The following is a 115,343-nucleotide window of genomic DNA, read 5'->3' as shown; positions in this document are numbered from 1 at the left end:
AACCTTCAAATCATATAGAGGTAGCAAAGATTATTCATGTATTAAATGAAGAAAGAACAGTAAAAAATATTTGGATGGGCCCTGCTTTCATGTTCTCTAATAATTTACATAAGCCAACTAGAACAATACAGATAACAGAGAAGAATAAAGAGCTTTTACGAGAAAATTTTCCTCATCTAATAGAACAGATGGAGTGGAGGCAACCTTACTTTGCAATTGTAAAAAATGAAAAGGTAGTTTCTATATGTTGCAGTGCTAGGAGTACGCCTGTAGCTGCTGAGGCGAGTGTGGAAACTTTAGCAGAGTTTCAAGGGAATGGATATGGTACTGATGTTGTTACAGCCTGGGCGATATCAATACAAGAAGATAAACGCATTCCACTTTATAGTACTTCTTGGGATAATTATGCTTCACAAGCAGTTGCAAGAAAACTAAAACTGATTAACTATGGAATGGATTTGCATATTACTTAAATTTTAAAGATAGTGGTTTACTGTTGGGGGTTTATTTTTATATCTAGATTAATGTTAAGGGGATATGGTGAATATTAACATTCGGTTAACGGCTAATTAACAATCTATCAAAACTGACTTAATAAATGCGTAATATAGTAAAGGTAATAAAATAACTAGGGTAGAGAACATTTGAGAACACCCGCTTACATATAACGTGCCACTTTCTTAGGTGTGCTCTATTCCCTAGAGTTCAAATAAGGAGAAAGGTGTTCTATGTAAGTAGGTGTTTTTAGTTTGGATAAAAACAGAAAAGTTAGGTGGAATGTATGTTTAAAGAACCTTATATTGCGATGATAAAGGATTGGAAAGGATACAACACATACAAAAAATTACCGAAAACAGTTTTTCTTATGACGGGTTCAATGCTGGAATTACCAGAGCGTGTATATGAATTACAGAAACATGGACATGATGTCTTTCTTCATTGTGATTTTATACAAGGTTTAAATACGAATACAGAGGAAGCACTTTTGTATATTCAAGACGTTATCGGAGCACAAGGCATTATTTCAACAAAAGGATCGACAATTCGAAATGCCAATAAAATTGGATTAAAAACGATCCAACGTATTTTTATTGTCGATACTTTATCTCTTACAAAATCAATTGAAAATTGTAAAACGACTAAACCGAATGCAGTAGAGATTATGCCTGGTATTATGCCTTCCATTATTAAGCAGTTAGCAGAGGAAATAGAATTTCCTATCATTGCAGGCGGATTGATTCAAACGCGAGAAGATGCAGAAGTTGCCATTCGTGCAGGAGCGAGTGCGATTTCGACGAGTCACTATGAAGTATGGATACAAGAAGAAAAAAGGAGTGCAATCTTGTGATTGAATTGAAAAATGTTTCAAAGGTATATAAAAATGCAGAAGAGACAGCGGTTAAGGGTGTATCGGTTCACATTAAGAAGGGCGAGTTTTTTGTTTTAGTTGGGCCTTCAGGATGTGGGAAAAGCACATTATTACGAATGATCGCTGGCCTAGAAGAAATTTCTTCGGGGGATTTAATTATTAATGAACGTGTTGCTAATGATTTAGAGCCGAAAGATCGTAATCTATCAATGGTATTTCAAAATTATGCACTATACCCACACTTATCTGTAGAAGAAAATATTTTATTTGGACTTAAGGTAAGGAAAGTACAAAAAGAAGAGCGGCAAAAGAGATTAATGGAAGCTATTGAAATGGTAGGGCTGAAAGAGTATGTGAAAATGAAACCAGGTCAATTATCAGGTGGACAAAGACAGCGTGTTGCGCTTGCTAGAGCAATCGTGAGCCAAGCACCGATTTGTTTAATGGATGAACCACTTTCGAATTTAGACGCGAAATTACGTGCGCAAATGAGAATTGAAATTAGAGAAATTCAGCAGCGTTTAGGAATTACAATGATTTACGTTACTCATGATCAAATAGAGGCGATGACTATGGGGGACCGTATCATGGTTTTAAATAAAGGAAGTATACAGCAAGTTGGAACACCGCTTGACATCTATAACGAACCAGCAAATGAATTTGTTGCAAGTTTTATAGGGTCTCCTTCGATGAATATAGATGATGGAGAAGTAGACAAAGAAAAAGGTGTATTACATATAGGGCAATTGCAAATTCCTTTATCTATTGGACAGTTAAAGCAATTACCAGAAGGAATAATTCGCATAGGCATGCGTCCTGAGCATATTGCCCTGTCTGAGGAAGGACAAGAAGTTACGCTACAATCTGTAGAAGTATTAGGCAACGAATCTATATTAAACTTCGCAATAAATGGAACAACTTGGAGTGCAAAAGTCATTGGACAGCTACTCCTGAACAAAGGTGACAAAGTAAAATTATTATTCTCACAAGATAAGTTATGCTTCTTTCATCAAAATACGAATGAACGATTAAAAGTGGTAGCTGAAGAAGAGTTGAAAGTGGTGGCGAAATAATGATTGAAGTAGGCAAGTTACCAGCCCAAGCAAAGGTGGTAAAAAAGAAGAATTTATGGAGTAGAACGAAAGAGTTAAGAATAGGATTATTATTTTTAGCGCCATCTATTTTATTGTTCTCGATTTTTCTTTTTTATCCATTATTTAGGACGATTTACTATAGCTTTTATTTAACAGATATACACGGAGAAGCTAATCTTTTCGTTGGCTTAGAAAATTATCAATACTTATTTTCTGATCCTGCTTTCTACAAAAGCATAAAGTCAACTTTATTATTTGTTGTATATACAGTGCCTACGAGTATTATACTCGCTTTATTTCTTGCATTGATTGCAAATGGAAAAGTAAGAGGTATTGGGGTATTCCGTGTGTTATTTTCTTCCACTATGGGAATATCAGTAGCTGCTAGTGCGGTGATTTGGCTATTTTTATTTCATCCAAGTGTCGGATTATTTAATAATATATTAGCCTCTATGAATCTACCTGCAATCGCATGGTTAACGAGTCCAGATTGGGCATTGTTCTCTGTATCAGTTACAACGGTTTGGGTGAATACAGGATTTGCATTTTTAGTTATATTAGGTGGTTTACAAAACATTGATACGTCTTTATATGAAAGTGCATCTATAGATGGTGCTAGCTATTTATATAAGCTTCGTCGTGTTACATTACCGATGCTATCACCAACTTTATTCTTTATCGTGACAGTAACGTTAATTAGTGCGTTCCAAAGCTTCGGACAAATTGATATTTTAACGCATGGTGGACCAAATGATGCAACGAATTTAATTGTATATTCGATTTATAAAGAGGCATTTGTGAATCATCAATTTGGAACAGCAAGTGCACAAGCGATGGTATTATTTATTTTCATTTTCATTGTTACATTACTTCAATTCAAGTTTGCTGAGAGAAAGGTGCATTATAAATGATCGTTAAACAGTGGAAACAAAATTTCCTATTATACATGCTGCTCATTATTAGTGCAGTAATGGTGTTTTTTCCTGTACTCTATGCATTTTTAATAAGCTTTATGACACCAGACGATATTCAAATGAGAAGGTTATTTCCGACTCAATTTACTTTTGATAATTTTATTAATATTTTTCAAAAAGTACCGCTTTTTACATACTTATATAACAGTTTAGTTGTATCGACAGTTGTTATGATTGGACAACTTATAGTATCAAGCTTAGCAGCGTATGCTTTCGTCTTTCTTCAGTTTAAAGGAAGAAATCTTATTTTCTTCCTGTTTATTTCAACGATGCTTATTCCGTGGGAAGCGACGATGGTACCTAACTTTTTAACGATTCAAAACTTTGGTTGGATCAATAGCTTCGCTGGAATGACAGTGCCGTTTTTTGCAACAGCTTTCGGTATTTTCTTACTACGTCAACACTTTATGACGCTTCCGAATGAACTGAAAGAAGCTGCTTTTATTGAAGGGATTGGAAATGTAAAGTTTTTATTTAGCGTTGTAATTCCGTATTGTAAAACGAGTTTTATTACGCTTGGAGTATATAGTTTTTTAACAACATGGAATATGTACTTATGGCCACTTTTAGTGACCACTGATGAAAAGGTAAGAACAGTCCAAATTGGTGTGAAGCAGCTTCAGTCTCAAGAAGTTGCAACTGATTGGGGAAGCGTAATGGCCGGTGTTACGGTTATCGTAATTCCGACATTGATTCTACTATTTTTAGGGCAAAAGCAATTACAACAAGGATTAACAAAAGGTGCAATTAAATAACTAAGAGAAGGTGAGATTAAAATGAGTCTAGTTAAAAAAGGTGCTACTCTATTAATGATAGCAACAATGGCATTATCTAGTGCAGCTTGTTCAAATAGTAAAACAGAAGGAAAACCGGAAGCGCAGGCAAAAGTAGCACCAGTTGAAAAAAATGGTGATAAAACTGTAATTCGTTTTTGGCATGCGATGGGTGGAAAAACACAAGGTGTGCTAGATGGGCTTGTTGCAGACTATAATAAGTCGCAAAATAAATACGAGATAAAGGCGGAGTTCCAAGGGACATATGAAGAGTCTTTAACGAAATTTAGAACGATGTCTGCAACGAAAGAAGCGCCAGCTCTTGTTCAGTCGAGTGAAATTACAACAAAATATATGATTGATAGCAAAAAGATTACGCCAATTGATAGCTGGATAAAAAAAGATAAGTACGATACTTCAAAATTAGAAAAAGCAATTACAAATTATTATTCAGTTGATGGAAAAATGTATTCTATGCCATTTAATTCGTCTACACCAGTATTAATTTATAATAAAGATGCTTTCGCAAAGGCGGGCTTAGATCCAGAGAAAGCTCCAAAAACATATGCGGAATTACAAGAAGCAGCGAAAAAGTTAACGATTAAAGAAGGCGGAAATGTAAAACAATATGGATTTTCAATGCTGAATTATGGTTGGTTCTTTGAAGAGTTGTTAGCGACACAAGGCGCTTTATATGTAGATAATGAAAATGGTCGTAAAGATGCTGCAAAGAAAGCTGTATTTAATGGTAAAGAAGGACAGAAAGTATTTGGGATGCTAGATGAGTTAAATAAAGCTGGTGCACTAGGAAAGTATGGAGCAAGTTGGGATGATATTCGTGCGGCGTTCCAGTCTGGACAAGTTGCTATGTATTTAGATTCTTCAGCAGGTGTTCGTGATTTAATTGATGCATCTAAGTTTGATGTAGGCGTTTCATATATTCCATACCCAGAAGATTCAAAACAAAATGGTGTTGTTATTGGTGGAGCATCATTATGGATGACGAATATGGTTTCAGAAGAAACACAACAAGGTGCTTGGGACTTTATGAAATATTTAACGAAGCCAGACGTACAAGCAAAATGGCATACTGCAACAGGCTATTTCTCTATTAATCCAGATGCATATAATGAACCATTAGTAAAAGAGCAATATGAAAAATATCCACAGTTAAAAGTAACAGTAGATCAATTGCAAGCGACGAAACAATCTCCAGCAACACAAGGTGCTTTAATTAGTGTATTCCCAGAATCACGAGATGCAGTTGTAAAAGCATTAGAAGCAATGTATGACGGAAAGAATAGTAAAGAAGCGTTAGATGAAGCTGCCAAAGCGACAGATAGAGCAATTAGCATTTCAGCTCGTACGAGTCAAAAATAAGAGAAAGCCGTATCCGAAAAAGGATACGGCTTTCTTTAGGAGATAAGGGATCAAAAAAATGAAGAAGTCTTATCTCTTTTATATGAGTAAAGGGTCTAGAATGAATCTTGTCCTTTTCATTATTTGTTTAACTCCATTGCAACTTGTTTGCCATTTACGAAAACCTCTGCCACTGCTACCATAACTTCCATCACTTTTTTCATATCTCATCTCTCCTTGTTTTTTGTTTCATTTCTTACTTTTAGTATAAGGAAATATAGCAATCGCAACTATCGAATTGGATGACAAGAGACTTACATTGTTGTAAGGATAATCGTTGTATCTGTAATAAATACGGTTTTAATCTATAATTCTGAAGTTTCTGTCGTTTTGAACTATAATTAGAAAGAGGGGTGATAATATGAAAAGAATTCTTGTTATTAGTGATATTCATGGAGAAATAGAAAAGTTCGAACAGTTACTGGAAGAAGCTCAATACGATGCAAAACAGGATCAATTAATTTTACTGGGAGATTATGTGGATCGTGGTCCAAATGCGCGTGCAGTAATTGAAAAAGTAAAAGAGTTAAAAGAAGATGGAGCCTTCGTTCTAAAGGGCAATCATGAAGATATGATGATTAAGGCGTTAACGACTGATGAGGAACGTTCATGGAACCATTGGGTAAAAAGGAATGGTGGAGACAAGACGTTATACAGCTATGGATTTGTAGAAGAAGATATTGTGGTTAATGAGGAGAATTTCCAAAAAAAGATTTTACAATCTCGTGTATTAGATGAACATGTAAAGTTTATTCAGGAATTAGATCATTACATTGAAACAGAAAAGTATATATTTGTACATGCTGGTGTTGAGCCATTGAAACGGGTTTCTGAATGTGAACCATATACGTTAATGTGGATTCGTAATGAGTTTCATAGTGGGTATAGTGGTGAAAAGGTTGTTGTATTTGGTCATACGGAAACAAAAACGCTTCACGGTAGTGAGAATTGTGGCGTATATTTTGGGAGCAATCGTATTATAGGAATTGATGGCGGTGCTGTATATGGCGGCCAGCTAAATTGTTTAGAATTGCCGAGCAAAAGGGTATATGTAGTAAAAAATTGAAAGAGATAAGGGAAATCTTATTTCTTTCAATTTTTTATTAAGGTAAATTTAAGGAAGAGTCTTTATAATTAATCTTTAAAATTCTGTATCAAGAAAAAGTGTAGAACGAATTAAAAATGAAGTTACAAAATATGATTATATTCTTTTGTTAGGAAAAGCAGGAATGTGATTATAAATAGAATCGAACGATATGGTGGAAGGTGAGAATATGCGCTTACTCGTAGTAGAAGATAATGCTTCTTTATTAGAGTCCATTGTCCAAATATTATGCGATGAATTTGAAGTAGATACAGCATTGAATGGAGAAGATGGATTATTTCTAGCATTACAAAATATATATGACGCTATTTTACTTGATGTGATGATGCCAGAAATGGACGGTTTTGAAGTAATTCAAAAAATACGTGATGAAAAGATTGAAACACCTGTCTTATTTTTGACAGCGAGAGATTCTTTAGAAGATCGCGTGAAAGGGTTGGATTTTGGCGGGGATGACTATATCGTTAAGCCGTTTCAGGCCCCAGAATTAAAAGCAAGAATTCGTGCTTTATTAAGGCGAAGTGGTAGTTTAACAACGAAGCAGACTATTCGATATAAAGGGATTGAACTGTTCGGAAAAGATAAAGATGTTCAAGTAGATGGACAAAGTATGAAGCTAACATTAAAACAATATGAGCTTTTAGAGTACCTTGTTCAAAATAGCGGAAAGATTTTAATGCGTGAACAAATTTTTGATCGTGTTTGGGGATTTGATTCAGATACGACAGTGGCAATTGTAGAAGTGTATGTACATCATTTACGTAAAAAATTAGAGCCATTCGGTTATCAGAAAGATATTCAAACCGTTCGAGGTATTGGATATATATTAAAAGAACAATGAAAAAGGGAAGTATGTTTCAGAAGACGCGTATTCGATTGACTATATTGAATTCATTAGTATTTATCATTTTGATAGGCGTATTAGGTAGTATCATTTATTCTTACACATATAAGCGTATTTATAGTGGAGTAAATGAATCGATAGAAAAAGCCGTTCAACATAGAAAGAATGCAGATGATAAAAAACTACCTAAAAAAATTAGGGGATATCCTCCAATTGGGGATCCAAGGATAATTGAGTTAACTTGGATGGGAAACACGGTGGAGATAGATATTGAAAACGGCAAACGTCGTTTTATCTTTGAAGATAATTTGGAAAAGTTTTCTCCAAAGAAATTAGGAACTTTGCAAGATATAGAAGTACAAGGACAATATTTTAGAATATTTGCATTTCAGAAAGATGCAAAAATAATTCAAATTGCAAGGGATATAACAGCTGAAAAAGAAATGTTACATACTTTATTTTTAATTCTTGTGATAGGTTGTAGCGTAGGAAGTTTATGTGCAATAGGAATTGGCTTTTTCTTAGCTGGTAGGGCACTTGTACCCATTCAAAATTCATGGGAAAAACAGCAGCAATTCGTTTCTGATGCATCACATGAACTAAGGACACCGCTTGCAGTTATTCAATCAAAAACAGATGTTTTATTCCAGTCACCATCCTCTACCATAGAAGAAAAAGCGATGGATATTTCTACAATTTCAAAAGAATGTAGGCGGTTATCGAAACTTGTTAGTAATTTATTATTGCTAGCACGTTCTGATTCTAATCAAATTGAGATGGATAAGAAAACATTTGAACTCGATAAATTGTTAGAAGAAATAGTAGCTCCATATAAGGAGATTGCTTCTTATCAAGAAAAAGAAATGATATTAAAAGTAGAACGTGGCGTATCTTTTATGGGTGATAGAGAGCGGATTCATCAAATGATGGTCATATTGTTAGATAATGCGATGAAGTATACGAATGAAGGTGGTCATATTCAAATCGATTGTACGCAAATGAACAGTTCAATTCGTATACGAGTGAAAGATGATGGGATAGGAGTGAAAGATGAGGATATCCCAAAACTATTTAATCGTTTTTATCAAGGGGATAAAGCGAGAAGTGCGTCAGAAGGAGCGGGATTAGGCCTTTCAATCGCGAACTGGATTGTAGAAAAGCATTATGGGAAAATATTAGTAGAGAGCAGATGGGGAGAGGGTACTTGTTTTGAAGTGATTCTTCCGAAAAACCAAAGAATATAAGTGAGAAGACGATCTTGTTTTTACAAGGTCGTCTTTTTTTAAGGGAAAGTTAAGAAACTATTTTTAACATGTATTGTATACGGAAAGTTCGCCCTATAAAGAAGCGATTATAAAAAGGTATTTGAGTAGATTACATCGATCATAGTGTTATTTCGATTATGAATAGGGAATGATGGAAAAGAAAGTGTAAGAGGGAGGAATTAATTTTGAAAAAGAAAATGATGATGGTATTCACTATTGGAGTAATGAGTTTAAGTATATTAGGGGGTGCCTCTCCTTCTGAAACATCAAAAGGAAAGACAGATTACAAGCAGCGCAATAAAGAACAATTAAACAATGGAAAGATACATGCTGTGCATACAGAAGAAAAGGCGGAGAATTTAGGGATTGAAACGGCAGGGAAAGAACAAATTACGCTAGAAAAAGAAATCCATGAGACGGAAGTAGGAAGAGAAGCGAAGCAGCTAGGAATTTCAATTGAAGGAAAAGATGTTGGAACTCTTTCAGAAGAAATCTATGAAACAAAAGTGAAGCAAGAAGCGTTAAAGTTAGGCATATCAATAGAAAACACATCAATTGTAAATTTGATTACTCAAATTAATACGATTAAAATTAGCGATGAAGCGGATAAATTAGGTATTTCAACAAATGGAAAAGAAATAGAGGAAATTGCGGAAGAAATCTATGGAACGAAAGTAAGAGAGGAAGCAGGGAAGTTAGGGATTTCACAAAAAGGAAAAGAGATAGAAACGTTAGCACAAGAAGTGTATGAGCAAAAAGTACAGGAAGAAGCCAAAAAATATCATATTGATTTGTATGGTAAAGATATATATCAAGTATTAAAAGAAATTAATGAACAAAAAGTATTACAAATGGCAGATGAGCTTAATATGGATAAAACGAATAGGAACGTTCAAGAATTAGCCGAAAAAATAAAAAAAGATCAGCCTGAAAAAGGAAAAGAACTAAATTTTGTACCGGTGATTCGCACGGATGCTGACGCGTTTTATTCGTATTTAACGAACTAAAAAGGGCGTGAGAGTGATACGGAGATGGAAGTGGTATATATGTATGGCTTTACTAGCTATAGCAGTATGGAATGTATATACAAATGGAATTACAAAGTATGTGGAGAAGTTAACATTCTTCAATATACAAAGCGGAAAAGAAGCGGAGTTTAGTAAGGATGGTGAAAAGGTCATCTTATCAAATGTACCTTTCATTCAGCAATTACCAGAACTAGATAGAGGCTGCGAAGTAACGAGCTTAGCGATGATGTTACAATACGCAGGCATTACAGTGGATAAGATGAAATTAGCAAATGAAATAAAGAAAGTTGATTTTATGAACGATGGTGTACGTGGGAATCCAAATGAAGGATTTGTAGGAAATATTTACACCTTTTCTGAATCAGGATATGGTGTATATCATGGACCACTTTTTCAATTAGCGAAAAAGTATTTACCTAACAAAGCTGTGGACTTAACAGGGAAGAGTATAGAAGAACTTTATAAGAGTGTAAAATCAGGACAACCGGTAGTCATGATTACAAATGCAACATTTGCGCCATTAGATGAAGATGAATTTACTACATGGGAAACAACTAGTGGAGATGTTTCTATTACGTATAATGAACATTGTGTTGTACTTGTTGGATATGATAAGGAATTTGTATATATTCGAGATCCTCTAAGTGACAGTTTAGATGTAAAAGTACCGAGAGAGAGTTTTGAAAAGGCCTGGATGCAAATGGGGAGTCAGGCGGTTAGTTATGTGAAAAGCAATTAGTAAGGAATTGTAAGCGGCGTTTTTGTGGGGGCTTTTTGTTACGAAATAAGAGAACTTCAGCATATATAATAAGCTGAAGTTCTCTTATTTTTTATGCTTAAATCTTTAGAAGTAGTGAATATGTAAAAATGCATAATTGACAAAAAAATTACATGTTATCATTATATATTGTTTTATATATGTTACTTATATAAAATTACACAAGTATTCACATTACATAAAGGAGGCTTATTATGCAAAAAATATTTAACTGGGTTAAATGTATGAGTATCAAGAAAAAATTAATCATTTCATTTTTTCTAATTTTAACTATACCAGGACTTATTATCGGTGGTGTTTCATATCAAACTGCCAAAACAAATTTTGAACAACAAATCACAGGTAAAGCAAAGGAAAACATTTCGATTTTAAATACTGTTATTTCTCAAAATATAGAAGAGAAATTTGTTGATGCAGCATACTTTGCAGACATCTTAACAGAGGATACATATCCAAACGGACAAGAAGAAATAGTAAGAACGAAGTTAGTGCAATATATAAAACTTCATCCAGAAGTAGAAGGTATTTATATTGGAACGCAGACAGGAAAGTTTATAAGAGAACCATTTATCCAAATGGATGATGGGTATAATCCAACAGATAGATCTTGGTATAAAGAAGCACATGAAAATAAAGGGAAAGTAATTGTTACTGCACCATATCAATCAGCATCTACAAAAAATATGGTAGTGACAATTGCAAAAGAAGTAAAAGATGGTAAAGGTGTTATAGGAATTAACTTAAATCTAGATAACATCTTGAAAATTTCCAAAATGATTAACATTGGTGAAAAAGGTTATGCAGTTATTTTAGATCAAAATAAGCAAATTGTTAGTCATCCATCTAGAAAACCAGGTGCAAAAGTTACTGATCCTTGGATTAAACCGATTTATGAAGAAAAACAAGGAAATGTCTCTTATACAGAACAAGATGATAAAAAGAATTTAATCTTTGCAACAAATGAGAAAACGGGCTGGAAAGTAGTTGGAGTTATGTTTGATGAAGAAATTACCCAAGCTGCGAATCCAGTATTTTATAAGACTTTTATTGTTATTGCTATCGCTATTGTATTTGGTAGTGTATTAATTTATTTCATTACAAAGTCTATTACAAGACCATTAAGAAAAATAGCTGACTCGGCACATAAAATTAGTAAGGGAGATTTAACAGAGAAAATTACAATCCATTCCAAGGATGACATAGGGAAATTAGGGAATTCCTTTAATGAAATGTCTGCCTCTTTACAAGATGTGATTACTCAAATTAGTTTTTCAGCAGAACATGTCGCTGCATCGGCTGAAGAGTTAACAGCGAGCGTACAGCAAGCAAATGATGCGACAGACCAAATTACAATTGCAATGGAACAAGTATCAGGTGGGGCTGAATCACAAAGTCAAGGTGTTGAAGAAGGTGCGGCTACATTGCAACAAGTAAATACAGCAATTCAAGATGTAACTGGAAGTGCAGAGTCAATTTCTATTTCCTCATTACATGCGCGAGAAAGAGCCGAAGAGGGAGAAGATTTAGTTGAACAAACAGCAAAACAAATGCAGTCTATTTCTAGGTCGGTATCCGAGTCAGATGCTATTATTAAACTTCTTGATGAAAAATCAAAGCAAGTAGGAGCTATTTCTGAAGCAATCCAAAACATCGCTACTCAAACGAACTTATTAGCTTTAAATGCGGCTATTGAAGCAGCAAGAGCAGGTGAACAGGGACGAGGATTTGCTATTGTAGCAGATGAAGTTAGAAAATTAGCGGAGCAGTCCGGAGAATCATCTGGAGAGATTGCAAATTTAATTGCAGAAATTAAGGCTGATATTGAACATACTGTTAAGGCGATGGATAATGTGAATGGGGAAGTCCAACAAGGCCTTGATGTTGTAACAAAAACGAAAGTAAGTTTTACGGAAATTTTAAGTTCTACTACACATATTGTTTCTCAAGTGAATCAAATGGTAGAAACAACGAAGAGAATTGCTGGAGATGCAAATGAAGTGACAAATGCTATTGATGAAATTGCAGCGGCTGCAGAAGAAAATACAGCTAGTATGCAAAGTGTTGCTGCTTCAACAGAAGAACAAATGAATTCAATGGAAGAAATTAGTTCAGCTTCGCAAAATTTAGCTGAGATGGCCGAAGAACTACAAGCGATGACTAGTAAATTTAAAGTATAATAACAGCAGATAAGTAAGGTGAAAATAATATCACCTTACTTATTTTTCTATTCAGCAATTAGGGGAGTCATTAACGGGATGAAAAAAAGAAAAAGACTATGGAATTTATGGAAAACGATTACATTGTTAGTTTGTACAGTTGTAATTTTTTCTTTACTTGTGACAGATATATTAATTAGTCATAATGTAGAACGGACAACGGAGGATAGCCAGGCAGAGAAAGCAAAAACAATTGCACACATTGTGGCGAATGATTCAATTGTAATCGATGGTTTAATTGGGAAGACGGATACTGCTGCAATTCAAACGTATACAAATAGAATATTAAAAAACACAGGTGTTCAATTTATTGTAGTTATGGACATGAATGGAATAAGAAAATCACATCCAAATCCTCAAAAAATAGGTCATCATTTTATTGGGGGAGATGAAGGGCCTGCATTGAAAGGAAAGGAACATGTATCGCTGGCAGAAGGAACTTTAGGTATTTCAATGCGAGTATTTGTACCTGTATTTTCTGAAACAGGTGAACAACTTGGAGCGGTGGCCGTTGGTATTTCAGCAGATAATGTAAAAGAGAGAGTTAAGGAAAGTAGACATATCATTTATATTGGTGTCGGAGTTGGAGTACTAGTCGGAATTATAGGAGCAATATTGCTAGCTAGACATATAAAGAAAAGTTTATTCGGTCTTGAACCTCATAGGATAGCGAAAATTCTTGAAGAAAGAAATACGATGCTACAATCTGTAAAGGAAGGTATTATTGCTGTAGATAAAGAGGCAAATGTAACTTTAATAAATAATGAGGCAAAACGATTGTTTAAGAAAAGTGGATTAGAAGAAGATTTTATCGGTAAAGATGTTGAGTTATATATGCCTAATTCACGTATAAAAGAAGTATTAAAAACGGGAGAAGTACAATTAAACGAAGAACAAAATATTTATGGAATTACAATTGTGACGAATCGTGTTCCTTTATATGTAAAAGGAGAAATAGTTGGCGCAATTGCAACATTTCGTGATAAAACAGAGATTAGAAAATTAGCAGAAGAATTAACTGGTATTAGATTATATGCGGAAGCATTACGGGCACAATCGCATGAATTTATGAATAAAATGCATGTCGTATTAGGGCTTACACATATGAAGCAGTATGAAGAATTACAGAAATATATAAGCGGTATGGTATCAGAGCATCAATATGAAATTGGTGGGATTATGAAAAGAATAAAAAGTCCAGTATTTGCTGGTTTTTTACTCGGGAAACTTAGCTATGCTAGAGAGAAAAATATAAAATTAATTATAAGTGAAGATTCTTACATGCCAGAAATAGAGGATGAAAGTATTACTCATGAATTGATTACGATTGTCGGAAATTTAATTGATAATGCATTAGAGGCAGTGACGAATTGTGAAAAGAAGCAAGTTGAAGTTGAGATACAATATGGGGATACACTAACCATTACAGTACAAGATACGGGAAAAGGTATACAAGAAGAAGAAATAGGGTCATTATTTACGAAAGGTTATTCCACAAAGGGGGATAACCGTGGTTATGGTTTGTATCTTGTAAAAGAAAGTATACAGCGAATAAATGGAGAAATTCATGTGTATTCATTAGTAGGAAAGGGAACAACGATAACAATTGAAATACCTAAAGGTAGGGATGAGAGGCAAATATGATTAAAGTTTTAATTGTAGAAGATGACCCGATGGTAGCAATGTTAAATACGCATTATTTAGAGCAAGTAGGAGGGTTTGAACTTGTTCAAGCAGTGAATTCGGTAAAATCGGCGATAGAAGTATTAGAGGAATCACGAGTAGATTTAGTATTACTTGATATTTTTATGCCTGAAGAGACTGGATTTGAGCTTTTAATGTATATTCGGAACCAAGAAAAAGAAATCGATATTATGATGATTTCAGCTGTACATGATATGGGGAGTATTAAAAAAGCATTACAATATGGCGTAGTAGATTATTTAATTAAACCATTTACATTTGAACGATTTAAAGAAGCATTAACTATATATCGAGAAAAACTTACTTTCATGAAAGAACAACAAAAAATTAGTCAATCGGAATTAGATTCGTTAATTTTGCAAAAAGAAAAAAGAGAACCTACTGTCATGAAAGAGCTTCCGAAAGGATTAACGAAGCAAACGATGCAATTAATTTGGAAGAAGATCGAGTCGTTGAATGGACGAGCGTTTACAACAGATGAAATGGCGCAATTAGTTGGTGTTTCAAGAGTTTCTATTCGAAAGTATGTAATGTTTTTAACAGAAATTGGAGTATTAGAAAACGAAATGGTGTATCAACATGTAGGGAGACCGGTGAGTAAATTAAGATGTATTGACCAAAATAAAATAGCGTTTTACGTATAAGCGACTTATTATAAGTCGCTTATACTTTTTTTAATTACAAAATCAATTACAAAACTTACAAAAACTATTTTTACTATTGAAAGCGTTTTAATATTGTTATTAAGAAAACAAGGGGGTGCCATATGGGAATTCAAAAGGATGTGGAAGCGGTATCATTTTCTGGAGGAAATGAAGTACAAAGAGAATCTTTCGCTTCTAAAATTATAAATGTAAAAATCGGTGTTATACCTTTACCGTTATATGTAGTATTGGCTGCTATTATTTATGGGGCATCTGTATATAATAAATTACCAGCAGATATGATTGGTGGATTTGCAGTTATTATGATCATGGGTATTTTCTTAGGAGACATTGGGATGAGAATTCCAATTTTAAAAAATATCGGTGGTCCAGCAATACTTTCGTTATTTATTCCATCATTACTTGTATTTTTTAACTGGATGAATCCAGCTTCAATGGAAGCTGCGACTATGTTAATGAAAAAATCGAACTTTTTATATTTATATATTTCTTGTTTAGTAGTCGGAAGTATTTTAGGAATGAATCGTAAAGTATTAGTACAAGGTTTCGTTCGTATGTTTATTCCTTTAGTAGTAGGGACGTTAGCTTCTGTAGTAGTAGGGTTATTGGTCGGTTCACTATTTGGATTTGAAATGAAGCAAACATTCTTCTTTATCATTGTACCAATTGTGAGTGGTGGTATCGGGGAAGGAATTTTACCATTGTCGCTAGCCTATAGTGATATTTTAAATGAATCATCAGCAACGTTTGTATCACAGCTTATTCCAGCAGCTATTATTGGAAATATGTTCGCAATTGTGAGTGCAGGGTATATGAAGCGTTTAGGTGAGAAGAAACCGGAGCTTAGTGGTAACGGTGTATTAGTAAAAACAGACAATCAAGCAGAGTTATTAAAAGAACAAAATACAGAGAAGCCAATTGACTTCTCATTAATGGGAGCAGGTTTATTAATTGCGTGTACGTTCTTCATCTTCGGAGGATTTGCTTCTAAGTTCATCGGTATCCCTGGGGCAATCATTATGATCTTCTCGGCAGCACTTGTGAAATACTTTAAATTAATGCCCGCAAAAATGGAGCAAGGAGCATTCCATCTATATAAATTCATTTCGAAGAATTTAACTTGGCCTTTAATGGTTGGACTAGGATTACTATATATTCCGCTAAAAGACGTAGCAGCAGTTCTTTCTGTAGGGTATGTTGTTGTGTGCGCATCAGTTGTTCTTACAATGGTAGCATCAGGTTTTCTTGTAGGGAAAGTGATGAAAATGTATCCAGTTGAATCAGCAATTGTAACTGGATGTCATAGCGGTTTAGGCGGAACTGGAGATGTTGCTATTTTATCAGCTTCAAATCGAATGGAATTAATGCCGTTTGCGCAAATTTCGACTCGTTTAGGCGGGGCAGCAATGGTTGTAACAGCGACAATCTTATTAAAAATGTTTTCATGATTAAACAAGCTAGCTATATTCATATAGCTAGCTTGTCAAATTAAGGGGAGATTATAAGTATGTTAGAAAATCAAATTAATGAAAGATCATTGTTATTGCATAAAGAATTAGTAGGGAAAATTGAGATTACAAGTAAAGTAGAAGTAAATTCAGCGGATGATTTAAGTCTGACATATACACCAGGTGTAGCGGAGTCTTGCAAAGCAATTGCAGCAGATGAAGAAACAGTGTATGACTATACAGCACGTGGGAATATGGTGGCAGTTGTCTCAGACGGAACAGCGGTACTCGGTTTAGGAAACATTGGACCGAAAGCGGCTATGCCTGTTATGGAAGGAAAAAGTATATTATTTAAGAAATTTGCTAATGTAGATGCTTTCCCGTTATGTTTAGGTACGACTGATGTGGATGAAATCGTTACCCTTGTTAAAAATTTAGAGCCTACATTTGCAGGGATCAATTTAGAAGATATTGCAGCGCCGCGTTGTTTTGAAATTGAAAAACGTTTAAAAGAAGAAACGAATATTCCTGTATTCCATGATGATCAACATGGAACAGCTATCGTCGTCTTAGCAGCTGTTATTAATGCATTAAAAGTTGTTAGCAAACAAATGGATCATGTGAAGATTGTTATTAACGGTGCTGGTTCGGCAGGAATTGCAATTGGAAAATTATTATTAAAGGCTGGTGCACAGCACATTACGTTAGTTAGCTTAGAAGGTATTGTTTGTGAAGGGGAAGCATGGATGAACGAAGCGCAAATTGAAGTTTCAAAAAAGACAAATCGAGAACATGTACGTGGAACGTTAAAAGAAGCAATTCATCAGGCTGATATCTTTATCGGTGTATCTGCCCCTAATGTATTAACGAAAGAGCTTGTAAAGACGATGAATGAGAAAGCAATTGTGTTTGCAATGGCGAATCCAATTCCAGAAATCTTCCCTGAGGATGCGTTAGAGGCTGGAGCAGCTGTAGTAGGAACTGGGCGCTCGGATTATGCGAATCAAGTAAATAATGTATTGGCGTTCCCTGGAATATTCCGCGGTGCGTTAGATGTGCGTGCGACTGATATTACAGAAGAAATGAAATTAGCGGCAGCATATGGGATCGCTAACATCATTACGGACGAAGAACGTAATGCGAATTATGTAATCCCAAATCCATTAGATAAAAGAGTTGTTCCAAGTGTTGCTGAAGCAGTAGCGAAAGCAGCGATTGATTCAGGTGTGGCACGAATTACGAGAATACCAAGTTATTAATAGCTAAAAGCAGTGCCTAAAAAGGCACTGCTTTTTTGAGATAAGAAATCAAAATAATGAAGAAGTGTAAAATCATTTATTTATGTTTCCTCATTATTTATTTAATTCCATTGCAACTTGTTTACCATTTACTAAAACTTCAGTTACTGCTACGATCACTTCTATCATTTTTTTCATCTCTCATCTCTCCTCGTGTCATTTCTTACTTTAAGTATAAGAGAAGAGAGATACTTTAACTATCGAAGTATATGACGTAGAAATTACATTGTTGTAAGAAAGTGGTTTATTTTTGTCACTTTACTCAGCGGTGATTACAAACTGATCATAATATTTTTCATTTACATATATGTTTAATACCCATAATCCAGATGAAGGTAGTGACATAGTGAGAGGGAGTTCGTTTGTAGTGGAATCAATTGTATTTGAAGTAGTCCAAGTTGGTTTGGAAGTTTTTTGTTGAAAGAGTACGGGTGTTGGAGTTACTGATCCTTGCTTTAGTGCAATAATAGATAGTTTTCCAGTTGGCATTTCAGGATCTAAAAAGTACCACATCATTTCATTTTTTTCATTTGCGATAATAGGGCTATCGGCCATTGCAATTTTGTCTTCGATACCTCTTAAAGGTATTTTTTCTTGTATAAAGGAGGGTGTTTCTTCCCAATTTACATCTTTTAAAACGCTAAGGTGAAAGAAGGAAGGTGCATTAACTTGAGTGGATGACGTTGCGATAGCTTCTTTTTTAGGTAATTCTGAATCAGGTTGCAATTGCGAGCATCCAGTGATGAGAAAGAAGAACAGTAGCATAGTTCCGATTTTTTTCATGGTGCCACACTCCTAATTTTGATTGTTAGTGTAATTGTATTTGCCAGAAAGCGGGACAATTCCTTTAAAGTATAAAAAGAGGTCGTAAGTTTTGTACGACCTCTTTTGACATTTTTTATATTTGTTCAGATGTAAAGGCTGGCTCATTCTCTTTTTGCGGCATCGTTAAGAAAATAACAGAAAGAACGATACATACGCCGCCTAATAATTGATATGCTCCAAAAGATTCATTCAGCCAAGCGATTGAAACGATGGCAGCTACAAGTGGTTCAATACTAGATAAAATGCTTGTTTCTGTTGCTGCTAAATATTTCAGACTACCGATATAAAGAAGAAAAGAAAGAGTTCCACTTATGATGATAAGAATAAGCATTGAAAAAGTTTTTGTTGTAAAAGTTTGCGAAAGCTCATGCCATCCAAACGAGCGATTACAAATAAGCAGGGCAATGCCGCCAATTAACATCCCCCATCCAATTACTAGGGTTGTTCCGCATTCTTTAATAAGGGAAGCTGGATGAAGGGTATAAAATGCAAATCCAATTGCTGTTAATAGGCCAAAAATAATGGCTTCTTTCGATAAAACAATATTTTCAATTGAACCGTTTGTAATAATAAAGTACGTTCCCGTTAGCGCAGTTATAATTGCGAGTAGTTGCATAGAAGCAGGGAATTTTCGTTGTTCAAATGCGACATAAATGGTAATAAAAACAGGACCTAGAAATTGAAATAATGTCGCTGTGACCGCGTTACTAATATGAACTGTTTCGATAAAGGCGTATTGTGCACCGAGCATGCCGAGAATAGAGAAAATAATAAGTTGTATAGAATGTCTAGGGTGTTTCCAAATTTGAAAAATGTTTTGTTTCTTTATCAGTAAAAAAGATAAAATAAATATTCCCGCAAGCAGCAATCGAATTGTTAAAAAATCAATTGAGGATACATTAGTATGCTGAAATAGCCACTGAATCATTGGACCAGATAATCCCCATAATGTAGCCCCTGTAATAATCATAATGAGTCCGATACGTCTACCATTGTTCATTATCATGTTTCTCCTTTCTGGTATTTGATTTTTTATGTGTGACATGATAAAAGGAATTATATATAACTTCTGGTACTGTAAAAAGTATCAGATTGTAGTTTTATTAAGGGGTCAGATATTATGTTAGAATTAACGCCTAATTTAAATATGAATAGTAAAAAGGCATTGTACGTGCAATTGTATGAGTATATAAAAAAAGAGATTAAAGATGGAACGATTGTCCCTTTTACGAAATTACCGGCTAAGCGAAAGTTAGCGATACATTTACAAGTAAGTAAAAATACAGTAGAGGCAGCGTACGAACAATTACTTGCAGAAGGTTATATTGAGTCGATATCGAGAAAAGGTTATTTTGTATGCAAGATTGAGCAAATGGTTCATGTAGAGGATAGCGAAGAGAGAATAGAAGAAGTACTGTTTCAGGAGAAGAGTTATAAATTTGACTTTACACAAACAGGCATTGATACAAATGCTTTTCCATTCAATATGTATCGGAAAATTGTAAATGAAGTATGGCAGCCGTATAATAACGAACTTCTCTTTCTAGGACACCCTCAAGGGGAAGCGAGCTTAAGAGAAGAGATTACGAATTATTTGTATGAATCTAGAGGTGTACGTTGTTCAGCTAGTCAAATTGTATTAGGTGCGGGAACACAAATATTAGTGAAACTATTGTTTCAATTGTTAAAGGGAAGCAATTATGCAGTGGAAAACCCAGGGTATCATAGGAAAATGGTCGTTTTTGAACAGGGAGAAGAGAAGGTTCAAATGTTGTCTTTAGATAGGGACGGCATTTGTATGGCAGATTTAGAAAATAGCAATGCGAATGTTGTATTTGTTACACCTTCCCATCAGTTTCCATATGGAATGATTATGCCTATTACGAGAAGGACGCAGCTTTTACAATGGGCGAAGAAAGCGAAAGACAGGTATATTATTGAAGATGATTATGATAGTGAATTTCGCTATTCTGGAAAGCCTATACCGGCGCTGCAAGGGTTAGATACAGAGGGGAAAGTTATTTATATGGGGACGCTATCTAAAGCATTATTGCCATCGCTACGGATGAGCTATATGGTGTTGCCGAAGAAATTAATTAAAAAGTATCAACAGCAATATTTATTTTATACACAAAGTGTTTCAAGAATGGACCAAGAAGTGATTAGAAAGTTTTTAAATGAAGGCTATTGGGAAAAACATATTCATAAAATGCGTGTCGTCTACCGAAAAAAGAGGGATCGACTTGTCTTTGAAATAGAAAAGTATTTCTCTAATCGTGTTGAAGTGATAGGAGAAGATTCAGGATTGCACATTTTATTACAAGTGCATAATGGAATGCGAGAAGAAGAATTAATTCAAGAAGCTGCGAAACATAGTATTAAAGTATATCCTGTGTCTACGTACTATAAAGACGGTACTGCGCCTGAAAATGTAGTTTTACTTGGGTTTGCGATATTATCAGAGGAAGAAATTGCAAAAGCGATTCAATTATTAAATATAGCGTGGTTTAGAAAAAAGTAAAAAAACATCCTCATACGAGAGGATGTTTTTTATTATTTATTTTCGTCTAAGAATAAGACCATATGCTCTTCGTCCCAATATTGTCCGTTATATTTTAATGAACGTTCTTGCACACCGAATGTTTTAAATCCTAATGATTCATAAAGTTTTTTTGCTCCATCGTTGCCAACAACAACATCAAGCATAACTTGTTCTACTTCTAAAGATTTAGCAAGTTCAAGACATTCTTTAATAAGTGCTTTTCCTGCTCCAAGTCCGCGTGCTTTTGGAGACACATATACAGAACCGATTTTAGCTTTATGTTCTTGTTTTACATATGGTTTCGTTTCCAGTGTTGCAACCCCGATTAATTTTCCATCTTTGAATGCGCCTAGCGTATAGTTTTCATCTTGTGCTAATTTTTGTGCTTTATATTCAATCGCACACTCTTTATTAATAATATCTTCATAAGAAGAGCTAAAAGCTTCAGGGTTTTGCTTTAATCCTTCTACACGAAGTTCTAAGTAAATTTCCGCTTCGTCTTTTGTTAATACATGGATATCCAATTATATCACCCTCCAAATCTTTGACAAATGTATCTTTACCCCGCTATTTGTGGGCAGTAGACTCCAACTTTAAAATCCAGCGAATGCGCGGAAGTTAGATTGGAGATAACTGCCCGTAAATGCCCGATTGGTTCAACTAATAATCCATGGGATGAACCATTCCATGGATTAAAGTTTCACTTTATTTTATATTGAAATAAGAATAATTTCAAAAGCTTAGCCTAAATGAGCTGATTTTATGAACAAAATAACACCAGTAGTGTTTACTACTACTGGTGTTTTCACACACATATTATTCAAAAGGTAGCTCAATTATAAAGGTTGTTCCTACCCCTAATTTGCTTGTTACTAGAATGGAACCGTTATGCAATTCCACAATTTCTTTCGCAACAGCTAGCCCGATACCCTTTCCTCCAGTAGCTCTCGTTCTAGATTTATCAACACGATAAAAACGATCGAAAATATGAGGAATATCTTCCTCAGGAATACCTTCACCTTCATCTTGTACACTTATTGTAAAAGAATTTGTTTCTGTGAGTACGCGTATTGTAATAGTGGTGTTTTCTAGCGAATGTTGATAAGCATTGTGTAATAAATTTAACATAACTTGTTCCATACGTCTTTCGTCTATGCAAACTTCTAAATCGTCTTTGCAATATACATGGAGTTGCATTTGTTTGTTAGTTAATGTTGTTTTTGTTTTTTCAACCATTCGTTCTAAAAATGGTTGAAGGGTCACTTTTTGTTTTTTTATAACAAATTGGTGTTGTTCTAATTGTACAAGCATAAATAAATCTTGAACGAGATCAGTTACACTATCTGTTTCATCCTCAATGATTTGTAAGTATTCTTCTCGCTCTTCTTTCGTTAAAGTGTCTCTCTTTGCTACTTTCGCATAACCTTTCATATAGGTCAATGGAGTTAATAGTTCATGGGCGACACTAGCAAGAAATTCATTGCGTTCTTTTTTCATATAAGTTAGTTCACTGGACAAATCTTCAATCGTTTTTGCTAAGCTTCCAAGTTCATCATTCCGTTTAATACCTAATTGAATTGGCTTATTTAATTTTGGCATTTTTTCTGTTGCCCTCTTCATTTTTATAAGCGGTTCTGTAATAACACGAGAAAAAACAAAGACAGAAATAGTTGTTAAAATAACCGTCAATATACTAATAATAAGGAATTGATTCATGAGTTTAAGTAACATTCTTTCTAAGAAAGATGTTTTTAATAACATATATAAATTACCTTGAAATCCTTGAATTTCAATTGGGCTTACTGTTGAGATGAATTTTGATTTTTTCCAATTTCTCTCAATAATTAATCCGTCTTTTGGAATAGGTTCTGTTTTACAAGTAAGTTGTTTTTGCATTTCCTTTGTTACGGGTTCTGAGTTAGAGATAATTTTTCCGTCATTGTCAGTGATAATGATAGTTATATCCGAATTAGCAATTAACTCGGATTCAATTAATCCTTCAGCCGCATGTTCGATAGTGAACTCCTGATACCCATAACGTTTTGGACGTTCAGTGTATTGCTGGTGTTTAGTACGTTCATTCCACTCTGCACGTTTTTTTAGCATTTTACTATAGCGATTACCTTTTTCTAAAAGAGCAAGTGTTTCTTCCTCAATCCGCATTGTTGAAATGCTTTTGTAAAAAGATACGAAAGCAATTGTTTCAATACATAAAGCTAATATTAAAAAGTATGTCCCAATTTTAAGTGAAAGTTTACTCATTTTCTCACCATACCTTATTTCATATAAAGGGTCAGTGGTATGGTATTTTCCACTGACCGAAGTAATTATTCACTTTTCCATTTATATCCGACCTTATAAACAGTTTCTAAGTAATTTTCAACTGGAAATCCTTTTTTACGTAATTTATCACGGATATTGCGAATATGTGAATCGATTGTTCTATATTCAATGTCTGTTTCATAACCCCAAATTTTTTCAATTAAATCATCTCGGCTATAAGCACGGTTTGTATTTTGTAAAAATAGTCCAAGCAACGAGAACTCGATAGGAGTTAGTGAGATTTTTTCATCATATACTGTGACGGTATGTTTCGTTTTATCCCACTCAATACCATTGAAGCTAACGAATCCATCCTTCTTTGTACGGCGTAATATAGCCTCAATTCGTGCAACTAATACATGCTCATCAAATGGTTTTGTAATATAGTCATCTGCGCCGATCGTAAGGCCTTTTACCATATCGTAATTTTGATTACGAGCTGTTAGCATAATGATTGGAACGTTGGAAATTTGACGGATTTGATAGCAAGTATCCCATCCATCCATATTCGGCATCATTACATCTAACAAAACAATATCGAAGTCTTTTTGTTCTATTAACTTTAGTGCTTCAAGGCCAGAGGTAGCTTTCATACAAAAATAGCCACGAGGACTTAAGAACAGATCTAATAATCGTAACATACGTTCTTCATCGTCTACTAATAAAATTTTTACCATAATCTTGTGCACCCCAAACTGTTCATTCTACTTGTATAGTTTACATGAAAATGATAAAAAACTCTTTTTATGTGATTGAGTGGAAGAGTGATTTCTCGCTCAGAGTAATTGACATAAAAAATGCACTAGTTTTGCACAACTATTTTTTATAATAGAAAACGTAGCGACACAAAATACCCTATGTTGCGACATAACGTCATGTCATTTTATTTATAAAATGACAATTCCATTCTATTGTGTATGTGAGATAGAGAGGGTTTTCGTATTCACCTCGCATCGGATAAGAAAAATTTCCTATCTCACACTTTTTTTAAAAGGAGATCATACACATGAATCCAAAAGAAGAAATTTCAAAAAAAGAAAAGCAAGATCGTAATACGGTTGTCATGTGCGTTGCCGTATCTATGGTTATTATTATAAGTTGTGTAAATAAAATTTTGGGGATTTTATAATATAAAAAAAGCTTATTGCTTCTTAAGAAGCAATAAGCTTTTTTCGTTGTTAGGGGGAGTATTTTTATCCGACTTTAATGGGCAGTAAGACCCCCACTTCAAAATGCAGCGAAAGCAAAGAAGTTAGGTGGGGGGGCGGGCTTCCCATAAAAGTCCGATTGGTGAGGGCTGATTAAAGTTTCACTTTATATAATAAACCAAGGTAAAATTGCTAATCCAGAAGTTACAATTGCTGTAGTAAATATTAAAACCATAGCTCGTTTGTTTTGTTTCATGTCACATTCTCCTCTACATATCAAGTACATGCGATCAGCGTGGGATGTAGTTCCCCACTGAGTAAAGTTTCACTTTATATTTTTAGTATAATGAATGGAAAGGTTTGGTACGATCGATAAAGGTGACATGAAGATTACATTGTTGTAATGAAAAAAGCATCTTTCTTAATAAAAAGATGCTTTTGGAAAAAATAACTATTTAGTAAAGTTTCACTTTATATTGAAGTATTAATCATTTAAGAACAGAACCATATGTTCCTCGTCCCAATATTGACCGTTATGTTTTAATGAACGCTCTTGTACGCCGTAAGTTTGGAAACCTAATGATTCATATAATTTTTTTGCTGCATCGTTACCAACTACAACATCGAGCATAAGTTGTTCTACATGTAATTTATCGGCATTCTCGATAATTGCTTTAATGAGAGCCCGTCCTGCTCCAAGGCCACGTGCTTTAGGGGAAACAAAAACGGAACCGATTTTTGCTTTATGTTCTTGTTTAATGAAAGGCTTTGTTTCTAAAGTAGCAATGCCGATTAAATCGTTATCTTTGAAGACCCCTAGAGTATACTTATCCGGATTGCTTAATCGTTTTGCCATAGCAGCTACAGGATCCTCATGTTTCAGAACATCTTCATAAGAAGAGCTAAAAGCTTCCGGGTTCTTCGTTAAACCTTCCATACAAACTTTTAAATATATTTCTGCGTCCTCTGTCGTTAATAAGCGAATTTCCATCGTTGTAACCTCCTTGGTCGATTTTAAATCAAATAAATCCATTACATATATAAGAATGTGTATGCGTTTTGTTAGCAGTCTCTTTTAATTTGTAAAAGAATGAAAAGATATATGCTACAATATTTTGTTTTTAATTATGTAATGAAATTATATATTAACTTTATTAACTATTCAAGTGTTTAATATATTACATTTTCATAACTAAAATAACTCCTCGATTGAGGAGTTATTTTAGTTATTCGATCGATAACCATCAATTCGATGTGGATGTGTGTAAATATTACAAGATTCATTTCTAATAAATCCTACGACGGTAATGCCTAAATCGTGAGCGAGTTGCAATGCTAATTTTGTTGGTGCGGATTTAGATAGAACAATTTCACATCCGATTTTTGAAACTTTGAGTAAAATTTCGGATGAAATGCGTCCGCTAAATGCAATGATTTTTCCTTTAACAGATATATTGTTGCGTAAACAATGTCCATATATTTTATCTAATGCATTATGTCTTCCAATATCCATTCTTGATAGGAGGATATTGTTTCGATCACATAGCGCGGTATTGTGAACACCGCCGGTTTGACGAAAGGTAGTGGAAGATTGTTGTAAAGTATTCATTAAGTAAAAGCATTCTTCAGGAGTAATTTTTACATGTATATCATGTAAATCTTTTGCTTTCGCTGCGTCGTTAACGAAAATAAAACCTTGTCTACCTTTTCCACAGCAGGAAGTGATGTATCGTTTATTATATAAATTTTGATAGAGCGGATTTATTTTTGATGATGTTACATGGACAATTCCGTTATCTTTTTGCACCCATAGTTCTTCAACATCTTTATAAGAAGAAATAATCCCCTCAGAAATTAAAAACCCAATTACCATATCTTCAATATAATTTGGTGTACATACGACTGTTACATATTCTTCACCATTCAATTTAATCGTAATAGGAGATTCTGTAACAATCTCATCAAGTTGTTTTGAAAATGTACCAGATTGATAACGTACAATTGTATACGTTTCTTGCGTAGGCTCCATATTAAATTCCCCTTTTTTATGTATTTCTCTCCCATATTTATCATAAAACAATGGGAAAAATAAAAACACCTATTAGGAAGAAGATCACAGATTATTTTGGTTATTATTGTATATGTACGATATAATAGAAATGTAGAATAGTGAAATTTTCAAGCTTTCGTAGTGATGCCTTATAAACATCTAGAATCGACTTCAAAAGAAAAGTATTTGGGCAGGGCGTTTCAAAAATATGTACAACCCACTTATGAAAACGGATTCATAAGTGGATTGTACAGTTGGTTGTAAGGAGAGGGGAAACTATGGCAGAACAGACAGTCCGTGTAACCGTGGATGGTAAAGAATGTTCCACATCGGGTGAAAAGACGATACTACAATTATTTAACGAGAGTAATTTGGAACATCCTCAAATTTGTCATGTACCAGAAGTAGATCCAATTCAAACTTGTGATACGTGTATTGTAGAAGTAGATGGGAAGTTAATGCGTGCTTGTTCAACGAAAGTAGAGAACGGTATGCATATCGAAAGACAGTCCCAGCGTGCCAAAGAGGCGCAGACTGAGGCGATGGATCGAATATTAGAGAATCATTTATTGTATTGTACCGTGTGTGATAACAATAATGGTAATTGTAAAGTCCATAACACCGTACATATGATGGGAATTGAAGAACAGAAATATCCGTATGAGCCGAAAGTAAGTGCTTGTGAAGTGGATATGTCACATCCGTTTTATCGGTATGATCCAAATCAATGTATTGCTTGTGGACAGTGTGTAGAAGTATGTCAAAACCTACAGGTTAATGAAACTATATCGATAGACTGGAGCTTAGATCGTCCGCGTGTTATATGGGATAATGGTGTAAGTATAAATGACTCATCTTGTGTAAGTTGCGGGCAGTGTGTAACAGTATGTCCATGTAATGCGTTGATGGAGAAATCCATGTTAGGTGAAGCTGGATTTATGACAGGATTAAAACCAGATGTGTTAGATCCGATGATTGATTTTGTAAAAGATGTAGAGCCTGGATATAGTAGTATTTTAGCGGTTTCAGAAGTAGAGGCTGCGATGCGTAAGACGAAAGTGAATAAAACAAAAACAGTTTGTACATTTTGTGGTGTCGGTTGTTCATTCGAAGTATGGACGAAAGATCGCCATATATTAAAAGTGCAACCTGTTTCAGATGCACCAGTTAATGGAATTTCCACATGTGTAAAAGGTAAATTTGGATGGGACTTTGTAAATAGTGAAGATCGAATTACGAAGCCATTAATTCGCCAAGGAGATATGTTTGTTGAAGCTACTTGGGAAGAGGCATTAGAAGTTGTTGCTTCTAACATGCAGCATATTAAATCTGAATACGGCAGCGATGCATTTGGATTTATTTCTTCATCGAAAGTAACAAATGAAGAAAATTACCTTATGCAAAAACTAGCTCGACAAATATATGGAACGAATAATGTAGACAATTGTTCTCGTTATTGTCAATCTCCAGCAACAGACGGTTTATTTAAAACTGTCGGTATGGGCGGAGATGCAGGAACAGTGAAAGATATAGCTGAAGCAGGCCTTGTCATTATCGTTGGTGCGAATCCAACAGAAGGACACCCTGTGCTTGCGACGCGTGTAAAACGTGCTCATAAATTACACGAGCAAAAACTGATTGTAGCAGACCTTCGTAAACATGAAATGGCAGAGCGTGCGGATTTATTTATTCATCCGCGCCAAGGTACGGATTACGTATGGCTTGCTGGTATTACGAAATATATTATTGATCAAGATTGGCACGATAAAAAGTTCATAGCTGAAAATGTGAAGAACTTTGATGAATATAGCATAATGCTAGAAAAGTATACGCTTGATTATACAGAAGAAATTACGGGGATTTCGAAAGAAAACCTGAAAGAAATGGCTCGTATGGTATATGAAGCAGATGGAACTTGTATACTTTGGGGAATGGGTGTAACGCAAAATACAGGAGGAAGTACAACATCTGCTGCTATTTCCAATTTACTGCTTGTTACGGGGAACTATCGTCGTCCTGGTGCAGGCGCATATCCATTACGAGGTCATAATAATGTACAAGGTGCTTGTGATATGGCGACATTACCAAACTGGCTTCCAGGTTATCAAGCAGTATCAGATGATACGCTTCGTGCTAAGTTTGAAAAAGCATACGGCACAACTATTCCGAAAGCACCAGGATTAAATAATATTGCAATGTTACTTGCGGCAGAAGAAGGAAAACTACGTGGTATGTATGTCATGGGAGAAGAAATGGCTTTAGTCGATTCCAATGCGAACCATGTGCAACATATTTTAGCGAATTTAGACTTCCTCGTTGTTCAAGATATGTTCTTATCAAAAACAGCTCGTTTTGCTGATGTTATTTTACCAGCGGCACCAAGCTTAGAAAAAGAAGGAACGTTTACGAATACAGAGCGCCGTATTCAAAGGTTATATGAAGTATTAAAACCACTGGGTGATTCAAAACCAGACTGGTGGATTTTACAAAAAGTTGCTCGTGCACTCGGCGGGGATTGGAATTACGAAAGTCCAAGTGAAATTATGGATGAAATCGCATCACTTGCACCGTTATACTCTCAAGCAACGTACGACCGTCTAGAAGGTTGGAATAGTTTATGTTGGGGTAGCCATGATGGTAGTGATACACCGCTATTATATGTAGACGGATTTAACTTCCCAGATAAACTAGCTCGTTTATCATTAGATGAATGGGTACCACCAGTTGTAGCGCCAGATGAGTATGATTTACTTTTAAATAATGGACGTATGCTAGAACATTTCCATGAAGGGAATATGACGAATAAGTCGGCTGGTATTTTATCTAAAGTATCTGAAGTATTCGTTGAAATTTCACCTGAACTCGCTATAGAGCGCAATGTGAAAGATGGTGGTCTTGTAGAATTAGCATCACCCTTTGGCAAAATTAAAGTACAAGCGCTTATTACTGATCGTGTAACGGGGACAGAGCTATACTTACCGATGCATGCAACGGTAAATGAAGAAGCGATTAATATTTTAACTGGGACGGCAACAGACCTTTATACGTGTACACCGGCGTACAAACAAACGATGGTGAAAATGCGTGTATTACGTGAAAAAGGAAATCGTCCGTTACCATCTTCAAACCCGCGAGATAAAAAGCGTAATCCGCAAAATGGTGTTGAAATCGAGCAAAAATGGCAAAGAAAACAATACGTATCACTTGTGGACTAGGGGGCGGAGATAGTGGCGAAAGAAATTACTTTAATTAAAAAGAAAGTTGTAACAGAGGAAGAACAGAAACAGCAAGTAGCAGATGAACTTCTAAATGAGCTATCTAATAATCGTGAAGCAGTAGAAGAAACGATGCAGCTGTTAGCGCAGTTGCAGAAGGCTGGTATATTAGATGCGGCGATTAGTTTACTTGCTGCGAAGGAAGATGTTTCAAAGATCGCTGTGGAGCAATTAAATCGTGAACCAGTTAAAAATGCACTCAACAATATGATGGGGGCAGGAGAAGCTTTATCTTCAGTTGATCCGGAAGTAACGAAACAAATTACATCCAGCTTAGTTACTGGATTACAATTTGCAACAGATGAATTAAATAGTGGTAAAAAAACAAAAGTGATGGATTTCTTTAAAGTGTTAAAAGATCCAGATATCAATAGAGCCATTACATTCGGTTTTAGCTTCTTGAAAGCATTTGGACAAGGATTAGAGAAAAAATAGAGTAAGTGAAAAAGTGATGGGGAGTAACCATCACTTTTTTCATTGTATGTATAAGAGTGTTCATGTTAAGCGGAATATATTATTATTAAAAAGATGGATTAGAAATGGAAATATGGAATCCATCTCAAATATCGTTTTAGAATGTGGAGGAATATATGCAACACCGTAAAAGACTATCTATACCAGGAGTAATAGGACATTCCTTTCAAACAGTTAAATTTGCTTTTTGGAATGTATTAACCTTTCAACTCGCTTATAAATTATTAGCAGCGATTGTATTTGTCCCGCTATTTGGGATCATTTTTAATAAGTTATTGTATTTTGGTGGTTATGCAAACGCGACAAATGATGAATTATTAGCGTTTTTAAAGACGCCTTATGGCATTTTGGCAATTGTAATTTTATCATTGTTAGCGCTGTTTCTTATCTTTACGGAATTTGCGGTGCTTATTATTATTTCGTACTTTGCTCATAAAAGGCAAAAGGTGAGATTACGTCCAATTTTGTATAAAACAGTAACGTATTTACCTACCCTTTTCACATATTGCTTACCGGGATTTATTTTATATGCTGTCGTATTGTTACCTCTTTTAAATATGGGATATGAAACAGCATTAATCCCGCAAATTCAAATTCCTAACTTCATTACAGGAGAACTGTTCAAGACAACGATGGGACAAGTTGGTTATTACACATTCTTTGCTGTAGTTGCGTATTTGAACCTTCGCTGGATTTTTGTTCTACCTATTGTTGTTTTAGAGCAAAAGCCATTTCGCGTGGCAGCACGTAAAAGTGCAAAGTTAGTAAAAGAAAGCTTTTTTAAAGTACTACTCTTTTTAGTCGGATTTTTTATTTCAATAGGAATTGTGTATGTCCTATTTTTAGGAATATATTTATTGTGTCTATGGGGTGTTTATGAATTTACAAATCCGAAAGGGACATTTGCATTATTAGCGGAATCTACAATGTCTGTATTTTTAACGAGTACATTGTATTTATTTAGCTTTATCGTGACACCATTTTATATTATGGCGATTACGCGATTGTATTTACAAAAGGTGCCAGTTGAAGATGTTTTATTAGAAGAAGGGTTAGATTATTCGAAAACGAAAGCAGATAAATGTTTCTTCCAAAAACATCGTTGGAAATTTATTGGTGTATATATTGTAGGAATTATTACTGCCGGGATGGTTGTTGCCTTCATAGTAACGTTTATTTCAAATTCATATAAAGAACCGATTATTATGGCGCACCGTGGGTATATATCAAAAGGAGTAGAAAATACGAAAGAAGCCATTCAAGGTGCTATTGATGCAAAAGCAGACTATGCTGAAATTGATGTATTACAAACAAAAGACGGTGAATTAGCAGTTATACATGATTTGAAGTTGAAACGCCTTGCTAATGCTAATGTTCATGTGTCAGATTTAACGATGGACGAGTTAAGACAACTTACTCTTAGTCAAGATGGGTTTTCAGGACAAATAAGTACACTTGATGAGATCATTAAGTTGGCAAAGGGAAAAATCAAACTTAATATTGAAGTGAAGCTTCATGGTGGCGAAAAAGATTTTGTAAACAAAGTATTAAAAGCGATTAAAGATAATGAATTTGAGAAACAATGTGTCATTCAAACGTTACACTATCCGCTTATTAAAGAGTTTAAGCGTGCAAATCCAGATATAAAAGTAGGATATATACTGTATGCGAGTAGAGCTAACTTAAAAAATGTGAAGGCTGATTTTTATGTAGCAGAAGAATATATGTTAAATAAGAAATTAGTAAAAGAAGCAAGGAAGTTAAACAAGCCAATTTACGTATGGACGGTAAATGATATGGAAAGTTTAAAGGGATATTATAAATTAAACGTAGATGGTATCATTACCGACTATCCTGAAGATGCACGTGAAACAATTAAGATGTTAAAAGAGCAAGAAGAGGAAGAAAGTGATCTGTTTGATAAAATTACTGAGACAACAGATGATTTATTTTCCAAGTTATTTATAAGTTATCCAGCTGCTAGCTAAATGCTAGCAGCTGTTTTTTTATGAAAAGAATATATCCCTAAAGTATTGTGTAAATTCACAACTGTATATGTATACGGTGTTATTGGGGTTTCTTACATTGTTACATTATTGTCGAATAATAAATGGTTGGTACTCATTTTGGAAGAGTATAATAAAAATAGAGTGATAGATAATGGAATGGAACGAGAATCCTAATAGAATCAATGTTTTATATATTTACACTATTCTAAATATATAAACTTTAAAAAAATGGTATGTTAGCGTTTTCATAATTTTTAAGTTATGCTAGAATAAGGACATAAGTTATTAATTATTAAAAAAAGAAAAAAGACTTTCTTTTTTCTGTTAATTATAAGGGGGCATTTCATTATGCGTATTGGGGTACCAGCAGAAATTAAAAACAACGAAAACCGTGTGGCAATGACACCAGCAGGTGTTGTACATTTAATTCGTAACAATCACGAAGTATTCATTCAAAAGGGTGCAGGTTTAGGATCTGGTTTTACAGATGCTCAGTATGTTGAAGCAGGAGCGAAAATTGTTGATACAGCTGAAGAAGCTTGGAACATGGAAATGGTTATGAAAGTTAAGGAACCAATTGAAAGCGAATACAAACACTTCAGCGAAGGTTTGATCTTATTCACATACTTACACTTAGCTCCAGAACCAGAATTAACAAAAGCATTAATCGAAAAGAAAGTTGTTTCTATTGCATATGAAACAGTACAGTTAGAAAACCGTTCTCTACCATTACTTGCACCTATGAGTGAAGTAGCTGGTCGTATGGCTGCACAAATTGGTGCACAATTCCTTGAGAAAAACAAAGGCGGTAAAGGTATCTTACTTGCAGGTGTTCCAGGGGTTAAACGTGGTAAAGTAACAATCATCGGTGGTGGACAAGCTGGTACAAATGCTGCTAAAATTGCAGTTGGACTAGGTGCGGATGTAACAATCATCGACTTAAGTGCAGAACGTCTTCGTCAATTAGATGACATTTTCGGAAACCAAGTAAAAACTTTAATGTCTAATCCTTACAATATTGCAGAAGCTGTAAAAGAGTCTGATCTTGTAATCGGTGCAGTATTAATCCCAGGTGCAAAAGCGCCAAAACTTGTAACAGAAGAAATGATTAAATCAATGGAACCAGGTTCTGTTGTTGTAGATATCGCGATTGACCAAGGTGGTATTTTCGAAACAACTGACCGTATTACAACTCATGATAACCCAACTTACGAAAAACACGGCGTTGTTCATTATGCAGTTGCAAACATGCCAGGTGCGGTTCCACGTACATCAACTCTTGCATTAACAAACGTAACAGTACCATATGCAGTACAAATTGCTAACAAAGGCTACAAAGAAGCTTGCCTAGGCAACTCTGCGTTACTAAAAGGTATTAACACATTAGATGGCTATGTAACATTTGAAGCAGTTGCAGAAGCTCACGGTGTAGAGTACAAAGGTGCTAAAGAATTATTAGAAGCAGAAACAGTATCTTGCTAATAGAAGCATTATACAAAACAAAATCGAACAATATATAAACCAACATGATAAGAGCTAAGAGTGAATATCTCTTAGCTCTTCTTGGCAAAAGGGGGCATACATCGTGGCCAACCTATTTAAAAAGAAATCCGTTACGCAATTGTTAGGGGAAAGTAAAAGTAAAACTTTAACGAAAACGCTAGGGGCATTTGACCTAACAATGCTAGGGATTGGTGCGATAATCGGTACAGGAGTACTAGTATTAACAGGATTAGTAGCAGCAAGAGATGCTGGTCCAGCAGTTATTTTTTCATTCATGATTGCAGCGATCGTTTGTGGATTTGCAGCATTATGTTATGCAGAAGTTGCATCTACACTGCCGGTTTCAGGTAGTGTGTACACATATTCATATGCGACGATTGGTGAGTTTATTGCCCACCTAATGGGATGGACATTACTATCTGTATATGTCGTAACAACTGCTGCAGTAGCAGGTGGATGGACAGGTTATTTCAATAACTTAGTGAGTGGATTCGGATTAGAAATTCCAACAGAGTTGTTAAAGATTCCATCACAAGGTGGGATCGTGAATTTACCAGCAGTAGTCATTACATTAGTTTTAACTTGGTTACTATCAAGAGGTACGAAAGAAAGTAAGCGTGTGAATAACATAATGGTATTAATTAAAATTGGTATTGTTATTTTATTCATTGCAGTTGGTGCGTTCTACGTACAACCAGAAAACTGGACACCATTTGCACCATACGGTATTAGCGGAATCTTTGCCGGCGGAGCAGCAGTATTCTTTGCTTTCTTAGGATTTGATGCATTAGCAACTTCTGCTGAAGAAGTAAAAAATCCACAACGTGATTTACCGATTGGTATTATTGCTTCGTTAGTTATTTGTACAATTATTTATGTTGTAGTATGTCTCGTTATGACAGGTATGGTTTCTTATAAAGAATTAGATGTACCAGAAGCTATGGCATATGTGTTAGAAGTTGTAGGACAAGATAAAGTAGCAGGTGTAATCGCAGTTGGAGCTGTAATTGGTATTATGGCTGTAATCTTTGCTTACATTTATGCAACGACACGTGTATTCTTCGCGATGAGCCGTGATGGTTTATTACCAAAATCATTTGCGAAAATTAATAAAAAGACAGAAGCACCAGTATTTTCAACTTGGTTAACAGGTATTGGTAGTGCTTTAATTGCTGGATTTATCGATTTAAAAGAATTATCGAATTTAGCGAATATTGGAGCATTGTTAACATTTGCGATGGTAGGTGTGTCAGTTATTATTCTTCGTAAAACACATCCGAACTTAAAACGTGGCTTTATGGTACCACTTGTACCAACGCTACCGCTTATTTCAATCGCATGTTGTCTATTCTTAATGTTTAACCTACCATTAACAACATGGATCTACTTCGGTATTTGGTTAGCAATTGGAGTAGTTGTATACTTTGTTTATTCGAAAAAACATAGTCATTTAAAAGACGATGGAAGTTCGCAGGATAATTTAGAACAAGCTAATTAAAAGCTTAGTTAAAAGGGATATAAGTATAGTAAGCCTTGTGCGTCTAGGGAACGCGCAAGGCTTTTTCTTTTGTGCAAAGTGTATATTCTTTTTGTATGAGAATGTAATGGATGCGGAAAATATGTGTAGATCTTTTTAAAATGTGAACGAAATGTTCAAAAAAATGTATGAGATTTCATTGACACATATGAATGGACGCTCATATAATAAAGGTATAAGATATATGAATGATTGTTCATATGTTCAAATAAAGAGGTGAGCTATAATGGCTGGAAATAAAGTAGAAACACCACAAGAGACATGTTCTCAAACGATAATTCATGAAGAAGTTGTTGATCAAGTAAAACAAACAATTCCAACGGATGAAAGTTTAAGTAAAGTAGCAGAATTATTTAAAGTATTAGGCGATCGTACACGTACGAGAATATTACATGCGTTATTTGAAGCTGAAATGTGTGTTTGTGATTTAGCGTATTTATTAGGAATGACACAATCATCTATTTCACATCAGCTTCGTGTGTTAAAGCAAGCGAAACTTGTAAAGAATCGTAAAGAAGGAAAGGTCGTTTATTATTCGTTAGCTGACCAACACGTAATTCATATCTTCGAGCAAGCGTTTGAACACGTAAACGAGGAAGAATAAATAGAACGCGAGGAGGGAGAACGATGGCTGAAGCATTAGTGAAAAAGAAACTGATGTTAGAAGGTTTAGATTGTGCGAACTGTGCAATGAAAATTGAAAAAGGTGTTGGAAATATAGAAGGAGTAAATTCTTGCTCTGTAAATTTCGCGACAAAAACAATGGTTTTAGAAACAGCGCAAAATAAAGAAAGTGAAGTTGTTACAGAAGCAAAACAACTCGTTACAAAATTAGAACCGCACATTAAAGTACAAGAAGAAAAAAACACAAAAGTGGCAAAAGAAGTATTTATATTAGAAGGTTTAGATTGTGCGAACTGTGCGATGAAGATTGAAAATAAAGTTAAGGAAATGCCGACGGTTTCAGCAGCAACTGTTGATTTCGTATCAAAGAAATTACGAGTTGAAGTAGCGAATAAAAGAGAATTAGAAGCGACTGTAGCCAATATAACAAATGTCGTTCAAAAGTTAGAACCAGATGTGAAAGTTGTTCGTGAAGAAAAGGGTGGTCATGACCATGGACATAGTCACGATCATGGTGAAGCAAATGTGAAAAAGATGGTAGGCCGATTAGTGGTCGGCGGAATTTTGACAGCAATTGCTGCATTAGCTGACTTACCACAAATGATCACAATTCCGTTATTCGTCCTTGCGTATGTATTAATCGGTGGAGATATTGTTTGGAGAGCGGTAAGGAACATAACTCGCGGGCAAGTGTTTGATGAGAACTTCTTAATGGCAATTGCAACACTAGGAGCTTTTGCGATTCAGCAATATCCAGAAGCGGTTGCAGTAATGTTATTCTATCAAGTAGGAGAATTATTCCAAAGTATTGCGGTAAACCGTTCTCGAAAATCAATTACATCATTAATGGATATTCGTCCTGATTACGCGAATGTAAAAATTGGAAATGAAACGAAACAAGTATCACCAGAAGATGTACAAATCGGCGATTATATTATCGTGAAACCTGGTGAGAAAGTACCGTTAGACGGAAAAGTAGTTGAAGGAACATCAATGGTAGATACTTCAGCATTGACTGGTGAATCTGTACCACGTGAAGTTGAAGTTGGAAATGATGTATTAAGTGGTTTTGTGAACCAAAATGGTGTATTAACAATTGAAGTTACAAAAGAATTTGGTGAATCAACTGTATCAAAAATTTTAGATTTAGTTCAAAATGCAAGCAGTAAAAAAGCGCCAACAGAAAACTTTATTACGAAGTTCGCGCGTTACTACACTCCAGTTGTAGTAATTACAGCAGCGATCATGGCGTTTATTCCCCCACTTATTTTAGAAGGAGCTACATTCTCTGATTGGATTTATAGAGCTTTAGTGTTCTTAGTAATCTCTTGTCCATGTGCGTTAGTTGTATCTATTCCTCTTGGATTCTTTGGAGGTATCGGTGGTGCATCTAAAAGTGGTGTGTTAGTAAAAGGAAGTAACTATTTAGAAGCTTTAAATGATGTGAAATATATTGTTTTTGATAAAACAGGCACATTAACAAAAGGTGTCTTCAAAGTTACAAAAATGGAACCAAGCGAAGGCATTACAAATGAAGAATTATTAGAGTATGCAGCATTTGCTGAAGTGTATTCTAACCATCCAATTGCACAATCGATTCGAAATGCATATGGAAAATCAGTTGATGAAAAAATAATCGATGATTATAACGAAATTTCTGGTCACGGTACAGTCGTAAAAGTACAAGGAAAAGAAATTTTTGCAGGTAATGCTAAATTAATGAGAAAAGAGAACATTACATTTAAGCAACCAGAAACAGTAGGTACATTAGTTCACGTTGCTGTAGATGGAAAATATGCAGGTTATATTGTTATCTCTGATGAGGTAAAAGAAGATTCAAAACAAGCAATTCAAAAGTTAAAAGAACTAGGCATTAAGAAGACAGTCATGTTAACTGGTGATGCAAAACCAGTTGGTGAAGCTGTTGGTAAAGAATTAGGTTTAGATGAAGTTCACGCAGAACTATTACCGCAACAAAAAGTAGAAGAGATTGAAAAAATTGATGCAGCGAAGCATGGAAAAGAAAAAGTTGCTTTCGTTGGTGATGGTATTAATGATACACCGGTATTAGCAAGAGCCGATGTTGGTATTGCAATGGGTGGTTTAGGATCAGATGCAGCAATTGAAGCAGCAGATATCGTTATTATGACTGATGAGCCTTCAAAAATTGCAACAGCTGTAAACATTGCAAAACGTACACGACGCATTGTGTGGCAAAATATTATCTTTGCATTAGGGGTAAAAGGATTAGTTTTACTGCTTGGTGCTTTCGGTATTGCAACAATGTGGGAAGCGGTTTTCTCAGATGTTGGTGTGACACTACTGGCAGTGTTAAATGCAATGCGTGTACTACGAGTAAAAGATTTATAAAGTGAAACTTTAATCAGTGGGGGTTCTTTATCCCCCACTGATTATCAGCCCTCACCAATCGGGCTTTTACGGGCAGTTGATCCCCCATCTAACGCCTTTGCTTTCGCTGAATTTTGAGGTGGGGGGTCTTACTGCCCGTTAATGCGGGATAAAAAAGAGGACGCAACCTGCGTCCTCCTTTTTAGGTTATTCTGTTGAAATTGACTCAATAAAATAATAACAAATATTATTTTAAAGATAAATAATGTAATATTTAAATTTACAAATAAAAAATATTTGTCTTGTTATTTTAATATATTTTTTACAAAGATATATAGCATTGAAAAAACAGAGAAGGGGCAGCTTCTCTGTTTTATTTTTGTATATTTTTTTCAACTTGTTCTCGAACAGTTTGAATGTAATTCATTTTATGATCCCAGCATTCTTGACTTAAATCGACAGGGTATTCTTCAGGATTTAAAGTTCGCATATATTCTTCCCAAAATAGTGCGAGACTTTGTTCATTATATTTTTGAATATCTAATATGCCTGGTAGTTCATATGTTCTTTTACCATTAACAAAAATGTCTTTATGCAGTTCGCGTGCTTCAAAGTTTGTTACAAATTTACTTATATACGTGTGAACAGGATGAAACATTTTTAAGCGTTCTTCTTTTCCTGGTTCTTCACAATCTAAGGCAATATAATCGCCTTCAGCATGATCGTTCACTCGATTGATAATGCGATAAATTCGTTTCAGTCCTGGAGTAGTAATTTTTTCAGGGTTAGATGAAATTTTAATTGTATCATTTAATTTTCCATCAGTATCTTCAATCGCAACGAGTTTATAAACAGCTCCTAAAGCTGGTTGCTCAAAGGACGTAATCAATTTTGTTCCAACGCCCCATACATCAATTTTTGCTCCTTGAGATTTTAAGTGCATAATTGTGTATTCATCTAAATCGCTAGAAGCAATAATTTTTGTATTTGTAAATCCAGCTTCATCTAGTAGTTTTCTTGCCTTTTTAGATAAATAAGCCATATCACCACTATCAAGGCGAATTCCGTAAAAATCGATGCGATCCCCGAACTCTTTCGCCACGCGAATTGCATTTGGAACACCAGATTTTAATGTGTCATATGTATCAACGAGAAAGACGCATTTTTTATGAGTTTCAGCATATTTCTTAAACGCAACATATTCATCACGGTATGCTTGAACGAAAGAGTGTGCATGTGTGCCGGCTACAGGTATTCCGAAGCGTTTCCCAGCCCGTACGTTACTCGTAGATGAGAAACCACCGATAAAGGCAGCACGTGTACCCCAAAGGGCTGCATCGAACTCGTGGGCACGTCTTGTGCCGAATTCTAAAAGTTCATCGTTATTTGCAGCGTGCTTCATACGAGCTGCTTTCGTTGCAATTAATGTTTGGTAATTCACAATGTTTAACAGGGCGGTTTCAATAATTTGTGCTTCGCCGAGCGGTGCATCGACACGTAATAAAGGCTCGTTATTAAAGACAACTTCACCTTCTTGCATACTTCGAATCGTCCCAGTGAATTTCATATTTTGTAAATACTGAAGAAATTCTTCTTCAAATTGTAATTCTGCTAAATAAGCGATATCGCTTTCGGTAAAGCTGAAGTTTTCTATGTACTCTACAATTTTTTCAAGACCAGCAAAAACAGCATAACCATTCTCGAATGGAAGTTTTCGAAAGTATAAATCAAACACCGAGCGGCGGTTATGAATACCATCTTTCCAATATGTATAAGCCATATTAATTTGATATAAATCTGTATGTAAGGCATAGCTATCGTCTTTATAATAAGTCATCGCGAAAACACCTCCATAATTTGGTTATAGTATACCAATTTTTCAAGGTTCGTAGCAAAGAATGGATATGAAAGTATAGTCAAGAGGGAAAAAAATGAAATATTGCATATTTTTTAGAAAATTAACATTTATCAATTTATATTTCTCAAGATTTTATGTATTATTAAAGTAATGGGGGTAAATGAGAATGGAGGAGGACAATGCAACAAACATTAGAAAAAATAGGCAAACAAGTCTTTTATAAGCGGCTACAGCAAAAAATGACACAAGAAGAATTATGTCAGGGCATTTGTTCTGTCTCATACTTAAGTAAAATCGAAAATGGAAAGATCGAAGCATCAGAAGAGATTCTACAATTGCTCTGCGCAAGATTAGAAATTGCCGTGACGGATTTGAGAGATGTAGAAGAGGATGTGAAGGGGAAGCTGGAGGAATGGCATAAAGCTATCGTCCATTTAGAAAGAGAGCGAATTGAGCAAATATATGCTGATTTACAAGAAGAAATGAAGCAAGTAACTGATTTTGAAATTATGAATTATTATGAGCTATTATATGTACGTTATCTTATGATTAAGCGTGATATTGACAATGGAGCAGAAAGATTAAATAAATTAAAAAAAGGGTATAAGAAATTATCTCAGTTTCAAAAAATGTTATTCACATATAACGTTTCATTGTTAAATTGTTTACAAAACAAATGGAAGATAGGATTAGAGAGTTTAATTGAAACGGAAAAAATGGCGAAAGAGCTAAATTATTATGAGAATGGTATTTATTATAATTTAGCATTAGCATATAGCCATTTAGAAAATCCGTATAAAGCTCTGCATTTTGCCAACATTGCAATAGAGGGATTCCGTAATGAGTATAAATTCCGTAATGTGATAAACTGCCAATTTATTATAGCGATTTGTTTTGTAAGGCAAGGGCAATATAAAGAGGCTTTGGATATGTACAATAGTATTTTACGTGAAGCAAGTTCGTTTTCTGAAAATGAGGTAATTATGAGTATCGCATTAAGTAATATTGCCGAAGTCTATGGTAACCAACAACAATATGAAAAGGCTAAGGAATATTATTTGAAAAGTTTGCAATATCACCAACATGAAGATAATAATTACTTAGATACTTTATATCATACAGCATTACAGTGCATTCATTTAAAACAAATGGATGAGGCGAACCAGTGGATAGAAAAAGGTATTTCTATTGCTCAACGACATGAAAAGTATAAAAGGGTATTATATTTATTAGTTATTTTACAATATAAATATTTCCGTACATCGGATGAATATAAGAAGTTTCTAGAATTAGAAGCTATACCATTTTTTAAAGGTGAAGGTAATTTAGTGTATTTAAAACAAGTATATTTAGAAATTGCGCATTACTTCGAAGGGATTCGTAATTTCGAAGAGAGTAGTCGCTATTATAAAGAAACTATTTCATTACTGGAAAAAGGAGAGGAGAAATAGTATGAAAAAAGTGATGTTTTTAGGTATGGTTATTGGGGTTGTATTTTTGACACAGTTTATTGAACAGTATTCATCAAGACCAGATGTTTTAACGCAAGGAACACAAATAGTTGAAACAATTGAATCTTAATAAAAAACCCCTTTCCAATCGGAAAGGGGTTTTTCAATATTTGTTCCTCAAAATTCTACAAAACTTGAGAAAATAATTATTTGAATTTTTAGTATATTAATAGTGGAAACATAATGCTAATATGAAACTACTCTTTTTCAAAAAATAATTTATTAGGGGGAAGGTTCATGAAAAAGAAAAGTTTAGCATTAGTGTTAGCGACAGGAATGGCAGTTACTACGTTTGGAGGGACAGGCTCTGCGTTTGCGGATTCTAAAAATGTGCTCTCGACGAAGAAGTACAATGAGACAGTACAGTCACCAGAGTTTATTTCTGGTGATCTAACTGAAGCAACTGGTAAGAAAGCAGAATCTGTTGTGTTTGATTACTTAAACGCGGCAAAAGGTGATTATAAGTTAGGGGAAAAGAGTGCGCAAGATTCTTTCAAAGTGAAGCAAGTGAAGAAAGATGCTGTAACTGATTCAACAGTATTACGTTTGCAACAAGTATACGAAGGAGTACCTGTATGGGGTTCTACGCAAGTAGCTCACGTAAGTAAAGATGGTTCTTTAAAAGTGCTGTCTGGAACAGTTGCACCTGATTTAGACAAAAAAGAAAAGTTAAAAAATAAAAATAAGATTGAAGGCGCAAAAGCGATTGAAATTGCGCAAAAAGATTTAGGTGTTACACCTAAATATGAGGTAGAACCAAAAGCGGACTTATATGTATATCAAAACGGTGAGGAAACAACATATGCATACGTTGTAAATCTAAACTTCTTAGATCCAAGCCCAGGAAACTATTACTATTTCATTGAGGCAGACAGCGGTAAAGTATTAAATAAATATAATACAATTGATCATGTGACAAATGATGATAAGTCACCTGTTAAACAAGATGCTCCTAAACAGGATGCGAAAGCTGTTATAAAGCCTGTAACAGGAACGAATAAAGTAGGTACTGGTAAAGGTGTATTAGGAGATACGAAGTCGCTTAATACAACGTTATCTGGCTCCTCTTACTATTTACAAGATAATACGCGTGGAGCAACAATTTTCACATACGATGCGAAAAACCGCTCAACATTACCAGGAACATTATGGGCAGATGCAGATAATGTTTTCAATGCAGCGTATGATGCAGCGGCAGTAGACGCTCATTACTATGCGGGAAAAACATATGATTACTATAAAGCTACATTTAATAGAAACTCTATTAATGATGCAGGAGCGCCATTAAAATCAACAGTTCATTACGGAAGCAATTATAATAATGCATTCTGGAACGGATCACAAATGGTATACGGAGATGGTGATGGTGTAACGTTCACTTCATTATCTGGTGGTATTGATGTTATTGGTCACGAATTAACGCATGCTGTTACGGAAAATAGCTCGAATTTAATTTATCAAAATGAATCAGGAGCTTTAAATGAAGCAATTTCTGATATCTTTGGTACTTTAGTAGAATTCTATGATAACCGTAACCCAGACTGGGAGATTGGTGAAGATATTTACACACCTGGCAAACCAGGAGATGCACTTCGTTCTATGAGTGACCCTACTAAATATGGTGATCCAGATCATTATTCTAAGCGTTACACTGGTTCAAGTGATAACGGTGGCGTTCATACAAACAGTGGTATTATTAATAAACAAGCTTATTTATTAGCAAATGGCGGTACACATTACGGTGTAACTGTGACTGGTATCGGTAAAGATAAGCTAGGTGCAATTTACTACCGTGCAAACACACAATATTACACGCAATCTACTACATTTAGCCAAGCTCGTGCTGGTGCAGTACAAGCTGCAGCTGACTTATATGGTGCGAATTCTGCAGAAGTAGCAGCAGTTAAGCAATCATTTAGTGCTGTTGGTATCAACTAAGGCTTTAGAGGATAGCTATTAATAAAATACCTCAAAAATAAAGAAGGAGCATAGGCTCCTTCTTTATTTTTTTCTCCATTTTTTCCACAAATAATACAACCCAATGCAACCTGCGATTGTTACAATCCACTTCGCTTCATTTGTGCCATTCATGACATGGTATGCAGAATATACCTCGATTAACAATGCCGGTATTTTACCTATTGTACTGGCAATACTGAAGGATAGTAATGACATTTTGCCTAGAGCTGCAAATAAAGTCACGATACTAGACGGAATGAAAGGAATGAGGCGGAACGATAGGACGAGTAGAAAGGCCTCTCTACCTTCTACATAAAGTAGGCGTTCTACCTTTGGATACTTATTTACTTTGCTGTGAGTGAATTTCTGAAGACCTATACGATAAATATAAAACGAGATAATAGCCCCTAATGCCTCGCCAGCGATCGAAATAATAGTTCCATTTGTTACACCAAAGAGTTGTATGTTAATAGCGGTCAAAAAAATACTAGGGATAACACCTAAAAGACTGATGATGATGTTGATTAAGATACTAAGTGGAATTGCGATTGAATAATAGTCTGTTAAGAAGTTTTGGATTGATTCAGTCATTGTTTAAAATCCTTTATCTTTTTTTGAATTACACCATATTTCCAGTGTGTAGGCAAGTACAAATTTACATAATATAGAAAAACGTTGACGAAACACCAATTATATACCTTATATGGGTATTAGGTATGTTTAATTAGGGGTATATTTTATTTTTTGAAAAAATGCCAATAAATCTGTATTTTAAAGGTTTATTGGCATTTTAATGGGTGGTTTAACTTGGGAAATAATCATAAAAACACAGGGGTATATTTTTATTAGGGGCAAAAATAACGGTTTTATGAAAAACGGGTGGTAATATGGCAAAATAGATGAGGAATTTGAAAAATGTGTATGTTTTTTCGGTGTGAAATTGACTTTTAGTGAAGTTACGATAATAATCATGAAAGAGGTGATATGATGAAACGAATAAGTAGTCTTTTCGTGAGTAGTTTATTGGCACTCATGCTGATCTTAAGTGGATGTGCAGGAAAAGAACAAAAAACAGAGAAACAAACAGGGAATCAATCGGCATCAGTAGAAAAAATTAGTGATAATATTTTAGATGAAATGGAAGGGCCACCTAAAAATGGTCACACGATTGAAAGACATGTAGGCAAATCAGAAGAAGATTTGAAGAATCGCTTGAAGACAGATAAAGTATCAGCAGCAAGTACATACTATGACAAGGAAACGGCAACGAAAGCTGTAAAAGATAGTTTGAAGCAGCATGATAAGGAAATTCAAGATTGGTTAAAAAATTCTAAAGAGGCTCGTCTCGTATTAAATACAACACATTCATTCCCGGTTGGAAAAACGGTAATAAAGAAAAATATGAATGTAAAAGACAAGTTAGTCAAAACTGTTACTGTTTTAGCGAGAGATAAGTCAGGAGATTTAGGATATAAGATCATTACTTCTTATCCATCTGATAAATAAGAAGGGGGAGTAAATATGTATACGACATTACAATATTTTTTCAAAGCGTATTGTACGTTAAGTATCCATGAGGATGAAGTAGTAGGCGTGATGGAAGAGTTTATAGAGCAAGAGGACGAAGAAATTGTTTTGAAATTACGCGATGAATTATTATATATGAAGAAAAAGGATGCTTGGGAAGAGGCGTGCGTATTAGCTGCGAAGCAAGGAAATCGTATGTGGTCGTTAGAAGAAACGAAAGACCATCTTACAACCTTTTTAGTATTATTGCAAAAGAAAAAGGCGTGACTTATTCACGCCTTTTCTTTTTGGAATTTGTTCGTTTAATAGTGTCTTATTGTTTTGGAGCGCTTTTATATACGCTTTTTGAAATTTGCCCATTAGATATTACTTCACCGTTTTGTGTAACTTTTTTATATGTAACTGCTGTTATTTTATCATTAGTTCTACTAATGACTTGAGAAGAAACTTCAACATTTTTACCAGTATTTGTGCCGAAAATACGTGTAGTAATACTACCTCCATTTGAAAATGCTTGAATATAAATATGATTGCCTGTATTGTTTTTAAATTTTAAATCTGGACCATAATCTGCTACTGCTGCATCTTGCCCAAGTGGTAAATAATTTACGGGCATAGAATGATTGCTTCGAGAAACAATTCCTAAATCTGCTCTTAAAGCTGCGCTATATAAAGTACTACTAACTTGGCAAACGCCTCCACCTGCACTTTGTATAACTTTCCCTTGTGAATATACAGCTGCGGATTTATAACCATGAGCAGCATCCGTTACGCCAACGCGGCCATTAAAACTAAATGTTTCATCAGGTGCGACAATCACTCCACTTAAAGTATTAGCTGACTTATTTACGTTAAAGGATTGATTCCCATTACGACCAGCCATTGGAGTTGAATATTCAGCAATTACTTCTTTAATCCCCATTTTCTGTATATCTTCTGTAGAACGTTCAGGCTTTAATAGTGTAACGGGTAATGTAACGTTAGATGTGCCAGAAGTAATGGCTTGCTGCGTTAAATCAGTTAACTTTTCTTTATCGATTTTTTCTCCATTTTGGCTCTGGCTAATATTTACTGTAGTGCCTTCAATACTTAATTCAGCATTAACGGGATTTTTTAATGTTTCATTATATTTATCCTTCATAAAGTTTTTATAAGCAGTTGTATTTAATTGAGGTGTTAATTTATAGTCACGTTTTACTTCACCGTTCTCAGCTTGTTTCCGCATTTTGTAACGATTTATTGCGTTGCCTTCTTGTTCTTTAAAGATTTTGTCGATAATATCTTTTTCTTTATAATTTATCCCTAAATCTTTCCATGTGTAAGTTTGTTTATCGTTTTGGAATATGTACGTAAGTGATTTTTGATCTAATTCAGTGATTTTTTGATTAATAATAGCTTGAATATCTTTTTTATTTTTTCCATCGAGAGAAATACCTTCAAATGAAGTATTGGGTAATGCAGTAGTATCTAATTGATTATTTAGTTTGGATACATATTGATATCCGCCAACACCGCCAACACAAAGTAATATGCCTCCAGCAATTGCAGAACCGATCAGTATTTTACTTAGCTTCATTTATTTCCCCCCAGAAATTTTTGTATAAATATATGTATTACATTTTTTGTATAAAAATGATGAAAATAACATTATGTACGTACTAGTATACTATTATTTTCACTATGTGTGTAATGTTTTTATAAAAAATGTTACACTGTTGTAATAATTGTCTCTTTTTGTCACAATGTGTACGAAAAATATGTTGAAAATTATAATAAAAAGGCTGTCTAGAAAGTTCTAGCAGCCTTTTTATTATAATTTTTTATGTTCATTTTTATTCGTAACACCGAGATGTTCTTGTAGTGTTGTCGAAATCGTATTGACGCTTTTTTCGTTTGGAACGTAATAATAAATACCACCTATATATTTATCAGTACCTTCTACTTGCATTTTGTCCATTTTTAAATTGGAATCCATTGAATTTTTTGCAATTGTCATCATATCATCAAAAGTTAAATTTGTTTTTAAGTCTTTATCGACAGCGTCTAATAGACCACCGATCTTATTAATGGAATTAAGTGATAGTGCTTTTTGAGCGATAGCTTCTAAAACAAGCTGTTGTCGTTGACCGCGCATATAATCACTATCGATATGACGAGTTCTTGCTAGTGCCAGTGCTTCCTCTCCATTTAAATGTTGACGTCCCTTTTTAAGGTGAACTGCATCTGCTTCATCTTTACTATTTTGTTCTGTGAACTCCACTGGAACATCTACAGTAATCCCACCAAGGGAATCAACAATTTTGATAAAGGATTTAAAGTTGAATTTTACATAGTAGTCAACTGGAACATCTAAAAAGTTCTCTACCGTATCAATCGTGCTATCTACACCACCGAATACGTGCGCATGTGTAATTTTATCGTATTTATCACGTGATTTAATGTATACACGTGAATCACGTGGAATACTGACAAGCTTAACAGATTTATCGTTTTTATTAATTGTGGCAAGTAATAGTGCATCTGTACGAGTTGCTTTTCCGTAATTTTTGTCCCTGATTTCACTTTCATCAACCCCCATAATGAGTACAGAAATGTTATCAGTCATAGGTTTAACGGCTTTTTCACGTTTGCTGGATTTATCCCCACGGCCCAGTTCAGAATAGGCATTACTTAACACAGACTTTGCTTTACTGTATATATGGAAGGAATAGCCTCCGGCTCCAAGTGCTACAACCAGTAATGGAATAAGCAGGAACCAAAGTAGGCGTTTTTTCTTTGAGCGTCCTTTTTTGGCTCGAGTATCTTTGTTCATATCGGATTTCATCATTTTTTCTCCTTTAAAACTATCAAAGTATATACATCTAGAAGCGCATTCAAACACGTAAAAAATATTGTACGTTAAATAAAAGCGATTGTACATGTATAAAAAATAGATGTCTTGATTATTTATAAAGACATCTATTCGTTATTGTATACAAAAGATAGGGAGAAGAAAATGATAAAATTTTACCTAATTACAACATAATGCTTACGATAATTGCAGATAAAATGCTAACGAGAGTTGCTCCGTATAGTAATTTAAGGCCAAATCTGGCAACGACGTTTCCTTGTTCTTCGTTTAATCCTTTTACCGCACCTGAAATAATGCCGATAGAAGAAAAGTTGGCAAAAGAGACGAGGAAGACAGAAATAATACCAACTGTACGAGGAGAAAGGCTATTAGAAATTTTACTAAGATCCATCATGGCTACAAATTCATTCGTTACAAGCTTCGTTGCCATAATGCTACCAGCTGTGACAATTTCAGTACTTGGTACACCGATAAGAAATGCAATTGGTGCAAAGACGTAGCCGATTAATTGCTGGAAAGTAATGCCGAATATAATGAGGAATAGATCATTAATGCAGCTAATTAATGCGACGAATCCGATAAGCATAGCACCGACAACGATAGCTACTCGAAAGCCATCTAGAATGTACTCTCCAAGCATTTCAAAAAAGCTTTGCTTTTCACCTTTTATTTCTAAAATATCTTCGTCATCCCTCACGTCGTAAGGGTTAATGATAAGTACGATAATAAAGCCGCTAAATAAATTGAGAACGAGTGCGGTTACTACATATTTAGGTTCGATCATTGTCATATAGGCACCTACGATAGACATAGATACAGTTGACATGGCAGATGCACAAAGTGTATAAAGACGGTGTTTTGGAATTTGAGCTAATTGTTTTTTGACCGTAATAAAAACTTCTGATTGGCCGACAATGGCAGATGCGATAGCATTGTAAGACTCTAATTTCCCAAGACCATTTATTTTGCTAAGGAAGTAACCAATCCAACGAATGAAAAATGGTAGTATTTTGAAATGTTGCAATATACCAATTAAGACGGAAATGAAGACAATTGGTAATAAGACAGTAAGGAAAAATGGCATTTCACCTTTATTGGCAAGGCCGCCAAATACGAAGTTTATACCATCAGCAGCATACTCGAGTAGCTTTGTAAACAGACTAGAAATGACCCGAATAAGTATGAGGCCAAATTCTGTATTTAATAATAAATAGGTTAAAATTAACTGTATAATAAGCATGATGAAAATAGGTTTCAATTTAATATGTTTCTTATTGTTACTAGCAATATAAGCAAGGAAGAAAACAACGATAAGTCCTACGAAAAAAGTAATAAATTTCATAGTAAGCCCCCTAATAGAGATATTCTGCTATATATGTTTTTCATTTCAAGGGAGAATATGCATCTTTGGTAAAGAAAGGAATAGAGAGAGTATGAATATATGTAGAATACACCACGTTGCAATTATTTGTTCAAATTATGATGTGTCAAAAGATTTTTATAAGAGGATATTAGGTTTTAAAGAGGTAAATGAGGTATATAGAAAGGAACGAGATTCTTATAAGTTAGATTTATGTGTAGGGGGAGAGTATCAAATTGAATTATTTTCATTCCCAAGTCCGCCTGAGCGCCCAAGTTTTCCAGAAGCGTCTGGACTTAGACATTTAGCATTTGCTGTTACAAATATAGAAGAGGCTGTAAACCATTTAAACGAATGTGGTATTGAGACTGAGTCGATACGTATTGATGAAATAACCGGAAAAAAATTTGTTTTTTTCCAAGATCCGGATGGTCTACCTTTAGAATTGTATGAGGTTTGAAATTGGTGAATTTTATATAGGGTTGCTTTTGAGTAAATGAAGAAACTAAAGTGAAACTTCTTTTTTAAAGGAGGTGTCACTTTAGCTAAGAAAGCTAAAGGATATATGTGGATATTTTAAAATTACTGATGGTAGTCATTCTTATTGCATTAACAGGTTTTTTTGTAGCTGTTGAGTTTGCAATTATTAAGGTGCGTAGCAGTCGTATTGACCAACTCGTTAGTGAGAAACGACGAGGAGCATTGGCAGCAAAAAAAGTAACTTCAAATTTAGATGAATATTTATCAGCATGTCAGTTAGGTATTACAATTACCGCTTTAGGGCTTGGGTGGTTAGGCGAGCCGACTATAAAACATTTACTTGAGCCGTTGTTTTTAAAACTACACCTATCTTCTGCAATTGCAAGTACCGTTTCATTTATTATTGCTTTTGCAGTTATTACGTTTTTACATGTTGTTATTGGTGAACTTGCTCCTAAGACGTTCGCCATACAAAGAGCAGAGCAAGTTAGCTTATTATTATCGAAGCCACTTATTTACTTTTACAGAGTAATGTATCCGTTTATTTGGGCTTTAAATGGTTCTGCAAGGCTTGTAACAGGACTATTTGGGTTACATCCAGCTTCTGAGCATGAAGTTGCTCATTCGGAAGAAGAATTACGATTAATCTTATCTGAGAGTTATGAGAGCGGGGAGATTAATCAAAGGGAATTTAAATATGTAAATAATATTTTTGAATTTGATAATAGAGTAGCAAAGGAAATTATGGTGCCTCGTACGGAAGTTGTAGGTTTATATGAGGACGAACCATTTGAAACACATATTAAAATAATCGCACAAGAAAAATATACAAGGTATCCTGTATTTGGTGAAGATAAAGATGAAATCATTGGAATGGTTAATGTAAAGGATTTATTTATTCGTTATATGGATGGTAATCGGGACGAGGAGTGCTCGATTATGCCATATACAAGGCCGGTCATTGAAGTGTTAGAAAATATTCCAATTCATGATTTACTATTACAAATGCAAAGAAAACACATTCCATTAGCTGTGTTGTATGATGAATATGGTGGTACAGCTGGGATTGTTACGTTAGAAGATATTTTAGAAGAAATTGTTGGAGAAATTCGAGATGAATACGATGAAGATGAACACCCGCCTATAGAGCATATAAGTGAAGGGTGTAAAATTGTAGAGGGGAAAGTGCTTATTAGTGAAGTAAATGATTTATTTGGCATCCACTTAATCGCTGATGATGTAGATACAATTGGTGGCTGGATTATGGTACAAAAGCAAGTCGTTGCTGAAGGAGATATTATTGAAAAACACGGCTTTTCTTTTAAAGTTCTAGAAAAAGATATGCATCAAATTAAACGAGTGGAAATAAAGAAGGGAGAAGAATGATTTTCTATAAAAGATATATATAGAAAATTAAATGTTTGCGCTTTCAAAAAAGGTGCTATATAGTGAAGGTGGACACTGAAAAATTCTTCTGAATGATACTCGTATTTTTAGAGGGCGAATTTTTTAAATAGGGATTTAGAATGAAAAGTATAGGTGATGAAAATGATAGCAACGAAGGATATACGTATAGAAAAAGATTTTTTAGGTGAAAAGGAAGTACCAAGTAGAGCTTATTATGGTGTACAAACATTACGTGCGGTAGAAAATTTCCCGATTACAGGGTATCGCATTCATCCATCACTCATTACGGCAATGGCAATTGTGAAAAAAGCGGCGGCACTTGCAAATATGGATACTGGTTACTTAGCGAAAGACATTGGACACGAAATTGCAGAGGCAGCACAAGAAATTGTTGATGGGAAATTTCATGATCAATTTATTGTAGATCCAATTCAGGGCGGTGCTGGAACTTCTATTAATATGAATACAAATGAAGTAATCGCTAATCGAGCGTTAGAACGTATGGGATATGAAAAAGGCGAGTATGCAAAAATTAGCCCAAATACGCATGTAAACATGGCTCAGTCAACGAATGATGCGTTTCCAACGGGAATTCATATTGCAACTCTTATGATGTTAGAAGAACTTCTTATTACAATGGAAGAACTTCATGCTGCTTTCCTTGCAAAAGCAAAAGAGTTCGATCACGTCATTAAAATGGGACGTACGCATTTACAAGATGCTGTTCCGATTCGTCTTGGACAAGAATTTGAAGCGTATAGCAGAGTGCTTGCGCGTGATATAAAAAGAATTAAACAATCTCGCCAACATTTATATGAAGTGAATATGGGGGCGACAGCTGTTGGTACGGGATTAAATGCAAACCCTACCTACATTGAACAAGTGGTTAAACACTTACGAACATTTAGCGGATTCCCACTTGTTGGTGCAGAGCATTTAGTTGATGCAACACAAAATACAGATGCATACACAGAAGTATCTGCAGCATTAAAAGTATGTATGATGAATATGTCTAAAATTGCGAACGACCTTCGTATTATGGCATCTGGTCCACGTGTTGGATTGGCGGAAATTCAATTACCAGCTCGTCAACCAGGTTCATCTATTATGCCAGGTAAAGTAAATCCTGTTATGGCAGAAGTAATTAATCAAGTCGCTTTCCAAGTAATTGGTAATGATCATACAATTTGCTTAGCGTCAGAAGCAGGACAACTGGAGCTCAACGTAATGGAGCCTGTGCTTGTATTTAATTTAATTCAATCTATCAGTATTATGAATAACGGATTCCGTGTATTCCGTGAATATTGTATTAAAGGAATTACAGCAAATGAAGAACTGCTGAAGCAATATGTTGAGAAAAGTGTTGGAATTATTACAGCAGTTAACCCTCATATTGGTTATGAAGCAGCGTCACGTATTGCACGTGAAGCAATTGAAACAGGAAAATCTGTTCGGGAGTTATGTTTAGAACATGGTGTACTGACAGAAGAAGAATTGGATATTATTTTAGATCCATTCGAAATGACGCATCCCGAAATTGCTGGTGCTTCTTTACTAAAGAATAAGAAGATGTAATGTAAAAAAACACCGATCCATTTGGATCGGTGTTTTATTTTAAAAGATATTAAATACAGCGTTTAATTGAAGTAAGCTAATGATAGCTAAGAAGATTAAACTGTATTTCATTGCTGTTTTAAATAGGGCAGATTCTTTACCAACTAGTCCAACTGCTGCACAAGCAACTGCTACAGATTGTGGTGAAACCATTTTTGCCATTGTACCACCTACTACGTTTAATGCAACAAGAGTAGAAGGAACGATGTTTAATTGATCTGCAGTTACTGCTTGAAGCGGTGCGAATAATGAACCACTTGATACTACTGAACCTGTAATGAATACGCCAATCCATCCTAAGATTGGAGAAAGAATTGGGAATGCATTACCAGTAGAAGAGAATGCAAGTCCAAGTGTAGATGACATACCAGAGTAGTTTTCCACGTAAGCTAAAGCGATAACACTACAGATTGTATACACTGGAGCTTTTAGTTCTTTTATTGTTTCAACCATTAATTCTTTAACCATTTTACCTTTTACGCGGTACACGATAAGTGAAACGATAATTGCTAATACGATTGCAGTAGTTGTAGATGAGAATACATCAAATTTGAAAACCGCTGCGAAAGGTGTATCAGCTTTTGTAATTGGTGTAGTTTTCATAACAGCGTTATGAAGACCAGGGAATTGAATGTTAAATACTAGGTTTGCTAGTGCGCCATCCGGAGCAAATAAAGCTTTAATTGGTTTTAAATTAAATATTGTTACAAATGCAGTTAAGAATACGAATGGAGACCAAGCATATAAAATTTGATTGAATGTATGAGATTCTTTTTCTTCTTGTTTTTCTTCTTTAGCAGAAGATTTTGGCTGCCAAACACGTAAGAATAATGCAAGAGAGATCATACTTACAACGGCTGCGAAAATATTAGTAAGTTCTGCACCTAAGAAGTAAGTTACAACGAACTGAGTAATTGCGAAAGAAATACCACTTACAAGAATACCTTGCCAAGTTTCTTTAATACCTTTAATTCCATCGACCATTGAAACAAGTAAGAAAGGTAATACAATACTAATGAATGGTAGAATAAGAACAGTTTGACGACCGATAGTTAATGCATCTAATTCAGTTAATTGTGCTGGTACTGTAACTGGGATACCCATAGCGCCCATAGCACCACCAGCGATGTTTGCTACTAAACAAATACCTGCTGCTTTTAATGGATTAAAGCCCATACCTACAAGTAGTGCAGCTGTAATAGCAACTGGAACCCCTAGACCAGCTGCGCCTTCTAAGAAAGCACCGAAAGAATAAGCGATTAATAATACTTGTAAACGTTGATCATTTGTAATGCTTGAAATACTATCACGAATGATGTTGAATTGCTCTGTTTTAACAGTTAATTTGTAAAGGAAAATTGCTGCGATAACGATAGTACAAATTGGGTAAAATCCGGATAAAATACCGAATCCGGCAGATGCTACAGCTACTGTTGCTGGCATTTTATAAACGAATATAGCAAGAATAATAGCGACAATCACACTGTAAAGCCCAGCGATATAACTTTTCATTTTCAGTCCCATTAAACAAATGATGAAGCAAAAAATTGGAAGTGCTGCGATTAGAGCAGATAACCAAATATTGTTTAATGGGTCATAAATTTGTGTCCAAGTACTCATAATAATGACAACTCCTATCTATTTTATGTGAAGAAATTCACATTATTTGTGAAACTATTCACAATCAACTTACATGCTTAGTATATTCTCCTTCAACACTATTGTCAACGTAAAAAAGTATAATTATTCCATAATAGTGTTAAAAGAAATGCTTTGTTCATAAAGTAGACAAAAAGCCCACTCAAATCTATTTGAGTGGGTGAGATAAATGATTTACATATTCTTTTCTTATAGTTGTTTATACATTATTGATCCTACAGCTCTATAATAGAGACCGTCTTTGTATTAAATATAGAGCTGCAGAATGTACCGCTTGCCCTATTTGATCAAGTTAGGAGTGGGACAGGAAATGTATTTAATAGGAAGTATTCCATCATAGTTCAAGCTAGTGAATATGAATTAAAAAGTAATAAGTTAATATTTAATGTTACGGCAGCTCTTTTTACTGAAAATTCCTTTTAGCGTAACAAAGAGGTTAAATATAACCCAAATACGTTACGATAGGTTATCAATTATAGACGGTATTTTACAATATCATTACTGCACATTGCAATGAGGTGAAAATATAACAAAAAGCCTGATAAAACAACGTTTGCAAGCAAAGTATTTGCAGCCCGTTATTTTGCTTTTTCGTTATATCGTATAGTATAATATTCAAAATCAGCAAGGAATTTTTCCTGAGTCCTTTGCTGGTTAAGGTGGAAAAATTTTTCAGCTTTATAGGTTGATAAAGTTATGTCGTAACAGGAAATATAAGAACAGATATATAAATAAATAAAAAGAAAATAAAAACGAAAATGAGGGGAACTTTATGAGCCAAAATCAATTCGAATGTCGTATTTCAGAAGAAGATGTACAAATGTTAAGAGCGTTAGCGCATCCGTTGCGTCTACGCCTAGTAATGGAACTAATGCAACGTGGAACATGTAACGTAACACAATTACAGGAAGTGTTAGAAATTCCGCAATCAACAGTTTCGCAACATTTAACGAAATTAAAACAAAATAAAGTAGTACGCTTTGAACGACGAGGACTGGAAGTGTATTATCAAATTCATAATGATAAAGTAAGTGAAGTAGTAAAAACATTATTTTCTTAAAATTTGAATATTATGGAAAAAGACGTATGGGATCTACGTCTTTTTTTGTTAGAAGGATGATATGAGAAAGAATGTTAATGGGTAAGGAAAAAAGGCTAACCATTAAAATGTTGCTATATGGAATATATTCTAAAAGGAAAAGAAAAGATAGAAAGGAGTGTAATAAGTAAAAGGAGGGATAGTAGAATGGATGTAAAACGTGTGAAACAAATTTTATCTTCTTCAAGTAGAATCGACGTTACATATGAAGGTGTACCAGTATGGATTGAGAGCTGTGACGAGCAGAGTGGGGTTGCTCAAGTGTATGATGTATCTAATCCTGGAGAAAGCGTCCACGTGAACGTGACGGCTTTAGAGGAGAAGTAATAGAAAAGACGCTTCTAAATGTTTAGAAGCGTCTTTTTATTTCTTATTCCATCATATGTGCAATTTTCTTAGAGAACATAAGAAGTACTAATCCGAGTACGATTACGATAATACCGATACTTGCGAATACTTCTAAATATCCTAAAGATTGAGTGAAAGCAGCTAATTGTCCTGCTAATAAGTTTGCGAAGCCAGTACCAGCTAACCATACACCCATTAATAATGATGCTAATTTAACAGGAGCGATTGCACTTACCATAGATAATCCGATTGGTGATAAGAATAATTCACCAATTGTATGGAACATGTAAGTGAATACGATGAATAGTAAGTTTGCTTTCATTGTAATGTTACCTTCGTCGCTACCAGTTTTTAATACAGCTAAAGTTAGAACTAAATATCCAATCCCTAGTAAAATCATACCAAATGCCATTTTTGTTGGGATTTTCAAATCACCATTTTTTGTTTTCGAAAGTTTAATCCATAATGCAGAAACAGGTAATGCTAGTAAGATAATGAATAGTGGGTTTACAGATTGGAACCAAGGTGTTGGAATTGTAAATCCACCAATTGTACGATCCACAAACTTATCTGTGTAAAGTGTTAAAGAACTACCTGCTTGCTCAAATCCTGCCCAGAAGAATACTACGAAACAAGTTAAAATTAAAATTGCAGCAGTACGTTTTTTCTCTTGTGTTGTTAAAGGTTTTTTCTCGATTGCTTTTGCATTTTTTTCTTTAGATTTTTTCCCTACAACAGTTGTTCCGATAGACCCTAAGTAACGAGGTGCTAAGAAATTAAAGGCAAGCTGTCCAATAATCATACCGATACAAGCTGTTAAGAAACCGTATCTATAGTCTGCGAAGTAACCGCAAATGAATGGAGCGATAAGAGCACCTAAGTTAATTCCCATGTAGAAGATAGTGAAGGCACTATCACGACGAGAATCGTTTTCGCTATATAATTGACCTAATAAAGTCGAAATATTTGGTTTGAAGAATCCGTTACCAATAACTAATAATCCTAATCCTAAAAATAGTCCAGTTTTTGTGTTCATTGAGAATAGTACAAAGTTACCAATTGCCATGATGATACCACCAATAGTAATGGCATGGCGCTTCGTAATGAAATGGTCAGTTAACCAACCACCGATAATCGGTGTGAAGTATACTAACATTGTGAAAATACCGTAAATTTGAACTGCAACTGCTTTATCAAATCCTAAACCGCCGCTTACTAAGCTCGTTGTTAAATAAAGAACTAATAAGCCACGCATTCCGTAATAACTGAATCTTTCCCATGCTTCTGTAAAGAACAACAAGTATAACCCTGGTGGATGTTTTTTTGGTGATTGTTGCTCTCCAGCTTTGTCTAATTTTAAAGCTGCATCCATTTTTGTTTCCCCCTAATCCTGTATAACGGATATTTATGTAATCATTTTAATTTACAAAATATTTAGAAGTCAATAGAATTATATGGAAATAGAAAGAAAATTTCTAAAAAAGTTCTATTTCACTTCGACCGTTACTGTATTTTGCCCTGAAAACGAGATGATAAGCGTTTTCAAATGTAATAATTGAATTCTAAAAGAAAATAAAATAGTGATTAATCAGAAAATTTAGATTAAAATATTTATTCTGATATAAAGAAAATACATTCTATTTACTTTTATAATATAACATATTGGGAATAAAAATACAAAATGAAATAATGTGACATTTAAGTGAATTGAAAAATAACCAGCTCCATAGAAGCAGAGCTGGCTAAGGAAAGATTATTTAACAAAGCGTTTTTCGATATCATCTAATAGTAGGTTAGCAGCCATTACACCGCCAGCTGTATTCCAAATCACATCATCAACTTTGTATGCTTTACCATTTTTTACTGCATTTAAGTTTTTAAATAGCGGATCATTGATATATTCCTTTTCTAATTCAGAGCCTTTTTTCTCGTTTCCTTTATCGAATGTGAAGTAGAATAATACATCGCCATCCATTGCAGAAATACGTTCTTTAGATACGTTACGCTCTGCGAAGTCATCTTTATTTTGATCACCAGGACGTTTAAATCCAAGTTCTTTTAAAATAACACCAGAGAATGTATCACCATGATAAATACGAACATCACCAGGCATGAAGCGAACCATAGAGATTTCTTGATTTACTTTATCACCTAGTTTGGCTTTTAAATCTTTCATACTTTTATCGTAATCAGCTAAAACCTTTTGGCCTTCTTTTTCTTTATTTAATGCTTTCGCATAAAACTTGAAGTTATCTTTCCATTCACCACGTAATGTTTCAGAGAACACAGTAGGTGCAATTGCTTTTAGTTGCTCGTACACTTTTTCGTGACGCATTTTGTTACCGATAATTAAGTCTGGTTGTAAAGAAGCGATTGTTTCTACGTTCACTTGTCCTTCATCACCAACAACTTTTACATCTTTCATTTTATCTTTAATATGTGGATACCATGGATCACCAGTCCAAGATTTTACAGCCCCAACTGGTTTCACACCTAGCTCAAGTAAAGCTTCAGTTCCTTCGTTTGTTAAAATAACTACACGTTTTGGATTAGCAGGAACTTCTGTTTTCCCCATTGCATGTTCAACTGTAATCATTTCTTCTTTTGTATCTTCTTTCGTATTTGATTTTCCACAAGCACTTAAAAGTAGTGAAAAGGCTAGTAAAAATACAAATACTGTAAACGATTTCTTTCGCATGAAATTCATTATGTACCCCCTACATAGTGAGAATTTTTTTCAATAGCAAGCATGATAATAATACTTCATGGCCTCGTTGTCAATGAAAATAATTCTCATTTCCGTTGACAATGAGAATTAAGTTGAAATACACTTACAACGTATCATTATACATTGAAGGGGAAACGCTGCATGTTATTAAAAACAAATCAAGCAAAATGGATTGGATTATTTGTTGGGATCATTGCAGTCATTACTTGTATTTGGGGAAGTATTATTTTTGGATATACAAATACGAGTTGGAAATTAGCGTTAGATGCTTTTTTCCATTTTAATGGTTCCAATGAACATATTATTATTCAAAATGTGCGTCTACCAAGGGCATTAATTGCAGCAAGTGTTGGTGCTAGTTTAGCCATTGCAGGTTGTCTTATGCAAACTTTAACGAAGAATCCACTTGCTTCTCCAGATTTTATTGGATTAAATTCAGGTGCTGCTTTCTTCATCGTTGTAGCAATTGTTATTTTTTCCGTGACGTCATTATCAGCCTTCACGTGGATTGCCTTTTTAGGGGCAGCAGTTGCAGCTGTACTTGTATTTGCTTCTAGTTCTTTAGGAAAAGAGGGGACAACACCTCTTAAGTTAACATTAGCAGGGGTCGCAATTAGTGCGTTATTTTCATCATTAACACAAGGATTACTTGTTTTAAATGAAAAGGCGCTTGAAGAAGTATTATTTTGGCTTGCCGGATCTGTGCAAGGAAGAAAGTTAGAAATTTTACAATCTGTATTCCCGTATTTATTAATAGGCTGGATTGCATCTATTATGATGGCAGGGAAAGTAAATACATTGATGATGGGGGAAGACGTTGCAAAGGGACTTGGGCAACGAACGATTTTAATGAAATCATTCGTGTTACTTATTATTGTCCTGTTGTCTGGTGGTTCAGTTGCCGTTGCTGGTCCAATTGGATTTATTGGAATCATTACCCCGCACTTTTCCAGATTTCTTGTTGGAGTAGATCATAGATGGAGAGTGCCGTATAGCGGCTTGTTAGGTGCAATACTATTAATCTTAGCTGATATCGCAGCAAGATATGTCATTATGCCACAAGAAGTACCGGTAGGAGTTATGACAGCATTTATTGGTGCGCCGTTCTTTATTTATATTGCACGTAAGAGAGGGCTTAGCAAATGAAGAAGTATATTCCGTTTCGTATAGGAAAAGGCGGGCTCTCGTTTTTAATGTATAAACGAGCTTGTCTCGTCTTATTCAGTTTACTAGTTGTTTTAATAGGATTATTTTTTGCGAGTGCAGGTATGGGAGACATGAAAATTGCTCCTTATGATGTATGGCAAGCGATCACTGGAAATGGCGATGCGATGTCAAATATGGTTGTAAATAAGTTTCGTATGCCGCGTATTTTAATTGCTATTCTTGTAGGGATCGCACTTGCGATCGCAGGATGTATTTTACAAGGCCTCGTCCGAAATCCACTTGCTTCTCCGGATATTATCGGGATTACAGGTGGTGCAAGTGTTGCAGTTGTATTGTTTTTAGCTATATTTAGTGATAAAAATAATGCGCTAACTGTAAGCATTCATTATATGCCGCTAGCAGCCTTTGTTGGGGCAACAATTGTAGCGCTTTTTGTATATTTATTTGCATGGAGAAATGACGGGTTATCGCCGATTAGTCTTGTTTTAATTGGTGTTGGGTTTTGGGCATTAACGAAAGCGGCAACGACTTTGTTTATGTTATTAGCGCCAATTTATCAAGCAAGTCAAGCGAATGTATGGATTACGGGTACTGTTTACGGTTCTTCATGGCAAAATGTCATGGTACTTGCGCCGTGGGTTCTCATTTTAACGGTAATATCATTTATAGCTGCTAGACATTTAAATGCGCAAGAGCTAGGGGATGATATTGCGGTAGGACTTGGTGTTCCTTTAACGAAGTCACGCGTATTCATGTTATTACTTAGTACAGCTTTAATTGGTGGAGCAGTTGCCTTTGCTGGAGGAATTGGATTTGTCGGTTTAATGGCACCTCATATTGCACGAAGACTAGTTGGTTCTTTATATGGTGCATTACTCCCAGTTGCGGCGATTGTTGGTGCAATTTTAGTACTTGCTGCAGATTTAATTGGGCGTACAGTTTTCACCCCACTTGAAATTCCAGCAGGGGTATTTACATCAGCAATTGGTGCACCTTATTTTATTTATTTACTTTATAAAAGTCGGAATTCATAAAGGGAGATGAATATGCAAAAAGCATTGGAGACGAAACGTTTGACGTTGTCTTATGGTGAAACAATTATTATTGATGAGTTGAATTTAGAAATTCCAAAAGGCGAAATTACAATCTTCATTGGTTCTAACGGTTGCGGGAAATCAACTTTATTACGTTCACTAGCTAGATTGTTAAAACCAACAACTGGTGACATTTTGTTAGATAATCAAGCGATTCAAAGTATGCAAACGAAGCAAATTGCCCGTCAAATGGCAATTTTACCGCAAGGACCGCAAGCGCCAGAAGGTCTTACAGTATTGCAACTTGTAAAACAAGGGCGTTATCCATATCAAACATGGCTGAAACAGTGGTCAGAAAAAGACGAAGAAATGGTACAGAAGGCACTTGCAGCAACAGGGATGACAGAATTTGCTGAGCGTGATGTGCATGCTCTTTCAGGTGGACAACGACAACGCGCTTGGATTGCAATGACGCTTGCACAAGATACAGATATTATTTTATTGGATGAGCCTACTACCTATTTAGATATGACTCACCAAATTGAAGTGCTAGATTTATTATTCGAATTAAATGAAAAAGAACAAAGAACAATTGTTATGGTACTACACGATTTAAATTTAGCCTGCCGTTATGCAGACAATATTGTAGCCATTCAAGATAAACAAATATATGCACAAGGTAAGCCAGAAGAAGTAGTAGATGAGAAGCTAGTACGTGATGTATTCCGAATGGAATGTCAAATCAGTACAGATCCATTATTTGGGACGCCACTTTGTATCCCACATGGAAAAGGAAGACGTGTACGTAAAGAGGTTGCTCAGGCAATGAGATAATGAAAAAGACGATGAGAGGGTCATCGTCTTTTTTATTTTCGGCAAGAGAATAAGAGGAAGAGGGGGATACGTAAACGACGTTCATATTCTTCCGCGTTTTGAAAATAAGTTTGATCTGGTGTAGCTTCTTTTAAATTTGTAATTGTAAATCCAGCTTGTTGTAATAGTGTAAAATATTCTTCCGTTGTACGATGATATTTAATAACTTCTTGATCAATCCAAGGTTCAACCCGTTTGCCTAGTTTAAAGTAATCATCGACGAGCCAACTCGTTCTTTTTCCGCTCGTTTGCAAGCTTTCAAATGAAGAGGTAATAATAGGGTGTTGAACGCTAAAAGTAAAGGTTCCATTTGTCTTTAAAGTTTCGTACACATTTTGAAAAATGATAGGAAGATGTTCGATATAATGTAAGGCGAGTCTAGATGTTACTAAATCAAAAGTAGAAGGAGGGTATGTGTAGTCTTTGAGGTTTAAAAAATGAACGGCGCCATTTTTGTTTTCTAGTTGTTTTTTAGCTTTTTCATACATAAGTTCGGAGCCTTCAATACCAGTGTAAGAGTGGCAGCCTTTTTCTAATAACTCTTCACCGAACTTAGCATCACCGCAGCCTAAATCAAGAATTCGCTTTCCTTTAACATCACTAATGAGTTGAAAGAAGGCTGGTTTTTCAAGTGCCTCATTTGGGCTATTTTCTCGATATCTTCGCTTCATATATTGTTCAAAAAATGCTTCGTTATTATATACATCTGATTCAGTAAATGCCATGATTGAAGCCTCCTTACATATTTTTTTTATTCTACCAAATATGAAAAGTAAATAATAGATTTCTTGTAATGAATCGTATATAATCTAGAATTGTAAGCGGTTACTTTAAACTATTTTTCTATAATAAATTCTGAAAACGTGTTAAGCTAGTAGAGGGATTATTAGAACTATTAAGACAATAATTCGCTTACATGAACGATGGGAGGCTTCACGATGTCTAGTAAAACACTTGCAAAATTTTTAGAAGAAAATTTAGAGGATTTAAAATCAAAGGGGCTTTATAACGTAATTGATCCGCTTGAAAGTTCAAATGGACCAATCATTACAATTGGTGGAAAAGAATATATTAACTTATCTTCAAACAACTATCTTGGATTAGCAACAGATAGCCGTTTGCAAGAAGCAGCAATTGGTGCAATTCATAAGTACGGGGTTGGAGCAGGAGCTGTTCGTACAATTAACGGTACTTTAGATTTGCATATTAAATTAGAAGAAACAATTGCAAAGTTTAAACATACAGAAGCAGCGATTGCTTATCAATCAGGATTTAACTGTAATATGGCAGCGATTTCAGCTGTTATGGATAAAAATGATGCGATTCTTTCAGACGAATTAAACCATGCTTCCATTATCGATGGTAGTCGTCTATCAAAAGCAAAAATTATCGTTTATAAACATTCTGATATGGAAGATTTACGCCAAAAAGCAATCGCGGCGAAAGAATCAGGTCTTTACAATAAATTAATGGTCATTACAGACGGTGTCTTCTCAATGGATGGAGATGTTGCAAAACTACCAGAAATTGTTGAGATTGCGGAAGAATTAGATTTAATGACATACGTAGATGATGCACACGGTTCAGGTGTACTTGGAAAAGGTGCAGGAACTGTAAAGCACTTCGGTCTATCTGATAAAGTTGATTTCCAAATTGGTACATTGTCAAAAGCAATTGGGGTAATTGGTGGATATGTAGCAGGAAAACAAAACTTAATTGACTGGTTAAAAGTTCGTTCACGTCCATTCTTATTCTCTACAGCATTAACACCAGCTGATGCAGCAGCTTGCATGAGATCCATTGAAATCTTAATGGAAAGCACAGAGTTGCATGATCGTTTATGGGAAAATGGTCGCTATTTAAAACAAGGGTTAAAAGAACTTGGCTTTAACATCGGGGAAAGTGAAACGCCAATTACACCTTGTATTATTGGTGACGAAGTATTAACACAAGAATTTAGTAAACGCCTAAATGAAGAAGGCGTATATGCAAAATCTATCGTGTTCCCAACTGTAGCTAAAGGAACCGGACGCGTTCGTAATATGCCAACAGCAGCTCATACGAAAGAAATGTTGGATGAGGCAATTCGTAAGTATGAAAAAGTAGGGAAAGAAATGGGCATCATTTAAGTAAAGACATCTTTTGAATAGCTTGCAAATGAGGAGTGGGGAAAATGAAAAAAATTCTAGTAACCGGTTCTTTAGGGCAAATTGGTTCTGAACTAGTAATGAAACTTCGTGATGTATACGGCGCATCAAATGTTATTGCAACAGATATTCGTGAAACAGATAGTGAAGTAGTAACATCTGGTCCATTTGAAACGTTAGATGTAACAGATGGACAAAAACTACATGATATCGCAAAGCGTAATGAAGTAGATACAATTATTCATTTAGCAGCTTTACTTTCAGCAACAGCAGAAAAAAATCCATTATTTGCATGGAATTTGAATATGGGTGGACTTGTAAATGCATTAGAAGCAGCTCGTGAATTAAACTGTAAATTCTTCACGCCAAGTTCTATCGGTGCATTTGGTCCATCAACGCCGAAAGATAATACGCCACAAGATACAATTCAGCGTCCTACTACGATGTATGGGGTAAACAAAGTAGCAGGAGAATTACTATGTGATTATTATCATCAAAAATTTGGCGTTGATACGCGCGGTGTACGTTTCCCAGGTTTAATTTCTTATGTAGCTCCTCCAGGAGGGGGAACAACTGATTATGCAGTTGAAATTTATTATGAGGCGATTAAAAAAGGCACATACACCTCATACATTGCAGAAGGAACATACATGGATATGATGTACATGCCAGATGCTTTACAAGCGATCATTTCCTTAATGGAAGCTGATCCAAGTAAGTTAGTGCATAGAAACGCGTTCAATATTACAGCAATGAGCTTTGAGCCGGAGCAAATCGCAGCATCAATTCGTAAACACATCCCGGCGTTTACGATGGATTACGCTGTAGATCCTGCTCGTCAAACAATCGCTGATAGTTGGCCAAACTCTATTGATGCAACAGCAGCAATGAAAGAGTGGGGCTTTAAAGCAGAATACGATTTAGACAAAATGACAACGGACATGCTTGCTAAGTTAAAAAAAAAGCTCACAGCTGAGTTAGTGATGAATTAATAGGAAGGGTCGATTCTTAGGAATCGACTCTTTTAATTGAAGGAGAAAAGCAACATGCAAAGAGTTGATGTCGTATATGCACTAATACATGACGAAGAAACAGATAAAATATTAATGGTACATAATGTAGAACAAAATGTTTGGTCATTGCCGGGTGGGGCTGTTGAAAAGGGTGAAACGTTAGAGAAAGCTCTAGTAAGGGAAGTAAGAGAAGAGACAGGTTTAACGGCTATGGCAGGTGGACTTGTTGCAATCAATGAAAAATTCTTTGAAGAATCAGGGAATCATGCACTATTATTTACATTCCGAGCGAATGTAGTAACAGGTGAACTTATTGCAGAAGATGAAGAAGAAATTTCTGCAATAGAGTGGGTGGACAGAGCAATTGCAAATGAACGATTCCCATTCTACGATGGTGGATTTGAGGCATTATTAGAAGTAGCCATTCCATACAAGTTTCAGCCAGAAACAAAGTGATTGAAAGAAAAAAAACAGGAGCGCAACGCTCCTGTTTTTTCTATTCAATCGTCTTCAGTAATAACTTTTTCAATAGTGGTTTAATCTTCAAACGTAAATCTTCAGCGTGATTTGCAACTAAGAAGTGATGGTTATAAATGTTCTTCATTAATTGATAAGTTGCTTCTTTCGCTTCGCCTTCTTCGATGAAGATCCCGATTACTTCCATACCACTTTTACGAGCAAGTTTGACAGCTTCATGCGTATCTAAAATACCGTCTTGTTGATAGTCTAGTGCAGAAGGCTCACCGTCTGTGAAGACAAGTAAGAATTTATGCTTTTCTGGTCTTTTTGCAAGCTTTTCAGAAACGATACGAATAATATATCCGTCGCGATTATCTTCTTCTTCGCGAAGCTGCATAATTTCGGGACCAACGTTTGGTAACGTTGAGTTTTTATACGTTACAACTTCATGGATAACGTTCGGCTTATCTTCAGGTTTAGCACTAGAAGCATCTTCCCAAAATCCGCTAATAGCGTGCGGGATTTTTAAAGATTTCAACGCTTCATGGAATAGGACCACACTCTTTTTCGTTTCTTCCATTTTGTTATACATAGAACCAGAGCAGTCCACTAGTAGTTGGAATGCAACGTCGAGCTCTTGTGATTCTTGCCCTTTTTTATAAAACATGCGAGGCTGCTTTTCAGTATAAATACGAAGGAATTTCTTACGAAGTCTTCCGTAATATTTATCACTATTTGCATTCGTTTTATTTTCAATCGTTTTTTCGATAATTTTCTTTAATTCTTTTACATCTTTATTAACGACTGATTTAATAGCTTGGTAATCCTTTTTCTCGTCAGGATTTGGTTTGCGTGCTTCTTTAAATGTATGAGAAGCGCCAGTATTATACTTACCGTATGCACCATCATTTTGACTAGAAGCGTGAGAGGCTCTTGCTTCCTCTGTATCAGCACCATCAAAGTTGGATTGTGTACTTTTTTGAGAAGTACCTTGTACAGAGCCAAGCGCTTGGTCACCATCTTCTGATTCGCGAGCAGTATCACCCATCATATTTGTTTTTGTTCCGCTTTCTAATTCAAAGCGTAAAAAGTTCTCGTTTTCGTTATTTTTATTTTCACGATGCCATGTGGAGAAACTTTCATCCATTTTGTTTTTATTTTTATCGTCATCTATGAGTTGTGTATCATCATTTGCTAATTTTTCGGGACGGCTGTCTTTTTCATCTGCAATAACAGATAAGTAGAGCGGAGCATGTCCGAAATAGTTGTTAAGCATATCACTTTCAAGAAGCTCCTCTAAACGATAGCGAATTTTCTCAACGATATACATAATATCTTCCGTATTACGAGCTTGGAATGTTTCATGCAGAATAGCTTCAATTTGCTCGAAATATTCATTATTAAACATTTCATATTTATCGCTCGTTAATGAAAGATAGCATAGACAAAATAGACGATCACCGTGATAGTTACGAACGCGATTGATTTCATTTTGTGAGCTAAAGTAATTGCGATACATTTCTTTTCTTCTTTTAAAAACATGCTTTGTGCCAGGGCGTAAGTTTTTTACGATTTCTTCAACACGTAAATCTTCTAATAGAACAAATAATTGTGTTAAAAACTTTTTTAAGGGTGATTCTTGTAATTCAATCGCATAAGAACGAATTAAAGTCATGTCCGAGTAATGTTTATTACCAAGTGCTTTTAAAAACACTTCGCTTTTTAATCCGATTACTGTATCCTCTTCTTTTCGATCATCCCAAAAGTGACTAATGACAACCTTTTTTTCAATTTCGTCGTAGTATGCTTTATAGCCATACTCAAGGTAGGCATCATCTTCTTTGAGAAGGGCATACATTAAGTTTTCCATTTGTAGAAACAGCGACGCATCAATTTTTTTGTCACTAAAAATTTGTCTCATGAATTATCCCTCAAAGAAATAACTTTCTGCTAATTCACGGACAGTCATTTGTTCTGTTTCATCGTTTAATTTTGCGATAATACTACGTTCAATTGCGCGCATAACAGGAATATATACACCTAAATCACATGCATCAATAATGCCACGAATACTTGCTGCTTCTTCACTTACGCGGCCGTCACGAGCTAAAGGCATAAGATCGCTTGCAAATGCAACGAACTTTTCAATTGTTGTAACATCGTTTAATTTTGATTCTGCTAATAATAATTCTTTTAATGTATCACCTTGAATGTAAGGAACTTCAATAATAACGAAACGGTTTTTTAACGCTTCGTTTAGTTCACTTGTACCAACGTAACCTTCATTAATGGCAGCGATTACGCGATATTCGTCATCACCGTATACAACTTCTTGTGTAAACGGGTTTGTAATCATTTTACGGTAATCTAATGCACCGTGAAGAAGCGGTAACGTTTCAGGTTTTGCCATATTGATTTCATCAATATATAGGAAATGACCGTTCTTCATCGCTTTCATAAGAGGACCGTTAACGAAAGCAACTTCAGATGCGCCATCTTTCGTTTGTAGTGTGTTGTATCCTAAAATACCTTCTACATCTAGGTCGACAGAACAGTTAATGCTATGCATTGGTTTTTGGAATAAAGAAGAAAGCGTTTCAGCTAGTACTGTTTTACCACTACCAGTTGGTCCTTTTAATAGAATGTTTTTGCCAAGAAGAAGTGCTGTAATAGCATCTTCGATAATGCTATTATCAGATGCTTTATATATTTTTGTACCGATTAAATGTGCATTTTCACCAGCTTCTTGCTTATTCTTTTCGTGAATTGTAGAGAGCTGTTGTTTTAAATCAGCATGTATATGAAATTGTTCTAACATGTATTTCCCACCTAACATTATTTTCATAAAGTAATACATCTTATGATAACTTGTTTTAATATGGTATGCAAAGAAAAGGGGAGGGGACAAATATAAAAGAAAAAGCAATCAATTGTACATTGATTGCTTATAGTAAAGGAGAAATGAGCCTCATAAAAGACTCTAATATTCGTTTTTTGATACTTCTTTTTTGGAAAGCGTTCCATTTAATTTCAGTGGAATGCTTAAAGTCTTCTTCAAAATCACGTTTAATATCATGAACAGTTTCTGATTCATACAGTACGCTAATAATTTCATAATTCAATTCAAAGCTTCGTACATCCATATTTGCTGTTCCGATTGTTGCGATTTTATCATCAACAAGTACGAGTTTTGCATGCATAAAGCCATCTTTATAACTATAGATGGAGGCACCAGCTTTTAAAAGTGGAGTGAAGTAGGACTGGGATGCTTGATCACTAATAATACTATCACTTTTACCAGGATATAAAATGCGTACATCTATGCCAGATATTGCACTTAAACGTAATAATGTTAAAGTTTCTTGATCTGGAATAAAATATGGTGTAGCAATCCAAATAGATTTTTTTGCAGAACCCATAATAGCTAATAACGTATTACGAATGCTCTTATCATCTGAGCTTGGCCCGCTCGCTACAATTTGCACGGCACCTTCTGCACTTGAAATTTCTTTACCTGGGAAGTATTGTCTATTCATAAATTGATCCCAAGAATAGGTTTTCAAACCACTAGATGCATAGAGCCAGTCCTCTAGAAAAATTGCTTGTAATTTATATAACGCTTTTCCTTCGATTTTTAAATGACTATCACGCCAAACGGGAAACTTTTTTGAACGGCCAAGATATTCATCACCGACGTTAAGTCCTCCAGTAAAACCGATTTCTCCATCTACAATGACAATTTTACGGTGGTTACGATAATTAACTGTTTCAAGTAACCAAGCTGAAAAAATAGGGTCAAATTCAACAATTTCAATCCCAGCTTCTTTCATAGGTTTTAAAAAGCGTCTTCTTAACGTATTACTTCCTAATCCATCATAAAGGAAACGTACAATAACACCAGCTTTTGCTTTGTTTATTAAAGCATCCCGGACTTTTGTACCAATCTCATCAGATTTATAAATATAGTATTGAATATGTATGTGATGTTTTGCTTGCTCGATAGCTTGCAAAATTTCTGAAAATGTTTGATCTCCGTTTGTTAAAAGTTTTGTAGTTGTTCTATCTGCGGCAGGCCCGCCTCCAAATTTTTGTACAACTTCTGTTAAATGGGTAGAGCGTTCACTTAATGGGACTTTGAGTGATAACTCTAGTCGTCTTCCTTCTAATATTTCACGGAATAATTTTCTTTGTTCTTCTGAACGATGGAGATGCTTTTTTCTTCTCCAACGGCTACGCCCGAAAATAGAGTATAAAAGTACACCTACAACGGGAAGAAGTGCTAATACTAAAAACCACGCTAAGGTACTTTGAGGAGACCTATTTTCGATAAAAATAACGAATGAAATTCCTACAATTGTAATGGACCAGAGAACGCCGACAAATGTATATAACGAAATATACGATGTATTTAATAGGAAAAGAACGATAGATACAATTGTAAATATTAATAGTAATTGGACAATAGGTTTCTTCATTTCTATATAATTCCTCTAATCTTTCTTCAATATAGACTTCCTAAATAGCGGATGTAATGTGACATTTTTATTATAAATTGTTTTCTGTTTTTTACAAAATGTAGGTATTTCCCCATACTTTCCGCATTTGTCCTACATACAGTGTATTGTTACGTTTTTAAAGAGAAAAGGAGGGTGAATAAAATGTATGGTCGTCCAATTGGAGGATTTGGTCACGGTGGTTTTCATGGTGGTTTTGGACATTCCCCATTTTTTGGTGGAGGTTTCTTTCCAGGGTTTGTAGCAGGAGCATTACTCAGCCCTGGATTTGGTTATGGCGGATATGGTTATCCGTATTACTCGGATTATTCTTATTATACAGGTTACCAACAAGATCCATATTATTCTTACAATACCTATTAAGATGAGAAAATGGAAAAGGAGAGGGGAAATATGAATTATATAGAAAATAACGGATTGTATTATCGTAATCATCATCATGGAGGGCACCATCATAACGGCGGACATCACCACCATGGAGGGCACAATCACCATGATCATCATCACCATCACGGAGGTGGATGGGGCTGGGGTGGCGGCTCATGGGGCGGTGGATTTTTCCCTGGAAGTTTTGCTGGAGGTGTGTTAGGTGGGCTTACAGCTGGCGCACTAACGGGTGCAGCAGGTGGAGGCTACTATCCAGCACCGTACCCAGTAACTTATCCAGCGCCATACCTAGCGCCATACCCAGCACCATACCCAACGCCATATCCGGGTTATCAGCAAATAACATATCCATACTAAACTAAAAAAAGAGGCTTTCCTCTTTTTTTAGTTTAGTAAAGTATTTATAAAATATTTCCAAAAAAATGGTGAAAATATGTTAATATTTTGTTATTGTAATTTTAAAACATATATACTAATTTTAATTTCTATATTCTTATTCAGGAATAGTTGTATAGTGTGCTCAAATGTCTATTTCGCTAGTAAAGTAAAAAGGTTAGATGTAAGTAGAATTAGTAGGAAACTAGGGTTGTATAGAGCTAGTTATAAAGGTATGTAAGAGAATGAAGAAGCTATAATAAGGTAAGCTAAGTATAGCGATAGGAAACAACTATTTATAATTGAAACGGTATTATATTGCTTTTTATTACAAATAATATTATGTTATTTTAATCGGCATATTTCAAAACGTGATGTATGTAAAGGACGATTATTAGGAAATGAAATGTCTCTATTTCTATGAAAAGAAACAAGTTGTGTTTTAGTCAGATAGGAAGCAAGGAGAGATGCGCATGCTAGAACAAAGAGGTCATGCATTATATGAATCTTCATTGCGAGATTTAAAGTTAGCATTAGATGAGTCTTCAATTGTTGCGATTACAGACCGAAAGGGTCTTATTACATATGTAAATGATAAGTTTTGTGAAATCTCCAAATATACACGAGAAGAGTTAATAGGGAAAGATCATCGTATTTTAAATTCAGGACATCACCCGAAAACATTTTTTCAAATGCTATGGAAGCGTATTTTGAGCGGAAAAGTATGGAGAGGTGAGATTCGAAATCAAGCAAAAGATGGTACATATTATTGGGTTAAAACAACAATTGTTCCATTTTTAAATGAAAAAGGAGAGCCATATCAATTTATTGCGATTCGAAATGATATTAGTAGTAGGAAAGAAGCAGAACAGAGGTTGCGGTTAAGTGAAAGTCGTTATAGGGAGCTTGCGTATCATGATGCTTTAACGAGTTTACCGAACCGTTTACAATTAATAACGACTGTTAACGAATTGATTGCAGATAAAAAAGAGTTTGGTATGATTTATTTTGATTTGGATCGTTTTAAATTAGTAAACGATACGCTAGGTCATATGATAGGAGATTTACTTTTAAGCGAAGTTGCTTCACGGTTGCATTATGTGCTAGGAGAGAAAGATGTTCTGGCTAGGCTGGGTGGCGACGAATTTGTGTTGTTAACAAAAAATCATACACAAGATGAGATGAGGCAGCTAGCGACATCTGTATTGTCATGCTTTCAGGCACCATTTATGCTTGAAGGTCATGAAGTATACATTTCAGCTAGTCTAGGACTGTGCTCATATCCGCAAGATGGACAAGATGTAGAAACTCTATTGAAGAATTCGGATTTAGCTATGTATAGTGCGAAAGAACAGGGGAGAAATGCAGCTTGCTTCTTTACAGGTGAGTTACGTGCGAAAATAAATCGTAGAATGAAAATTGAATTTGCTTTGCAAAAGGCAATTCGTGATGAAGAGTTAGAGGTGGCGTTGCAGCCTATTATTGATTTGAAAACAAAGAAATATACTGGTATTGAAGCTTTAGCACGTTGTTCAACAGAAGAAGGACCGATTTCACCAAGCGAATTTATTCCAGTAGCTGAAGAATCTGGACTTATTATAAAACTAGGAGACTGGGTATTAGAAAAGTCATGCCGCTTGTTTAAAACATTGCCGGAGTATGAAGATGGACTAAAGTTATCTGTGAATTTATCCATACAACAATTAATGCAAAAGCGTTTTATTATATCTGTACGTAGTATTTTAAGGAGAACTGGTTTTCCTGCGAATCGTTTAATTTTAGAAATAACGGAAAGCATTGCTGTTCGTCATTTTGATTATATTATTGCCACATTACAAGAATTAAGAAATATGGGTATTTTAATTGCTTTAGACGACTTCGGAACGGGCTATTCTTCCTTATATTATTTAAAACAATTACCGCTGGATATAGTGAAAATTGATCGTAATTTTATTCGTGAATTTCATTATGATCATGCACAGCCAGAGCGAACGATTGTAAAATCTGTTATTGAAATTGCCCATAGCTTAAATCTAGCAGTAGTTGCTGAAGGGGTAGAGACAGTAGAGCAAGAAAGTTTATTACAATCTATGGGTTGTGATTATGTGCAAGGATTTTATTATGCGAAACCTTTATCTGTAGGAGAGTTAAAAAAAAAGTTAATTACAGATTTTGAATAAAAAAGAGAAGCGGGTAGCTTCTCTTTTTTTTAATTCATTTTCTGGGAGTTTTTCATTAGTATTGGATAGAGGATAAGACCTAATACGAACAATCCGATTCCTAAGAAGAACGTTTTTAAATCAGCAGTGCCCGTTTTGATAACCCAAATAGAGTATACAAATGCTAATGTAGTGATGATCCCGTCCTTTATTCGAGAACCGGGCATTATATCATACGTTTCTCCTGTAATAACTAATTTGAATTGGTACAGCGTCGAAACAAGGTATGGAATTAAATAAGCTAATGTTGCTACAACGATAGCGAAATTATAAGCTTCTGATACAGTACCAGAAATCGTTGAAAATAAGAAAATTTGCGTCATCACATTTGTAATCAATAATGATTTTGAAGGACTCCCTTTTTTATTTGTTTTTGCGAACAGCTTAGGGAAAAGTCCGTTCTTTGCAGCCTGGTAAGGTACTTCTGAACTAACAACAATCCAGCCCACTGTAGATCCAAATAAAGATACAAGTGCAAGTAGAGCCATGATATAGGCACCTTTATTGCCAATTGCTAAATTTAATGCGTCTACTAATGGTTTTTGAGACTCTTTTAAAGCATCTTGCGGGAGAGCACCCATTGTAAGTAGAGTAATTGACATGTAAATAAGAAGAGCGATAATTAATCCAAAAATGGTAGCTTTTTTTACATCGCGCTGAGATTTTGCACGATTAGAAAGCATGACAGCCGATTCAATACCGATGAACGCCCAAAGTGTTGCAATAGCAGCTGAATTGATTTGTCCACCTAAAGAAATGGATTGTCCTGCTTCATTCATAAATGTTTGCCCGTCTCCGAAATTAGAGACGTTGAAAATGAATAATGTGATTACAATAAACATTGTAAATCCAATAATTTTTGCAATAGTAGCAAGAAGATTCATATTTCCAGCACGATCAATATTTTGAGAAAGAATATATTGAATTCCCCATAACATAAGGCTGCATACGAGGAACGTTAATCCTTTTCCAAGTTCTAGTGAAAATCCGTTCGTTGAAAAGAGAATTTGCTTACTTTGTAAAACTGGAAAGAATGTTGATAAATATCCAGCAAAGGAAATAATAACAGATGCTGTTGCAGCCCAGTTCGCAGCCCAATATCCCCATGCCATACTATATCCTGCAACTTTACCCGCTTTTTTTGAAGGAAACATCGCTTGAGCATAGCTTTGTGGCCCCGCTTTTAATTCTGGTTTTCGGATTGCTAAATTTCCAAATACGAGTGCAATCATAAATACGCCAAGTCCTGTAATACTCCATGCAAGTGTAGAACCCATTGGACCTGATACTTGTGCTAAATTCGCTGGGAGCATAAATACGCCACCGCCAACCATATTCCCGATAACAAAAGCTGTTAAAACCCATAATCCCCATTTTTTCGTTTCCATTTTTGTTAACTCCTTTGTAGTAAGATTTGCTTAAACATCATTTTTTACTAGCTTTTTGGCAATAAAAAAGAGCCATGTAGATAAAAAATACCTACATGGCTCTTCGCCTAACGTAGGTACAACGGGAATAACCCTTGTACCTACGCGTAATTTTTCCGCTAGGTTTCAAGGGTTACGTATGATGATGATGTTTTTGTGCAAATGTAACTACAATTGTTGTATAAGTAAGCATAGTTCTTTGCTCCCTTTCTCCTCTGATTTTGAAGTTAGTATACTACATGTTTTTTTGAATGAAAAGAAAAATATAAAAATTTTTATAAAAATACGTTTTAGAGATTAAATATTTACCTTATTTTTCCTATACTGGAAAATAAGTGAGAGATTGGCAGAAGAGTGTAGCATGGTATAATACATATAGAACTAGAAGGTGACAAGGGGCTATTGTAGATGATGAGTAAGTATGAACAAATTTATACAGAAATCAGTAATTCTATTGATAATAGGCAATTAAAAGAGGGATGCAAAATCCCATCAGAAACTGAATTAATGAAGCAATATGAAGCGAGCCGCGGTACTGTAAGAAAAGCTGTAGATTTATTACAAGAACGTGGATATGTTCAAAAAATACACGGAAAAGGTGTTTTTGTTTTAAAGCGAAAAAACATTGAATTCAACTTTGGTGGTATTGTAAGTTTCCAAGAAGAAAATGAACGTTTAGGACGCCATTGTATTACAGAAGTCGTGGAAATGGAGAAAGTAAAAGCGACAAAAGAGGTTGCAAAGCTATTAAATGTGAAAGAGAAAACAGACATAGATCATATTAAACGCGTACGAAATATTGATGGAGAAAAAGTAATTTTGGATATTAATCATTTTGTATCGGAATATATTCCTGGATTAACGAGTGAAATTGCAGCGGGGTCCATTTATAAATATATTGAGAAAGAACTAGGTCTTCATATTAGTTACTCACAGAGAGTAATTGAAGTGCAACCATGTACAGAGGACGATAGGAAGTATTTAGATTTAAATGGAACAGATTATGTTGTTGTCGTGAAAAACTTTACGCATTTGTATGATGGAAGTCAGTTCGAATATACAGAATCCCGCCACCGCTTAGATATTTTTCATTTTTCGGATGTGGCGCGGAGAAAATAAGGAGATGGAACGTAATAACGTTTCATCTCTTTTTTTATAAAAAAATGACAAACTCGTATATACGAGTATTGACTAACTTATATATACGAGTTAATATGTAATTGTAAACGGTATCAAAAAAGAAAAGAGGGACGGGAATATGGGGAAAGACTATCGTAAAACAGCAGAGGAAGTGTTGCAGTATATTGGCGGGAAAGACAATATTGAACAAGCTGCGCACTGTGTAACGAGACTCCGTATCGCTTTAAAGGATGAAAGTAAAATAGATAACGATAAATTGCAGTCTGTTTCATTAGTGAAGGGAGCGTTTCATAACGCTGGGGTATTTCAAATTGTAATCGGTCCAGGAGATGTTGATCGAGTATATGCTGAATTGATAACGCTTGCAGGTATGAAGGAAGCGACAGTAGCTGATGTAAAAGATTCTGGAAACCAAAAGTTAAATCCAGCTCAAAAGTTTGTAAAAGTATTTTCAGATGTATTTATGCCGATATTACCAGCAATCGTAACAGCTGGTTTACTAATGGGTATTAACAATCTATTAGGCGCAAAGGACTTATTTTTTGATGGGAAAAATTTATTAGATGTGTATCCAAACTTAGGCGGGCTTTGGGATTTAATTAATATGATGGCCAATACAGCATTCGTATTCTTACCAGCACTTGTCGGGTGGTCAGCAACGAAGCGTTTTGGTGGTAGTCCAATACTAGGGATTGTTATGGGATTAATGCTTGTGCACCCAGCCTTATTAAATGCCTGGGATTACGGAAAAGCAGCGACTGGTTTAGATGGTCAAAAGATTGAGTACTTCAATATTTTAGGACTGTTCCAAATTGAGAAGGTAGGATATCAAGGACAAATTTTACCTGTTTTAGTAGCAGCATTTGTATTAAGTAAAGTAGAAATCTTTTTAAAGAAACATGTACCAAATGCAATTCAATTATTAGTTGTACCAATTACAACAATCGTTGTGACAGGTGTATTAGCATTAGGAATTATCGGTCCGGTTACACGTCATATTGGAGATTTATTAACAGTAGGATTAGTAGGTGTATATGAAACAGTACCAGTAGTTGGGGCAGTATTGTTTGGAGCATTATATGCACCACTTGTAATTACAGGTATGCATCATATGTTTATTGCTATCGATTTACAATTAATTGCACAGCACGGTGGTACATTCATTTGGCCAATGATTGCTCTTTCTAACATTGCGCAAGGTAGTGCGGCACTTGCGATGTTCTGGATTTCTAAAAATCAAAATGATAAAAGTATGGCATCTACATCAGCAATCTCGGCATATTTCGGTATCACAGAGCCAGCTATGTTTGGTGTAAACTTACGAAATAAATTCCCATTCTATGCAGCAATTATAGGATCGGCTGTGGCAGCAATATTTATTACGTTAAATGGTGTATTAGCACCGGCTATCGGAATTGGCGGATTACCAGCATTTATTTCTATCATTCCGAAATCGATTCCCATGTTTATTGTCGGAATGATTATCACAGTTGTAATCCCATTTACGTTAACGTGGTTATTTGCAAAACGAGTAAAACAGAAGTAGGAGGAAGTTAAACATGAAGGATTGGCATAAAAGTGTAGTTTATCAAATTTATCCGAAGAGCTTTAATAGCTATTACAATAAAGAAACCGGTGATATAAAAGGGGTTACAGAAAAACTAGATTATTTAAAAGAACTCGGAGTAGATTATATTTGGTTAACACCGATATACCAATCGCCACAAAATGATAATGGATACGATGTAAGTGATTACTACCGTATTGATCCATCTTACGGAACGATGGAAGAGTTTGAAGAGCTTTTAGAAGAAGCAAAAGCACGTAACATTGAAATTATGCTTGATATCGTTGTAAATCATAGTTCGACGGAGCATAAGTGGTTTAAAGAAGCGAAGGAAGATAAAAATAGTCCATATCGTAATTACTATATTTGGCGTGATGAAAAAAATAATTGGCAATCTAAGTTTGGTGGGTCTGCTTGGAAATATGATGAAAAGACAGAGCAATATTATTTACATCTATTTGATGAGACACAAGCGGATTTAAACTGGGAAAATGAAAAACTTCGTGAAGAAGTATATGATATGATGCGCTTTTGGCTTGATAAAGGGGTAACTGGATTCCGATTAGATGTTATTAATTTAATTTCAAAAGATCAACAATTCTTAAATGATGACGGAAGTACAGCGACAAGCGATGGACGTAAATATTATACAGATGGCCCGCGTGTTCATGAATATTTACAAGAAATGAACCGAAATGTTTTTGAAGGGAAAGATGTAATTACAGTTGGAGAAATGTCATCTACGACAATTGATAATTGTATTAAATATTCAAACCCTGAGCGTAATGAATTAAGTATGACGTTTAGTTTCCATCATTTAAAAGTAGATTATCCGAATGGAGATAAGTGGACGAAAGCGAATTTTGATTTCATTAAATTAAAAGAGATTATGTCTAATTGGCAAATTGAAATGCAAAAGGGCGGAGGATGGAATGCGTTATTCTGGTGTAATCATGACCAGCCTCGTATTGTGTCACGCTTTGGTGATGATAGAGAGTACCGAAATGAATCTGCGAAAATGTTAGCGACAGCGATGCATATGTTGCAAGGAACGCCTTATATTTATCAAGGCGAAGAAATCGGTATGACGAATCCTAATTTTGAGTCTATTGAACAATATCGTGATGTGGAATCGTTAAATATATATGATATAAAGCTGGAAGAAGGATTATCAAAAGAAGAGATTATCGGGATTTTAAAACAAAAATCTCGTGACAACTCCCGTACTCCAATGCAGTGGAATGAAGAGATGAACAGTGGCTTTACAACAAGTACACCTTGGATTTCAGTGGCTGAGAACTTTAAAGAAATAAACGTAGAGAAGGCATTAGAAGATAAAGAGTCTGTATTTTATCATTATAAAGAGTTAATAGAACTTAGAAAAACGTATGATGTAATTACAGAAGGAGAATATGCTATTTTAGATAAAAATGATCCTAAGATTTGGGCATATACTCGTACTACAGAAAGTGAAGTGCTGCTTGTTATAAATAACTTCTATGGAGAAGAAATAACGTACTCTGTACCAGCGCACGTTCAATTAGATGGAATGAAACAAGAAATACTACTGTCAAATTATAGAGATGCCAGCAAGGACATTACAAAACTTAACTTAAGACCATATGAATCAATTGTATATCGATATACGAAATAAAAAAGGTTGTATGCCCGAGCGGCATACAACCTTTTTATTTTAGGACACCACTATACAAAATATTTACCTCTACCTCAGGTTTGAATTTTACTTTTGCATAATCTTTATTCCAATTTTTTTTCTTCCATAAATCAGGGTGATATGCGATAAGGTGTCTACCAATCCCGAAAGCATCACAATTTGCCTTTTGTAACTTTTTCGTTATTTTTTTCGCTTCTTTCGTGAGCTGTTTGGATAGTTCCTTATTTAGTTTTTTTCTTTCATCCATTTTGTAAAGATTATCTCTCGGAGCTTCAAGAGCTATAACTTTTAATTGAAGCTTAATGTGAGCATACACATTTCCTTTTTTATCTGTTGTTATTTTTAAGTCTCGTTTTAATTTCCGATTGCTCACTTCCATTGTTAAATAGTCAGATGTCTTCTCGGATTCATCGCTAGTAAGTTTTTGGGTTATACGGGCACTTGTTCCCATTTTTCCAGTTAATAATACGAATAAAACAGATTGTTTTAAAGGTAAATGCCCGGTCAATTTATCATTGTTAAATAAAGCTAATCCGTTTGTAATTACTTCTTTTCCTTTTATTTTTATAGAAGGGAGGGTAAAGTCTTTACCGGGATCTAACATTTTTGTAGCAGCTGTTTCTAAAGTTTCTTTTGGAAATACACTCATCTCTTCTAAGCTTTTCACTTTTTTCTTTAGAAAATCTCCAATTAACAAATTTCCGACCTTCTTTTTTTTCAGTATTTCGGATGTTTCACCATCTACTGCAATAAGTTTTACTAAAGCAGTTGGGTTTGTTGGGTCCCGAAAGCTGACATCTAAATAAGGTAGTACACCTTTTTTTAGAATTTTGGTTCCTAGTAATTGAACACCATATTTGAAATAACGAATATTTCCGGTTACATTTTTTTTCAGTGCATCGCTTGTATCTCTTATGTTATGTCCAGTTGCTGAATGTATTTCATTCTCGAATGAAGATTGCTCTCCGCTTGAACTTTTTACGAGCTCAATTGTTTGCTGGAGTTGATTCTCTTCCGTAATATCAGATCCAATACTATAAGCTAACCTTGCCTCCCTTAATGGTTCTTGATCCCAGCATCCAGAAAGGAGGGAACTAGTACATAATATAAAAATTAATTTAACTCTTTTTTTGAACATATTGTTCTCCTTTCTTATTTCTTATTACTGAATAAAGTAGAAATAAAAGAGGGAGGACAACGATGAAAATATAGGTGAACTTATCAGTGAAAGTTGAAATTACTTTTAATTCTTCCGGTGTATCTATAAATAAGGCTACACTAAAAGCAATAATACCAACGATTGGAACGGCCTTTTTATGATTAGCAAGATTGAATATATGTCCAATTCCGATTGAAGCAGCACAATAATAACTAGCGATAGAAGCTACAACAGTTATCATCCAAATTGGTATGAATAGTAAATCAGTTCGGTCTATAATTCCGATATGTAAGGAGCGTAATAAGTAAGCAACTGGTTCTGGAATAAGTTCAATTTGTTTTGGACTAAATACGATAAAGCAAATCCAAACGGTAAAAGTATAAAAAAGAGTTACAAATCCATTCGCGATAGAAATTGCCTTCAGTTTTGCAATAGAACTCCCATTTACTTTGGGGAAAGCGATAAGAAAAATTTCAAAACCATACATAGCTGTAATGGTTTCTTTGGATGCTTGAATAATATTCCACCATCCAGCTTCTGTAATTGGAAAAATATAAGAAAAGTCAGCCCGTGAGAGCCCAAGTCCAATTAAAAGTGCCATAGGTAAAATAAGAATAGAGGCCATGACATAAAATCGTACGATGACTTTAAACGTGTTATAAGCTACATAACAACAAGCTATTGTAAATAGCATGAGAATGGCAGACCAAGGAGTAGCTTGTAATATCCAAACTTTAATGACATTACAAGCGCTTAACATAACTGTCATACCGATAAGAGTGAAATAAAAAACATAAAGAAAACCTAATAATTTTCCAAATTTATTACCAAATAGCATACAAACACTTTCATACATATCTGCATCAGGAAATCTTTTTAAGAAAAGCCACATAAGTAAAATAATAATCTGAATTGCAAGCCCAGCGATGAGTACAGAAATCCATCCACCACCTTTTGCTATTGGGTGAAGACGGTTTGGGAGAGAAAGTATACCCACTCCAATTTGGCATTGAATAACGAAAAAGGTAAATTGAACAAGCGAAATTTTACTTTGCGTGTTTGTCACCGTCCTCATCCTCTCTCGTTACATGTTGGCGCTGCATTTTTTTCGGTTTTGGATCATGTGGTCGTTCCCAAAATGACCAAATTGGTAGTCTTACAAAAGAATCTTTCATATCTTTAATCCGCATTGGTGCAACAGGAGAAAGATATGGTGTATGAAAAGAATGAAGCTGACATAGGTGAACGAAAGTTATAATGAGACCGAATGATATTCCTACGTATCCGAATAGGGCAGCAAGGAGCATTAATGGAAAACGAAGAATTCGAACTGCTGAACTCATATCGTTTGATGGAACGAGAAAAGATGAGATTGCAGTTAAAGCTACAACGATAATCATTGTGTAAGAAACGAGTCCGGCTTTTACAATTGCATCATCAATTACTAAACCGCCTACAATACCGATTGTTTGCCCAACGCGGCTTGGCAGACGAATACCAGCTTCTCGTAATAACTCGAAAATCAGTTCCATTAAGAGAGCTTCAAAAATAGGAGGGAGCGGTACTTTTTCTAATGAAGCTTTAATTGTATAAACGAGTTCAAGTGGCAACACATCAGGATGAAAAGCAACCGTTGCGATATATATAGCTGGTAAGAGAAAAGCAATTAAGAAACTCACTAACCGAATCATTCGGACGAAAGAACCGACAATCCAGCGGTTATTATAATCATCTGGTGATTGATAGAAAGCAAATAATGTAACAGGAACGATGAGAGCTGTTGGATCACCGTCAGATAAAATAGCAACTCGTCCTTCCATTAAATTTGCAGCGGTCCTATCTGGACGCTCTGTATTTAATTGCTGCGGAAATGGTGAAAAAGACGTATCCTCTATAAATTCTTGTATATATCCTGGAGGCATAAGTGCATCTGTCTTAATCGTTTCTAACCTTCTTTTCACTTCTGTAACTAAATCGTCATTCGCTATATTTTGCATATAAGCAATTGCCACTTTCGTATGCATTTCTTCACCAAGTGTGAAATATTTAACGACGACGTTTGGACTTTTTATGAGTTTACGAATGGAAGCTAAATTGGTTGCTAAATCTTCTACAAAACCAGTATGTGGTCCACGTACAATGCCTTCATTATCAGGCTCTGCTATATCTCTCTTTAAAGATAAAGCTGTTTCGAAAATACAAAAACTGTCGACTTGTTCATGAAAATATAATGATTTGCCTTGTAATAAGAGCTGCACGCCATAATTTAAATTCGTTTCCTTTTTCATATTTAATGTAGAAAAAGCTTTATCTAAAGCTAAATCTGACCGCGTCAATAAAGGCTCAAGGGCTAATTGATGAATTAGATTTGGGTCTGCTAAAGATTCGATATATAGGATTGCTCCTTTTCCGTTTTGAAAAGGGAGATCCAATTTTTTTATATCGTCTGAATGACAGAGCTTATTTTCGATATAATTAATGTTTTCCGGAAGTGATGGAAACATATGCTTTTGATCCGTACTCTCTTGTTGTTCTTTTTGCTCTGTCATAATTTCCACCTCTTTAGAATAAAGTTACTTCTGTTAATTTTTGTTTTTTGTGAGAAATTTATGCTTGGATTATATGAGAAAACAAATTCTATTTTATCGGCTATGATTGTCCACGCATTATTCAATTTCATAGCAGTACTTCTCACATTTGTGTCGAATTAAGAAGATATATAGGAGGGATACATATGGAAATAGCAGTAGAACGAGTTTTTACAAAAGAAATTTTAGCAAGAGCAGCAAAGACATTTCATGTAACAGTGGAAGAAAAGCCACTTGGAGATTTTGAAAATTATATTTTTAAGGCAAAGGGTAATCGTGGCGAAGATTACGTATTGCGTTTAACCCACTCTTCTCATCGTTCTAAAAAAGAAGTCGAAGCTGAACTAGATTTTTTACGATATGTTGCGGAGAATGGGGCAAAGGTAGCAGGACCCCTTTATTCAGCATCTCAAAATCTTGTAGAAGAAATCAGAGCAGAGGATGGGACTTTCTTTTTCGCTTCCTTATTTACATATGCAAAAGGGGAGCAAGTAAAAGGAGAAGAATCGCCTTATTGGGGCGAGCCTCTCTTTGAAGCATGGGGAAAAGCGATTGGACAACTGCATCGTCTAACAATGAACTATCCTAAAACGGATCATCGTGATACGTGGGAAGAAGATGAGAGTGGGATTGTTAATGAATTAGAAGATGATCAAGTGAAAAAGATCGCTGCGGTATTAATGGCTGAGATAAAGGCTCTTCCAATTGAAAGAGAAACGTTCGGCCTTATGCACGGTGATATTCATCCAGGTAATTTTCATTATGATGGTAAAGAGCTAACAATCTTTGATTTTGATGATGCGGCTTATAATTACTTTATACACGATTTAGCGATGGTTCTTTATTACTCTGTTCTATTTACACCGTGGACAGCGGAAGAGAAGACCGATTTTGCTCGTAAACAATTACAAGTGTTAAGAAAAGGATACGAATATGAACATAAGCTAGCGGATAGTTGGTATGAATCATTGCTGTTATTTTTACGTTTACGCGATATAGGTTTATATGGCACGATTCAAAAGAAGTTTAAAGGGAAAGATATGCCTGATAACTTCTTGAAATTATCAGAAGAGCTATACGAAAGAATTATAAAAAAAGAAGCAATTGTGAATATATAATACATTCTGTTCAAAACAAAGTATATAAAACAAATATATACTTTGTTTTTTTATACAAAAATATGTTTACTTTATTAAAATAATATTGTCCTAGATTCGGTATACACTTATAATTTTATATATATTCTGAATATTCTTTATAAAGAAGGAGGGGGAATGTTGGAAGCTTTCGTAAATTGGTTAAATAATATTGTTTGGAGTCCAGCACTTGTTTATTTATGTTTAGGGGTAGGTTTATATTTTTCTATTCGAACGAAGTTTTTACAAGTAAGACATGTAGGAGAAATGGTGAAACTGACATTTCAAGGAGAAAAATCAGAGGCTGGTGTTTCTTCGTTCCAAGCGTTAGCACTTTCATTATCAGGGCGTGTTGGGACAGGGAATATAGCTGGGGTAGCAACAGCGGTTGCCTTCGGTGGACCAGGAGCTGTATTTTGGATGTGGGCAGTAGCCTTTTTAGGAGCAGGATCAGCTTATGTAGAATCTACACTCGCACAAATATATAAGACGAAACATCAAGGACAGTTTCGCGGTGGACCTGCTTATTACATTGAAAAAGGTTTAGGGGTTAAATGGTATGCTTTAGTATTCGTGGCAGCGACAATTCTAGCAACGGGGCTTTTATTACCGGGTGTGCAAGCAAATAGTATCGCTGTAAGTTTAGAGACAGCTTTTGGAATTAACACTACATTATCAGGGGCTTTATTGGTTGTTGTATTAGCTCTTATCATCTTCGGTGGAGTAAAGAGAATTGTTAACGTAGCGCAAGTTGTCGTACCTTTTATGGCTGTTGGGTATATTTTAGTAGCTTGTGTTATTGTCGCTATGAATATTGAAAAATTGCCAGAAGCATTTATGTTAATTATAAGAAGTGCGTTTGCATTAGAAGCAGCATTTGGTGGTATTATCGGTTTAGCAATTTCTTGGGGAGTAAAACGTGGTATTTATTCTAATGAAGCAGGGCAAGGAACTGGGCCACATGCAGCGGCAGCAGCTGAAGTATCACATCCAGCTAAGCAAGGTTTAGTGCAAGCATTTTCCGTTTACATTGATACATTATTTGTTTGTTCAGCAACAGCATTTATGATGATTATTACAGGCATGTATAACGTATTTGATGCAAGCGGAAAAAACTTTATCGTAAATAAATTAAATGGTGCTCAGCCAGGACCGGGGTATACACAGGCGGCAGTAGAATCTGTTTTCCCTGGATTTGGAAACGGTTTCGTTGCAATCTCGTTATTATTCTTTGCCTTTACAACAATTATGGCGTATTACTACATTGCAGAAACGAATATCGCGTACTTAAATCGTGATAAAGACCGTCCTTGGATGTCCATGGTACTAAAGTTTGTATTCTTAGGAGCTGTATTCTACGGTTGTATAAAAACAGCAGCAACAGCTTGGGCTTTAGGTGATATCGGTGTAGGAATTATGGCGTGGGTAAATATCATTGCGATTTTACTATTACAAAAACCTGCATTAGTTGCATTAAAGGATTATGAAAAGCAGAAAAAAGAAGGAAAAGATCCAGTATTCGATCCAGGGCCATTAGGAATTAAAAATGCTGATTTCTGGGAGCATGAATATGGAAAAGATAAGAAAGAAGAAGTATCGTAATGGAATAGAAATGAAAAAGCAAAGGGGAAATTCCTTTGCTTTTTTTATGGACAAAATGAGGCTGGAAGTTATTTTTTTGCCTATTTTTGAATATAAAAAGAATGTACATGCTTTGTTAGGGGAAGGGGTGAGTATGTTGATAGAGTTTCGTAACGTAAATAAATATTATGGTACCTTTCAAGTTTTAAAAGATATTAATGTGCAAGTGAAAAAAGGTGAAGTGGTAGTAGTTGTTGGGCCTTCAGGATCAGGAAAAAGTACATTACTTCGGTGTATAAACCAGTTAGAGTCAATTACAGATGGAGAGTTAATTGTACAAAATACGGAGGTACACAATGCGAAAACAGATATGAATGAATTACGCCGAAATATCGGAATGGTCTTTCAACATTTTTATTTATATCCACATAAAACAGTTCTTCAAAATATTACATTAGCACCTATTAAAGTAAATAAAATTTCAAAAGAGGAAGCAGAACAAACAGCGATGTTTTATTTAGAGAAAGTAGGAATTCCAGAGAAGGCTAACGTGTATCCACATCAATTATCTGGAGGACAACAGCAACGGGTGGCAATTGCTAGAGGGCTTGCGATGCAGCCGGAGATTATGCTATTCGATGAACCTACGTCTGCTCTTGATCCAGAGATGATCGGGGAAGTACTTGATGTTATGAAAACGCTAGCTAAAGAAGGGATGACGATGGTCGTTGTCACGCATGAGATGGGATTCGCGCGGGAGGTAGCTGATCGGATTTTATTTATGGATGATGGCAAAATCATTGAGGATACAACACCGGCGCAATTTTTTGCAAGTCCTGAACAAGAAAGAGCGCGTCTATTTTTAAGCCGAGTGTTAAACCATTAAAGGAGGAGTTTTATGCTTAAAATGAAAAAGTTGTTTACGTTAATCGTATTTTCATGTCTATTCGTACTTGTCGTTGCTGGATGCGGAAGTAAAAAAGATGAGGCGAAACAAACCAATACGAAGCAAGGCGGAGCCGTTGAGCAAATTAAGAAGCGCGGGAAGTTAGTAGTTGGGGTGAAGAATGATACGAACTTATTTGGATTGAAAAATCCTTCGACAGGGCAGGTAGAAGGATTTGATGTTGATGTTGCAAAGGCGCTTGCGAAAAAGATTCTTGGGGATGAAAAGAAACTAGAGTTGAAAGAGGTAACATCTAAAACGCGTATTCCACTACTGAAAAACGGTGACATTGATGCAATTATTGCAACAATGACAATTACAGAAGAACGTAAAAAAGAAGTCGATTTTTCAGATGTATATTTTAAAGCAGGGCAATCGTTACTCGTGAAAAAAGGGAGCGATATTAAAAGTATTGATGATGTGAAAAAGGGCGTAAAAGTGTTAGCAGTAAAAGGTTCAACGTCTACAAATAACATTCGCCAAAAATCACCAGAAGCGACTGTATTAGAATTTGAAAATTATAGTGAGGCATTTACAGCGTTAAAAGCAGGAAAAGGTGATGTTTTAACAACAGATAATGCAATTCTTTACGGCATGGCAAAACAAGATTCAAATTATGAAGTTGTCGGGAAAATTTTTACGGATGAGCCGTACGGAATTGCAGTGCAAAAAGGTGCAGATGATTTAACGAAAGAGATTAATAGTTTAATTAAAGACATGAAAGCAAGCGGAGAGTATGACAAATTATATGAGAAATGGATTGGGCAAAAACCAGAGAAGTAAAGTGATAAATAGTAAAAGCGAGAGGATGAGAGCACTCATCCTCTTCTTGTAAAGAAAGAGGGGAGAATATGTGCCTGATTTTTCTATATTAACGAATAACATTGATATGTATTTAGAAGGATTTAAATATACAGTGATGTCTAGTGTAATCGCATTAATAGGCAGTTTTATTTTAGGCATAATATTAGCGGTAATGCGTATTGCACCGATTCGCATTTTAAATTGGTTGGGAGCTGCTATTGTAGAATTTGTAAGAAATATTCCGCTCGTATTAATTGCATTTATATTCTATTTCGCTTTACCTGTAATAGGAATTACTTTAAATGGTTTTGTAGCAGGAACAGTTACGCTTACCGTATATACGGCAGCGTTTATTGCGGAAGTCATTCGCGCTGGTATTTTATCAGTCGCGAAAGGCCAAATGGAGGCAGCACGTTCTTCAGGATTGACTTACACGCAAGCGATGTACCATGTCGTTTTACCCCAAGCGATGAAAATCGTAATTCCTCCTCTAGGAAATCAATTTCTCAATTTAGTAAAAAACTCTTCCATACTCGGAATTATCGCTGGTATGGATTTAATGTATCAAGGAGATTTAATTTCAACGAAGACGTTTGTTACGTTCGACGTTTATATATTTGTCGGGATGTTTTATTTAATATTAACAATTCCGCTCAGTATGTTAGTGCGTTATTTAGAAAAACGCTTAGCAAAGGAGGCGGTGTAAATGGATTTTAAGGGAGCAATAACAGGTGATCATATTCTCTTTTTATTAAAAGGGTTACTTATCACATTAGAGGTAGCGCTCGTAGCGATTGTACTTAGCTTTATTATTGGTAGTGTAATAGGAATATTGCGCTACATGAAAATCCCTGTCGTCTCACAAATATTGGGGATTATTGTTGAAGTCATTCGAAACTTACCACTACTTTTAATTATATTTTTCACGTATTTTGCACTTCCAGAAGCAGGATTGAAATTAGAAATTATAACAGCTACAATTGTTGCGTTAACAATATTTGAAGCAGCAATGATATCTGAAATTGTTCGAAGTGGTCTATTATCGATTGAAAAAGGACAGATTGAGGCCGCAAGATCTTCAGGATTAACGTATGTTCAAGCGCTTTGGCATATTATTTTATCACAAGCATTAAGAAGAATGGTTCCGCCGCTTGTCAGTCAGTTTATTTCATTGCTGAAAGATACAGCGCTAGCAGTCGTTATATCACTGCCAGAGCTTATTCATAATGCTCAAATTATTAGCGGACAAAATGTAAATTATATGATTCCAACGTTTATAGTAGTAGCTTGTATGTATTTTATCGTAAATTATAGTTTATCAATTTTATCGAGAAGGTTAGAACTCCGTTGACTCTTACAATATATGTAAGAGTTTTTTTCTTGTTTCTCCTTATTTTCCTCTAAATAGAATCTAAATCTTGCAATAATTCGATTTTTTATATTATTTTATCAGAAAAGTTTTAATTTTATATAGAAAATGTAATCGCTTTCGTGTATATTTTTATTATCAGAAAATTTTAACAAGATATAGGGGTATTGGTAGGGGGAGGATTTAGATGCAGCAACAAACGAATGAGAAATTACATCGTACGATGAAGAGTAGACATTTATTTATGATCGCACTAGGTGGTGTAATCGGAACTGGTTTTTTCTTAGGTTCAGGTTACACCATTAATCAGGCTGGACCAGGGGGAGCCATCCTTTCATATTTAGTAGGCGGATTTATTATGTATTTAACAATGCTTTGTCTGGGAGAGTTAACGGTAGCAATGCCAGTTTCAGGTTCTTTCCAAAAGTATGCGACGAAGTTTATTGGACCAGGAACGGGCTTTATGATCGGTTGGCTATATTGGCTTGGCTGGGCAGTAACAGTAGGACTAGAATTAACGTCAATCGGTTTAATGATGAAAAGATGGTTTCCGAATGTTGATGTTTGGGTATGGTGCCTTGTATTCGGTGTTATTTTATATGCTTCAAACGCAATTTCGGCGAAAAGTTATGCTGAATTAGAATTTTGGTTTTCTAGTATTAAAGTAATTACAATTCTTGCATTTGTTGTTCTTGGTGGTAGTGCATTATTAGGGTTTATATCATATGACGGAAAAGAAGCAGCACCTCTTTTCTCTAACTTTGTAAGCGATGGTGGATTATTCCCGAATGGACTAGCTGCCGTATTACTTACAATGATTACAGTTAATTTCTCGTTCCAAGGAACAGAGTTAATCGGAATTGCAGCGGGAGAAAGTGAAAATCCAGAAAAAACAATTCCACGTGCAATCCGTAATACAGTATGGCGCATCATGTTATTCTTCATTTTAACAATGACGATTTTAGTAGGATTAATTTCTTGGAAGGAAGCAGGCGTAATTGAAAGTCCGTTCGTAGTTGTATTTGATAAAATCGGTATTCCATATGCAGCTGATATTATGAACTTCGTTATTATTACAGCGTTACTATCTGTAGCGAATTCAGGATTATATGCGGCAACTCGTATACTATGGTCACTTGCAAATGAAGGAATGGCACCAAAGTCTTTCCAGAAAGTAAATAAGCGTGGTATTCCAATTACAGCACTAGTTGTAACAATTGCTGTAGCTGCTTTATCTTTATTAACAAGTTTCCTTGCAGAAGATACAGTATACATGTACTTATTATCTATAGCTGGTTTATCAGCTGTATCAAGTTGGATCATTATTGCTTTATCGCAACTTCGCTTTAGAAGTCAGTATATAAAAGGCGGAGGAAAGTTAGAGGACTTAAAGTATAGAACACCACTATACCCAATCGTCCCAATTTTAGCTTTAATTACAAATAGTATCGTTGTTATTAGTTTAGCGTTTATTCCAGAACAACGAATGGCGTTATATTGTGGTATTCCATTTATCATTTTCTGCTATATATATTATTATATAAATAAGAAACGGCAGAAACCGATGAAGGTGGAGACAACAAATGAAACTAACCATCAAACAAGATGATATTGAGGCAGATTTATCGTATGGTCAATTAGCGATTGGAAAAGAAAACGGGTATTCACCGTTACAATTACTCATTTCTTCAATCGCAGGATGTAGTGCAATTGTCTTTCGAACAATTTTAGAAAAGAAACGTATTACATATGATACGTTTACAATTGAAACGGAAATTGGTAGAAGTGAAGCATTATCAAAACCAGTTGAAAGTGTTCATTTGCATTATAAAATTAAAGCACAAAACATTACAGAAGAGAAGTTGGACAAGGCACTGCAACTGGCAGTGAAAAATTGCACGATTGTTCAATCTGTAAAAGGTAGTATAAAGGTTACGGAAACAATTGAACTAATAAAATAAAACATAAAAACGTGAGAATACGGCTCTCACGTTTTTATGTTTTTAATAAAGGGGGAAATATGATGGAATGTTTAGGGTGTAAATTAGCCAACGAAGAAGAAATTATATATAAAATATATGAAGATGACTATGTAACAGGCTTTTTAGATCATGCACCTTTCTATCCGGGACATACTTTAATTGTGCCAAAACAACATGTTGTAGAAGTAGATGAATTAGATGATATTGTAGCAAAATCCATTATGGATGCTTCTAAGATTATTGCAAAAGCGATTAAGGCATTATATAAACCAGATGGAGTTACAGTTTGTCAAAATGGTGGAGTATTTAACGAGTTAACACATTACCATATGCATGTCGTACCAAGATATAAAGAGCGCTCGTTTGCTGAATTTTATACGGTACAATCGGGAGAAAAGCACAATCATAATTTTGAAGAGACTAAGCATTTGTTAAAAGAAGCGATAGAGCATATGCTGCTTATTGAAAAGGCGTAGCGGTCAGGAAAATTCTAATATTAAAAAGCCCAATTTCTCAGTTAAAATAGAGAAATTGGGCTTTTGTTTATCCTATTATTAAATTTTATCTATAAAAAGATTTTGCAGTGTCACAAAGTATGGTGCTCATTCGTTATATAGAGTGAGAGGAGGAATTATATGAAGGTTACAAACAACGATTATGAAAAGATGGAAGAGCTATATGAGTTGTATGAACAAAAGATTTATTATGTAGCGTATTCTATTTTAAATAATATTCAACAGGCTGAAGATGTGGTTCAAGAGACGTTTATTACTCTTTATAAGAACCTGGCAAAGCTCCATAGCTTGAGCACTGAAGAGCTTAAACGTTACATATTGAGGGTCACGAAAAACAAGGCGATTGATAGTTACCGGAAAAATAAACGACATGAAACATTTTTAGAAGAATATGAAAGAGAATCAGTAGAGGCAGTAGATGAAAATATTGAAGAGTGGGAAAAACGTAAAATGTCTGAGGTTCAAATTGATGCATTGCTAAAAGAGTTAAATGAATCTAATAGACAGGTGTTTAAGTACAAAGTCTTCTATAACTTAACGTATCAAGAAATTTCAAGTGTTATGGGGATAACGGAGGTCAATGTCCGCAAGCAGTTTGAACGCGCTCGAAAACGAGTCCAAACTATTATAGGAGGTATACAACATGACGAATTCAAAGAACTCCAAAGAAATATATGAACTTGCTGAAAAGATTGCTTTAGATGATTTTGATAAACTCGAAGAACAACATGAATTTTCACATACATATACGCGCAAAAAGAAATTGTTTATGGAAGAAATGAAGCTGAAAGATGGACAACCGCAGAAAAAGCGTAAAAGACATCGTATGTTAATCGCTGCTGCTTGCTTATTGATTGGCATGCCGACAACCGTTTTTGGTGCAGTGAAAGTCTATAATATGATTGTTCAAAAACAAAATTACGAAGTAAATGTTTCCTTAACAAATAAGGATTCGAAAAAGAGTGATAAGTGGTATAAGTTGAAGGTTGGTAAATTGCCAGAAAATATGGAAGCAATTGATGACTCTGCTATGAAATATTCATTTAAAGATAATGACGCAATGGGTGGGTTTTCATTTAGTCTTTGGAGGGTAGGGGAAAATGCGGACTTTCAGACTTTGTACTCAAAAAGCTATGAAGAAAAAGAGATAAATGGTAAGAAAGCAGTAATTATTCATAAAGAAACTGGAAACAACAATGTAATGTTTGACAGGAAGGTCTTTCTCTTTTTTGAGAAAGAAGGGATTATGTTAGAAAGTTTTATTGGATCAGATATAAACGAAGAACAAATGATAGATGTGTTAGGGAATATTTCCCTTGAGCCTACGTCAAAAGAAAAGGCATCATATATAGCAGATTATGATGAAAATCGCTTTACCAAAGCAGCTGAACCGAAAGAAAATAAGGTGATTCCATTGAAAAAAGATAGTAAACGACTATTTCATATAGGACAAAAGGTGCCAGTAACGATATCTATGGATAACAGCCAAATTGAATATGTGATAGAAAAAGTTGAAGTCTTTGATTCAATCAAAGATTTTAAACAAGAGAACTTTAATGAACTTGGCCTAGAGATATTAAGCAAGAATAAGGCTTTAGATCAGACGGGAAAATTACTATCGTACAGACGAGATGAATATAAATTAGGGAATGGTAAAGATTCAATTGATACATTAGTAGATTCGAAATTAGTTAATGTTAAATTTGTCTATTTAACAACAACAGTGAAAAATATTGGTAAAAAGTCGACAGAAGAAATCTATATGCATCCATCCATAAAACAGCTTAAATTTGAAGGGAATGCATGGAAATACGCTAAAGAAGAGGGAATGGACGCAACGCGTATTATGACAGGTGAAGTTGATTATTTAGAACCTCACGGAGATGGAAAAAGTTTTTACAATATTGGCAGTATCCGACCAGGACAAACGATGAAAGTTAACTTAGGTTATTTTGTAGATGAGGATAAACTAGATTCAATCTTTCTTGATGCTTTCCATTACAGAAGGGATGGTGGCACTGAAAATATGAATGCGAAACATCGTTGGTGGTTTGATATTCGTCAACAGTCAAAATAATAGAAACAAATGGACGAAAAAGGCTGCTTATATTTTGCAGCTTTTTTCGTCTCCATACATATGTAAAATTTCTTTCGCACGTATACGTAAACCATCTATCAATTCTGTCGGTTCTAACACTTGTGCATCTTTTCCAAGCCTATAAAATAAAGGCGTAATAAAATTGATTTCTCCTTTATCAATTGTTGAATGTATATATCCTGTCCCATCTTCGTTTACTACTACGAATTCTTCAAGGTAAGGAACGCTTTTACATTGGCGTACACCTTCTGTTGTTAGTAAAACATGTAATTGGATAGGAATGTTTATGACGTTAGAGTTAGAGTCGAACCATTCTTCTAAATTCATGAACGTATCTTTATTTTCTTCTGTTGATAATAAAGAAAGAATACGATCAACGCGATACAGTAATACTTTTTTTCTACTGAAGTCGTAGGATGGTAAGTACCATAGCCCGTCATGAGCATATACACCGATAGGATGAACATGTTTTGTTTTTATCCCCGATTTAGATTCGTATTGAAAGTGTAAATCTTTATTTTCAATAGCCGCGGTTAACACTTCATTTAAAAGAGGTGTATCAATTGTTCTCTTCGGATTCCAGAAAGCAATATAAGAGCGTATTTTATCAACTTTCGCTTTCGCATCATGTTGTAGAGAGCTGTACAGTTTGTGTGTAACGGAATTGATTTCTGTATTAAAAGGTAAGTCTCGGTAGTAGCTTAAAGATTGAAATGCAAAAAAGATGGAGACTGCTTCTTCTTCCGTAAATAAAATAGGGGGAATGACTCTATTCGTTAATACTTTATAGCCGCCGTTACGACCTTGTTCTGCGTAAATGGGCAACCCCATATCACTCAAATCTAAAATGTATCTATGAACCGTACGAACGGAAATATTAAATTCATCAGCTATTTCTTGCGCTGTAAATGTCTTTTTTGCAGAAGCAAATATAAGAATATCTAATAAGCGTTTAGCTTTTGACAAATGTATCACCTTTTTCTTTTTAACATGACATAAATTGTCATGTTTTATTGTTAGTATATTGTTTACATCATATGTTATCAAGATGAGATGCAAGGAGGGAAAGAGATGTCACGTGAAATTGTTTTATTTATTGCGGCGAGCTTAGATGGATATATTGCCAAAGAAGATGATGATTTACAGTGGTTAATGGAAACAGAAGGAGAGGGAGATAACGGTTATACAGAAATGTATGAAACAATTGATACGATAATCATGGGAAAAAGAACGTACGATTATGTAGTAGAGCATATGGAAACATTCCCGTATGTAGATAAAAAATGTTATGTTTTCTCTAACTCAGAAAAAGGTTCAAATGAATACGTGGAGTTTGTAAGTGAAGATGTAGTGGAGTTTACAAAAAGGTTGAAAGAGCAAGAAGGATCTAAAATATGGATGGTTGGTGGAGGAAGTCTACTAAGAGAATTCTTTAAGAATAATTTAATTGATGAATATGTTGTTACGATTACACCGCATATATTAGGCTCGGGAGTTCCGTTATTCCAAGATAAGAACCCGGAAATTCATTTAACTTTAACAGATACGAAACGTTTTGGGCAATTTGTAAATTTATATTATAAAGTAAGATGATAAAGAAACACGACTACTGATGGTAGTCGTGTTTTTGTATAGATGGCAATGAAATAATAAAGCAAGATCCGTGGTCGACTTCACTCATTACAGTAATATTCCCACCGTGTAGCTCTACAATTTCTTTCACGATAGATAATCCTAAACCAGTTCCGCCTGTAGCTCGTGATCTCGCTTTATCAACTCGATAAAAGCGGTCGAAAATGTGAGGGAGGTCTTCAAGCGGAATACCTTCACCTTCATCTTCAATTGTAATAGAAATACTTTTATGTTCTTCAGTAACAGAAATGTGGATAAGAGAATACTCTTTTGAATGTCTATAAGCGTTATTTAAAATGTTCACCACAACTTGTTCGAAGCGTTGTTCATCTAAGTTCACTAGCAGTGTAGGAGGACAAGAGAAAGAAACTCTAATGTGTTTTTCTTTATATATGGCATTTACTTTTTCAGCTATGCGAGTCAGGAAGGTGTGTAAATGCACTTCCTTTACTTGAATAGAAAAGTTATGTTGTTCCATTTGTGCAAGGGAAAACAAATCTTGAACTAAGTTTGTGATGTAATCAGACTCATCTTTTATAATAGATAAATACCGCAAACGTTGCTCAGGAGATGTTGCTTCTTTTGAAGCAATGTCAGCATAACCTCTTACGTATGTTAATGGTGTTCGTAATTCATGAGCAACACTTGCCAGAAATTCACTTCGCTCTGTTTTCATATAATGTAAATCATTTGCGAGTGTTTGAATAGATGATGCTAGTTCACCAATTTCATCATTTCGAGTAGTTGTTAATGAAACGGATAAATCTCCTTTACTCATTTTTTCAGTGGCATGTTTCATGTGTAACAATGGTTTTGTTAACAAACGTGATAATAGAAAGATGGTGATGGCTGTTAATAGAAAAGTAATGATCCCAGCAATAATGAATTGTCTTGTTAGCCCATTCACCATCTTTTCAATGGATTCTGTCCCAAGAAACATGTACACATAGCCTTCATGTTTTCCATCTATTACAATGGGACTAACTGTACATATATAATTAGATGTTTTCCAATGATTCTCTATAATTGCGCCTTCATGATCTGTCCGTGTTTGCATCTTTTCAATATGTCTTTTTATAGTAGTATTTATTTCGTTGGATTTAGCTAGTACATCCTTATTTGCATTTGTAATAACAACAGTCGTTTCGGCCTCGGATTCCATTAGCGCAACATGGGAGATTGTTTGCTTATCAAAATACTTTTCAAGGACATCTCTGTGACTATTTCCGCGCTTTAATAAAGCTGTCATTTCTTCATTTACTCTATTGTTGACAAGGCTATAATAAAGCAAGACAAATAGAACACTTTCGATTAAAAGTGTAACAATTAAAAAATAAAATCCGAGCTGAATAGAAATTCGCTTCATCGTTTTGCTCCTTAATCTAAAGTATCAACCCATCGATATCCGACTCCGTACACAGTTTTTAAATGATTATCAATAGGGAAATTTACTTTTCGTAATTTATCACGCAAATTACGAATATGTGAATCGACTGTTCTATCTTCTGTATTTGTATTTAATCCCCAAATTCGTTCAATGAGCTGATCTCGGCTTAATACGTAGTTCACATGACGTAAAAATAATCCGAGTAAAGAGAATTCGATTGGAGTAAGAAAAAGTTCTTCATTATGGACAGAAACGGAGTGCTTCGCTTCATCCCATATAATCCCGTGATATTGGATTTGTTTATGTTCATTTGTGCGCCTTAAAACAGCTTCAATTCTTGCGAAAAGTTCCTCCTCATGGAAAGGTTTCGTTACGTAATCATCCGCTCCGATTTTTAATCCTCGGACGAGATCTACAGTTTGATCACGAGCTGTTACCATAATGATAGGAACGTTACTAAATGAGCGGATTTTTTTGCACGTTTCCCATCCGTCCATCTTTGGCATCATAATATCGAGTAAAATAAATTTAAAGTTTTGATTTTCTATATGTGAAATCGCTTCTTCTCCGGATTGTGCACATATGCAGTTATATCCAATTGGAGTAAGATAAAGCGTTAATAATTCAAGCATTCGCGGTTCATCGTCTACGAGCAGTATATCAATCATAGAGAGCCCTCCATATATAATTTTTACTTAAATTGTAATGCAAAATCATGAAGAAATGGTGCAGATTGTAATGCGTCTGCATAATTTCTTCAGAATTGCTTGTTATTGTAAAGTTGAAATTCCATTTTAGGTAATGATATTGGCTCGAAAACGATTTATACGGAGGCGGTATAGTGAAAAAGATGACCCGAATCTTTGGGATAACAATAGTTACAGCAGTTGGTCTTGCTGCATGTGGACAAACGAACACGGATCATAAAAATCATGAATCGAAAGAAGAGAAGAAAACAGAGCAGAAGGAAATGAAAATGAATCAGGAGGTAACTGCACCGAAAGAAATGAATCAAGGTGCATCAAATGATTTATTAACGACAAGTTTCAAAAATGTAACGAGATTAAACACAAATGATCCTCTTCAAATGGCAGTATTAACTTCGCAGACGATATGGCCAGCAACACATAAAGAGAATCAGCCAGGCGCTATTATTTTAGTACCAGTAAACGAGTGGCAATTAGGTATTGCAAGTGCAGACCTTATTCATCATCCGAATAACGGACCGATTTTATTTATAGAAAAAGAAAAGGTACCCGAGATGACGTTAAAAGAAATAAAACGGCTAAATCCGCTCGGAACGAAAGATGGAACACAAATTATGGTGATGGGGGATATAGGGGCAGCCGCACTGGAGCAATTAAAAGATTATAAAGTAAAGCAAATAAAGGAAACGGATCCAGCTATCTTTGCTAAAGATGTTGATAAAGAGTATGCGGATATAACAGGTAGTTATCCGCATAGTGTTATTATCGGTTCGTCTGAAGAAGAAGGGCGTTTATATACAACACCAGCTGTAAACTGGATTTCTCATATGCCAGAACCATTACTTTATACAGAAAAGAATAAAGTGCCAGAAGCGACGATAGAGGCATTAAAGATGCGAAAAGATAAAGCAAATATATATGTACTAGGACCAGAAAAAATCATTTCAAAAGAAGTAGAAAAAGAGTTAAGCAAATACGGGAAAGTAACGCGTATTAGTGGAGAGACTCCAGTAGAAAATTCTATTGCATTTGCAAAGTTTAAAGATGAAAAAACAAAATTTGGATGGGGGTTCACAAAACCAGGTCACGGTGTATCATTTGTTTCAAGCAAAACACCAGACTTAGCAGTTGCAGGAGCACCATTTTCACATATGGGTAAACATGCCCCCGTTATCTTATTAGAGGAAGGAAAAGCTTCACAACCAGTGTATGACTTTCTTGCTAGTATTCAGCCGAAGTTTAAAGATGACCCAACACTTGGCCCGTATAATCACGGTTTCTTATTAGGCAGTACGAATGATATTTCATTTGAAACACAAGGTATATTGGATGAGAGGTTAGAGATTGTTCTGGAAAGTGGTCAAGGGCACGGTGGACATTAATAAAAGAAGCAAAGACGCTACTGAGGTAGCGTCTTTTTATTTAGGAAACTTTTACGTAGGACAAAATCTTCTACTCGTTATATAATCTGTCCTTAGATAAGGAGGGAATATATCGTAAGACACCGAAATTTGATAATTATAATCATTTTGTTACTTGAACCAATAGGAATTGTGATGAAGACTATTTTTGCATTGCGTTCCAAATATTGATTTGTCAAAAGTAATGAACTTTCTAAGAAAGGTGGTGAAAACAATGGTTAGAAAGAAAGCAGTGAAAGTATTACGTAAACAAAAGAAAAGAGAAGACATGCAACGTTTCACGCAGAAACAGAATATTGGACGAGCTTGCCTGACTGCAAAAGAATTTCGGTTACTTCAGCGCATGTCACATAGTTCAAAAGCATTGCGAAATGTTGGATTGTACACGATTAAACAAAGTTACTTGAATCATAACAAGATGGCTACTGTAAAAGAAGTGGACACTGCCATGCAAGCCGATATGAACTACTGGGGCATTCAATCAAACTCTGTTCAAGCGATTCGTAGAGCCTTATTTACAGAAGTGAAGAGCTTTTTTAAAGCAATGGAACAGTGGAAGAAAAAACCTGAAACCTTCGCAGGTCGTCCTAAGTTTCCGAATTATTCTTCTACAACTGACAAACGAATTATTGAAATCTATCAAGTTCCAAAAGTAGATGACAACGGGTATTGGATGATTCCGATGAGTGTTGCATTCAGAAAAAAGTTTGGTTCTATTCAAATACGTATGCCTAAAAATATAAGAAATAAAAAAATCTCCTACATTGAGATTGTACCGAAGCAAAAAGGTCGGTTCTTTGAGGTGCATTACACATATGAAATGCATGTTTCTCAAATGAAGAAAACACCCACGACCACAAGTATTGCTTTGAGTTGCGATTTAGGTGTAGATAGATTATTAAGTTGCGTAACCAATACAGGTGATGCATTTTTAATTGATGGAAAAAAATCAAAATCCATAAACCAATATTTCAACAAAATGGTATGTAATCTGCAACAAAAAAATATGGACAATGGAATTTCCAAACGTGTTGTAACGAACAAAATGGCAGCACTTTGGCATAAAAGGGAAAGACAAATAAATGGTTACATTTCACAAGCGGTAGGCCTGTTGTTCAAAAAAGTGAGAGAATTTGATATAGATACGATTGTTGTAGGGTATAACACGGGTTGGAAACAAAAATCTGATATAGGGAAAAAGAATAATCAAACATTTGTTCAAATCCCGTTTCATAAACTGATTGCAGCGATTGAGAATAAATGTATAAAAGAAGGTATACGATTTTTAAAACAAGAAGAAAGCTATACTTCAAAAGCTAGTTTTCTTGATAAAGATCCGGTTCCTGTTTTGTCTAAGGATGATAGGACGCATTATCGCTTTAGTGGCAAACGAATCACGCGTGGTCTGTATCGAAGTCAATCAGGAACATGTATTCACGCTGATATTAATGGTGCGCTGAATACATTGGAAAAATCAAAAGTTGTAGAATTGGATGACCACCTCAAAGTGAAAACACCGATTTTATTAGAAGTACAAAAACGTAAGGCTGTTGCTTCGCGCATAGCTTAGTGGGTGTGTCAACCATCCATGTGTACTCGACTTGTCGGGGCTTGTAGCACACGCCAGATTCATCTGAGTGGTGGCTTTTTCCGTAAGGAAGAACTGCTCTTTTTCGAAAGGGTGGTGCAAGTGGGAAAACAATCGTTCGTTGCCAGTACCAACCAAAAACATACTTGGGGTGTTACCGTATGGTGGCATGAATGCTGGAGCGTCAAACTGTCTAGCGATAGACGAAAAGACCTAGCGTTTGAACTCAAGCCCCCACTGAAATGCTTTATCTCAGTGGGGGTAGTTGACTTGCATTCAATATGGCAAAGATTCACGTGAAACATTTATATATTGAAAATAAGAAAATATACGAAATTCACGGCCAACTTTTCTTTGCATCTACGGCAGATTTTATAAAAATTTTTTCATTTGAGGAAGATGTAAAAGAAATTGAGTTGAATTTTTCTCACGCACACGTATGGGATGATTCAGCAGTGGCATCAATTGATAAAGTTATCATGAAGTATGAACAAAGTGGCGTGAAAGTAAGTATAACGGGATTAAATGAACGAAGCTCGAAGATTATTTCAAATTTAGCTACTTATAATAAAAGAATTGCTAGTTAGAAGCCTCCTTTTTAGGGGGCTTTACTATATAATATGAGTAGGATAACGAAAAGGGGATTCAGCATATGTACAAACAAATTATATTAGCATGTGACGGTTCTGAACATGCACTTCGAGCAGCGGAACATGCAACATATATTGCGAAATGTAGTGAAGAAACAAATGTTGAAGTTGTGTACGTAGTAGATAATAGAACAGCAAAATCAGATATTATACAAGGCCAAACGGATTTAGAAACAGTATCAGCTAGTCGAAAAGATAAATTAAAAGAGATTGAAAGTTTATTAAAGAAAGAGAACATTTCTTATAAAATTACGATATTACATGGCGATCCAGGAGATACAATTGTTCAATACGTAAATACAGGAGATATAGATCTTGTTATTGCTGGGAGTAGAGGGTTAAATACATTGCAAGAAATGGTGCTTGGTAGTGTCAGTCATAAAATAGCAAAGCGTGTGAAATGTCCGGTAATGATTATTAAATAAATTGAGTGAGATATTCTGTAGTGTAAGCAGGGCCTTGATATAATTCAAGGTCTTTTTTTGACGTATAAAAGGGGAGAGTGTGGACATAATAGATATAGATACATAAGTTTTGGAAAATATTAACTTACAAATTTGTAAGTTTGTTGTTAGGAAAATCGATGTTATGACAATTATTCCATTGGTAAAATAAAAATATCGAAGGGGAGAGAGGGAGGATGAAAAAGATGAAAGCACTTCAAAATTTATCATATAGCCAAGGTGTCAGTCTTATTTGTTTAGGGGGATTTGCTGCATCTGTTACGTTAGCTGTTGTAATAAAGATGATTCATCAAATCTTTTAATCTTAGAGTAGGGAAGGAATTGGTTGTTATAAATAGTAAGAAAAGGATTGTAAATAAAAAATAGCTCTTAGCAGTAAGTAAATGCTGAGAGCTATTTTTATGATTATTTTTCTACTTCTGGCTTCTCACTTGTTACAGTAACGTCTTTCCAATGTGAAGTTATTTGATTCACTTCAGCATTGACATCAAAATCTTTTACGCGCTTATTAACACCTGTTAAATCAAATGTGTAATGAATTGGAATCATCGGTGCTTCGTCATGAATTAATTTTTGCCATTTATCGTATACTTCTTTACGATATTTTTCATCAGTAGCTTTTTCTGATAATCCAGCATCTAATAACTTCGTATTTTCATCATTTACCCAGCGCTGATAGTTAAATCCAGCATTTTTACCCCATAGACCAGAAAGGTCAGGATCAGAACCAGTGTTCCAAGCACCAGAGAAAATATCAACCTTTGGATCATCTTTTTTAATCATTTCACGCATAGCATTAAATTCATGTAAGCGTCCATCAACAAGTTCTACTTTTAAGCCGATATCTTTCCAAGATTGGATATAGAATTTTGCAAGTGGTTCACTTGTTTCACTACCGTTACTAGCTAAGAAGTTAATTTTAAATTCATTACCTTTTGGATCTTCACGGAATCCGTCACCATTTTTATCTTTATAGCCAGCTTCATCTAATAGTTTTTTCGCTTTATCTACATCTAAGTTATATGCGCCAGCATTGTTATTATGGTACTTTGGCATAGATGGTGGAATTGGAGAGTTAGCTGGAACACGAAGTCCGTGATATACTTTTTCTCCTAATTTTTCTCTATCAATTGCATAAGCCATTGCTTGACGTAAACGAACATCTTTGAACTTATCGTTATCCATTACAGCTTCATTCTTTGCTTTGTCCATATGTCCAAATTTAAATCCGATATAAGTGTAAGCAAGCGCAGTTTTTCCTACTAGTTGTGTATTTTTTAATTTACTTACGTTTGGATATTGATCAGCAGTAATTGATGCAATATCAATATCACCTTTTTTCAGAGATGCACTAACAATAGATGGATTTACAACTTTTAATGTTACATTTTTTAGTTTAGGTTTGCCAGCCCAGTAATCATCGAAGCGCTCATACTCAACTGATTCACCAGGAACAATTTTCTTCACTTTAAATGGTCCGAATCCAATTGGGTTTTGACGGATCTTATCAGATTCAGCCAGTTTTTCAATTGGTACATCACCTAAATATTTTTTAGGTGTAGGATATGTCCAAATACCAGTTTTCAGTGAAGGGTTTACTTCTTTATAAGTAATTGAAATTGTTTTTGGGTCGACTACTTTAATACCAGAGATTTTGTCAGCTTTTCCAGCGTGATATTCTTCCATACCTTCAATCATTTGCATTTGTGTATCGTAACGGATACCTGTATATTTACTATTACCAATGATTAAGTAAGAATATTCTAAATCCTCAGCGGTTACAGGGTTACCATCGTGCCATTTTACATTATCTTTAATCTTAATAGTAATTGTTTTTTTATCTTCAGAAATTGTATACGTTGCAGCACCGTCATTTGTGATTTCCCAGTTTTTATCTGAAGCTAATAAACCTTCATCAAAGAAATCCATAATTTCTGAATCTGGAGCAACTTCATACAATACTCTACTTAAAACACCAGCGAAAGGTGAATTTGAAACGAGTCCATAAGTTAATGATCCGTCTTTAATTTCTTTACCATCATTTTTTACAGCAGCACTAAATTTATTTGTTTCTACTTTTTTCGTATTTGCCTTTTTGCTACCGCTATCAGCACCCCCACATGCAGATAGTAATAATGTTGAAGCAGCAAGTGTACTTAATACTTTGTACAATTTTGGTTTGTTCATAACTTCTCCACCCCTTAACCTTTTCTTTGTCTCGCATCAGCCGCACGTTTTAACGCTTGACCAATAAAATTTATACACAGCATCAACACTAAAATCATGATTGATGCGGGTAACCAAATCCACCATTTTTCTTGCAATACATCTGGGTTTGTTGCGTAACTTACAAGTGTACCAAGACTCGGTGTGCTTTCTGGTAGACCGAAGCCTAAGTAAGTCAAACTAGATTCAATCCCGATGTTACCAGCAAGATTTAATGTAATATTTACGATAATAATAGAGCTCAAATTAGGTAATATTTGCTGGAAGATAATTTTCCAATTTGGTGTTCCTAACGTTTTTGATGCAGATACGTAATCAAGTTCTTTCTCCGTTAATACTTTAGAGCGTATAAGCCTTGCTTTTCCGACCCATAAGAAAGCCGTCATTATGAGAATAAATGTAGTAATATTGAAAGTTGGAACGAGTGAGATAAATACGATAACAATCATTAAGAATGGTAAAATCATCATAAAGTCGATAAAACGCATGATGATGTTATCAACAACTCCCCCAAAATAGCCAGCAATTAGTCCCATCGTAAGACCGATAAGGGTTGATAAAAGAGTAATGGCTAAACCAACTGTAAAGGAATTACGTGTACCAATAATTAATTGTCCGAAAATATCACGGCCACCATAATCAGTTCCTAGCCAATGTTCAGCTGAAGGAGGATCATAAATGGCGAACAGATCAACTCGAACGATATCTTCTTGTTTCATAATAAATGAAGTTGCGTAAACGGCTATTAATATTAAAGCTAAAAAGAATAGGGAAAACATTGCTAGTTTATCTTTACGAAATTCGCGCCACATAATGGAGAAACCAGAAGGGCTCTTTTCGTAATGAATGACTTCAGTTTGTTTTTCAGGATTTGCTAACATAACGTTTCTTCACCTCCATTAATCAATACGAATACGTGGATCAACGATGCTTAGAATAATATCGGAAAGAAGAGTCCCGAGTAGCGTTGCGAATCCAGTAAATAATACAAGAGCAGTTACGACACTGAAATCACGTTGAGTAATAGATTGGAAAAATAGTTGTCCAATTCCTGGGTAGCCGAAAATATTTTCTAGAATAATAGAGCCACCAACTAAACCTGTAATTTCATATCCTAAAAATGCTGCAATTGGTAAAAATGAATTTCGTAAAATATGTCTGGAATATACTTTAGATTCTGGTACACCTTTTGCTTTTACTGTGCGTACAAAATCTTTATGTTTCGTATCAATAATTTCACTTCGTAAATATTGTACAGTTCCTACAGTGCCAATTAATGCCCCAGATAAAGCTGGTAAAATCATATGATTTAATTTACTTAAATAGTAATCAAATGATCCGGCTGCCACTTGTGGATCAACGCTACCACTTGTAGGGAAGATCGGGTATAAAAAGCCGAATAAGAATAACATTACTAATCCGAAAATAAATAGGGGTGTACCAAATCCTAAAAAGTTATAGAGTGTAATGAGTCGATCAGCCCACGTATCATTCCAACGCCCACTTATAACGCCAAGTGGAATGGCGATTAAATAAGTAAGAATAAGAATTAGAAGAGCTAACAGCACTGTATTACCAAGGCGTTCCCCAATAATATCTGTTACTTGTATTTTATGTGCGTAAGAAATGCCGAAATCTCCTTGTACGGCGTTTGAAATCCACCTTACATATTGTGTGGGAATAGGATCATTTAACCCAAGTTTCTCACGTTGTTCTTCAATTACTTTTGGATCGGCTTTTGGGTTTGCTAGTTCAGCGCCACTTAATGCATCACCTGGCATTGCTTTAGCAAGTGTAAAGACGAGTACGCTTAATACGAATAATTGCGGTATCATAACTAAAATCCGGCGTAATATAAATTTCCACATGTTTTATCACTCCCTTATGGTAATGCCACCCGGTGAGTTGGCGAGATTGGTTTTAAATCGTAAGCACGTCCATTTTCATTGAAATAATTTTCGTATGATTTTTCGTACTCAGTGCTTACTTCACGACGCAATTTACGCTGTTGTTCGCGGTTTTCCGGACGAATATCAGGAATAGCTGATATTAGGCGCTTCGTATAGATGTGCTGTGGGTTATTATAAATTTCAGCACTAGTTGCTTCTTCCACAATGCGTCCGCGATACATAACACCGATACGGTCACACATATGGCGAATTACACCTAAATCATGACTAATAAATAAGTATGTTAGTCCGAGTTCAGATTGTAAATCTTGTAAGAAGTTTAAAACTTGCGCTTGTACTGACACATCAAGTGCAGATACAGGTTCATCTGCGATAATAAGCTTCGGTTTTAGTGTAAGTGCGCGTGCAATACCAATCCGCTGTCTTTGTCCACCGGAAAATTCATGTGGGTATTTATAAATAGACTCTGGATTTAAGCCAACTTTATCAAGATAATCTTGAACAGCTCTACGCTCTTCATCAGGTGAGAGTTTCTCAAAATTCCGAAGTGGTTCAGCGATAATATCCATAACACGTTTCTTCGGGTTTAAGGATGAATAAGGATCTTGAAAAATCATCTGAATATCTTTTCGCTGTTCTCTTAGTTCTGAGCGACTTAATTTTGTTAAATCTCTATTATTAAAATGAATGCTACCGCCTGTTGCTTTTGTTAAGTGCATAATTGCTTTTCCAGTTGTTGATTTGCCGCTCCCAGATTCCCCAACGATTCCGTACGTTTCGCCAGGTTGTAGTTCGAAGCTTACGCCATCAACAGCACGAACGTAATCTAATGTACGACCGAAAACACCACCTTTAATTGGAAAGTGTACTTTTAAATCTTCTACTTTAAGCAGTGCCATGAGTTACGTCATCTCCTTTCTTATCTTGGAAGTTAAAATGTTTGTAGCAAGTGCAACGTACCCAATGGTCTGGTTTTACTTCATGTAAAACGGGATTTTCTTCATGTTGATCAGGTCTAATCCACGGAATTCGTGCTTGGAATCGACAACCTGTGCGAGGTAACTTAGCTAATGTCGGCACAACACCTTGAATAACATGTAATTTTTCCTTTTCAGCATACGCAGATGGAATAGAGTTTAATAGAGAACGAGTATATGGGTGAAGAGGGTTATTAAAAATTTCTTCAACTTTTCCTGTTTCTACAACTTGTCCAGCGTACATAACGACGATACGATCGGCTGTTTCTGCGACAACACTTAAATCATGAGTAATTAAAATGATGCCCATTTTCGTTTGTTCTTGAATAGATTTTAGTAAGTCTAAAATTTGTGCTTGGATGGTTACGTCAAGAGCCGTTGTTGGCTCATCTGCAATAATAAGTGCTGGGTTACAAGCAATTGCAATTGCGATAACAATTCTTTGTCTCATTCCGCCAGATAATTCGTGTGGGTATTGTTTATATGTAAGTTCTGGTTTTGGAATACCAACTTGATGAAGTAGTTCTAAGGTACGTTCTTTCTTTTCAACTTTTGAAAGGCTTGTGTGGTAGTCTAAATTTTCTTCGATTTGTTTTCCAACTGTCATAAGAGGATCGAGTGCTGTAAGAGGTTCTTGGAAAATCATACCGATGTTTGATCCGCGTACTTTATTCATCTCTGCGGCTGACATCGTTAGTAAATCCTTATCTCTATAGTTAAGCTGCCCTTGTAATTTTGTATTTGCTTCATTATGCAGTCGCATAATGGAAAGGGCAAGTGCACTTTTTCCGCAACCTGATTCACCGACTATCGCGACAATTTCATTTTCATGGACTGTTAACGAAACATCATCAACTGCGGCATGATATTGATCTTGTATGCGAAAGGAAGTCTGTAAGTTTTCAATGCGAAGAAGTGGATTCTTCATGGCTATCCCTCCATCTTTCTGAAAAGACTAAATATTTTGTATGTTGTTATTTTAATATAAATTGACAATGTTTGACAAGAGAAAGTTGAGAAAATATTCAAAAATCTTTTTATATAGAGATTGGATGCATGTATATAAGTAGTTGGAGTGTTTTGAAAACGCTAACATGTATAAGAAAGGGAAATAAATCTTTTGTAAGAAAAAAGTATTATATGTAGAAAAAAGAGAGATGTTCTGTAAAGAACAGTCTCTCTTTTTTTGGTAAGAATAATATTAGTGCTTAAGCTTGCTTTTGTTTTGGAGATCCTGTCTTTAAAGTAAGAGCAAGGAAGAACATTGCAAGTACACAAGATGCAAGTAACAAGATGAATCCGCCATCCCATCCAAATGCATCGACGATAAAGCCCATAGCGGCACTAGCGAAAGCTGCTCCGCCTAAGTAACCGAAGAAGCCAGTTAAGCCCGCTGCAGTTCCAGCAGCTTTCTTTGGTGCTAAGTCAAGAGCGTGTAGACCAATTAACATAACCGGTCCGTAAATTAAAAATCCAATTGCAACAAGTGCGATACTATCAACCATTGGATTACCAGGAGGGTTTAGCCAGTAAACAAGAACGGCGATAAATACACCAACCATAAATAAAATACCAGCAGGTGCGCGGCGTCCTTTGAATAGTTTATCACTCATCCAGCCGCAAAGAAGTGTACCTGGAATACCAGCCCATTCATATAGAGCGTAAGCTGTACGTGAACTACTATGAGTAAAGCTTTTTTCTTCTACTAAATAAGTAGGAGCCCAGTCTACAACACCGTAACGTACGAAATATACGAAAACGTTCGCAATCGCGATGTACCATAAAAATTTATTGTTTAGTACGTATGTAAATAAAATTTCTTTTACCGAAAGTTCGCGTTCGCGATCTTGTACTTTTTCATCTGGTGGATATTCTCCAGTATGTTCTTCAATAGAAGGTAATCCACAAGATTGAGGTGTATCTCTCATCGTAATTAATACATAAATACCAACTAAAATTGAAAGAATACCTGGGAAGTAAAAAATACTTTTCCAGTCATTTGCAAAGAAATATAACCCTAATGTTACAAGGGAAGGCATAAGTGCGCCACCGACATTATGAGCGACGTTCCAAATAGACATTTTTGTACCACGTTCACTAATAGAGAACCAGTGAACCATTGTACGACCACAAGGAGGCCATCCCATCCCTTGTACCCATCCATTTAAAAACTGAAGTACAAACATAAGTATAATGCTCGTTGTAATGAAAGAAAATGAGCCGAAAACAATATTAATGATACCTGATAAAAATAGCCCAGCTGCTAAAAAGTAGCGAGGATTACAACGATCGGATACGATACCCATAAGAAATTTACTTAATCCGTAAGCGATAGAAACTGCTGAAAGGATAACCCCAAGCTCCCCTTTACTAAAGCCTTGTTCAATTAAGTATGGCATTGCTAGTGAAAAGTTTTTTCGAACAAAGTAATAACCTGCATAGCCGATGAAGATACCTAAAAATACTTGTAAACGTAATTTACGGTATTCACTATCAACGCGATCAGCTGGTAAGCGTTCCACGTGGGGCGCAGGTTTAAAGAATTGTGTGAAAAACATAAAATGAAAATCCTCCCCAATTTAATTCGAAGTGTTGTAAGTCAGAGAGAATATAAAAAGGCCATGAAATATAAAAAAGTTTCCTTTTTTATGATTCATAGCCGTGTACTCCGATTCTCCGTGACTGTCAATATTAACTTCGACGAAAATTATACAACTTTGTGACAAAAATGTAAACGTTTTTATAAATAAAAAGTGTTGACGGATTTTGTTCGCGGTATTAATATTTAAATACATTAAATATTTTGGTGCTTAAATAAGAGGTGGATAACATGCCAAATGATATGACGCATATCGATAAAATTCAAGCTCTTGCTTTTTCGATTGGAAAGAAAATGCAGACAGAGTTATTAGAACAAATGCAAGCAACAGGACTTACACCACCGCAGTTTTATATTTTAAAGATTTTAGATCATTATGGAGCTTCAAGGGCGACAAAATTAGCGAAAAAAATGTATGTAAAGCCTAGTGCAATTACAGTGATGATCGATCGCTTAATTGACCAAGAGCTTGTCGAGCGTTATCACGATAAAGATGACCGTCGTGTTGTCGTCATTGAGTTAACAAAAAAGGGGAAAGCTAGGGTAGAAGAGGCGATGACTGCTCGTAATGAGCACATTGCAAAATATTTCTCACATTTAGAGTTGCAAGAAAGAGAAGATTTGTTACGCCTTTTTGAGAAGTTAGAAACTATTATTTGCGGGACACAAGAGGAAAAAGAGAAAAAATAAGAGGAATTGAGGAGATTACATGGAGCAACAAGACAATATAAATAGAAAGTTGTTGTTAGTCGGTTTAGTAATTGCGATGCTATTTGCTGCCTTAGATGGAACAATCGTTGGTACAGCAATGCCACGTATCGTTGGTGAACTAGGCGGATTAAGCTTAATGACGTGGTTAACAACAGCTTATATGTTAACATCAACAACAGTTGTACCAATTGCAGGTAAATTAGCGGATTTGCTTGGTCGTCGTAACGTATATATAACAGGGTTAGTTATCTTTATGGTTGGCTCAGCATTATGTGGTATGGCAAATGGTATGACAGAATTAATTATTTTCCGTGGTATTCAAGGTCTTGGCGGCGGTATTATGATGCCGATGGCTATGATTATTATCGGAGATATGTTCACGGGGAAAGAACGTGCGAAATGGCAAGGTATTTTTGGTGCGTTATACGGTCTTGCTTCTGTAATTGGACCACAAGTGGGTGGTTGGATTGTAGATGCAGTGAACTGGAGATGGGTATTCTACATTAACTTGCCAGTTGGTATTTTAGCAACAATCTTTATTGCAATGGGATTAAAATCACATAAACAAACAGGACCAATTAAAATTGATATTGCTGGGATCTTTACGATGATTCTCGGTGTTGTCAGTTTATTACTGGCATTAACGTTTGGTGGAAAAGATTACGCATGGGATTCTTGGCAAATTATCGGGTTATTTGCATTAGCTTTAATTGGTATCGTTAGCTTTGTTATTGTTGAAACGAAAGCAGAAGAACCAATTTTACCGATGCATTTCTTTAAAAATCGTACATTTACATTACTAAATGCGATTGGATTTTTTATGAGTATTGGAATGTTCGGTGCGATTATGTTCGTACCATTCTTCATGCAAGGAATTGTAGGAGTAAGTGCAGCTGAATCAGGAACAATTATGACGCCAATGATGATTACAATGATTGTGATGAGTATTATTGGCGGGCAACTTGTATTAAAAGTTGGTGTAAAACCACAAATTATTACAGGAATGCTTATAATGGCTGGAGGATTCTGGTTATTAACAACGATGGATATGCACACAACTAAATTGACTGCTACTTCTTATATGATGGTTATCGGTTTAGGAATGGGTCTTGTAATGCCGACATTAACATTAGCGTTACAAGAAAGCTTCCCGAAAAAAGATCTTGGTGTCGTAACATCATCAAGTCAGTTCTTCCGTCAAATCGGCGGAACATTTGGTATTACAATTTTAGGATCAATCATGAATAACACTTCAGGTACAACATTAACAAAGAATTTAGTACCTGTATTAGATACATTCCCGAAAGAAGCGGGACAAATGGTAACGAAATTTAAAGATATGATTCATACAGATCCACAAGGTTTATATTCAATGTTATTTAGTCCAGAGGCATTAAAACAAATGCCAGAAGCGTTCGCTAACAGCATTGTACCGATTTTGAAAAACTCTTTAGTAGACTCACTTCATACTGTATTCTTAACAGGATTAGTATTTATCGTAGTAGGCGCTATCTTTACAATTTTCTTACAGAAGATTAAACTGTCAGATCGTAAAAAAGATGCTAAAGAGCCAGCTACAGAAGAAAAAGAACAAACTATATCATATTCGTAATGAAAAAGCATCGCCTTATGGCGGTGCTTTTTTGAGTATAACCTTAAAAGCTTTTTCGTGAGAAATGATTGACGTATTTCTAGAAATACGTTATATTATTTTCTGTAAACGGTTACATGAAATGGAGAGGGAAAAGAATGAGTACGATTAAAGACGTTGCGAAATTAGCGGGAGTATCTGTTGCGACCGTTTCCAGAGTGTTAAATAAAAATGGATATGTTCATGAAGATACATTAAAGAAAGTAGAACGAGCGATTGAGATGCTAGATTATAAACCTAGTACAGTAGCACGCTCACTGTATAATAAAAAATCTCGTTTAATTGGCTTAGTTGTTCCAAATATCGTGAATCCATTCTTTCCAGAAGTTGCACGTGCCGTAGAAGATGTAGCTCATAAGCAGGGATATACGGTTGTACTTTGTAACTCTGATGAAAATTTAGAGAAAGAAAAGCAATATATTGATGTACTTAGGCAAAATAATGTGGACGGATTTATTGTAGCAACAAATCCACAAAATAGTGTTAATTACATGAATTTGTCAGTACCAGTCGTTGCAATTGACCGTATGTTTAATGAGCGTATACCTGCTGTGTATGCAGATAACTATGCGGGAAGTCAGGCAGCGACAAAGCTATTAATAGATAAAGGCTGTAAACATATTGCGCATATTCGTGGACCGCGTGACGTAAGCACAGCGAATGAACGTTTTGAAGGCTTTGTAGACGTTATTACACAAAATAATCTTTCTTATATGATTGCAGAGAGTACATTTGATCCAGCTAATAGTGAGCGTGTAGCAGTGGAACTATTAGAAGAATATCCGCATATTGATGGTATTGTTGCTGGGAATGATTTAATTGCAATAGGTATCGTCAAGGCTGCGCTTCAAAAGGGAATTTCTATTCCGGATGATTTACAAATTATCGGATTCGATGGAATTTCTTTAACAGAGATGATGTATCCATCTATTACAACTGTTGCACAGCCAATTTACGAAATGGGGAAAATTGCAACAGAACTACTGTTAGATCAGATGGAAGGAAACGTATTAGAAGAGAAACATTATCGTTTACCGATTGAAATTATAGAACGAAATACAACGAAGTAAGGAGATGAAATAGATGCCAAATATTGCAGTAGTAGGTAGTATTTCAATGGACTTAGTGGCCGTTTCAAAAAAACGTCCGAAAGCAGGGGAAACAGTAATTGGTGAAGCATTTCATACAATTCCAGGAGGGAAAGGAGCTAACCAGGCGGTTGCTGCAGCGAGATTAGGCGCAAATGTAGCGATGGTTGGAGCGGTAGGAGACGATAATTATGGAACTGTAGTTAGAAAAAATTTAGAGAACGAACGCGTTTTTATCGACTATGTGGTACCGGTTACAGATACGGCGACAGGAATTGCTCATATCGTTTTAGCAGAAGAGGATAACAGTATTGTTGTCGTGCAAGGAGCGAATGCTCTTGTCAATGAGTCGGTTGTAAATCGTTCAAAAGATCTTCTTACAAAAGCAGATATGGTTGTGCTTCAACTAGAGATTCCACTTGAAACAGTAAAATATGTATTGGCTATTTGTGAGGAACACAAAATCCCGGTTATGTTAAACCCAGCGCCAGCACAAGTGTTATCAGAAGATATTTTAGAAAAGGCAACTTATATTACGCCAAATGAACATGAGTGCCGCATTGTATTAGATGATTTCACATCACCAATTGAAGAGTTACTGGCTAAATATCCAAACAAACTATTGATGACAGAAGGTTCTAACGGTGTACGTTTCCATAATGGTACGGAGATTGTACATGTTCCTAGCATTGCTGTTGATGTAGTAGATACGACTGGAGCTGGTGATACATTTAATGGTGCATTAGCAGTTGCGCTTTCTGAAGGAGAAACACTTCAAAAAGCAATTCGTTTTGCGAATATTGCTGGTGGTCTTTCTGTAACGAAACTTGGGGCGCAAGGCGGTATGCCAACGAGAGATAAAGTACGTGAAGTGCAGGTGATTGTCGGATGAAAAAGCACGGCGTATTAAACAGTGAGATTGCATCAATCCTTGCTTCACTTGGGCATACGGATACGATTGTAATTGCTGATTGCGGTTTACCAATTCCTGATGGAGTAAAAAGAATTGATTTAGCTGTTGAAATTGGAAAACCTAGCTTTTTAGATGTATTGCAAGTGGTAGCGGATGATATGGCAATTGAAAAAGTGACGTTAGCAGAAGAGGTTATTAACAATAATGCGGAAATAAATAAAGAGATTGAGCTGAAATTAGTAGAGCCAGCGCTTGAATATGTATCTCATGAACAATTTAAAGAGCATACGAAAAAAGCGAAAGCTATTATTCGTACAGGCGAGGCTACGCCTTATGCCAATGTAATTTTACATGCAGGCGTGATTTTTTAATAAAGGGAAGTGATGGGAATGCGTATTGAAATGAAAAATATTTCAAAGGCGTTCAATGGCAATCCTGTTTTGAAGAATGCACAATTTATGATTGAAACAGGAGAAGTCCATGCATTGATGGGGGAAAATGGAGCGGGTAAATCAACGCTCATGAAGATTTTAACAGGTGTATACAAAAAAGATGGTGGAACAATCACGATTGATGGGCAAGAGCACACCTTTAAAAATGCGAAAGAAGCTGAAGAGTACGGTATTGCATTTATACATCAAGAATTGAACATATTATCGAATTTAACAGTAGCTGAAAATATGTTTCTCGGTAAAGAGTTAATGTATGGAAAGACAGGGATTTTGCGTACACGTCAAATGAATGCGATTGCGCAGCAGCAACTAGCGGAACTAGGGTTACATGTAAAAGGTGCTATGTTGGCAGGAGAGTTATCGGTTGGACAACAGCAAATTATCGAAATTGCGAAAGCATTAATGACAAACGCGAGCGTTATTATTATGGATGAGCCTACAGCGGCATTAACAGATCGTGAAATTGAAACGTTGTTTACTGTCATTAATAAATTACGTAAAGAAGGCGTTTCGTTCGTGTATATCTCACACCGAATGGAAGAAATTTTTTCAATATGTGATACCATTACGATTTTACGTGATGGGGAATACGTCGGAAAGAGATCCATTCCGGAAACATCGTTTGATGAAGTAGTGAGTATGATGGTGGGGCGCAGCATTGGTGAACGTTACCCAGAACGGAATAGTCAAGTTGGCGATGTTATTTTTGAAATCCGTAATGGAACGAAAAAAGGGAAGTTTGAAAATGTTTCGTTTCAAGTGAGAAAAGGTGAAATCCTTGGTGTAGCTGGCTTGATGGGAGCTGGCCGTACGGATATTATGAAAGCGATATTTGGATACGAACCTTTAGATTCTGGCCAAATTTTTATAAATGGGCAAGAAGTAAAGATTGATAGTCCGATAGATGCGATTAGACAAAGAATCGCATTCATTACAGAGGATAGAAAATCTGAAGGGTTAGTGCTAGATTTCTCAATTCGAGAAAATTTAGCTTTACCAAATTTAGAAAGTCTTTCAAAGGGAAGTGTTCTAAGCGACGAACTAGAACAACAGTTTACAGCGGACATGATGAAACTTCTTAATGTGAAAGCATCTAGTGGAGAACAAGCGGTGAAATCTCTTTCTGGTGGAAATCAGCAAAAAGTTGTTATTGCAAAATGGTTAGGTATCCACCCGCAGTTACTCATTTTAGATGAGCCAACAAGGGGTGTTGATGTTGGAGCAAAAAAAGAAATTTACTCTATTATGAATAAGCTTACCGAGCAAGGAGATGCCGTTATTATGGTATCATCTGAGCTTCCAGAAGTTTTAGGGATGAGTGATCGCGTTCTTGTTATTCATGAAGGAAAAGTCGGCGGCATTTTAGAGAAAGATGAGGCATCACAAGAGTCTATTATGGCACTAGCTACAGGGGGAGAGTAAGGATGGCTAAGAAGGGGAATGTATTACAACAACTTGGGTCTTTAATTGGACTAGCGCTAATTATTATAGTCATTACGGCTTTAAATCCAGCGTTTATTGAAATCCCAAATTTATTTAATATACTGCGCCAAGTATCGATTAATGCGCTTATTGCATTCGGAATGACCTTTGTAATTTTAACAGGGGGTATTGACTTATCGGTAGGTTCTATTTTAGCATTATCAAGTGCACTTGTTGCTGGAATGATGGCAAGTGGCATGGACCCGTTCCTTGCGATGGCAGTTGGATTATTAGCTGGCCTTGTAATGGGAATTGTAAACGGTATCATCAT

101 protein-coding genes and 4 pseudogenes (2 of these 105 cut by a window edge) are annotated in these 115,343 nt (G+C 35.3%); 73 read left to right on the top strand and 32 right to left on the bottom strand.

The genetic code is table 11. The features are described 5' to 3' along the window. The 17 genes and pseudogenes from PDK19_RS16070 to PDK19_RS15995 form a co-directional block, all read left to right on the top strand. A pseudogene (locus PDK19_RS16070) lies at window positions 1–473 on the top strand (GNAT family N-acetyltransferase); it begins 208 nt to the left of the window's first position. Window positions 474–781: 308 nt separating this feature from the next. Then, window positions 782–1,348 (top strand): glycerol-3-phosphate responsive antiterminator, encoded by a 567-nt coding sequence (locus PDK19_RS16065; RefSeq protein WP_000472010.1) that lies wholly within the window; start codon window positions 782–784, stop codon window positions 1,346–1,348. After that, a complete protein-coding gene (locus PDK19_RS16060) occupies window positions 1,345–2,442 on the top strand; it encodes an ABC transporter ATP-binding protein (RefSeq protein WP_124878378.1) in 1,098 nt (365 codons plus the stop codon). Before PDK19_RS16065 ends, PDK19_RS16060 begins: the two co-directional genes overlap by 4 nt. Beyond that, window positions 2,442–3,374 carry a carbohydrate ABC transporter permease gene (locus PDK19_RS16055; RefSeq protein WP_074568139.1) on the top strand — a complete coding sequence of 311 codons (933 nt, stop codon included), beginning with the start codon at window positions 2,442–2,444 and terminating at the stop codon, window positions 3,372–3,374. The genes PDK19_RS16060 and PDK19_RS16055 overlap by 1 nt, the downstream gene beginning before the upstream one ends. After that, the gene (locus PDK19_RS16050; RefSeq protein ID WP_000635951.1) at window positions 3,371–4,192 is read left to right on the top strand and encodes a carbohydrate ABC transporter permease; all 822 of its coding nucleotides are present in this window, start codon (window positions 3,371–3,373) and stop codon (window positions 4,190–4,192) included. The genes PDK19_RS16055 and PDK19_RS16050 overlap by 4 nt, the downstream gene beginning before the upstream one ends. A gap of 21 nt (window positions 4,193–4,213) precedes the next feature. Then, on the top strand, window positions 4,214–5,590 hold the full coding sequence (locus PDK19_RS16045; protein ID WP_074615340.1) for an ABC transporter substrate-binding protein: 1,377 nt from the start codon (window positions 4,214–4,216) through the stop codon (window positions 5,588–5,590). Window positions 5,591–5,990: 400 nt separating this feature from the next. Further along, window positions 5,991–6,695, top strand: coding sequence for a metallophosphoesterase family protein (locus tag PDK19_RS16040; protein WP_000821960.1), 705 nt, complete (start codon window positions 5,991–5,993; stop codon window positions 6,693–6,695). Window positions 6,696–6,903: 208 nt separating this feature from the next. Next, entirely contained in the window at window positions 6,904–7,575 is a 672-nt protein-coding gene (locus tag PDK19_RS16035) for a response regulator transcription factor (RefSeq protein WP_001238610.1), read from the top strand. Continuing rightward, on the top strand, window positions 7,572–8,822 hold the full coding sequence (locus PDK19_RS16030; RefSeq protein ID WP_014893330.1) for a sensor histidine kinase: 1,251 nt from the start codon (window positions 7,572–7,574) through the stop codon (window positions 8,820–8,822). Before PDK19_RS16035 ends, PDK19_RS16030 begins: the two co-directional genes overlap by 4 nt. Window positions 8,823–9,028: 206 nt before the next feature. Further along, the gene (locus PDK19_RS16025) at window positions 9,029–9,850 is read left to right on the top strand and encodes a hypothetical protein (protein ID WP_014893329.1); all 822 of its coding nucleotides are present in this window, start codon (window positions 9,029–9,031) and stop codon (window positions 9,848–9,850) included. Between the two features lie 13 nt (window positions 9,851–9,863). After that, the gene (locus PDK19_RS16020; RefSeq protein ID WP_041184472.1) at window positions 9,864–10,610 is read left to right on the top strand and encodes a C39 family peptidase; all 747 of its coding nucleotides are present in this window, start codon (window positions 9,864–9,866) and stop codon (window positions 10,608–10,610) included. Window positions 10,611–10,843: 233 nt separating this feature from the next. After that, window positions 10,844–11,887 (top strand): annotated as a pseudogene (locus PDK19_RS27445) (HAMP domain-containing protein); the annotation flags it as partial. Beyond that, window positions 11,879–12,826: a methyl-accepting chemotaxis protein gene (locus PDK19_RS27440; RefSeq protein WP_442868810.1), complete on the top strand. Its 948-nt coding sequence runs from the start codon at window positions 11,879–11,881 to the stop codon at window positions 12,824–12,826. The pseudogene PDK19_RS27445 and the gene PDK19_RS27440, both read left to right, overlap by 9 nt. Window positions 12,827–12,904: 78 nt before the next feature. Then, complete coding sequence (locus PDK19_RS16010; protein ID WP_000746418.1) at window positions 12,905–14,509, top strand: sensor histidine kinase; 1,605 nt, start codon at window positions 12,905–12,907, stop codon at window positions 14,507–14,509. Next, window positions 14,506–15,213 carry a response regulator gene (locus tag PDK19_RS16005; RefSeq protein ID WP_000598676.1) on the top strand — a complete coding sequence of 236 codons (708 nt, stop codon included), beginning with the start codon at window positions 14,506–14,508 and terminating at the stop codon, window positions 15,211–15,213. Before PDK19_RS16010 ends, PDK19_RS16005 begins: the two co-directional genes overlap by 4 nt. Window positions 15,214–15,335: 122 nt before the next feature. Next, window positions 15,336–16,682 carry a 2-hydroxycarboxylate transporter family protein gene (locus PDK19_RS16000; protein WP_000512692.1) on the top strand — a complete coding sequence of 449 codons (1,347 nt, stop codon included), beginning with the start codon at window positions 15,336–15,338 and terminating at the stop codon, window positions 16,680–16,682. A gap of 59 nt (window positions 16,683–16,741) precedes the next feature. Further along, window positions 16,742–17,941 carry an NAD(P)-dependent malic enzyme gene (locus tag PDK19_RS15995; RefSeq protein ID WP_000892419.1) on the top strand — a complete coding sequence of 400 codons (1,200 nt, stop codon included), beginning with the start codon at window positions 16,742–16,744 and terminating at the stop codon, window positions 17,939–17,941. A gap of 297 nt (window positions 17,942–18,238) precedes the next feature. Here PDK19_RS15995 and PDK19_RS15990 read toward each other — a convergent pair whose 3' ends face one another. Beyond that, window positions 18,239–18,763 carry a DUF4871 domain-containing protein gene (locus PDK19_RS15990; RefSeq protein WP_270707562.1) on the bottom strand — a complete coding sequence of 175 codons (525 nt, stop codon included), beginning with the start codon at window positions 18,761–18,763 and terminating at the stop codon, window positions 18,239–18,241. A gap of 115 nt (window positions 18,764–18,878) precedes the next feature. Beyond that, window positions 18,879–19,805: a DMT family transporter gene (locus PDK19_RS15985; RefSeq protein WP_001059048.1), complete on the bottom strand. Its 927-nt coding sequence runs from the start codon at window positions 19,803–19,805 to the stop codon at window positions 18,879–18,881. A 120-nt stretch (window positions 19,806–19,925) separates the two neighbouring features. Between PDK19_RS15985 and pdxR the strand changes: the two genes are divergently transcribed. Next, window positions 19,926–21,326 carry a MocR-like pyridoxine biosynthesis transcription factor PdxR gene (gene pdxR, locus PDK19_RS15980; protein WP_000891907.1) on the top strand — a complete coding sequence of 467 codons (1,401 nt, stop codon included), beginning with the start codon at window positions 19,926–19,928 and terminating at the stop codon, window positions 21,324–21,326. Window positions 21,327–21,358: 32 nt separating this feature from the next. Here pdxR and PDK19_RS15975 read toward each other — a convergent pair whose 3' ends face one another. The 3 genes from PDK19_RS15975 to PDK19_RS15965 form a co-directional block, all read right to left on the bottom strand. Continuing rightward, entirely contained in the window at window positions 21,359–21,871 is a 513-nt protein-coding gene (locus tag PDK19_RS15975) for a GNAT family N-acetyltransferase (RefSeq protein WP_000351212.1), read from the bottom strand. Between the two features lie 292 nt (window positions 21,872–22,163). After that, on the bottom strand, window positions 22,164–23,609 hold the full coding sequence (locus PDK19_RS15970) for a HAMP domain-containing sensor histidine kinase (protein WP_000041015.1): 1,446 nt from the start codon (window positions 23,607–23,609) through the stop codon (window positions 22,164–22,166). A gap of 65 nt (window positions 23,610–23,674) precedes the next feature. After that, on the bottom strand, window positions 23,675–24,346 hold the full coding sequence (locus tag PDK19_RS15965) for a response regulator transcription factor (protein WP_000238954.1): 672 nt from the start codon (window positions 24,344–24,346) through the stop codon (window positions 23,675–23,677). A 329-nt stretch (window positions 24,347–24,675) separates the two neighbouring features. On the opposite strand from PDK19_RS15965, the gene PDK19_RS15960 reads away from it, so the two are divergent. Then, window positions 24,676–24,798: a hypothetical protein gene (locus PDK19_RS15960; RefSeq protein ID WP_001068392.1), complete on the top strand. Its 123-nt coding sequence runs from the start codon at window positions 24,676–24,678 to the stop codon at window positions 24,796–24,798. A 503-nt stretch (window positions 24,799–25,301) separates the two neighbouring features. Here PDK19_RS15960 and PDK19_RS15955 read toward each other — a convergent pair. Together PDK19_RS15955 and fdhD are read right to left on the bottom strand one after the other, a co-directional pair. After that, window positions 25,302–25,808: a GNAT family N-acetyltransferase gene (locus PDK19_RS15955; RefSeq protein WP_000405875.1), complete on the bottom strand. Its 507-nt coding sequence runs from the start codon at window positions 25,806–25,808 to the stop codon at window positions 25,302–25,304. Between the two features lie 231 nt (window positions 25,809–26,039). After that, window positions 26,040–26,846: a formate dehydrogenase accessory sulfurtransferase FdhD gene (gene fdhD, locus PDK19_RS15950; RefSeq protein ID WP_048552721.1), complete on the bottom strand. Its 807-nt coding sequence runs from the start codon at window positions 26,844–26,846 to the stop codon at window positions 26,040–26,042. A gap of 299 nt (window positions 26,847–27,145) precedes the next feature. On the opposite strand from fdhD, the gene fdhF reads away from it, so the two are divergent. The 7 genes from fdhF to PDK19_RS15915 all read left to right on the top strand — a co-directional run bounded on the left by fdhF (window position 27,146) and on the right by PDK19_RS15915 (window position 38,659). Next, a complete protein-coding gene (gene fdhF, locus PDK19_RS15945; RefSeq protein WP_262743988.1) occupies window positions 27,146–30,082 on the top strand; it encodes a formate dehydrogenase subunit alpha in 2,937 nt (978 codons plus the stop codon). A gap of 12 nt (window positions 30,083–30,094) precedes the next feature. Continuing rightward, on the top strand, window positions 30,095–30,577 hold the full coding sequence (locus PDK19_RS15940; RefSeq protein ID WP_001040529.1) for a DUF1641 domain-containing protein: 483 nt from the start codon (window positions 30,095–30,097) through the stop codon (window positions 30,575–30,577). A 155-nt stretch (window positions 30,578–30,732) separates the two neighbouring features. Continuing rightward, window positions 30,733–32,604: a glycerophosphoryl diester phosphodiesterase membrane domain-containing protein gene (locus PDK19_RS15935; RefSeq protein ID WP_001164725.1), complete on the top strand. Its 1,872-nt coding sequence runs from the start codon at window positions 30,733–30,735 to the stop codon at window positions 32,602–32,604. A gap of 369 nt (window positions 32,605–32,973) precedes the next feature. Beyond that, window positions 32,974–34,107, top strand: a complete 1,134-nt coding sequence (gene ald / locus PDK19_RS15930; RefSeq protein ID WP_001219742.1) for an alanine dehydrogenase — start codon at window positions 32,974–32,976, stop codon at window positions 34,105–34,107. 103 nt (window positions 34,108–34,210) lie between these two features. Then, window positions 34,211–35,626 (top strand): amino acid permease, encoded by a 1,416-nt coding sequence (locus PDK19_RS15925; RefSeq protein ID WP_001284877.1) that lies wholly within the window; start codon window positions 34,211–34,213, stop codon window positions 35,624–35,626. 265 nt (window positions 35,627–35,891) lie between these two features. Next, window positions 35,892–36,269 (top strand): ArsR/SmtB family transcription factor, encoded by a 378-nt coding sequence (locus PDK19_RS15920; protein WP_000918377.1) that lies wholly within the window; start codon window positions 35,892–35,894, stop codon window positions 36,267–36,269. 23 nt (window positions 36,270–36,292) lie between these two features. Next, window positions 36,293–38,659: a heavy metal translocating P-type ATPase gene (locus PDK19_RS15915; RefSeq protein ID WP_049111195.1), complete on the top strand. Its 2,367-nt coding sequence runs from the start codon at window positions 36,293–36,295 to the stop codon at window positions 38,657–38,659. Between the two features lie 352 nt (window positions 38,660–39,011). Here the strand turns inward: PDK19_RS15915 and PDK19_RS15910 are convergent, their stop codons facing one another. Beyond that, window positions 39,012–40,475, bottom strand: coding sequence for a nicotinate phosphoribosyltransferase (locus PDK19_RS15910; RefSeq protein ID WP_000222902.1), 1,464 nt, complete (start codon window positions 40,473–40,475; stop codon window positions 39,012–39,014). A 200-nt stretch (window positions 40,476–40,675) separates the two neighbouring features. Between PDK19_RS15910 and PDK19_RS15905 the strand changes: the two genes are divergently transcribed. The 3 genes from PDK19_RS15905 (at window position 40,676) to PDK19_RS15895 (ending at window position 43,945) form a co-directional block, all read left to right on the top strand. Continuing rightward, window positions 40,676–41,947: a tetratricopeptide repeat protein gene (locus PDK19_RS15905; RefSeq protein ID WP_001187942.1), complete on the top strand. Its 1,272-nt coding sequence runs from the start codon at window positions 40,676–40,678 to the stop codon at window positions 41,945–41,947. A gap of 1 nt (window position 41,948) precedes the next feature. After that, window positions 41,949–42,077 (top strand): NprX family peptide pheromone, encoded by a 129-nt coding sequence (locus PDK19_RS15900; RefSeq protein ID WP_139254109.1) that lies wholly within the window; start codon window positions 41,949–41,951, stop codon window positions 42,075–42,077. A gap of 167 nt (window positions 42,078–42,244) precedes the next feature. After that, window positions 42,245–43,945, top strand: coding sequence for a M4 family metallopeptidase (locus tag PDK19_RS15895; protein WP_000730366.1), 1,701 nt, complete (start codon window positions 42,245–42,247; stop codon window positions 43,943–43,945). 63 nt (window positions 43,946–44,008) lie between these two features. On the opposite strand, the gene PDK19_RS15890 is transcribed toward PDK19_RS15895, so the two are convergent. Further along, entirely contained in the window at window positions 44,009–44,557 is a 549-nt protein-coding gene (locus PDK19_RS15890; RefSeq protein ID WP_000140360.1) for a TVP38/TMEM64 family protein, read from the bottom strand. A gap of 396 nt (window positions 44,558–44,953) precedes the next feature. Here PDK19_RS15890 and PDK19_RS15885 point away from each other — a divergent pair, with 396 nt between their 5' ends. Together PDK19_RS15885 and PDK19_RS15880 are read left to right on the top strand one after the other, a co-directional pair. After that, a complete protein-coding gene (locus tag PDK19_RS15885) occupies window positions 44,954–45,472 on the top strand; it encodes an RNase A-like domain-containing lipoprotein (RefSeq protein ID WP_000822717.1) in 519 nt (172 codons plus the stop codon). Between the two features lie 15 nt (window positions 45,473–45,487). Beyond that, a complete protein-coding gene (locus PDK19_RS15880; RefSeq protein WP_049114322.1) occupies window positions 45,488–45,760 on the top strand; it encodes a hypothetical protein in 273 nt (90 codons plus the stop codon). Window positions 45,761–45,806: 46 nt separating this feature from the next. Here the strand turns inward: PDK19_RS15880 and PDK19_RS15875 are convergent, their stop codons facing one another. The 3 genes from PDK19_RS15875 to PDK19_RS15865 all read right to left on the bottom strand — a co-directional run bounded on the left by PDK19_RS15875 (window position 45,807) and on the right by PDK19_RS15865 (window position 49,686). Continuing rightward, window positions 45,807–47,069, bottom strand: coding sequence for a VanW family protein (locus PDK19_RS15875; RefSeq protein ID WP_049114320.1), 1,263 nt, complete (start codon window positions 47,067–47,069; stop codon window positions 45,807–45,809). Between the two features lie 234 nt (window positions 47,070–47,303). Next, on the bottom strand, window positions 47,304–48,320 hold the full coding sequence (locus PDK19_RS15870; protein WP_014893323.1) for an LCP family protein: 1,017 nt from the start codon (window positions 48,318–48,320) through the stop codon (window positions 47,304–47,306). A 187-nt stretch (window positions 48,321–48,507) separates the two neighbouring features. Next, window positions 48,508–49,686: a NupC/NupG family nucleoside CNT transporter gene (locus PDK19_RS15865; protein WP_000668861.1), complete on the bottom strand. Its 1,179-nt coding sequence runs from the start codon at window positions 49,684–49,686 to the stop codon at window positions 48,508–48,510. A gap of 91 nt (window positions 49,687–49,777) precedes the next feature. Between PDK19_RS15865 and gloA2 the strand changes: the two genes are divergently transcribed. The 3 genes from gloA2 to aspA all read left to right on the top strand — a co-directional run bounded on the left by gloA2 (window position 49,778) and on the right by aspA (window position 53,166). Beyond that, complete coding sequence (gene gloA2, locus PDK19_RS15860; RefSeq protein WP_014893322.1) at window positions 49,778–50,164, top strand: SMU1112c/YaeR family gloxylase I-like metalloprotein; 387 nt, start codon at window positions 49,778–49,780, stop codon at window positions 50,162–50,164. Window positions 50,165–50,271: 107 nt separating this feature from the next. After that, window positions 50,272–51,570, top strand: coding sequence for a hemolysin family protein (locus PDK19_RS15855; protein ID WP_000353306.1), 1,299 nt, complete (start codon window positions 50,272–50,274; stop codon window positions 51,568–51,570). Between the two features lie 162 nt (window positions 51,571–51,732). Beyond that, window positions 51,733–53,166, top strand: coding sequence for an aspartate ammonia-lyase (gene aspA, locus PDK19_RS15850; RefSeq protein WP_000562153.1), 1,434 nt, complete (start codon window positions 51,733–51,735; stop codon window positions 53,164–53,166). Between the two features lie 39 nt (window positions 53,167–53,205). On the opposite strand, the gene PDK19_RS15845 is transcribed toward aspA, so the two are convergent. Next, a complete protein-coding gene (locus PDK19_RS15845) occupies window positions 53,206–54,825 on the bottom strand; it encodes an L-lactate permease (protein WP_016716437.1) in 1,620 nt (539 codons plus the stop codon). 811 nt (window positions 54,826–55,636) lie between these two features. Between PDK19_RS15845 and PDK19_RS15840 the strand changes: the two genes are divergently transcribed. Both PDK19_RS15840 and PDK19_RS15835 read left to right on the top strand, forming a co-directional pair. Then, window positions 55,637–55,924, top strand: a complete 288-nt coding sequence (locus tag PDK19_RS15840) for an ArsR/SmtB family transcription factor (RefSeq protein WP_000081429.1) — start codon at window positions 55,637–55,639, stop codon at window positions 55,922–55,924. Between the two features lie 186 nt (window positions 55,925–56,110). Then, a complete protein-coding gene (locus tag PDK19_RS15835; protein ID WP_000382683.1) occupies window positions 56,111–56,290 on the top strand; it encodes an acid-soluble spore protein H in 180 nt (59 codons plus the stop codon). A gap of 43 nt (window positions 56,291–56,333) precedes the next feature. Here PDK19_RS15835 and PDK19_RS15830 read toward each other — a convergent pair whose 3' ends face one another. Both PDK19_RS15830 and PDK19_RS15825 read right to left on the bottom strand, forming a co-directional pair. Continuing rightward, window positions 56,334–57,683: a peptide MFS transporter gene (locus PDK19_RS15830; RefSeq protein WP_000338308.1), complete on the bottom strand. Its 1,350-nt coding sequence runs from the start codon at window positions 57,681–57,683 to the stop codon at window positions 56,334–56,336. 381 nt (window positions 57,684–58,064) lie between these two features. Then, window positions 58,065–59,018, bottom strand: a complete 954-nt coding sequence (locus PDK19_RS15825; protein WP_001010256.1) for an ABC transporter substrate-binding protein — start codon at window positions 59,016–59,018, stop codon at window positions 58,065–58,067. A 162-nt stretch (window positions 59,019–59,180) separates the two neighbouring features. On the opposite strand from PDK19_RS15825, the gene PDK19_RS15820 reads away from it, so the two are divergent. Genes PDK19_RS15820 through PDK19_RS15810 form a run of 3 tightly spaced genes read left to right on the top strand, consistent with a single transcriptional unit; the run spans window position 59,181 to window position 62,074 of the window. Next, on the top strand, window positions 59,181–60,185 hold the full coding sequence (locus tag PDK19_RS15820; RefSeq protein WP_000925208.1) for a FecCD family ABC transporter permease: 1,005 nt from the start codon (window positions 59,181–59,183) through the stop codon (window positions 60,183–60,185). Beyond that, complete coding sequence (locus tag PDK19_RS15815) at window positions 60,182–61,240, top strand: FecCD family ABC transporter permease (protein WP_000760063.1); 1,059 nt, start codon at window positions 60,182–60,184, stop codon at window positions 61,238–61,240. The genes PDK19_RS15820 and PDK19_RS15815 overlap by 4 nt, the downstream gene beginning before the upstream one ends. A gap of 12 nt (window positions 61,241–61,252) precedes the next feature. Beyond that, window positions 61,253–62,074, top strand: a complete 822-nt coding sequence (locus PDK19_RS15810; protein WP_001167956.1) for an ABC transporter ATP-binding protein — start codon at window positions 61,253–61,255, stop codon at window positions 62,072–62,074. A 32-nt stretch (window positions 62,075–62,106) separates the two neighbouring features. Here the strand turns inward: PDK19_RS15810 and PDK19_RS15805 are convergent, their stop codons facing one another. Continuing rightward, entirely contained in the window at window positions 62,107–62,838 is a 732-nt protein-coding gene (locus tag PDK19_RS15805; RefSeq protein ID WP_000885935.1) for a class I SAM-dependent DNA methyltransferase, read from the bottom strand. Between the two features lie 213 nt (window positions 62,839–63,051). Here PDK19_RS15805 and PDK19_RS15800 point away from each other — a divergent pair, with 213 nt between their 5' ends. The 3 genes from PDK19_RS15800 to PDK19_RS15790 are packed head-to-tail and all read left to right on the top strand — an operon-like array spanning window position 63,052 to window position 65,729. Next, window positions 63,052–64,242, top strand: a complete 1,191-nt coding sequence (locus PDK19_RS15800; protein ID WP_000095906.1) for a glycine C-acetyltransferase — start codon at window positions 63,052–63,054, stop codon at window positions 64,240–64,242. Window positions 64,243–64,286: 44 nt separating this feature from the next. Further along, window positions 64,287–65,252 carry an L-threonine 3-dehydrogenase gene (locus PDK19_RS15795; protein ID WP_000723136.1) on the top strand — a complete coding sequence of 322 codons (966 nt, stop codon included), beginning with the start codon at window positions 64,287–64,289 and terminating at the stop codon, window positions 65,250–65,252. 54 nt (window positions 65,253–65,306) lie between these two features. After that, on the top strand, window positions 65,307–65,729 hold the full coding sequence (locus tag PDK19_RS15790) for an NUDIX hydrolase (RefSeq protein WP_014893321.1): 423 nt from the start codon (window positions 65,307–65,309) through the stop codon (window positions 65,727–65,729). Between the two features lie 40 nt (window positions 65,730–65,769). Here PDK19_RS15790 and PDK19_RS15785 read toward each other — a convergent pair whose 3' ends face one another. The 3 genes from PDK19_RS15785 to PDK19_RS15775 all read right to left on the bottom strand — a co-directional run bounded on the left by PDK19_RS15785 (window position 65,770) and on the right by PDK19_RS15775 (window position 70,207). Continuing rightward, window positions 65,770–67,653 (bottom strand): vWA domain-containing protein, encoded by a 1,884-nt coding sequence (locus PDK19_RS15785; protein ID WP_001248864.1) that lies wholly within the window; start codon window positions 67,651–67,653, stop codon window positions 65,770–65,772. A gap of 3 nt (window positions 67,654–67,656) precedes the next feature. Next, a complete protein-coding gene (locus PDK19_RS15780; protein ID WP_000892969.1) occupies window positions 67,657–68,550 on the bottom strand; it encodes an ATP-binding protein in 894 nt (297 codons plus the stop codon). A gap of 127 nt (window positions 68,551–68,677) precedes the next feature. After that, the gene (locus PDK19_RS15775; protein ID WP_000743046.1) at window positions 68,678–70,207 is read right to left on the bottom strand and encodes a cardiolipin synthase; all 1,530 of its coding nucleotides are present in this window, start codon (window positions 70,205–70,207) and stop codon (window positions 68,678–68,680) included. Between the two features lie 183 nt (window positions 70,208–70,390). Here PDK19_RS15775 and PDK19_RS15770 point away from each other — a divergent pair, with 183 nt between their 5' ends. The 3 genes from PDK19_RS15770 (at window position 70,391) to PDK19_RS15760 (ending at window position 73,188) form a co-directional block, all read left to right on the top strand. Beyond that, a complete protein-coding gene (locus PDK19_RS15770; protein WP_000274348.1) occupies window positions 70,391–70,609 on the top strand; it encodes a hypothetical protein in 219 nt (72 codons plus the stop codon). A gap of 30 nt (window positions 70,610–70,639) precedes the next feature. After that, window positions 70,640–70,990 carry a hypothetical protein gene (locus PDK19_RS15765; protein WP_014893320.1) on the top strand — a complete coding sequence of 117 codons (351 nt, stop codon included), beginning with the start codon at window positions 70,640–70,642 and terminating at the stop codon, window positions 70,988–70,990. 491 nt (window positions 70,991–71,481) lie between these two features. Next, window positions 71,482–73,188 carry a putative bifunctional diguanylate cyclase/phosphodiesterase gene (locus PDK19_RS15760; RefSeq protein WP_000893363.1) on the top strand — a complete coding sequence of 569 codons (1,707 nt, stop codon included), beginning with the start codon at window positions 71,482–71,484 and terminating at the stop codon, window positions 73,186–73,188. A gap of 29 nt (window positions 73,189–73,217) precedes the next feature. Here PDK19_RS15760 and PDK19_RS15755 read toward each other — a convergent pair whose 3' ends face one another. Continuing rightward, a complete protein-coding gene (locus PDK19_RS15755; protein ID WP_270707546.1) occupies window positions 73,218–74,615 on the bottom strand; it encodes an amino acid permease in 1,398 nt (465 codons plus the stop codon). Window positions 74,616–75,062: 447 nt separating this feature from the next. On the opposite strand from PDK19_RS15755, the gene treR reads away from it, so the two are divergent. The 3 genes from treR to treC all read left to right on the top strand — a co-directional run bounded on the left by treR (window position 75,063) and on the right by treC (window position 79,015). After that, window positions 75,063–75,773 (top strand): trehalose operon repressor, encoded by a 711-nt coding sequence (treR, locus tag PDK19_RS15750; RefSeq protein ID WP_000987250.1) that lies wholly within the window; start codon window positions 75,063–75,065, stop codon window positions 75,771–75,773. Between the two features lie 139 nt (window positions 75,774–75,912). After that, on the top strand, window positions 75,913–77,340 hold the full coding sequence (treP, locus tag PDK19_RS15745) for a PTS system trehalose-specific EIIBC component (RefSeq protein WP_074568116.1): 1,428 nt from the start codon (window positions 75,913–75,915) through the stop codon (window positions 77,338–77,340). Window positions 77,341–77,353: 13 nt separating this feature from the next. Continuing rightward, a complete protein-coding gene (gene treC, locus PDK19_RS15740; protein WP_088106341.1) occupies window positions 77,354–79,015 on the top strand; it encodes an alpha,alpha-phosphotrehalase in 1,662 nt (553 codons plus the stop codon). 34 nt (window positions 79,016–79,049) lie between these two features. Here treC and gerKC read toward each other — a convergent pair whose 3' ends face one another. From gerKC to gerKA, 3 genes are read right to left on the bottom strand one after another with little or no spacing between them, the layout of a single operon-like run. Then, window positions 79,050–80,174, bottom strand: a complete 1,125-nt coding sequence (gene gerKC / locus PDK19_RS15735; RefSeq protein ID WP_270707542.1) for a spore germination protein GerKC — start codon at window positions 80,172–80,174, stop codon at window positions 79,050–79,052. Then, window positions 80,155–81,261, bottom strand: coding sequence for a GerAB/ArcD/ProY family transporter (locus PDK19_RS15730; protein ID WP_000185802.1), 1,107 nt, complete (start codon window positions 81,259–81,261; stop codon window positions 80,155–80,157). Before PDK19_RS15730 ends, gerKC begins: the two co-directional genes overlap by 20 nt. Further along, window positions 81,242–82,744, bottom strand: coding sequence for a spore germination protein GerKA (gene gerKA / locus PDK19_RS15725; RefSeq protein ID WP_270707540.1), 1,503 nt, complete (start codon window positions 82,742–82,744; stop codon window positions 81,242–81,244). The genes PDK19_RS15730 and gerKA overlap by 20 nt, the downstream gene beginning before the upstream one ends. 69 nt (window positions 82,745–82,813) lie before the next feature. Here gerKA and PDK19_RS15720 point away from each other — a divergent pair. The 12 genes and pseudogenes from PDK19_RS15720 to PDK19_RS15665 form a co-directional block, all read left to right on the top strand. After that, a pseudogene (locus PDK19_RS15720) lies at window positions 82,814–82,906 on the top strand (CPBP family intramembrane glutamate endopeptidase); the annotation flags it as partial. A 23-nt stretch (window positions 82,907–82,929) separates the two neighbouring features. Then, entirely contained in the window at window positions 82,930–83,901 is a 972-nt protein-coding gene (locus PDK19_RS15715; protein WP_074568113.1) for a phosphotransferase enzyme family protein, read from the top strand. Between the two features lie 159 nt (window positions 83,902–84,060). Further along, a complete protein-coding gene (locus PDK19_RS15710; protein WP_014893318.1) occupies window positions 84,061–85,521 on the top strand; it encodes an alanine/glycine:cation symporter family protein in 1,461 nt (486 codons plus the stop codon). Between the two features lie 136 nt (window positions 85,522–85,657). Continuing rightward, a complete protein-coding gene (locus tag PDK19_RS15705; protein WP_014893317.1) occupies window positions 85,658–86,386 on the top strand; it encodes an amino acid ABC transporter ATP-binding protein in 729 nt (242 codons plus the stop codon). A 12-nt stretch (window positions 86,387–86,398) separates the two neighbouring features. Beyond that, window positions 86,399–87,229 carry a glutamine ABC transporter substrate-binding protein GlnH gene (gene glnH / locus PDK19_RS15700; RefSeq protein WP_270707537.1) on the top strand — a complete coding sequence of 277 codons (831 nt, stop codon included), beginning with the start codon at window positions 86,399–86,401 and terminating at the stop codon, window positions 87,227–87,229. Window positions 87,230–87,299: 70 nt separating this feature from the next. Next, entirely contained in the window at window positions 87,300–87,956 is a 657-nt protein-coding gene (locus PDK19_RS15695) for an amino acid ABC transporter permease (RefSeq protein WP_001112660.1), read from the top strand. Then, window positions 87,957–88,601 (top strand): amino acid ABC transporter permease, encoded by a 645-nt coding sequence (locus PDK19_RS15690; RefSeq protein WP_270707535.1) that lies wholly within the window; start codon window positions 87,957–87,959, stop codon window positions 88,599–88,601. Between the two features lie 205 nt (window positions 88,602–88,806). Further along, window positions 88,807–90,228, top strand: a complete 1,422-nt coding sequence (locus PDK19_RS15685; protein WP_001187348.1) for an amino acid permease — start codon at window positions 88,807–88,809, stop codon at window positions 90,226–90,228. After that, window positions 90,203–90,580, top strand: a complete 378-nt coding sequence (locus tag PDK19_RS15680) for an OsmC family protein (protein ID WP_000778861.1) — start codon at window positions 90,203–90,205, stop codon at window positions 90,578–90,580. The genes PDK19_RS15685 and PDK19_RS15680 overlap by 26 nt, the downstream gene beginning before the upstream one ends. A 62-nt stretch (window positions 90,581–90,642) precedes the next feature. Then, window positions 90,643–91,077, top strand: coding sequence for an HIT family protein (locus PDK19_RS15675; RefSeq protein WP_000388967.1), 435 nt, complete (start codon window positions 90,643–90,645; stop codon window positions 91,075–91,077). Window positions 91,078–91,236: 159 nt separating this feature from the next. Continuing rightward, complete coding sequence (locus PDK19_RS15670; RefSeq protein ID WP_000869281.1) at window positions 91,237–91,794, top strand: RNA polymerase sigma factor; 558 nt, start codon at window positions 91,237–91,239, stop codon at window positions 91,792–91,794. Continuing rightward, window positions 91,760–93,193, top strand: coding sequence for a DUF4367 domain-containing protein (locus tag PDK19_RS15665; RefSeq protein WP_270707531.1), 1,434 nt, complete (start codon window positions 91,760–91,762; stop codon window positions 93,191–93,193). The genes PDK19_RS15670 and PDK19_RS15665 overlap by 35 nt, the downstream gene beginning before the upstream one ends. A 27-nt stretch (window positions 93,194–93,220) precedes the next feature. Here the strand turns inward: PDK19_RS15665 and PDK19_RS15660 are convergent, their stop codons facing one another. Further along, on the bottom strand, window positions 93,221–94,180 hold the full coding sequence (locus PDK19_RS15660) for a helix-turn-helix transcriptional regulator (RefSeq protein WP_000030247.1): 960 nt from the start codon (window positions 94,178–94,180) through the stop codon (window positions 93,221–93,223). Between the two features lie 105 nt (window positions 94,181–94,285). Between PDK19_RS15660 and PDK19_RS15655 the strand changes: the two genes are divergently transcribed. After that, window positions 94,286–94,807 (top strand): dihydrofolate reductase family protein, encoded by a 522-nt coding sequence (locus PDK19_RS15655; RefSeq protein WP_000085774.1) that lies wholly within the window; start codon window positions 94,286–94,288, stop codon window positions 94,805–94,807. A 13-nt stretch (window positions 94,808–94,820) separates the two neighbouring features. Here PDK19_RS15655 and PDK19_RS15650 read toward each other — a convergent pair whose 3' ends face one another. Further along, the gene (locus PDK19_RS15650; protein WP_000822569.1) at window positions 94,821–96,212 is read right to left on the bottom strand and encodes a sensor histidine kinase; all 1,392 of its coding nucleotides are present in this window, start codon (window positions 96,210–96,212) and stop codon (window positions 94,821–94,823) included. A gap of 11 nt (window positions 96,213–96,223) precedes the next feature. Beyond that, window positions 96,224–96,901 carry a response regulator transcription factor gene (locus tag PDK19_RS15645; protein ID WP_000565452.1) on the bottom strand — a complete coding sequence of 226 codons (678 nt, stop codon included), beginning with the start codon at window positions 96,899–96,901 and terminating at the stop codon, window positions 96,224–96,226. Between the two features lie 173 nt (window positions 96,902–97,074). On the opposite strand from PDK19_RS15645, the gene PDK19_RS15640 reads away from it, so the two are divergent. The 5 genes and pseudogenes from PDK19_RS15640 to PDK19_RS15620 all read left to right on the top strand — a co-directional run bounded on the left by PDK19_RS15640 (window position 97,075) and on the right by PDK19_RS15620 (window position 101,365). Further along, window positions 97,075–98,322 (top strand): cell wall-binding repeat-containing protein, encoded by a 1,248-nt coding sequence (locus PDK19_RS15640; protein WP_074568106.1) that lies wholly within the window; start codon window positions 97,075–97,077, stop codon window positions 98,320–98,322. A gap of 253 nt (window positions 98,323–98,575) precedes the next feature. Beyond that, entirely contained in the window at window positions 98,576–99,931 is a 1,356-nt protein-coding gene (locus PDK19_RS15635; RefSeq protein ID WP_000251806.1) for an RNA-guided endonuclease TnpB family protein, read from the top strand. A 290-nt stretch (window positions 99,932–100,221) separates the two neighbouring features. Beyond that, a pseudogene (locus tag PDK19_RS15630) lies at window positions 100,222–100,536 on the top strand (STAS domain-containing protein); the annotation flags it as partial. 65 nt (window positions 100,537–100,601) lie between these two features. Then, window positions 100,602–101,024 (top strand): universal stress protein, encoded by a 423-nt coding sequence (locus PDK19_RS15625; RefSeq protein WP_000278002.1) that lies wholly within the window; start codon window positions 100,602–100,604, stop codon window positions 101,022–101,024. 215 nt (window positions 101,025–101,239) lie between these two features. Continuing rightward, window positions 101,240–101,365, top strand: a complete 126-nt coding sequence (locus PDK19_RS15620; RefSeq protein WP_000738301.1) for a DUF4027 family protein — start codon at window positions 101,240–101,242, stop codon at window positions 101,363–101,365. A 103-nt stretch (window positions 101,366–101,468) separates the two neighbouring features. Here PDK19_RS15620 and opp4A read toward each other — a convergent pair whose 3' ends face one another. From opp4A to glpT, 6 genes are all read right to left on the bottom strand, one after another. Next, on the bottom strand, window positions 101,469–103,250 hold the full coding sequence (gene opp4A / locus PDK19_RS15615; protein ID WP_049112125.1) for an oligopeptide ABC transporter substrate-binding protein: 1,782 nt from the start codon (window positions 103,248–103,250) through the stop codon (window positions 101,469–101,471). A 14-nt stretch (window positions 103,251–103,264) separates the two neighbouring features. After that, window positions 103,265–104,170, bottom strand: a complete 906-nt coding sequence (locus PDK19_RS15610) for an ABC transporter permease (protein WP_000880731.1) — start codon at window positions 104,168–104,170, stop codon at window positions 103,265–103,267. A gap of 18 nt (window positions 104,171–104,188) precedes the next feature. Further along, window positions 104,189–105,157: an oligopeptide ABC transporter permease gene (gene opp4B / locus PDK19_RS15605; protein ID WP_000265445.1), complete on the bottom strand. Its 969-nt coding sequence runs from the start codon at window positions 105,155–105,157 to the stop codon at window positions 104,189–104,191. A gap of 14 nt (window positions 105,158–105,171) precedes the next feature. Next, complete coding sequence (locus tag PDK19_RS15600; protein WP_001196380.1) at window positions 105,172–106,098, bottom strand: ABC transporter ATP-binding protein; 927 nt, start codon at window positions 106,096–106,098, stop codon at window positions 105,172–105,174. Beyond that, entirely contained in the window at window positions 106,085–107,104 is a 1,020-nt protein-coding gene (locus PDK19_RS15595) for an ABC transporter ATP-binding protein (RefSeq protein ID WP_000795378.1), read from the bottom strand. The genes PDK19_RS15600 and PDK19_RS15595 overlap by 14 nt, the downstream gene beginning before the upstream one ends. Before the next feature lie 280 nt (window positions 107,105–107,384). Further along, the gene (gene glpT / locus PDK19_RS15590; protein WP_000466377.1) at window positions 107,385–108,734 is read right to left on the bottom strand and encodes a glycerol-3-phosphate transporter; all 1,350 of its coding nucleotides are present in this window, start codon (window positions 108,732–108,734) and stop codon (window positions 107,385–107,387) included. Window positions 108,735–109,006: 272 nt separating this feature from the next. Here glpT and PDK19_RS15585 point away from each other — a divergent pair, with 272 nt between their 5' ends. From PDK19_RS15585 to PDK19_RS15555, 7 genes are all read left to right on the top strand, one after another. Further along, window positions 109,007–109,465: a MarR family winged helix-turn-helix transcriptional regulator gene (locus tag PDK19_RS15585; protein ID WP_001132363.1), complete on the top strand. Its 459-nt coding sequence runs from the start codon at window positions 109,007–109,009 to the stop codon at window positions 109,463–109,465. Window positions 109,466–109,484: 19 nt separating this feature from the next. Continuing rightward, window positions 109,485–111,098 carry an MDR family MFS transporter gene (locus tag PDK19_RS15580; RefSeq protein WP_000437625.1) on the top strand — a complete coding sequence of 538 codons (1,614 nt, stop codon included), beginning with the start codon at window positions 109,485–109,487 and terminating at the stop codon, window positions 111,096–111,098. 137 nt (window positions 111,099–111,235) lie between these two features. Beyond that, complete coding sequence (gene rbsR, locus PDK19_RS15575) at window positions 111,236–112,207, top strand: ribose operon transcriptional repressor RbsR (protein ID WP_000104021.1); 972 nt, start codon at window positions 111,236–111,238, stop codon at window positions 112,205–112,207. A gap of 13 nt (window positions 112,208–112,220) precedes the next feature. After that, window positions 112,221–113,117, top strand: coding sequence for a ribokinase (gene rbsK / locus PDK19_RS15570; protein ID WP_001132856.1), 897 nt, complete (start codon window positions 112,221–112,223; stop codon window positions 113,115–113,117). Then, window positions 113,114–113,509 carry a D-ribose pyranase gene (rbsD, locus tag PDK19_RS15565; protein ID WP_000716156.1) on the top strand — a complete coding sequence of 132 codons (396 nt, stop codon included), beginning with the start codon at window positions 113,114–113,116 and terminating at the stop codon, window positions 113,507–113,509. The genes rbsK and rbsD overlap by 4 nt, the downstream gene beginning before the upstream one ends. 18 nt (window positions 113,510–113,527) lie before the next feature. Then, entirely contained in the window at window positions 113,528–115,012 is a 1,485-nt protein-coding gene (gene rbsA / locus PDK19_RS15560) for a ribose ABC transporter ATP-binding protein RbsA (protein WP_074568119.1), read from the top strand. Between the two features lie 2 nt (window positions 115,013–115,014). After that, window positions 115,015–115,343 carry the 5' end (the start) of an ABC transporter permease subunit gene (locus tag PDK19_RS15555; protein ID WP_001074626.1) on the top strand. It continues 607 nt past the right edge of the window, so 329 of the gene's 936 nt are visible here — the first part of the coding sequence; its start codon is at window positions 115,015–115,017; the stop codon falls past the right edge of the window.

The organism is Bacillus cereus group sp. BcHK124 (assembly GCF_027712065.1).
GTDB classification, from domain to species: domain Bacteria; phylum Bacillota; class Bacilli; order Bacillales; family Bacillaceae_G; genus Bacillus_A; species Bacillus_A pacificus.
Note: the sequence above shows the minus strand (reverse complement) of the source record. Positions and strands in the feature narration are given on the sequence as shown.

Coding starts and splice junctions, on each gene's coding strand:
- PDK19_RS16065 (WP_000472010.1), top strand. CDS start 782: ATGTTTAAAGAACCTTATATTGCGATGATAAAGGATTGGAAAGGATAC.
- PDK19_RS16055 (WP_074568139.1), top strand. CDS start 2,442: ATGATTGAAGTAGGCAAGTTACCAGCCCAAGCAAAGGTGGTAAAAAAG.
- PDK19_RS16050 (WP_000635951.1), top strand. CDS start 3,371: ATGATCGTTAAACAGTGGAAACAAAATTTCCTATTATACATGCTGCTC.
- PDK19_RS16045 (WP_074615340.1), top strand. CDS start 4,214: ATGAGTCTAGTTAAAAAAGGTGCTACTCTATTAATGATAGCAACAATG.
- PDK19_RS16040 (WP_000821960.1), top strand. CDS start 5,991: ATGAAAAGAATTCTTGTTATTAGTGATATTCATGGAGAAATAGAAAAG.
- PDK19_RS16035 (WP_001238610.1), top strand. CDS start 6,904: ATGCGCTTACTCGTAGTAGAAGATAATGCTTCTTTATTAGAGTCCATT.
- PDK19_RS16030 (WP_014893330.1), top strand. CDS start 7,572: ATGAAAAAGGGAAGTATGTTTCAGAAGACGCGTATTCGATTGACTATA.
- PDK19_RS27440 (WP_442868810.1), top strand. CDS start 11,879: ATGTCTGCCTCTTTACAAGATGTGATTACTCAAATTAGTTTTTCAGCA.
- PDK19_RS16010 (WP_000746418.1), top strand. CDS start 12,905: ATGAAAAAAAGAAAAAGACTATGGAATTTATGGAAAACGATTACATTG.
- PDK19_RS16005 (WP_000598676.1), top strand. CDS start 14,506: ATGATTAAAGTTTTAATTGTAGAAGATGACCCGATGGTAGCAATGTTA.
- PDK19_RS16000 (WP_000512692.1), top strand. CDS start 15,336: ATGGGAATTCAAAAGGATGTGGAAGCGGTATCATTTTCTGGAGGAAAT.
- PDK19_RS15995 (WP_000892419.1), top strand. CDS start 16,742: ATGTTAGAAAATCAAATTAATGAAAGATCATTGTTATTGCATAAAGAA.
- PDK19_RS15990 (WP_270707562.1), bottom strand. CDS start 18,763: ATGAAAAAAATCGGAACTATGCTACTGTTCTTCTTTCTCATCACTGGA.
- PDK19_RS15985 (WP_001059048.1), bottom strand. CDS start 19,805: ATGAACAATGGTAGACGTATCGGACTCATTATGATTATTACAGGGGCT.
- pdxR (WP_000891907.1), top strand. CDS start 19,926: ATGTTAGAATTAACGCCTAATTTAAATATGAATAGTAAAAAGGCATTG.
- PDK19_RS15970 (WP_000041015.1), bottom strand. CDS start 23,609: ATGAGTAAACTTTCACTTAAAATTGGGACATACTTTTTAATATTAGCT.
- PDK19_RS15965 (WP_000238954.1), bottom strand. CDS start 24,346: ATGGTAAAAATTTTATTAGTAGACGATGAAGAACGTATGTTACGATTA.
- PDK19_RS15960 (WP_001068392.1), top strand. CDS start 24,676: ATGAATCCAAAAGAAGAAATTTCAAAAAAAGAAAAGCAAGATCGTAAT.
- PDK19_RS15955 (WP_000405875.1), bottom strand. CDS start 25,808: ATGGAAATTCGCTTATTAACGACAGAGGACGCAGAAATATATTTAAAA.
- fdhD (WP_048552721.1), bottom strand. CDS start 26,846: ATGGAGCCTACGCAAGAAACGTATACAATTGTACGTTATCAATCTGGT.
- fdhF (WP_262743988.1), top strand. CDS start 27,146: ATGGCAGAACAGACAGTCCGTGTAACCGTGGATGGTAAAGAATGTTCC.
- PDK19_RS15935 (WP_001164725.1), top strand. CDS start 30,733: ATGCAACACCGTAAAAGACTATCTATACCAGGAGTAATAGGACATTCC.
- ald (WP_001219742.1), top strand. CDS start 32,974: ATGCGTATTGGGGTACCAGCAGAAATTAAAAACAACGAAAACCGTGTG.
- PDK19_RS15920 (WP_000918377.1), top strand. CDS start 35,892: ATGGCTGGAAATAAAGTAGAAACACCACAAGAGACATGTTCTCAAACG.
- PDK19_RS15915 (WP_049111195.1), top strand. CDS start 36,293: ATGGCTGAAGCATTAGTGAAAAAGAAACTGATGTTAGAAGGTTTAGAT.
- PDK19_RS15910 (WP_000222902.1), bottom strand. CDS start 40,475: ATGACTTATTATAAAGACGATAGCTATGCCTTACATACAGATTTATAT.
- PDK19_RS15905 (WP_001187942.1), top strand. CDS start 40,676: ATGCAACAAACATTAGAAAAAATAGGCAAACAAGTCTTTTATAAGCGG.
- PDK19_RS15900 (WP_139254109.1), top strand. CDS start 41,949: ATGAAAAAAGTGATGTTTTTAGGTATGGTTATTGGGGTTGTATTTTTG.
- PDK19_RS15895 (WP_000730366.1), top strand. CDS start 42,245: ATGAAAAAGAAAAGTTTAGCATTAGTGTTAGCGACAGGAATGGCAGTT.
- PDK19_RS15890 (WP_000140360.1), bottom strand. CDS start 44,557: ATGACTGAATCAATCCAAAACTTCTTAACAGACTATTATTCAATCGCA.
- PDK19_RS15885 (WP_000822717.1), top strand. CDS start 44,954: ATGAAACGAATAAGTAGTCTTTTCGTGAGTAGTTTATTGGCACTCATG.
- PDK19_RS15880 (WP_049114322.1), top strand. CDS start 45,488: ATGTATACGACATTACAATATTTTTTCAAAGCGTATTGTACGTTAAGT.
- PDK19_RS15875 (WP_049114320.1), bottom strand. CDS start 47,069: ATGAAGCTAAGTAAAATACTGATCGGTTCTGCAATTGCTGGAGGCATA.
- PDK19_RS15870 (WP_014893323.1), bottom strand. CDS start 48,320: ATGATGAAATCCGATATGAACAAAGATACTCGAGCCAAAAAAGGACGC.
- PDK19_RS15865 (WP_000668861.1), bottom strand. CDS start 49,686: ATGAAATTTATTACTTTTTTCGTAGGACTTATCGTTGTTTTCTTCCTT.
- gloA2 (WP_014893322.1), top strand. CDS start 49,778: ATGAATATATGTAGAATACACCACGTTGCAATTATTTGTTCAAATTAT.
- aspA (WP_000562153.1), top strand. CDS start 51,733: ATGATAGCAACGAAGGATATACGTATAGAAAAAGATTTTTTAGGTGAA.
- PDK19_RS15845 (WP_016716437.1), bottom strand. CDS start 54,825: ATGAGTACTTGGACACAAATTTATGACCCATTAAACAATATTTGGTTA.
- PDK19_RS15840 (WP_000081429.1), top strand. CDS start 55,637: ATGAGCCAAAATCAATTCGAATGTCGTATTTCAGAAGAAGATGTACAA.
- PDK19_RS15835 (WP_000382683.1), top strand. CDS start 56,111: ATGGATGTAAAACGTGTGAAACAAATTTTATCTTCTTCAAGTAGAATC.
- PDK19_RS15830 (WP_000338308.1), bottom strand. CDS start 57,683: ATGGATGCAGCTTTAAAATTAGACAAAGCTGGAGAGCAACAATCACCA.
- PDK19_RS15825 (WP_001010256.1), bottom strand. CDS start 59,018: ATGAATTTCATGCGAAAGAAATCGTTTACAGTATTTGTATTTTTACTA.
- PDK19_RS15820 (WP_000925208.1), top strand. CDS start 59,181: ATGTTATTAAAAACAAATCAAGCAAAATGGATTGGATTATTTGTTGGG.
- PDK19_RS15815 (WP_000760063.1), top strand. CDS start 60,182: ATGAAGAAGTATATTCCGTTTCGTATAGGAAAAGGCGGGCTCTCGTTT.
- PDK19_RS15810 (WP_001167956.1), top strand. CDS start 61,253: ATGCAAAAAGCATTGGAGACGAAACGTTTGACGTTGTCTTATGGTGAA.
- PDK19_RS15805 (WP_000885935.1), bottom strand. CDS start 62,838: ATGGCATTTACTGAATCAGATGTATATAATAACGAAGCATTTTTTGAA.
- PDK19_RS15800 (WP_000095906.1), top strand. CDS start 63,052: ATGTCTAGTAAAACACTTGCAAAATTTTTAGAAGAAAATTTAGAGGAT.
- PDK19_RS15795 (WP_000723136.1), top strand. CDS start 64,287: ATGAAAAAAATTCTAGTAACCGGTTCTTTAGGGCAAATTGGTTCTGAA.
- PDK19_RS15790 (WP_014893321.1), top strand. CDS start 65,307: ATGCAAAGAGTTGATGTCGTATATGCACTAATACATGACGAAGAAACA.
- PDK19_RS15785 (WP_001248864.1), bottom strand. CDS start 67,653: ATGAGACAAATTTTTAGTGACAAAAAAATTGATGCGTCGCTGTTTCTA.
- PDK19_RS15780 (WP_000892969.1), bottom strand. CDS start 68,550: ATGTTAGAACAATTTCATATACATGCTGATTTAAAACAACAGCTCTCT.
- PDK19_RS15775 (WP_000743046.1), bottom strand. CDS start 70,207: ATGAAGAAACCTATTGTCCAATTACTATTAATATTTACAATTGTATCT.
- PDK19_RS15770 (WP_000274348.1), top strand. CDS start 70,391: ATGTATGGTCGTCCAATTGGAGGATTTGGTCACGGTGGTTTTCATGGT.
- PDK19_RS15765 (WP_014893320.1), top strand. CDS start 70,640: ATGAATTATATAGAAAATAACGGATTGTATTATCGTAATCATCATCAT.
- PDK19_RS15760 (WP_000893363.1), top strand. CDS start 71,482: ATGCTAGAACAAAGAGGTCATGCATTATATGAATCTTCATTGCGAGAT.
- PDK19_RS15755 (WP_270707546.1), bottom strand. CDS start 74,615: ATGGAAACGAAAAAATGGGGATTATGGGTTTTAACAGCTTTTGTTATC.
- treR (WP_000987250.1), top strand. CDS start 75,063: ATGATGAGTAAGTATGAACAAATTTATACAGAAATCAGTAATTCTATT.
- treP (WP_074568116.1), top strand. CDS start 75,913: ATGGGGAAAGACTATCGTAAAACAGCAGAGGAAGTGTTGCAGTATATT.
- treC (WP_088106341.1), top strand. CDS start 77,354: ATGAAGGATTGGCATAAAAGTGTAGTTTATCAAATTTATCCGAAGAGC.
- gerKC (WP_270707542.1), bottom strand. CDS start 80,174: ATGTTCAAAAAAAGAGTTAAATTAATTTTTATATTATGTACTAGTTCC.
- gerKA (WP_270707540.1), bottom strand. CDS start 82,744: ATGACAGAGCAAAAAGAACAACAAGAGAGTACGGATCAAAAGCATATG.
- PDK19_RS15715 (WP_074568113.1), top strand. CDS start 82,930: ATGGAAATAGCAGTAGAACGAGTTTTTACAAAAGAAATTTTAGCAAGA.
- glnH (WP_270707537.1), top strand. CDS start 86,399: ATGCTTAAAATGAAAAAGTTGTTTACGTTAATCGTATTTTCATGTCTA.
- PDK19_RS15690 (WP_270707535.1), top strand. CDS start 87,957: ATGGATTTTAAGGGAGCAATAACAGGTGATCATATTCTCTTTTTATTA.
- PDK19_RS15685 (WP_001187348.1), top strand. CDS start 88,807: ATGCAGCAACAAACGAATGAGAAATTACATCGTACGATGAAGAGTAGA.
- PDK19_RS15680 (WP_000778861.1), top strand. CDS start 90,203: ATGAAACTAACCATCAAACAAGATGATATTGAGGCAGATTTATCGTAT.
- PDK19_RS15675 (WP_000388967.1), top strand. CDS start 90,643: ATGGAATGTTTAGGGTGTAAATTAGCCAACGAAGAAGAAATTATATAT.
- PDK19_RS15670 (WP_000869281.1), top strand. CDS start 91,237: ATGAAGGTTACAAACAACGATTATGAAAAGATGGAAGAGCTATATGAG.
- PDK19_RS15665 (WP_270707531.1), top strand. CDS start 91,760: ATGACGAATTCAAAGAACTCCAAAGAAATATATGAACTTGCTGAAAAG.
- PDK19_RS15655 (WP_000085774.1), top strand. CDS start 94,286: ATGTCACGTGAAATTGTTTTATTTATTGCGGCGAGCTTAGATGGATAT.
- PDK19_RS15650 (WP_000822569.1), bottom strand. CDS start 96,212: ATGAAGCGAATTTCTATTCAGCTCGGATTTTATTTTTTAATTGTTACA.
- PDK19_RS15645 (WP_000565452.1), bottom strand. CDS start 96,901: ATGATTGATATACTGCTCGTAGACGATGAACCGCGAATGCTTGAATTA.
- PDK19_RS15635 (WP_000251806.1), top strand. CDS start 98,576: ATGGTTAGAAAGAAAGCAGTGAAAGTATTACGTAAACAAAAGAAAAGA.
- PDK19_RS15625 (WP_000278002.1), top strand. CDS start 100,602: ATGTACAAACAAATTATATTAGCATGTGACGGTTCTGAACATGCACTT.
- PDK19_RS15620 (WP_000738301.1), top strand. CDS start 101,240: ATGAAAAAGATGAAAGCACTTCAAAATTTATCATATAGCCAAGGTGTC.
- opp4A (WP_049112125.1), bottom strand. CDS start 103,250: ATGAACAAACCAAAATTGTACAAAGTATTAAGTACACTTGCTGCTTCA.
- PDK19_RS15610 (WP_000880731.1), bottom strand. CDS start 104,170: ATGTTAGCAAATCCTGAAAAACAAACTGAAGTCATTCATTACGAAAAG.
- opp4B (WP_000265445.1), bottom strand. CDS start 105,157: ATGTGGAAATTTATATTACGCCGGATTTTAGTTATGATACCGCAATTA.
- PDK19_RS15600 (WP_001196380.1), bottom strand. CDS start 106,098: ATGGCACTGCTTAAAGTAGAAGATTTAAAAGTACACTTTCCAATTAAA.
- PDK19_RS15595 (WP_000795378.1), bottom strand. CDS start 107,104: ATGAAGAATCCACTTCTTCGCATTGAAAACTTACAGACTTCCTTTCGC.
- glpT (WP_000466377.1), bottom strand. CDS start 108,734: ATGTTTTTCACACAATTCTTTAAACCTGCGCCCCACGTGGAACGCTTA.
- PDK19_RS15585 (WP_001132363.1), top strand. CDS start 109,007: ATGCCAAATGATATGACGCATATCGATAAAATTCAAGCTCTTGCTTTT.
- PDK19_RS15580 (WP_000437625.1), top strand. CDS start 109,485: ATGGAGCAACAAGACAATATAAATAGAAAGTTGTTGTTAGTCGGTTTA.
- rbsR (WP_000104021.1), top strand. CDS start 111,236: ATGAGTACGATTAAAGACGTTGCGAAATTAGCGGGAGTATCTGTTGCG.
- rbsK (WP_001132856.1), top strand. CDS start 112,221: ATGCCAAATATTGCAGTAGTAGGTAGTATTTCAATGGACTTAGTGGCC.
- rbsD (WP_000716156.1), top strand. CDS start 113,114: ATGAAAAAGCACGGCGTATTAAACAGTGAGATTGCATCAATCCTTGCT.
- rbsA (WP_074568119.1), top strand. CDS start 113,528: ATGCGTATTGAAATGAAAAATATTTCAAAGGCGTTCAATGGCAATCCT.